The organism is Parazoarcus sp. PS-13 R2A, assembly GCF_057621855.1.
On sequence record NZ_JBYEXN010000022.1, the window covers coordinates 1 to 89,653 of the forward strand.

Annotated in this window: 71 protein-coding genes, 2 pseudogenes and 1 riboswitch; of the genes and pseudogenes, 31 read left to right on the forward strand and 42 right to left on the reverse strand. The window is 60.1% G+C overall.

Going from position 1 to position 89,653, the window contains the following annotated elements; genetic code table 11:
- Positions 1-311 precede the first annotated feature (311 nt).
- A pseudogene (locus AC22G6_RS17600) lies at positions 312-599 on the forward strand (IS3 family transposase); the annotation flags it as partial.
- A 126-nt stretch (positions 600-725) separates the two neighbouring features.
- Positions 726-3,299 (forward strand): mechanosensitive ion channel domain-containing protein, encoded by a 2,574-nt coding sequence (locus tag AC22G6_RS17605; RefSeq protein WP_108977010.1) that lies wholly within the window; start codon positions 726-728, stop codon positions 3,297-3,299.
- 27 nt (positions 3,300-3,326) lie between these two features.
- Here the strand turns inward: AC22G6_RS17605 and AC22G6_RS17610 are convergent, their stop codons facing one another.
- On the reverse strand, positions 3,327-3,560 hold the full coding sequence (locus AC22G6_RS17610) for a hypothetical protein (protein WP_108972064.1): 234 nt from the start codon (positions 3,558-3,560) through the stop codon (positions 3,327-3,329).
- Positions 3,561-4,050: 490 nt separating this feature from the next.
- Between AC22G6_RS17610 and AC22G6_RS17615 the strand changes: the two genes are divergently transcribed.
- From AC22G6_RS17615 to AC22G6_RS17660, 10 genes and pseudogenes are all read left to right on the forward strand, one after another.
- Positions 4,051-5,097, forward strand: a complete 1,047-nt coding sequence (locus tag AC22G6_RS17615) for an Lnb N-terminal periplasmic domain-containing protein (RefSeq protein ID WP_108972063.1) — start codon at positions 4,051-4,053, stop codon at positions 5,095-5,097.
- A gap of 3 nt (positions 5,098-5,100) precedes the next feature.
- Entirely contained in the window at positions 5,101-7,365 is a 2,265-nt protein-coding gene (locus AC22G6_RS17620; protein ID WP_487367850.1) for a patatin-like phospholipase family protein, read from the forward strand.
- Between the two features lie 160 nt (positions 7,366-7,525).
- Positions 7,526-8,493, forward strand: a pseudogene (locus tag AC22G6_RS17625) (IS5 family transposase).
- Positions 8,494-9,070: 577 nt separating this feature from the next.
- Positions 9,071-10,108, forward strand: coding sequence for an IS5 family transposase (locus tag AC22G6_RS17630; protein ID WP_487367851.1), 1,038 nt, complete (start codon positions 9,071-9,073; stop codon positions 10,106-10,108).
- A gap of 464 nt (positions 10,109-10,572) precedes the next feature.
- Complete coding sequence (locus tag AC22G6_RS17635; protein WP_024161576.1) at positions 10,573-12,060, forward strand: efflux transporter outer membrane subunit; 1,488 nt, start codon at positions 10,573-10,575, stop codon at positions 12,058-12,060.
- 14 nt (positions 12,061-12,074) lie between these two features.
- Positions 12,075-13,154, forward strand: a complete 1,080-nt coding sequence (locus tag AC22G6_RS17640) for an HlyD family secretion protein (protein ID WP_003296523.1) — start codon at positions 12,075-12,077, stop codon at positions 13,152-13,154.
- Positions 13,155-13,157: 3 nt separating this feature from the next.
- The gene (gene rbbA, locus AC22G6_RS17645; RefSeq protein ID WP_173581427.1) at positions 13,158-15,920 is read left to right on the forward strand and encodes a ribosome-associated ATPase/putative transporter RbbA; all 2,763 of its coding nucleotides are present in this window, start codon (positions 13,158-13,160) and stop codon (positions 15,918-15,920) included.
- 1 nt (position 15,921) lies between these two features.
- Positions 15,922-17,052: an ABC transporter permease gene (locus tag AC22G6_RS17650; RefSeq protein ID WP_487367852.1), complete on the forward strand. Its 1,131-nt coding sequence runs from the start codon at positions 15,922-15,924 to the stop codon at positions 17,050-17,052.
- Positions 17,053-17,099: 47 nt separating this feature from the next.
- Positions 17,100-17,561 (forward strand): phasin family protein, encoded by a 462-nt coding sequence (locus AC22G6_RS17655; protein WP_273134848.1) that lies wholly within the window; start codon positions 17,100-17,102, stop codon positions 17,559-17,561.
- Positions 17,551-17,772 carry a KR domain-containing protein gene (locus AC22G6_RS17660; protein ID WP_487367853.1) on the forward strand — a complete coding sequence of 74 codons (222 nt, stop codon included), beginning with the start codon at positions 17,551-17,553 and terminating at the stop codon, positions 17,770-17,772. The genes AC22G6_RS17655 and AC22G6_RS17660 overlap by 11 nt, the downstream gene beginning before the upstream one ends.
- On the opposite strand, the gene AC22G6_RS17665 is transcribed toward AC22G6_RS17660, so the two are convergent.
- The 8 genes from AC22G6_RS17665 to AC22G6_RS17700 all read right to left on the reverse strand — a co-directional run bounded on the left by AC22G6_RS17665 (position 17,682) and on the right by AC22G6_RS17700 (position 23,087).
- Entirely contained in the window at positions 17,682-19,292 is a 1,611-nt protein-coding gene (locus AC22G6_RS17665) for a diguanylate cyclase (protein ID WP_110391854.1), read from the reverse strand. The genes AC22G6_RS17660 and AC22G6_RS17665 overlap by 91 nt on opposite strands.
- Positions 19,293-19,485: 193 nt before the next feature.
- On the reverse strand, positions 19,486-20,886 hold the full coding sequence (locus AC22G6_RS17670; protein ID WP_487367854.1) for an ISL3 family transposase: 1,401 nt from the start codon (positions 20,884-20,886) through the stop codon (positions 19,486-19,488).
- A 3-nt stretch (positions 20,887-20,889) separates the two neighbouring features.
- The gene (locus tag AC22G6_RS17675) at positions 20,890-21,165 is read right to left on the reverse strand and encodes a hypothetical protein (RefSeq protein ID WP_487367855.1); all 276 of its coding nucleotides are present in this window, start codon (positions 21,163-21,165) and stop codon (positions 20,890-20,892) included.
- 4 nt (positions 21,166-21,169) lie between these two features.
- Positions 21,170-21,478, reverse strand: a complete 309-nt coding sequence (locus AC22G6_RS17680) for a hypothetical protein (protein WP_487367856.1) — start codon at positions 21,476-21,478, stop codon at positions 21,170-21,172.
- A gap of 4 nt (positions 21,479-21,482) precedes the next feature.
- Positions 21,483-22,004, reverse strand: a complete 522-nt coding sequence (locus tag AC22G6_RS17685) for a hypothetical protein (protein ID WP_487367857.1) — start codon at positions 22,002-22,004, stop codon at positions 21,483-21,485.
- The gene (locus AC22G6_RS17690) at positions 22,001-22,414 is read right to left on the reverse strand and encodes a hypothetical protein (RefSeq protein WP_487367858.1); all 414 of its coding nucleotides are present in this window, start codon (positions 22,412-22,414) and stop codon (positions 22,001-22,003) included. Before AC22G6_RS17690 ends, AC22G6_RS17685 begins: the two co-directional genes overlap by 4 nt.
- Positions 22,411-22,800, reverse strand: a complete 390-nt coding sequence (locus AC22G6_RS17695; RefSeq protein WP_487367859.1) for a HepT-like ribonuclease domain-containing protein — start codon at positions 22,798-22,800, stop codon at positions 22,411-22,413. Before AC22G6_RS17695 ends, AC22G6_RS17690 begins: the two co-directional genes overlap by 4 nt.
- Entirely contained in the window at positions 22,797-23,087 is a 291-nt protein-coding gene (locus AC22G6_RS17700; protein WP_487367860.1) for a nucleotidyltransferase family protein, read from the reverse strand. Before AC22G6_RS17700 ends, AC22G6_RS17695 begins: the two co-directional genes overlap by 4 nt.
- A 261-nt stretch (positions 23,088-23,348) precedes the next feature.
- Here AC22G6_RS17700 and AC22G6_RS17705 point away from each other — a divergent pair, with 261 nt between their 5' ends.
- From AC22G6_RS17705 to istB, 3 genes are read left to right on the forward strand one after another with little or no spacing between them, the layout of a single operon-like run.
- Positions 23,349-24,269 carry a hypothetical protein gene (locus AC22G6_RS17705; RefSeq protein ID WP_487367861.1) on the forward strand — a complete coding sequence of 307 codons (921 nt, stop codon included), beginning with the start codon at positions 23,349-23,351 and terminating at the stop codon, positions 24,267-24,269.
- Between the two features lie 56 nt (positions 24,270-24,325).
- Positions 24,326-25,846, forward strand: a complete 1,521-nt coding sequence (gene istA, locus AC22G6_RS17710) for an IS21 family transposase (protein ID WP_110391889.1) — start codon at positions 24,326-24,328, stop codon at positions 25,844-25,846.
- Positions 25,847-25,874: 28 nt separating this feature from the next.
- The gene (gene istB, locus AC22G6_RS17715; RefSeq protein ID WP_110391856.1) at positions 25,875-26,627 is read left to right on the forward strand and encodes an IS21-like element helper ATPase IstB; all 753 of its coding nucleotides are present in this window, start codon (positions 25,875-25,877) and stop codon (positions 26,625-26,627) included.
- 737 nt (positions 26,628-27,364) lie between these two features.
- On the opposite strand, the gene avs3b is transcribed toward istB, so the two are convergent.
- Positions 27,365-28,060, reverse strand: coding sequence for an AVAST type 3 anti-phage protein Avs3b (gene avs3b / locus AC22G6_RS17720; protein ID WP_487367862.1), 696 nt, complete (start codon positions 28,058-28,060; stop codon positions 27,365-27,367).
- Positions 28,023-34,298, reverse strand: a complete 6,276-nt coding sequence (avs3a, locus tag AC22G6_RS17725) for an AVAST type 3 anti-phage nuclease/ATPase Avs3a (protein ID WP_487367863.1) — start codon at positions 34,296-34,298, stop codon at positions 28,023-28,025. Before avs3a ends, avs3b begins: the two co-directional genes overlap by 38 nt.
- A gap of 1,162 nt (positions 34,299-35,460) precedes the next feature.
- On the opposite strand from avs3a, the gene AC22G6_RS17730 reads away from it, so the two are divergent.
- Positions 35,461-35,826 (forward strand): hypothetical protein, encoded by a 366-nt coding sequence (locus tag AC22G6_RS17730; protein ID WP_487367864.1) that lies wholly within the window; start codon positions 35,461-35,463, stop codon positions 35,824-35,826.
- Positions 35,827-35,981: 155 nt separating this feature from the next.
- On the opposite strand, the gene AC22G6_RS17735 is transcribed toward AC22G6_RS17730, so the two are convergent.
- From AC22G6_RS17735 to AC22G6_RS17805, 15 genes are all read right to left on the reverse strand, one after another.
- The gene (locus AC22G6_RS17735; RefSeq protein WP_487367865.1) at positions 35,982-36,473 is read right to left on the reverse strand and encodes a regulatory protein ToxS; all 492 of its coding nucleotides are present in this window, start codon (positions 36,471-36,473) and stop codon (positions 35,982-35,984) included.
- A gap of 284 nt (positions 36,474-36,757) precedes the next feature.
- Positions 36,758-37,762 carry a hypothetical protein gene (locus AC22G6_RS17740; RefSeq protein WP_487367866.1) on the reverse strand — a complete coding sequence of 335 codons (1,005 nt, stop codon included), beginning with the start codon at positions 37,760-37,762 and terminating at the stop codon, positions 36,758-36,760.
- Between the two features lie 125 nt (positions 37,763-37,887).
- Positions 37,888-38,127, reverse strand: coding sequence for a hypothetical protein (locus tag AC22G6_RS17745; RefSeq protein ID WP_487367867.1), 240 nt, complete (start codon positions 38,125-38,127; stop codon positions 37,888-37,890).
- Between the two features lie 42 nt (positions 38,128-38,169).
- Positions 38,170-38,256: riboswitch (cyclic di-GMP riboswitch) on the reverse strand.
- Positions 38,257-38,413: 157 nt separating this feature from the next.
- On the reverse strand, positions 38,414-39,325 hold the full coding sequence (locus AC22G6_RS17750; RefSeq protein WP_487367868.1) for an ADP-ribosylglycohydrolase family protein: 912 nt from the start codon (positions 39,323-39,325) through the stop codon (positions 38,414-38,416).
- Between the two features lie 864 nt (positions 39,326-40,189).
- Positions 40,190-43,288: a tyrosine-type recombinase/integrase gene (locus AC22G6_RS17755; protein WP_487367869.1), complete on the reverse strand. Its 3,099-nt coding sequence runs from the start codon at positions 43,286-43,288 to the stop codon at positions 40,190-40,192.
- Positions 43,285-45,804, reverse strand: coding sequence for a hypothetical protein (locus tag AC22G6_RS17760; RefSeq protein WP_487367870.1), 2,520 nt, complete (start codon positions 45,802-45,804; stop codon positions 43,285-43,287). Before AC22G6_RS17760 ends, AC22G6_RS17755 begins: the two co-directional genes overlap by 4 nt.
- Positions 45,797-46,339, reverse strand: coding sequence for a hypothetical protein (locus AC22G6_RS17765; protein ID WP_159098105.1), 543 nt, complete (start codon positions 46,337-46,339; stop codon positions 45,797-45,799). The genes AC22G6_RS17760 and AC22G6_RS17765 overlap by 8 nt, the downstream gene beginning before the upstream one ends.
- 173 nt (positions 46,340-46,512) lie before the next feature.
- On the reverse strand, positions 46,513-47,907 hold the full coding sequence (locus AC22G6_RS17770) for a Fic family protein (protein ID WP_487367871.1): 1,395 nt from the start codon (positions 47,905-47,907) through the stop codon (positions 46,513-46,515).
- A gap of 580 nt (positions 47,908-48,487) precedes the next feature.
- On the reverse strand, positions 48,488-50,215 hold the full coding sequence (locus tag AC22G6_RS17775; protein ID WP_487367872.1) for a SulP family inorganic anion transporter: 1,728 nt from the start codon (positions 50,213-50,215) through the stop codon (positions 48,488-48,490).
- Between the two features lie 185 nt (positions 50,216-50,400).
- Positions 50,401-50,760 (reverse strand): RidA family protein, encoded by a 360-nt coding sequence (locus tag AC22G6_RS17780; RefSeq protein WP_487367873.1) that lies wholly within the window; start codon positions 50,758-50,760, stop codon positions 50,401-50,403.
- Between the two features lie 185 nt (positions 50,761-50,945).
- Entirely contained in the window at positions 50,946-52,229 is a 1,284-nt protein-coding gene (locus AC22G6_RS17785) for an aminotransferase family protein (RefSeq protein WP_487367874.1), read from the reverse strand.
- A gap of 116 nt (positions 52,230-52,345) precedes the next feature.
- Positions 52,346-53,617 (reverse strand): NAD(P)/FAD-dependent oxidoreductase, encoded by a 1,272-nt coding sequence (locus AC22G6_RS17790; RefSeq protein ID WP_487367875.1) that lies wholly within the window; start codon positions 53,615-53,617, stop codon positions 52,346-52,348.
- A complete protein-coding gene (locus AC22G6_RS17795; protein WP_487367876.1) occupies positions 53,618-54,403 on the reverse strand; it encodes an amino acid ABC transporter ATP-binding protein in 786 nt (261 codons plus the stop codon).
- An 11-nt stretch (positions 54,404-54,414) separates the two neighbouring features.
- Positions 54,415-55,077, reverse strand: a complete 663-nt coding sequence (locus tag AC22G6_RS17800) for an amino acid ABC transporter permease (protein WP_487367877.1) — start codon at positions 55,075-55,077, stop codon at positions 54,415-54,417.
- Positions 55,078-55,096: 19 nt separating this feature from the next.
- Positions 55,097-55,939 carry a transporter substrate-binding domain-containing protein gene (locus tag AC22G6_RS17805; RefSeq protein WP_487367878.1) on the reverse strand — a complete coding sequence of 281 codons (843 nt, stop codon included), beginning with the start codon at positions 55,937-55,939 and terminating at the stop codon, positions 55,097-55,099.
- Positions 55,940-56,498: 559 nt separating this feature from the next.
- On the opposite strand from AC22G6_RS17805, the gene AC22G6_RS17810 reads away from it, so the two are divergent.
- Positions 56,499-58,010: an aminotransferase-like domain-containing protein gene (locus AC22G6_RS17810; RefSeq protein ID WP_487367879.1), complete on the forward strand. Its 1,512-nt coding sequence runs from the start codon at positions 56,499-56,501 to the stop codon at positions 58,008-58,010.
- 276 nt (positions 58,011-58,286) lie between these two features.
- Here AC22G6_RS17810 and AC22G6_RS17815 read toward each other — a convergent pair whose 3' ends face one another.
- On the reverse strand, positions 58,287-59,210 hold the full coding sequence (locus AC22G6_RS17815; RefSeq protein WP_487367880.1) for a LysR family transcriptional regulator: 924 nt from the start codon (positions 59,208-59,210) through the stop codon (positions 58,287-58,289).
- A gap of 352 nt (positions 59,211-59,562) precedes the next feature.
- Here AC22G6_RS17815 and AC22G6_RS17820 point away from each other — a divergent pair, with 352 nt between their 5' ends.
- The 5 genes from AC22G6_RS17820 (at position 59,563) to AC22G6_RS17840 (ending at position 65,603) form a co-directional block, all read left to right on the forward strand.
- Positions 59,563-60,723 carry an iron-containing alcohol dehydrogenase gene (locus tag AC22G6_RS17820; RefSeq protein ID WP_487367881.1) on the forward strand — a complete coding sequence of 387 codons (1,161 nt, stop codon included), beginning with the start codon at positions 59,563-59,565 and terminating at the stop codon, positions 60,721-60,723.
- 158 nt (positions 60,724-60,881) lie between these two features.
- Positions 60,882-62,108: a TRAP transporter substrate-binding protein gene (locus tag AC22G6_RS17825; RefSeq protein ID WP_487367882.1), complete on the forward strand. Its 1,227-nt coding sequence runs from the start codon at positions 60,882-60,884 to the stop codon at positions 62,106-62,108.
- Positions 62,109-62,192: 84 nt separating this feature from the next.
- Positions 62,193-62,726, forward strand: a complete 534-nt coding sequence (locus AC22G6_RS17830; RefSeq protein WP_487367883.1) for a TRAP transporter small permease — start codon at positions 62,193-62,195, stop codon at positions 62,724-62,726.
- A gap of 9 nt (positions 62,727-62,735) precedes the next feature.
- On the forward strand, positions 62,736-64,016 hold the full coding sequence (locus AC22G6_RS17835; RefSeq protein ID WP_487367884.1) for a TRAP transporter large permease: 1,281 nt from the start codon (positions 62,736-62,738) through the stop codon (positions 64,014-64,016).
- 117 nt (positions 64,017-64,133) lie between these two features.
- Complete coding sequence (locus tag AC22G6_RS17840) at positions 64,134-65,603, forward strand: NAD-dependent succinate-semialdehyde dehydrogenase (RefSeq protein ID WP_487367885.1); 1,470 nt, start codon at positions 64,134-64,136, stop codon at positions 65,601-65,603.
- Between the two features lie 118 nt (positions 65,604-65,721).
- Here AC22G6_RS17840 and AC22G6_RS17845 read toward each other — a convergent pair whose 3' ends face one another.
- The 10 genes from AC22G6_RS17845 to AC22G6_RS17890 all read right to left on the reverse strand — a co-directional run bounded on the left by AC22G6_RS17845 (position 65,722) and on the right by AC22G6_RS17890 (position 73,953).
- On the reverse strand, positions 65,722-66,462 hold the full coding sequence (locus tag AC22G6_RS17845; protein ID WP_487367886.1) for a sulfite exporter TauE/SafE family protein: 741 nt from the start codon (positions 66,460-66,462) through the stop codon (positions 65,722-65,724).
- Positions 66,463-66,513: 51 nt separating this feature from the next.
- Positions 66,514-68,232 (reverse strand): L-aspartate oxidase, encoded by a 1,719-nt coding sequence (locus AC22G6_RS17850; RefSeq protein WP_487367887.1) that lies wholly within the window; start codon positions 68,230-68,232, stop codon positions 66,514-66,516.
- Entirely contained in the window at positions 68,229-68,843 is a 615-nt protein-coding gene (locus AC22G6_RS17855; protein ID WP_487367888.1) for a fumarate hydratase C-terminal domain-containing protein, read from the reverse strand. The genes AC22G6_RS17850 and AC22G6_RS17855 overlap by 4 nt, the downstream gene beginning before the upstream one ends.
- 2 nt (positions 68,844-68,845) lie before the next feature.
- The gene (locus tag AC22G6_RS17860) at positions 68,846-69,721 is read right to left on the reverse strand and encodes a fumarate hydratase (RefSeq protein ID WP_487367889.1); all 876 of its coding nucleotides are present in this window, start codon (positions 69,719-69,721) and stop codon (positions 68,846-68,848) included.
- 32 nt (positions 69,722-69,753) lie between these two features.
- Positions 69,754-70,110, reverse strand: coding sequence for a succinate dehydrogenase, cytochrome b556 subunit (gene sdhC, locus AC22G6_RS17865; protein WP_108950153.1), 357 nt, complete (start codon positions 70,108-70,110; stop codon positions 69,754-69,756).
- A complete protein-coding gene (locus AC22G6_RS17870) occupies positions 70,107-70,451 on the reverse strand; it encodes a hypothetical protein (RefSeq protein ID WP_487367890.1) in 345 nt (114 codons plus the stop codon). Before AC22G6_RS17870 ends, sdhC begins: the two co-directional genes overlap by 4 nt.
- Positions 70,451-71,164 carry a succinate dehydrogenase/fumarate reductase iron-sulfur subunit gene (locus AC22G6_RS17875; protein WP_108972044.1) on the reverse strand — a complete coding sequence of 238 codons (714 nt, stop codon included), beginning with the start codon at positions 71,162-71,164 and terminating at the stop codon, positions 70,451-70,453. Before AC22G6_RS17875 ends, AC22G6_RS17870 begins: the two co-directional genes overlap by 1 nt.
- Positions 71,127-71,378 (reverse strand): hypothetical protein, encoded by a 252-nt coding sequence (locus AC22G6_RS17880; protein WP_487367891.1) that lies wholly within the window; start codon positions 71,376-71,378, stop codon positions 71,127-71,129. The genes AC22G6_RS17875 and AC22G6_RS17880 overlap by 38 nt, the downstream gene beginning before the upstream one ends.
- A 301-nt stretch (positions 71,379-71,679) precedes the next feature.
- Positions 71,680-73,149, reverse strand: a complete 1,470-nt coding sequence (locus AC22G6_RS17885; protein WP_487367892.1) for an anion permease — start codon at positions 73,147-73,149, stop codon at positions 71,680-71,682.
- Positions 73,150-73,335: 186 nt separating this feature from the next.
- Positions 73,336-73,953, reverse strand: coding sequence for an SOS response-associated peptidase (locus tag AC22G6_RS17890; protein ID WP_487367893.1), 618 nt, complete (start codon positions 73,951-73,953; stop codon positions 73,336-73,338).
- A gap of 352 nt (positions 73,954-74,305) precedes the next feature.
- Here AC22G6_RS17890 and AC22G6_RS17895 point away from each other — a divergent pair, with 352 nt between their 5' ends.
- The 4 genes from AC22G6_RS17895 to AC22G6_RS17910 all read left to right on the forward strand — a co-directional run bounded on the left by AC22G6_RS17895 (position 74,306) and on the right by AC22G6_RS17910 (position 78,530).
- Positions 74,306-75,682, forward strand: coding sequence for an NAD(P)/FAD-dependent oxidoreductase (locus tag AC22G6_RS17895; protein WP_487367894.1), 1,377 nt, complete (start codon positions 74,306-74,308; stop codon positions 75,680-75,682).
- 176 nt (positions 75,683-75,858) lie between these two features.
- Positions 75,859-77,517 (forward strand): BCCT family transporter, encoded by a 1,659-nt coding sequence (locus AC22G6_RS17900; protein ID WP_487367895.1) that lies wholly within the window; start codon positions 75,859-75,861, stop codon positions 77,515-77,517.
- A gap of 81 nt (positions 77,518-77,598) precedes the next feature.
- Positions 77,599-77,976, forward strand: coding sequence for a nuclear transport factor 2 family protein (locus tag AC22G6_RS17905; protein WP_487367896.1), 378 nt, complete (start codon positions 77,599-77,601; stop codon positions 77,974-77,976).
- A gap of 116 nt (positions 77,977-78,092) precedes the next feature.
- On the forward strand, positions 78,093-78,530 hold the full coding sequence (locus AC22G6_RS17910; RefSeq protein ID WP_487367897.1) for a GFA family protein: 438 nt from the start codon (positions 78,093-78,095) through the stop codon (positions 78,528-78,530).
- A 94-nt stretch (positions 78,531-78,624) separates the two neighbouring features.
- Here AC22G6_RS17910 and AC22G6_RS17915 read toward each other — a convergent pair whose 3' ends face one another.
- On the reverse strand, positions 78,625-79,512 hold the full coding sequence (locus tag AC22G6_RS17915; protein ID WP_487367898.1) for a LysR family transcriptional regulator: 888 nt from the start codon (positions 79,510-79,512) through the stop codon (positions 78,625-78,627).
- A gap of 462 nt (positions 79,513-79,974) precedes the next feature.
- On the opposite strand from AC22G6_RS17915, the gene AC22G6_RS17920 reads away from it, so the two are divergent.
- Positions 79,975-80,970, forward strand: a complete 996-nt coding sequence (locus tag AC22G6_RS17920; RefSeq protein WP_487367899.1) for a TRAP transporter substrate-binding protein — start codon at positions 79,975-79,977, stop codon at positions 80,968-80,970.
- A 105-nt stretch (positions 80,971-81,075) separates the two neighbouring features.
- Here the strand turns inward: AC22G6_RS17920 and AC22G6_RS17925 are convergent, their stop codons facing one another.
- Genes AC22G6_RS17925 through hisD form a run of 3 tightly spaced genes read right to left on the reverse strand, consistent with a single transcriptional unit; the run spans position 81,076 to position 85,137 of the window.
- Positions 81,076-82,569, reverse strand: coding sequence for a pyridoxal phosphate-dependent decarboxylase family protein (locus tag AC22G6_RS17925; RefSeq protein ID WP_487367900.1), 1,494 nt, complete (start codon positions 82,567-82,569; stop codon positions 81,076-81,078).
- An 18-nt stretch (positions 82,570-82,587) separates the two neighbouring features.
- Positions 82,588-83,811: a DegT/DnrJ/EryC1/StrS family aminotransferase gene (locus tag AC22G6_RS17930; protein WP_487367901.1), complete on the reverse strand. Its 1,224-nt coding sequence runs from the start codon at positions 83,809-83,811 to the stop codon at positions 82,588-82,590.
- Positions 83,812-83,817: 6 nt separating this feature from the next.
- Entirely contained in the window at positions 83,818-85,137 is a 1,320-nt protein-coding gene (hisD, locus tag AC22G6_RS17935; RefSeq protein ID WP_487367902.1) for a histidinol dehydrogenase, read from the reverse strand.
- A 133-nt stretch (positions 85,138-85,270) separates the two neighbouring features.
- Here hisD and pdxR point away from each other — a divergent pair, with 133 nt between their 5' ends.
- The 4 genes from pdxR to AC22G6_RS17955 all read left to right on the forward strand — a co-directional run bounded on the left by pdxR (position 85,271) and on the right by AC22G6_RS17955 (position 89,130).
- A complete protein-coding gene (gene pdxR / locus AC22G6_RS17940) occupies positions 85,271-86,770 on the forward strand; it encodes a MocR-like pyridoxine biosynthesis transcription factor PdxR (RefSeq protein WP_487367903.1) in 1,500 nt (499 codons plus the stop codon).
- Between the two features lie 393 nt (positions 86,771-87,163).
- Complete coding sequence (locus AC22G6_RS17945; RefSeq protein WP_487367904.1) at positions 87,164-87,760, forward strand: NADPH-dependent FMN reductase; 597 nt, start codon at positions 87,164-87,166, stop codon at positions 87,758-87,760.
- 23 nt (positions 87,761-87,783) lie between these two features.
- Positions 87,784-88,413 carry a GDSL-type esterase/lipase family protein gene (locus AC22G6_RS17950; RefSeq protein ID WP_487367905.1) on the forward strand — a complete coding sequence of 210 codons (630 nt, stop codon included), beginning with the start codon at positions 87,784-87,786 and terminating at the stop codon, positions 88,411-88,413.
- A gap of 87 nt (positions 88,414-88,500) precedes the next feature.
- Entirely contained in the window at positions 88,501-89,130 is a 630-nt protein-coding gene (locus AC22G6_RS17955; RefSeq protein ID WP_487367906.1) for an SAM-dependent methyltransferase, read from the forward strand.
- A 67-nt stretch (positions 89,131-89,197) separates the two neighbouring features.
- Here the strand turns inward: AC22G6_RS17955 and AC22G6_RS17960 are convergent, their stop codons facing one another.
- On the reverse strand, positions 89,198-89,473 hold the full coding sequence (locus AC22G6_RS17960; protein ID WP_108972027.1) for a DUF2164 domain-containing protein: 276 nt from the start codon (positions 89,471-89,473) through the stop codon (positions 89,198-89,200).
- Between the last annotated feature and the right edge of the window lie 180 nt (positions 89,474-89,653).

The following is an 89,653-nucleotide window of genomic DNA, read 5'->3' on the forward strand; positions in this document are numbered from 1 at the left end:
CTGCTCTGTTTCAATCACACCCTCTTCAAGAACATTACTCACGCGGTATATCGGCCATCTGTAACGCAATCAATACCAAAACTCATAACCTGAAAGGCATAATCCACTCTTTCCCATCGTTATCACCAAAATCCAGACGGTCAAACCCAAAGAGCCACAGATGATCGCTCACTAGGCTGTAATGCTTCAGAGCGAAGTGGCATTGTGAAACACCCCGAGGTTTGATGGAGGCTCCAACTCTTGAGAAGATGTAGCGAAGAACAAGTTAAACAAGTCTTCCCCAGAGGTGCGCGAGCGTGCGATGCGGATGGTCCCAATACGTCTCTATTCGCTATACAGACCGTCTTGCAGCAGCTGGCGTGGAGCCGTCAGTTGGTAGAAGGGGCGAAAGCTACGATAACGCTTCGGCAGAGACCATCAACGGGCTCTGCAAAGCCGAGCTCATTCACCGCCGCGCACCATGGAGAAACAAGGCAGCATTAGAAATGGCGACGTTGGAATGAGTGGCCTGGTTCAATAACCACCTACTAATCGCACCCATCGGCTATATCCCGCCTGCGAAAGCTGACGCAAACTACTACAGGCAACTCGCCAATCAAATAGCAATTGCGGTCCGATTTAAACCAACCGGCCTCCACATAAACCGAGGCGCTTCAGTTAAGCTGGGCTCTTTTGATGCTAAGTCTTCATTTCGAAAAAATATTTTTTGCAGGACCGCTAATTCCATGAATTCATTCTTGTCGCCTTCCCGGAAATTGTGGTCAGTTTTCCTGATTACCTGGACTGGGCTAGTGCTGGCCTTGCCGGCCGCTGCGCAAATGTCTGTGCCATTTATGAATGCACCTGCGGCAACCGCACCCGAGAGACAGGTAGAAGCGCCGCAGAAGGACATCACGGTCGAAGAGTTAGACAAATTGCGTAAAAGCGTACTGGCTGACATTGCGCGCATCGACAAATCGCCCGGTCGGCAAGGGGGCGCACCCCAAGGCGCATCAGACAAGGAATTGTCCGATCGCTACAATTTTCTGAAGTATCTGGCTTTTTCCTATCAGCAGCATATCAATGCGCTGAACGATCGTGTCGAACAGGAAAAGCAGAGGCAGCAGATTGAGTCGCGCATACAACTCTGGCAGGGATTTTCTGATCCCCCACCGTATTCGATTTTACTGGTCGATCGTTTGCGCGCGGAACTGCAGAATAACCTTCTCACCCTGCGCGGTCAGGAAGCACAACTGCAAATCATCGATGGACAAATCGAAAATGCTCGGCTGCTTACCGCCAAGAGCCAGGTTCGGGAGCGGCAAGCGCGGGAGCGCATGGAAGAAAGCCGGCAAGAAAGAGATGAGGAACGAATGCGTTGGCAATATCAACTGGCTGAGCTTGAGGCGCGTGCGAATGCCGCCTATCTGGCTAAGTTGGTTGTCGAGCGTCAGGCAGTTGATGCCCGCCGCGCTGGCGATCAACTGGAGGTTGATCTGAGTCGCCGGATGATTGAGGCAGCAGAAGCTTCTGTCAGCTTTTCTGAAACGGATATTCGGTCCATCAGAGAGCGTATTGCCGAGCGACGGGACGACTATCTACAGCAACTCGAGACCAATTCCACGGCGCGAGAAGCGGCGAACAAGACGGTGGCGGACCGGCGCGCACAGTTGAATGCGTTGACTCGAAAATTGGCTGATCTGCGTGGTTCGCTCTACAAGGGTCGACAGGATCTGGCTGCAGAAGAGGCGAAGCTCAAGAAGGAACAGGAGGAAAACACCGGGTTGTTGCGAAAGATCAACCCGTTGCGCGCCATCGAACGAAGCAAGACCGAAAGTGTGATCAAGCGCATGAAGGGTCAAGTCGCTGATCTTGACAGAAGGGTTGCGACAACAGAGGCCGACGTCGCAACGACTGACCACGAACTGACATTGGCTGAGGCACGCAGGAATAATGTGGCAACCTCACTGGAGATGATCAGCAACCAGTTGATAGGACTGGATATCCAGTTGGCCTTTTGGGAGATGCGCTATGACGTGGCCCTCGCCAGTCAGGGTCAACATCCCGATTTGCGCAAGATCTACGAGGGCAGTCTTAGCCTGATAACAAAGCTCGATCCGGTCATTCGACATATCGAGGCACAACTCAAGCTGACACTGGACTCGATCAACAAACATGAGCGGGTACGTCATGGCCAGATCGAGCACATGGAGCAAAAGTTCCATCAGCAGATGTTGGAGATTCTTACGGATCGCCAGCTGGTTTACTTGAATGGATATAGTGAACTCGAGGAATTGCGGCAACTGGTGCAACGCGGGAGAGCGGAATTCGAGTCCGTTTCAAAGGGGTTGGGATTGGGCGACAAGGCTCAGCAAGGGCTGTCCAGTTTCGTCAACGGAGCGCGCAAAGTCTGGTATTACGAACTTTTTTCTATCGAGGATACGCTTGAGGTTGACGGACGCAAGATTACCGGGACACGAAGCATTACTGTTGCCAAGGCATTCGTGGCTGTGGCGATACTGGTGATTGGTTACTTTCTGATAGCGGTGCTGACACGCTGGTACTTCCGTGTTGCCGTAAGGCGCATGACAATGGATGCAACGCAGGCACGGATTGCCCGCAAATGGATTCTCGCCTTGAGCATTGTCATCCTGCTGCTGGTCAGTTTGGCGATTGTCAAAATCCCTCTCGCAGCCTTCGCCTTCCTTGGCGGTGCTATTGCCATCGGCGTTGGTTTTGGCATGCAAACAATGCTGAAAAACCTTATTAGCGGCCTGATGCTTCTGATTGAGCGCCCATTCCGGCCCGGCGATCTGGTTGAGGTTGGAACCGTCCTTGGTGTAGTTACCGACATCAATGTGCGCTCATGCACTATCCGTAACGTCAACGGCATTGATACTCTGGTGCCGAACAGCACCTTCATCGAGCAGAATGTCACCAACTGGACACATAGTAGTCGCAGCGTGCGCTTTGCGGTAAAGGTTGGTGTCGCCTATGGGACATCGCTCCAGAAAGCCACCGCACTTTTGCTGGAGTTGGCCGTGAATCATCCGCAGGTTGCTCGGACACCCGCCCCAGAGGCTTTGTTCGAGGATTTTGGCGACAACGCCCAACTGCTTGTCCTTTATGTCTGGCTAGAGATCAGCGCCAACATGCCGACAACACGGAGCGTGCTCAGCGAGTTGCGCCTGTTGATTGCTGCGAGATTTGCCGAGCACGGCATTGTCATTGCGTTCCCGCAGCGTGACGTGCATCTCGACGCCAGTGCGCCACTGGTTGTGCAGGTCATGCCGAGTACGGAAACGGGAACCGATAAATAAAAAGTCGGTGCAGGTGGGACGGCACGGTTAGCACCGCTCAGCGGGCAGATAGCCTTTCGGGTATTCCTTCAGGCCGGGTAGATAGGTTAAGGCAACGATGTTACGCATATTCATAACGACTAAGCCGCCTTGGGGATGAGGTAGGGCATAGAAAGGCAGATCGTAGATATGGTTAAGTTTCGAGAACAAATCGGGCTGGCTTGCGAGTTCGCCCTCAAGATTCACCAGCAGCCGGTGGCTGCCGGCCATCTCGAAAAGCACGTGGCCTTTATAGTTCTCGCCGGGGTTTGCTCCCGTTAATTGGGTAAAACCGCCGTCGGTCGCCCAATTGCTCAGGGCGGCAGTGTTCTCGGTAAGTCGTCGTTGTGGGGGGCTTCGAGCAGGGAAATGGGCAGGGCAGTGAGAAAAGCGATGCGGCTGATTGCCGCGGACTGCAATACGGTACAGGTACGCTCAGAGTCGAGAATCAGCGTCTTGTTAGCGAACAGGCGCCAGGACTCAAGCTGGTGATGATTTCCTTTTCCAGTGCGGTATCATTCTGCGCGAACTCGATAACCCCGTCGGGGACTGCATGCGCACGTATTTTCATGTCCACACTCCTCACATCGAAATTTACAGGATGTATGCTACCTCAAACTGGAATGTGGTATTTGAATGCCGTATGCCGTACGCCGTATGCCGTATGCCGTATGCCGTATGCCGATTGTTGCACTTCAGACTTGAAACCGCCAAGTTAATTTTAGAGTGAGGAATGCAGACATTGCTATTACGCTTTTTCCGCGTGTTAAGCACGCTGCTGTTCGGGATGCTGGTGCTTGGGAGTGCAGTATGGGGCGGAGGGTTTATTGCCTATGCGGGGCCAGCCAATAGCTTTGCACGTTTTGGCCTGATTGCCGTCCTGGCTCTGTTTGCCATCTTTGCCGTCTTTGCAATTACTCGACGGCGCTGGGAGCGGGTTGCCCCCTACTTTGTCCTGCTCTCCCTTCTCATGGTTTTGTGGTCGCAGCTGGAGCCTAGCAATACGCGCGATTGGCAGGATGAGACGTCCTTGTTGCCCCATGCCAAAATCGAAGGCGATTTTGTGACAGTCTATAATATCCGCAACTTCACCTACCGCAGCGAAACGGACTTCACGCCATCTTATTACAATAAACGTTTCGATCTGCGGAAACTGGAGGCGGTTGATCTGGTGACATCTCACTGGATGGGGCCAGCGATTGCGCATGTGTTTTTAAGCTTTGCCTTTGCCGATGATGAGTACCTGGCGATTTCGATCGAGGTGCGTAAGACCAAGGGTGAAGCCTACTCCAACCTCAAGGGGTTCTTCCGCCAGTACGAGCTCTATTACGTGGTGGCGGATGAGCGGGATGTGATTGGCGTGCGCACCAATTATCGGCAGGATCCTCCGGAAGACGTTTATTTGTACCGCACAAAGACTTCGCCCGAGAACCGGCGCCGCCTGTTTCTGGAGTACATGAACAGAATCAACGCACTGAGCGTGCAACCGGAGTTTTATAATTCGCTTACGACGAACTGCACGACCGCAATATGGATGAATACTCGTGTCAATCCGCAGCAGCTTCCATTTAGTTGGAAAATTATTGCAAGCGGTTACGTTCCAGAATATCTCTTTGAAATGGGCAGGCTGCAAATGGACGATTTGCCATTTGTGGAGATTCAAACGCGCGCGCACATCAATGCCAGGGCACGAGCCGCAGGAACGGATCATGAATTCTCGAAGCGAATCCGGACATTGATGCCGGGTGCAGCCGTAGAGGCCCTGCGTTTTGGTGGCTAAGGAATGATTCTTAAAGGGCTTGGAATGCACGGTCAGTGTATGCGTGGGATGGTGGCTTTCTGGATTGCCGTGGCATCCTTATTCTCGGGAATGACTCCGCTGGCAAAGGCGGATGAGCCGCGTGGTGAAACCGGATCTGCCATGCGTCCGAAAATCTGCCTGGTGCTGTCCGGTGGCGGTGCGCGGGGTGCGGCGCACATTGGCGTGCTCAGGGTACTTGAGGAGTATCGCGTACCGGTTGACTGCATTGCCGGCACCAGTATGGGGGCCCTGGTCGGTGCGGCCTATGCAACAGGACTCACTTCGCCGGAAATGGACCGGATCGTGGCAGGGATGACTACCGGTTTTTTGATCAAAGAAAAGCCGCCGCGGCAGGAACTGAGCATGCGACGCAAGCAGGATGACTACCTGAGCTTTTTCGGTCCTGAGTTCGGTGTGGGCGAGGGCGGCCTCAAGCTTCCCAAGGGTTTGGTTAGCGGTGTCCAGATCGAAACCGTATTGCGGCGCCTATCCAAGGTGCAGGGCTTCTACCGGTTTGATGACTTGCCGATTCCTTTCCGAGCGGTGGCCACGGATCTGGTGACTGGTAAAGCGGTCATTTTCAAGGAAGGCGTGTTGGCGAACGTCATGCGTGCCAGCATGGCTGTGCCTGGTGCGGTGGCGCCTGCTGAATTCGACGGGATGATTCTTGCTGACGGCATGTTGACCAGCAACTTACCTGTGCAGACCGCACGAGAAATGGGGGCGGACATTGTAATTGCCGTTAATGTCGGCACCCCGTTGCTGAAGCGTGAGGAATTGAGCTCCATTTTTGGTGTTGCAGGACAGATGCTGAGCATTCTTACGGAACAAAATGTGCAGGCATCGCTGGCGTCGATGAAGCAGGATGATATTCTGATTTCACCGGAACTCGAAGGGTTTTCAACAGGTGATTTTGATCGCTTGGCAGAAATCTCTCCACTAGGAGAAGCTGCGGCGCGTATGGTTTCCGAGCGGCTGAAAGCACTTTCCATTCCGCAAGAAGAATATGCTGCATTACGCGTCCGCCAGACGCAGGTTATGGCATCCGATACTCGCCCCATTGACGATATACGCTTCAGCGATTTCAAACACATCAACCCGCAAGTGGCGCGACAATCCTTGATTACTGAAGTAGGCAAACCAGCGGACCAGGCAACGCTCGACGCTGATTTGCGCCGTCTCTATGGTACAGGCGATTATGAGCGCGTGGCGTACCGCTTTATCGATGACTCCGATAAGCGGGTCCTGATGGTCGATGCGATCGAGAAGTCTTGGGGGCCAGATTATGTACGTTTCGGTCTCGGACTGTCGTCTGATCTTAATTCTGAGTCGAATTACAACCTGCTGGCCAGCTATCGCAAAACCTGGATCAATTCCTTTGGAGCCGAGTGGCGCACAAATTTTAAAGCTGGCACCCCCAATGGTTTCCTCAGCGAGTTCTATCAACCACTCAGTGCGGAAGGTCCCTTTTTTGTCGCTCCTTACGTGGGATATGAAAGTCGTAAGACCGACGTTTATCAAGGAGATAACCGCATCGCGACCATTAGTTACCGTACCAGCAAGGTCGGGTTGGATCTGGGGACGCAGTGGAAGGAGTATGGTGAGGCGCGGATCGGTCTGCTAAAAGGCGTCCGCTATCCGAAACTTGATACCGGCCCGACCAGCCTTGCGCCAAGTGCATCTAGCATTGCTCAAGCGGCGTTCAGGGCGAGCTTGCTGCTTGATCAGCTTGATAATACATCGTTCCCTCGAGATGGCTGGTCAGTTAGAGCAGAAATATTTAAATCGCATAGGTCGCTAGGCGCTGACGACAACTATACGAAATGGAGTGCCGATAGCACTATTGTTCGTTCATTCGGTTCACATAGTTTTAATCTTTCGTTTAAGGCCGGGGGACATGTTGGTCAGGGCCCGTTGCCACAGTACGACCTGTTTCAACTGGGTGGGTTTCTGAGCTTGTCTGGCTATACGACGGGCCAGTTGCTCGGAGAGAGACTCGCGTTTAGCCGACTTATGTACTATCGGCAAATATTTGATAGCGGACTGCTTGAAGGGGGCTATGCAGGCGTATCACTTGAAGCAGGAAAGGTTGGTAATCCGCTTGTGAGGGGAAGTCCCACAGGTTTGCTGAAGTCTGCCAGTATTTTTACAGCCATAGATACCCCGCTCGGGGCAGTTTATCTTGGGTATGGGCGCGCGGCGGCCGGTGATTCCAGTTTCTATTTCTACCTTGGCAAGCCCTACTAACGTGTGACGGCATTCAGCATTATGCAGGGCGCTAATTGTGCATGATAAGAAAAGGAGAACAGGGATGGTTCGACGTACTAACAGGATGATGCAAAAGTCAGTGAACGACCCATCAAGCTGCTTGTCATAGAACCATCTCCAAACTCCCGGTACTGCAACGATGCGCGGCCAACTAGACCCCCAGTCCTCGATGTTCCATTATTTCTCGCCGGAATCGCGTCTGCCTGCCGATCATCCGCTGTGACGAGTGAAGCGTTTGGCGGATCGAGCCCTTGGTGTGATTTGCGCGGAATTGGATGCGCTTTACTCGTCGGTCGGCCGTCCGTCGATTCCGCCAGAGCGTCTGCTCAAGGCGCAACTGATTATCGCGCTGTATTCGGTTCGCTCCGACCGGCAGTTCTGCGACCAACTCGACTACAACATCCTGTTCCGCTGGTTCCTCGACATGGATCTCGAGAGTCCGACGCTGGACCAATCGAATTTCAGCCGTCTGCGTGAGCGCCTGGTCGCCACTGACGTAGCCCGACGCTTCTTCGACGAGGTCGTCAAGCCGGCCCAGAAGCAGAATCTGCTGTCCTCGGACCACTTCACGGTAGACGGCACGCTGATCGACGCCTGGGCCTCGTTCAAGAGCTTCAAACGCAAGGACGGCACCCCGCCCAATGACGTTGTCCATGGCACGGGGATGGTCGACTTCAAAGGCGAGAAGCGCTCGAACGCCACGCATCAAAGCACAACGGACCCCGAGCACCGTGCGGCCCGGCAGTTGCTCACGTGAGCGCGACGCAGGCACATTCACCCCGAGACACTGGATGCGGACAAGGGCTATCACGTGAAGGCGTTCGTCGAGCATCTGCGCGAGCTTCAGATCCGTCCGCACATTGCGCGCATCAAGGATCGGAAGACGCCTGGACTGGATGGGCGGACCACCCGGACCGAGGGCTACCGGGTCAGCCAGCGAAAGCGAAAGCGCGTCGAGGAAATATTTGGCTGGTTGAAAACGGTCGGCGGGTTGAGAAAGACCCGCTTCATCGGCCAGGCGAAGACCCAAATGGCGGCCTTTATTCCGGCGCTGCATACAACCTGCTCCGAATCGCGAAATTGAGCGTTACGGAGGTGAAGGCATGAGCACAAGAGCTCAAATGGACCTTCGCGGCCGCCGTTGCGGCCACGACGGCACTTCGAAAGCAGCGACAAAGATATTTCGGAAAACGATGTCACGATGAAATTCGACCTGAACCTCAGTGCTGACGCGGTATCGCCGGTTTTTGCATCATCCTGCTAACTCATGCACCGATTAATAACTCCGGAAGGCTGACCAGAGTGAATTCGAGCACCAAACGACAACACTTTTCGATAGCGTTTGCTGAGCAAGTGGGAGATACTGCGAAAATCAGACAACCGATCCTTGCTGCGCTCCTTGGCTTTCTCCCGCCAGTTGGTTGCGGCGGAGGGTGCGAATGTGCAGGTGCAAGGAACATCGACGGTACCCACTGGAATGGAAATGCAGAATCTGCAGCACGCGTTGAATGAAAGAGCGATTAGCCAGCAGCAGTTTGATGCGGTACGAATAAATCGCTGAGTCGATCCAGATAGTATTGTGCCAATATCGGTATTTAAGGTATCCCTTACGGGCGCCTCGAAAAACCTCCGCTTTGCCCGCCCTTGGTAAAATTACGAGGTCCTGAACCTACAGCCTGCACCGATGAAACCGCTTAGCGCTATCAAGACTGACCTGTTCGCTGACGAGCATCACCGCAAGAAGATCGACTCGCTGGGCGACCCGTTGGCCGACATCGAGTCGCACATCGACTTTGCGTCGTTGGCGGCCGAGGTGGATAAGGTTGCGCCGCGCCCGGTGAGCGCGCAGGGCGGGCGTCCGCCGTACCCGACCGAGACGATGGTGCGGATCCTGGTGCTGAAGCGTCTGTACAACCTGTCCGACGAGCAGATGGAGTACCAGTTGCTCGACCGGATGAGCTACAAGCGCTTCTGCGGACTGGCGAACGCGACCAACGTCCCGGACCGCACCACGGTATGGACCTTCGAGAACCGGATCGGTGAAGCGGGCGCGAAGGCGCTCTTTGACGGTGTCTCGGCGCAGCTGCTCAGGAAGGGTTTCATCGCGCGTGGCGGTCAAATCATCGACGCCACCTTGGTACCCGCCCCCAAGCAGCACAACAGCCGAGGCGAGAAGGCGCTGATCGAGCAAGGTGCGATGCCCGCCGACTGGAAGCCTGCGAAGCGGCGCCAGAAGGACATCGACGCGACCTGGGCGAAGAAGCACGGCAAGAGTCACTTCGGCTACAAGCTCTCGATCAACGTCGACAAGAAATACAAGATCATTCGCCGAATCGAGACCGACACGGCAAGTACGCACGACAGCCAGCACTTCGACAACGTCTTCGATGCCGCCAACACGAGCCGGGATGTCTATGCCGACCGGGGCTACCCGTCCGAGGCGCGTGAAGCCCGGCTCAAAGAGAAGGGCTTCCGGAATCAGATCCAGAGGAAAGGCAAGCGCAACAAGCCGCTGTCCGAGTGCCAGCAGCGGCGTAACCAGCGCATCGCCAAAACGCGCGCCCGGGTCGAGCACGTGTTCGGCGCCCTCGAGCAGATGGGTGGCAAGTTGCTGCGCACCATCGGCCAGGCGCGGGCGAGCTTCGCGATGACGATGATGGCCGCCTGCTACAACCTGAAGCGACTGGTCTACTTCCGGAAGGCCGGAATCGAGGCCTTCTGACGCCCGAAATGGGCCGAATCGCCGATGCCTGGGGCGATTCGAGGCAAAAACGGGGCAACTCCGCCGAGAAACACGGTGGGTTGCCAGAGAAATTGGACCGAACTCGGTCGCCGTCATCATTGCGCGGAGGAATTCGCTGAAACCTCGGGTTATTCGAGGTGCCCACGTATAATTAAAAATAACCGTCCAGTCGTTTGTTTTCAAATTTCACGATGCAAGCCAACTCAGAGGCGCGAACGAACCCGGCACATTGGGATGTGACACAGGAAGAGCACCTCATCAACCAGCCAGGGGACACGGGGATGCACATATCAACAAGGAGATGAAGTGGGCTTGACAGCACTTGCAAGCAGGAAAGGAAGGCCTGCGGACATCGGCCACGAACTCCGCATTGCGTGGGTGGCAGCTATCCCCTCCTCTGCAACCAGACCCTCTTCAGCCCGATACCCGTACGGAACGTGACCATGCCCCCAGCTTCCCTGTTGTTTCCTGCGTTCAGCTTGCGCACTGCCTCGTTGGCCCTGAGCGCCGTCGTCTTGACCGGCTGCATGTCGCTCGCTCCGGCGCCAGACACCCCGCCGCTGCCCGTGCCCGAAGCCTGGCCTGCGCATCTTGGATCAGGCACCGACGGCGCCCACGCGGGAGAGCTTGCCTGGCAGGCGTACTTCACCGACCCCCTGCTGCAACGCCTCATCGAGACCGCGCTGGAGAACAACCGCGACCTGCGCTTGGCCGCGCTGCGCGTCGAGGAAGCCAGCGCCACATTCCGCATTCAGCGCTCGGATCGTTTTCCTGCCGTGGGCGTGGGCGCCCAAGGTGGACGCGCCCGCGTCCCTGGCGATCTGAACATGTCGGGCCGATCGCAGGTGGGCGGCGAGTATCGGGCCGAGGTGGGTTTGAGCACCTGGGAGTTGGATCTGTGGGGCCGGGTTCGCAACCTGGAGGACGCCGCCCTGCAAAGCTGGCTGGCCTCCGATGCGGCGCGCCAGGCCGTCCATCTGGCGCTGATCGCCCAGGTGGCGGACGGTTATCTTGGCTTGCGCGAGATCGACGAACGCGTGGCTATCGCTCGGCAAACCGTGACAACCCGCGAGGAGTCTTATCGTATCTTCCGGCGCCGCGTCGAAGTCGGCGCGACCTCGAAGCTGGACCTCACACAAGTCCAGACTTTGCTGAACCAGGCTCAGGCGCTGCTCGCCCAGCTTGAGCAAGCCCGCGCCACGCAACTGCACGCGCTGGCGATGCTGGTGGGTGCCGATCCTGGCCCGCTGCCCACCAAGGTGCCCTTCGATGAAACGACGGTGCTGGCTGAGCTGCGGGCCGGTCTGCCTTCGGAGCTGCTGGTCAGTCGCCCGGACATCATTTCCGCCGAACACCAATTGCGTGCCAGCGATGCCCACATCGGCGCGGCCCGCGCGGCGTTCTTGCCGCGCATTGCGCTGACTGGCAGCTTCGGCACGGCCAGCTCCGACTTGAATGGCTTGTTCGATTCCGGCAGTCGCGCCTGGACCTTCATGCCCACCCTGTCACTGCCCATCTTCGATGGCGGGCGCCGACGCGCCAATCTGGAACTGAGCGAAGTGCGCCGCGACATCGCCGTCGCCGGATACGAAAAAACCATTCAAACAGCCTTCCGCGAGGTGGCCGATGCGCTGAGCGCAAAGCACTGGCTGGCTGAGCAGTTGACGATCCAGAGAGCCAACCTGGAAGCGCAAAGCGAACGCGCACGGCTGGCCCAGTTGCGCTACGACAACGGCTCGGCCGCCTTCCTGGAGGTGCTGGATGCCCAACGCGATCTGCTGGGTGCCCAGCAACAACTGGTACAGGCGCGCCGCGCGCTGCTGTCCAGCCAGGTGGCGCTGTATGCCGCGCTCGGCGGCGGCACCCTCGCCGCAACCGGCGAGGCACAGGGTGCGGCCTCGACCCCCGCTTCCACCCCATCAACCCGTTAAGGCACGCCGAACCCATGACTGTCTCCCCCTCTCTCAAGAAAAAACTCCTGGTCGCTGCCGCTGCAGCGGTTGTTATCGCGCTGGCCTGGTGGGGCTGGACGGAGCTTGCCGACAGCGGACCCGGCGAAGGGTTCGCCAACGGCAATGGCCGCATCGAAGCCACCGAAATCGACATCGCCACCAAGCTGCCCGGACGTATCGAAGACATACTGGTGCGTGAAGGCGATTTCGTCGCGGCGGGCCAGCCACTGGCCAGGATGCAACTGGAGACACTTGAAGCGCAGCGCGACGAGGCTCAGGCCATGCGCCAGCAGGCCGAGCACGGGGTGACCGCAGCGCAGGCGCAAGTGGCACTGCGCGAGGCCGACGTAACTGCCGCCCTGGCCCTGGTCGGCCAGCGCGAGTCGGAGCTCGATGCCGCGCAGCGGCGTCTGGCACGTTCGCAGACCCTGTCCCAGGAGGGCGCCGCCTCGATCCAGGAACTGGACGATGACCGGGCGCGTGTACGGGGCGCACAGGCGACGCTCGAGGCCAGCAAAGCGCAGGCCGCCGCCGCCCGCGCCGCAGTCGAGGCAGCCAAGGCGCAGCTTGTCGGCGCGCAGTCCAGCGTGCACGCCGCCACGGCCAGCATCAATCGCATCGAGGCCGACATCCGCGACAGCGAACTGCGCGCCCCGCGCGACGGACGGGTGCAGGTGCGCGTGGCGCAACCCGGCGAGGTGCTGGGAGCGGGCGGACGCGTCCTGAACCTGATCGACCTGTCGGACGTCTACATCACCTTCTTCCTGCCCGAGACCGTGGCCGGCCGCGTCGGGCTGGGCTCCGAGGTACGCATCATTCTGGATGCCGCGCCGGAGTTTGTGATTCCAGCCACCATTTCCTTCGTCGCCAGCGCGGCGCAGTTCACTCCCAAGACGGTGGAAACCGCCAGCGAGCGGCAGAAACTGATGTTTCGCGTGCGCGCGCAGATTTCGCAGGAGCTGCTGCGTGAACACCTGGACCAGGTCAAGACCGGGCTGCCCGGCGTGGCCTGGGTCAAGCTCGACGCCAATGCCGAATGGCCCCAGACCCTGACCGCTCGCGTGCCGGAGTAAGGTATGAGCCACAGCGCGCAGCTCGCGACCGTTGCCAGTGTCCATCAGGTAAGCCTGCGCTACGGCGACGTCATTGCCCTGGATGGCATCGACCTGGACATTCCCGCCGGGCGGATGGTCGGCCTGATTGGCCCCGACGGCGTCGGCAAATCCAGTCTGCTCTCATTGCTGGCCGGTGTGCGCATCATCCAGGAGGGCACGGTCGAGGTGCTGGATGGCGACATGGCCAGCAAGGCCCATCGCACGCAGGTGTGCCCGCGCATCGCCTACATGCCGCAGGGGCTGGGCAGGAACCTGTACCCGACGCTCTCGGTCGAGGAGAATCTGCAGTTCTTCGCGCGGCTGTTCGGTCATGGCGCCGCGGAACGCCGCCAGCGTATCGACGAACTGACCCAGGCCACCGGCTTGTTCAAATTTCTGGCGCGACCGGCAGGCAAGCTCTCCGGGGGCATGAAACAGAAACTCGGCCTGTGCTGCGCGCTGATTCACGACCCGGATTTCCTGATTCTCGATGAGCCTACGACCGGCGTGGATCCGCTGGCACGCGCGCAGTTCTGGGATCTGATCGAACGTATCCGCGCCGATCGCCCCGGCATGAGCGTGATCGTGGCCACCGCCTACATGGATGAGGCGCAGCGCTTCGACTGGCTGGCCGCCATCGACGACGGCAAGGTCCTCGCCACCGGCACACCGCGGCAATTGCTGGAAAGCACAGGCAGCCCGAACCTGGAAGAGGCATTCATCCGCCTGCTCCCGGAAGAGAAAAAGCGCGGGCACGAAGCAGTGGTCATTCCCCCCTTGCCGGATGGCGGCACGGACGATATCGCCATCGAGGCCGAGGGGCTGACCATGCGCTTTGGCGGCTTCGTCGCCGTCGACAGCGTCTCCTTCCGCATCCGGCGCGGTGAAATCTTCGGCTTCCTCGGCTCCAATGGCTGCGGCAAGTCCACGACCATGAAGATGCTCACCGGCCTGTTGCCGGCGAGCGAGGGGCGGGCCTGGCTGTTCGGCCACGAAGTGGACCCGCATGATCTGGACACCCGCCGCCGCGTCGGCTACATGTCGCAAGCGTTTTCGCTCTACAGCGAAATCACGGTACGCCAGAATCTGGAGTTGCACGCCAAGCTGTTCAGTGTGCCCCCGGAGGACATTCCCGGTCGCGTCGATGAGATGGTGGAGCGCTTCGGGCTGGTGGACGTCATCGACAGCCTGCCGGCCAGTCTGCCGCTGGGCATACGCCAGCGCCTGTCGCTGGCCGTTGCCATGGTGCACAAGCCCGAGCTGCTGATTCTGGACGAGCCGACCTCCGGCGTCGACCCGGTGGCGCGTGATGCGTTCTGGCGGCTGCTCATCGAGCTGTCGCGGCGCGACCGGGTGACGGTCTTCATTTCCACTCACTTTATGAACGAGGCCGAACGCTGCGACCGCATGTCGATGATGCATGCCGGCAAGGTGCTCGACAGCGACGTGCCCGCCAGACTGGTCGAGAAACGCGGCGCCAAAACCCTTGAAGAGGCCTTCATCGGCTACCTCCTCGAAGCCGAGGGCGGCACAGCCGCCCCGCCCAGCCAGCCTGAGGCCGACAATCACGAGGAGCCGCCATCCGCGGTACCCGCTGAACACCGCGGGCACCGCTCTGGAGGCTTCAGCTTGCAGCGCATGTTCAGCTATCTGTGGCGCGAGACACTGGAGCTGCAGCGGGATCCGGTCCGCGCTACCCTGGCGCTGGGCGGTTCGCTGCTGCTGATGTTCGTGATCGGCTTTGGCATCACCATGGACGTCGAGGATTTGAGCTATGCGGTGCTCGATCGCGACCAGACCACGCTTAGCCAGAGCTACACGCTGAACCTGGCCGGATCGCGCTACTTCACCGAGCACGCGCCGATCGTCGACTACGAGGACCTCGACCGGCGCATGCGCAACGGCGAACTGTCGCTGGCCATCGAAATCCCCCCTGGCTTCAGCCGCGATGTATTGCGAGGCCAGAACGTGCAGATCGGCGCCTGGCTCGATGGCGCCATGCCGCAACGCGCGGAAACCGTCCAGGGCTACGTTCAGGGCATGCACCAGCACTGGCTGCTGGCACAGGCCAGCGAGCGTGGCGGCGCCAGCGCAGCCGGCAATGCCAGCGTCGAGACGCGCTTTCGCTACAACCCCGATGTCAAGAGCCTGCCGGCCATGGTGCCGGCGGTGATTCCGCTGTTGCTGCTCATGCTGCCTGCGATGCTGACCGCGCTGGCGGTGGTGCGCGAGAAGGAGACGGGCTCGATCACCAATCTCTACGTGACGCCGGTCACGCGCATCGAGTTCCTGCTTGGCAAGCAACTGCCCTATGTCGGTCTGGCCATGGTGAACTTCCTGCTGATGAGCCTGCTCGCGGTCACCGTCTTCGGTGTGCCGGTCACGGGCAGCTTCTTCACCCTGTCGCTGGCCGCGCTGATCTTCTCCTTCGCCGCGACAGGCATGGGGCTGCTGGCCTCGGCCGTCACGCGCAGCCAGATCGCCGCCATGTTCTTTGCCATGATCGGCACCATCATTCCGGCCACCCAGTTCGCCGGCCTGATCGATCCCGTGTCCTCGCTTGAAGGCTCCAGCAAGTTCATCGGCGAGATCTACCCCGCCACGCACATGATCTCCATCAGCCGTGGCGTGTTCAGCAAAGCGCTCGGCCTGGCCGATCTGGCGGGGCCGTTGTGGTCGATGCTGCTGTCGGTTCCGGTGATTCTCGGTGCGGCCGTTTTGCTACTCAAGAAGCAGGAGCGCTGAGATGAGCGGAAGAAACGTTGCCAACATCTACGACCTCGGTGTCAAGGAGCTGTGGAGCCTTTGGCGTGATCCGATGATGCTCGTACTCATCGTCTATGTGTTCACCGCGTCGGTCTACACCAAGGCCACGTCCATGCCGGAGACGCTGCACAACGCGCCCATCGCCATCGTCGACGAGGATAATTCGGCGCTGTCCCAGCGGGTTGCCTCGGCCTTCTACCCCCCGCAGTTCACCCAGCCGGCCATGATCGACTATAGGGACGTGGACCCGGGCATGGACGCGGGGCTGTACACCTTCGCTCTGGTCATTCCGCCCAACTTCCAGCGCGACGTGCTGGCGGGGCGATCGCCTGCCGTGCAGCTCAATGTCGACGCCACCCGCATGAGCCAGGCCTTCACCGGCAGTGGCTATATACAGCAGATCTTCACCGGCGAAGTCAATGAGTTCGTCAAGCGTTACCGCGGCACCGACGCGCCACCCGTGGATCTGGCATTGCGCGCACGCTTCAACCCGGCACTGGACAAGGCCTGGTTCGGCTCGGTGGTGCAGATCATCAACCACATCACGCTGTTGTCCATCATCCTGACCGGCGCAGCGCTGATCCGGGAGCGCGAGCACGGCACCATCGAGCACCTGCTGGTGATGCCGGTTACACCCGCGCAGATCATGCTCTCCAAGGTCTGGTCGATGGCCCTGGTCGTGCTGATCGCCTCCTTCCTGTCCCTCAATCTCATGGTGCGCGGCGTCCTGGGCGTTCCAGTCGAGGGTTCCATTGCACTGTTCTTCGCTGGCGCGGCGCTCAGTCTGTTCGCCACCACGTCGATGGGCATCTTCCTCGCCACCCTGGCGCGCAACATGCCGCAGTTCGGTATGTTGATGATGCTGACCATCATGCCGCTGCAGATGCTCTCGGGTGGCACCACGCCACGCGAAAGCATGCCCGAGATAGCGCAGAACATCATGCTGATCGCACCCACCACCCATTTCGTGGAACTGAGCCAGGCTATCCTCTACCGGGGCGCCGGCCTGGAGACGGTATGGCAGCCGTTCCTGGCGCTGGCCCTGATCGGCACGGTGCTGTTTTTCCTGTCGTTAGCACGCTTTCGCAAAACGATCGGCCAGATGGCCTGATCGTTTGACCGCCCGAGTGGGCACTCAACCCAGTAAGGAGTTTGACCATGAGCAATGAAACCATCCCTCTCAACCTGTTCAAGGCGAACCTGGAACTGCAGTTGCGCCTCCAGCGCCTGGTGCAGGAAAACGGCCAGCAATGGTTGGAGAACGCCACGCGCGCGGGCAAAGACGGCATTGCCGAGTCCGGCGCGGAAATCGAAAGCCTGCTCAAGGCCCAGAACTGGCAGGAACTGGCCACGCTGCCCGCACAAGCCTTCTGGCGTCAGTTCCAGTACCACGTGGGCGGCGCGCAGGCGCTGACACAAGTCGCGATCAAAAACCAGACAACCTTCACCCAAGGCCTGCAAATAGCTATTCAAGACTGGCAGAAATCGGTTACGCAGGCCGTAGGCCAGGGCGATGCGGTACTCCCGTTCCAGGATATCTTCAAACAGTGGGGAGCCGTGTGGGCCTCGGCGCAGGATAAGGAGGCACCGGGCAAGACCGGTGGCCGCAATGCCGGCTGAACAACGTACCGCCCTGGTCACGGGCGGCAACGGTGGCTTGGGCGAGGCCATCGCACGAGCCTTACACGATGTTGGCCATACCGTGATCGTCGTCCACTCGCCAGGCGGGCCACTGTCGGCTTATTGTGCGCAGCGCACTCGGCCGTGGCAATTTCCCGTCACTCCTTGTGTGCAAGTGACTAGGTTGCGCCCGCCCTTCTTCGACTCGTAGAGCGCCTTGTCGGCACGTGCGACAAGGCTTGCCTCGGTATCCCCAAGCATCCAGGCGGCCACGCCAAAGCTGCACGTCACCTTGCCCACGGAAGGAATGTCCGAACTTGCAATCAGGTTTCTGAGCTTCTCCGCAGCGGCCATGGCAGCCTCGCAATCGTCGTCCCTGAGAAGCAGAACGAACTCTTCGCCACCCCAGCGGCCGAAGAAGTCTGTGACGCGAACCTCAGTGCTGACGAGATTAGCCAATGCCTTCAGCACCTCGTCGCCAACATTGTGTCCGTAGGTATCATTGATGCGTTTGAAATGGTCGACATCGAACATGACCAGCGCCATCGGCGTGTTGGTCCGGCGCTTCCTTTCTGCCTCATCCCCGAGCACCTTGGCGAACCGCAACCGGTTGTTGACGCCGGTCAGAGGGTCGGTAGTGGCCAAGTAGTCCTTCTCCTTCAACAATCGCTCTGCGATGTCGAGCAACTGATTGAAGCTCCGTGAGATGCGACCGATTTCATCCGGCGTGTCGGCAGGGATGCGAATTTGAAAATCCTGGCTGGCAGCGATGAGCTCCATGCTTCCCAGTGCGCGATCCAGTGCGCGTAGCAAGGCAACGGTCGCCGATATGGCCATGATGACGACGGCAAGACCAATCCCCAGCGTAATGATCACTCCTAAACGCATGGAGCTTCGAAGTTGCGTGAGTTCGAGTTCCGCTTTTTTCTCGATTAACTCTAGCGAATAGTCCTCGACGACCTTCAGACGATCAACCGCCACGGTTGCCATTGACCACCAGGCTTGCACATCGAGCGTCTGCGGAAGCTTGCCAGCGGCGGCGATTTGCGCCAGTGTCTCCAGCGTCTGTGCAACTTCCAGTCCCGAGAACTCCTGGGCAAGCCTTTCGCGTAGTTCAGGCGACGCATCCAGTCCGAACTTGCGCAGTTCCTCCTCTTGGAGACTCTTGAGACGGAATAGTCTATTGAGCACGACGGAATCGTCGCTCTTGTGTTCGGTCCAGTAGCCCAGAGTTGCCCGAATCTGTCCGAGATTCTCCTTTACTGCCATTAGGTGCGTATGCGCAACCATGTCGGTCTTGGCAACGGCTGCTTCGGGCTCACTGGTAAGTCGATCCATTTCGTCGGCGAGACGCTGGAGCAGCTTGCTGTAGCTGTCTAGGATCGCCAGGGGCGTTATCCTCCCCGTCGCCGCTTCCGTCCGCAGTTGGGTAAGAGCCATGCCAAGACTGGCGATGTCGCCACGGATTCCGGCTAGAGCCGCATCGGTATGCCGAACTTGTTCGGCGAGCGCTTGGGCATTTGTTTTGGAATGGTTGATGGCCGTCATGCCGCGCTCTCTCTGCAACTCGTGCGCAGCATGGGAAAGAGCGACGACAGCGCTGACGTTTCGCACCACTGCCTCGATAGCTTGGGACTGCGTTAGGTAAGCCTTGTATTGGAGCCACAGGGCGAGGAACATGCCCGAGACGGCCACTAACCCAAGCAGCAGGATTTTTTGTCGCAGTGTCATTCTATGCCCGTAACTGCCCTAGGCAGGGTCTGAAAGCAGGGCATTTTATGTCGAAACCAAGCGGACGGCTGGCTGCTTGTGGCCGGTAGCACCCACCAGTCTCTGCGTCACAATGCGGAGCTTCAAAAATAACGGATGGTTGGAGCATCTATCTAGGAATATCGGCTATCCGGATTTGGCTGTGTTTGAGCCATCAGAGCTTGCCTGACTCAATCAGCTCGGTCAGTGTGTTTATGTCCGCTCCGTAGTTCTTGGCCGGTTCGCCCATCTCGTGTGTTTCAGCCTTCTTTCCTGGCGCCCTGACCATCATCCTGGCCAGACCTTCCATGCCCTGACCCGGCACGCCGTAGCCCATCACATCGTCGGCCGCGAAGTCCATCACCACAGGCTCGCGCCTGCGCTCGAATTTCGGCTTGGCCAGGGTCTTCTTGTGTGCGCCCTCGGTGAACAGAATCTTGGCCCGCAGGGCCTCGAAGCTGTAGCCGCGCCCCAGCCGGTTCATCACCCGGATCAGGCTATTCAGGCTCTCGGTGTAGGCGTTCGTCACCGGGTGGTCGAAGTAGCCAAGAATCCACGGTTGCCAGTTCGTCCAGGCTCGGATCAGGTCACAGTAAGCGTCCCGCACCTCGGGCACCACAGCCTTGTTCCAAGCCTCGTAGGCCGCGATGGCGGCCTGCGGGCTACCCGAGCCCTCGTAGATGCCGTAGAAGCCCTCCTTGAGGCTGTACGCGGCCCCCAGCTCAGGGTAGTTCTTCGTCCAGCCGTCTAGCAGCAGCCGTTCCTTGTCGTTCAGATCGCGCTCGCGCTTGAGCAGCACAAAGCGGTCGTGCATCAGGCCCCGGCGCTGCTTCGGCGTCAGTTGCTCGCGCAGAGATTTCCTGACCTTCTCCACCGCGTCGTTGGCCATCCGAACGACGTGGAACTTGTCGATCACGATCCGGGCGTCCGGCAGCACTGCCGTGACGGCATCACGGTACGGCGTCCACATATCCATGGCCACGTACTGAACTTCCTTCTTCCCTTGCAGGTTGTAGAGGTAGTTCACCACCGTCTTCTTGTCCCGGTTCGGGAGCATGTTCACGATGGTGTTGTTGTGGATGTTGCTGATGACGCAGCGAGGCCGGATCAGGTGAATCTCGTCGATGCCCATCCACTTCGGCGTCTCGAATCGGAACTGAGCTTCCAGCTCGTTCACGTAGTCGCGGAAGATGTTGCGGATCGTCTTCTCGTCCAGGCCGGTGTCGTCGGCGATGCTGGCGAAGGTGCGCTTCAGGCTCTGCTGGCCGATCCACTGACACAGCCGTTCGGTCATCTCCCGCTTGGCGTTGACCGCCGGCAGCGCTTCCATGAAGGTCTTGCCGCAGGACTGACAACGCCAGCGGCGGGTATCCACGTAGATCGCAAGCCGCTTGCCGTGTGTCGGCAGGTCGCGGATGACTTGCTCGTTGCGACCGTGGCCGATCAGCCGGTCAGAGCCGCAGGCCGTGCAGATGCTGGGAGGGTTCGAGACTTCGGCGTAGACGTGGTAGTCGTGGTCGGTTTCCTCGACCCGCTGCACCTTGAAGTCGGGGAGGTTCAAGATGTTGGCGGGCATGGATCAAGCCGCACTCTGCTTCGATATTGTTTCAGCCCGTCGAAAGGCGCGGATGGATTCAATACCCGTTTGCAACTCGAATGGCATGCCATCACATTGCATGCGCCATTGCTCCTGAAACTCACCCTCGAAGCCACGCGCTGCGGCCTTCCTTTCCAGCCTCTCGTATCGCTTGCGATTGAGATAGGCACGCAACCTGGCCCCAACATCAAAGCCTCGGCTGGAACGTCCTCCAAAGAGAAGCCCGCCGACCAGCACACCGATCAGAAACTCTTCCATATCCTCACCACCTGTTCATGCCGTGATTGGTCGCTTTGCGGATTGCCTCGCGTGCCTCGGACGGCACAGGAACGTTGTCAAGCACAAACAAGCTGTTCAACACTGCCCGCGCAACGTCGCCGCCGAAATTCTCAGCGATCTGCTGCCCGAAGTTGTCAGCGTCTTGGCCAACGTACAGAAGGACGGCCTCACGCAAGCGGAGCTGCCCGAGCATCACGTCTACGGACGCTTGCCGCGCCTGTTCAAGGTCGGCTTGCAACTGCGCGATGAAGCGATCCTGCCGCTGAATCTTCTCGGTCAGCGTTTCGAGCATCACGTCATTGGTAGACATCGCCAGCCCTCACCAGTCCATCGGATTCGCTGTAGCGCAGCCCCGCCAACGCGGGCACGAGCCGCTTGAGCTGCTGCAGGGCATCCAGAATTCGACGGTCGCCCTCCGGCGTGGATTCCACGCCCAGCACGCGGGACAGAGCTATCAGCGATACGCCATCCGACTCCAGCAAGTTGCGCTGGGAGCCAAGCGCCATGAGCACGTTTGCCTCGAATTGCGACGGGGCGGACAGTGGCAGCAGCGAGGGGCGTGAAGCCATACCCGACATGCCTTCGCGGGTCGAGCCAAAAATGAGGTAGTGGCCGTTGTTCTTCGGATCGAACTCGAATTTGAACGGGAGGCTGGTCGTGCAGTTGCCGATGAGCGTGTCGGCAGCACCCTCCTTGTCCGCCAGCGAACTCACGTCCGTCGCGGCCATCCAGAAGGTTTTGCCCGAGCGCGGCTCATAGGTCGTGGGATCGAACACGCCAGAGGGGCCGAACATCGGCGGCTTGTTGTCGTTGCTCATGCTGTTTCCTCGGTATCGAACTGTGCGCGAAGAGCCTGCCTGTGGGCGTCGCTGCCCCAACCGCAATCGTCATGAAGGGCGTCGAAATCAGCACGAGGCCGCAAGTCACGCCGCTCGCGTTGCTCGACGAAGAAGGTGCGTGCGCCGTAGTCGCCGCGCCATGAGACGCTGAAAGACAGGCCGGTCAGCGCGTACACGACGGGTTCAATGCTGGCCCGGTGCTGGCTGTTCATCTGCGTGAGTTCGTCCGCGCACTCATGGCAAGCAATACTGTTTGTGTTGCCGCTGCGCTCGTGCCACTCGGCCACCTCATCCAAGGCAACGGCAAGAAAGCCGATTTGCCACTCGGACAGGCCGGTGTCACTGAGCAAGAACGAAGCCGCCTGTTCGGCGGTGTATCCGGTTTTCATGGTTCCATCCCTTCATGATCGGAGTTGCGGGAGAGCGTCGCGCTCACCTCAGTGATTTGCGCGTGCAGGTCAGGCAGGTTGCCCTGAATCGTCTTCCAGACGATTTCCAAATCCACTTTGAAGTAGCCATGTGCCAATGCGTTGCGCATGTCATTGGCAAGCGCCAATGGAAGTTCAGGGTGCGCCAATGCGAACTCCGGGTGGACTCGCTCGATATTGCGGCTGGCTTCGCCGATCACTTCCAGGTTGCGAATCACGGCATCCTGAATGATCTTGCTGGACAAGAAGCCAAGTTCGTCAACATCGGCCACGTAGGAGTGGATGCGCTCGATGGCTTCAAGGATGTGCCCCAGGTAGTCGGGCAGTCGCTGGGGATCGCGGCTCATACGGGGCTAGCCTCCGCGAGCACGGCAGCGCGGAACTTGTCCGGCAGTCCGTTGGGCGTCAGCACGTCCACCGGCACGCCGAGCAGCTTGCGCAGCTCTAAGCGGATCGCGCTGATGTCGAACAGCGTCGTTTCCGGCGTCGGGTCGATGAGGAGGTCGAGGTCGCTGTTGTCGGTGTCCTGACCGCGCAGCACGGAGCCGAACACCCGAGCATTCCGGGCACGGTGCGACTCGACCACATGCCGGATCGCGGCACGGTTCGAGGCCAAGGCTTCAGAGGGTTTCACGTCTTCTTCTCCCACAACAAAATCCGGTTTAATGATAGAGCAACGCCGCACGGCAGACAACAACAAAATCCGGTTTTACGCCAAGATGACATGAGCCGGTTCAGTGGCTGGAAACACACTCAAATCCGGATACCCGGAATATCTACCTCTTGACAAACAACTCTCGCCGGCTAAACTGTTTAGAACTTCTACCAAAATGCCATGCCGCGACCCCGATCCCCACAGAGCGACCACGATTTCCTGGCCCGCGAAATTGCCGCCTTGACCCAAGGCCAATCCCGCTCGTGGGCGCACATCGGTTATTTACTGGATCGTATCGACCAAACTGATTACTGGCGAAATGAGGCCAAGTCCTTCACCGAATGGCTGAAAGGCCACGCTGAAAGCCTGGGACTCAAGGAATCAACGCTCTGGCGCTACCTGACCGCTGGCCGCTACTACATCAAGTTACGCGAGGCGCTCACAGGGCGCGGCGTTTCCTGCCCCCCACTGGGGGAACTTCCTGACAAGGTAAGCCCTGAGAACCTCGAACTTCTTTCCAAGTTGGCTCGGGTCGCCCCGGATAACGCCCTGCAACGCCTGGCTGAACAGGTAATCTCGGGTGGCATTACCCGTGCGGAACTACGCACGGTATGGCAAGCCTATCGTCCTGCGCTTGGCGGGCGGACCGCCCGCGGCCTTGGTGTTCCGCCACCACGTATCAACTTGCGCAACCGTGAGCAGTTCGAGAGCCTAACCGAAGCCATGGTCTTGACGTCGTTGGCTTCAGGAGATCCAAGTTGGTCCGGGATTCGGAATCCCGATCTCTACGAACTCTTTATGCACATTAGCCCAGAAAGTGATGGTGCAACCCCTCGCCGCTACATATTCGACGCCGTTGCCGTTATTAGGGATCGCAAGAGTGATCCACTACAAATCCACGGCATCGAGATAGCGGGTGGATTTCATGTGAACTGGTCAGGGAAACTGGAAGGGATGGCGCCGTATTTCAATTTCCTCTGGATTGCCGTTCCAGAGCAGGCGGAGCGGATTGAGAAACTGACCGTCCCCGACTTCGTGGGCATCCTGCGGGTGATGAGCGGTCATGTCGTTGTTGAACGCCCGCCACGGCAATCCGATCTGCTAGGAGGCCGTGTTCTGGAAATGACCAAGGGGCTGCTGCTGAAATCCCTCAAGCGGTGATTTTTTTGAGAACAATAATCTAGCCGGCTAATCCTATGCCGAACAGGAGATTGCCCATGAAACAGATTCGTGACGTGCTGCGGCTTGCCCTCGAGAACGGGTTGAGCCAGCGGCAAATCAGCGCCTGCCTCGGAATCGCCCGCGGTTCCGTCAAGGATTACCTGACCCGTTCTGCGGCGGCAGGACTATCTTGGCCGCTACCCATCGACATTGATGACGCAGCCCTGGAGCGGCGACTGTTTCCGCCATTGTCGGTCTTGGAGAATGGCCGTAAGCCCGAACCGGACTGGGCCGAGATTCACGAAGCCATGAAACTCAAGGGTGCAACCCTGCAAGGGGTTCACTTGGAATATCTGGCCTGCCACCCTGATGGGCTTGCTTACAGTTCGTTCTGTCAGGTTTACCGAGACTTCAAGCAGACCCTCAAACGCTACATGCGCCAGACGCACGCTGCCGGCGACAAGGTATTTGTCGATTATGCCGGGCCGACGCTACCCGTCATTGATCCCAAGACCGATGAGAAAAGGATGGCGCAAATATTTGTCGGCGTGCTGGGAGCATCCAGCTACATCTATGCCGAAGCGGTTTGGAGCCAGCAACTGCCCAACTGGATCGCATCCCATGTCCGAATGTTCGAGCATTTCGGCGGCGTGCCGCAGGTCGTCGTCTGCGACAACCTGAAATCGGCAGTAACCAGGGCCAGCCGGACGGATCCTGATGTTCATCCGACCTACCTGGATATGGCATCCCATTACGGCACCGTAATCTTCCCCGCGCGGCCCTACAAGCCAAAGGACAAGTCCAAGGCGGAAAACGGTGTGCTGATCGTTGAACGCTGGATCATGTTCCGTCTGCGCAAACGGGTCTTTACCAGCCTGGCGGAACTCAACCGGGCGATTTCGGATTTGCTGACCGATGCAAACAGCCGCCCTTTCCAGAAACTCAAGGGCTGTCGCCGTGAGGCATTTGAGAAGCTGGATCGCCCGGCATTAAAGCCGTTGCCGCAGACGCGCTACGCCTTCACCGAGTTCCTGCGACTACGAGTCGGACTCGATTACCACATCGAAATTGCCGCCCACCATTACAGTGTCCCGTGTGTCCTGGTTCGTCAGGCGGTGGATGTCCGGCTGACGGCTGACACGGTGGAGGTGCTGCACGGCGGCCGGCGAGTGGCCAGCCATGCTCGCGGCCATGGCCCCGGAAGGACCACGGACCCCCTGCACATGGATCCTGCTCACCGACATCTGGAGACCTGGACCATCGAGGACGAATTGGACTGGGCCATTTCAGTCGGGCCGAACACCCACATGTTCCTGCAAGGAATGTTCGCTCGGAAGGTGCGCCGGGACATGGCCTACCGTTCGGTGGCGGCCCTGAAATCCGTGGCGCGGGAGGTGGGGCCGGAACGTCTGGAAGCCGCCTGCACGCGCGCCCTGCAAATCGGTGCGACGGAGATCCACAACGTGAAATCCATCCTGCGCACGAACATGGATCGCATGGCGTTGCCGGAGCCAGCCCATGAGGAGGCGACCTTCGATCATCCCAACGTGCGCGGCGCCGGCTATTACTGCCATTGATCCAAGACGACTTTTTTAGGAGACGACGATGTTGATTCAGCAAACCTTGACCAAGCTTCACTCCCTCAAACTCTCCGGCATGGCGCAAGGGTTTGAGGAGCAATTGTCCAACGCCGCCGCCCATAGCCTAGCCTTCGAGGATAGGTTTGCCATGCTAGTCGACCACGAGGCGACTCATCGGGAGAACCAGCGGCTGCGGCGCTTGCTCAAGACGGCGAAGTTGAAGGTGGCGGCCTGCGTCGAGGACATCGACTATCGTCACAACCGTGGTCTGGACAAAAGCATGATGGCGTCCCTCCTGACCTGTCAGTGGATCGAGCGTGGTCTGAATATGATTCTGACAGGGCCGACCGGTTGCGGGAAGACTTGGCTGGCCTGCGCCTTCGGCAATCAGGCGTGCCGAATCGGCAAAACAGTCTTGTTTCATCGCCTGCCGCTGCTGCTGGAGGACTTGCAGATCGGCCATGCCGACGGCAGTTTCCATAGGCGCTTGGCGTTGCTGGCCAAGGCAGATTTGCTGGTTCTTGACGATTTCGGGCTGGCGGCACTGAATGCTCAGGGGCGAACGGATCTGCTTGAAGTGGTCGACGCGCGAAGTGGTGGGCGCTCGACGATCATCACGAGCCAGTTGCCGGTGGATAAATGGCATGACTACTTGGGTAGCGCAAATCCGACCGTCGCCGATGCCATTCTGGATCGGCTGACAAGCGGTGCGGTGCGTCTGCCGATGCGTGGCGAGTCGATGCGAAAAGTGCGGGCGCGAGAAACTGGGACGGCCTGATGTTCTGGCCTACTTTGACCCATTACGGGTGGGCAGTTTCAATCAGAACAGCCGGCCAGTTTGTGGCATTACAGGTGGACAGTTTCCATCATAACGGGTGGCGATATTGGGTCAGAATACGCAATTTCGAGGTAGCTCGTTATATCTAGTAGCATGAGTGCCCCCCCCTGCCGTTTGCCTTGTTCCGACTGTTGACGGCCAGTTCGCCTCACCCGATGTAGGAGCTTGCGGCCTCGCGTGCCGCTGCGTGCGCTCTGGATGCTTGCGGGACGAGCGCTAGGGACAGACCACAGAACCCCAGCCCCCCTCGTGAGCAGAATATTGCTGCCCGACTGCAGCCATCAAACCATCGCGATTGAGCCCGAGTTGCATCCGTAGCCCATCCGGCGGGTTTTGGAGTCATGCGGCCCCTTGAATGTCTTTACCTGATGCACTTCGACCGACCAGTTATGGCCGCAAGTTCCTGTTCGCGGGTGCCGCCAAGACCGGATGCTCGGCCTGCCACAACGCACCTGACCGGCGGCTTAGGCGACAGCGGGCGCAGGCGTGCATCCGGCCAGAAGCGGAAGCATGCGCGGGCGTTATCAAGGTCCGGTCTAGGCTGGAAGCGGAACTAGGCCGGCAAAACCTCTGCCTTGTACTTTTGCCAGTACCTGCAATTGACATGCGAGTTCAGTTAAGCCGCTACTGAGGCGGCAGGTCGTTGTGCCGAGCCCGGGTCACAGTGCGGCTAAAGGTCAAGTGCCGTGGCTGTCTTCGTCCTCTGTAGGCTGGTCGAGCCAGCTCCTGAACTCTGCGGCCACATCGGTCGCCAAGCGTGAAAACGTTTCCAGCTTCTCGACCTTATCCAGCAGTGCTTTCCGTGCGAGTTCGTCGGCATCGGGAGCACTTGCGCCACGTAATACGAACTCGACAACGGGTAGCTCTAACACTGCGTCTGCGTTGGCGTCGATGGCAGCACTGAGCCACGGCACGGCCTTCTCCTCGGCGTCCTCAGCTGCAGCTCTCAGCAGGTACTGAATCAAGGCACGAGCCGCGTAGTCTAGGTTAACCGCAGCTTCCAGGAAGCGATTTCCCGACACCTCAGCACCTTCAAGTTCCTCGTTGCTTGGATGGCGGGGGAAATATCGGAAGCGGGCTGCACTGTCCACGTCGAGCGATGCAAGCGTTCGAAGCAGGGGCTCAAGCTCCCTGAAGGGCCGCACGTGGGGCGGCAAGCTATTTCGGTGCTCCCACAGGCTAAAGATCGCCTCCCTACAAGCATCTTGGGTCGCACCTCGTGCCTCGGGCGAGGCTCGTTCGGCTGCGTCCATTCGCTCTGCAATCACGTGCGCCATCCACTGCGCTAGCAGGTCGTCTCCGAGTTCGAGCTCTTTGACAAGTCGCTTCCCGAGGTCAATCACGGCTTTTGAGCGATCGAGCGATTCCATCATCACCTATCAAGTAGTAGCGGAAGTAGGGCCATGGATACGGCTCGAACTCGTCGTCCGAGCCCCGACGTTGCGGCTTACGACGCACAGAAACACTGAGCACAAGGCAGTCTTGAGGGTATGCCTTCAGCAGCTCCCGTAAGAAATTAAGGTCGCTGCTCAAGCGCGTTCCAGCGACATTTTCCTGTTCTCTTCCGAAACCAACGACCCGCGTCCATGATTCGCTGCGGAGAAACGATCCAGACGCCGAGGCCCAGCGCCGGCCGTCAGCGTCCGCACTCAACCCTAGCTTCTCGATGATGGAAGGGGCTGGTCTCGGTCCGGGGTAGTTGAGCCCGTCGGCCCAAGGGTCATACTCGTCCAGTCGAGCCGGTTCATTCTGGCTCGCTAACCATCCAACAAGCCGGAATAAACCGGTCTTGGGAATATCGGAATCGTCTGAGGCGGGAAAGAAGATGCTGTCGGGTCGCGGCGTGGTTTGAAGCGCGGCGAGCAGCGCGGAGGCTCGATCTTTCGCAACGAGGGCGCTGCGGATGGAGACCGTTTCTTCGTCATCTCTGTGCCCGCTGCTCCAGTATCCCCAAAGAACCTGCAAGCCGTCATCGGTTAGCAACTGCCGATCCAGATACTCAGCGGTCACGCTCCAGCACCAAATCTTGTCACCGTACCCCTGCGGCTTCGGCGGCTCTTCGATCAAATATGGATCTCGCCGGTCTGCGAGCCAACACCCGTCGTTGCGGGTCAACAGCTGCCCTTCGAGCCATTGTTCAAACTCATTCCTGGACTCGTCCTCGCTCTTGCCGACTGAGCACGTTTCCAGCAGTCGAGCGGCCACTATCATCATCGCATGGTACGAATGGTATGCGCGCAGATCATCGACGCGCGGCATGCTGCCGTGAGAGTGATTGGTGCCATCGCTGCGGTAGATTTTCCGCTTGTAGCGCGCATCATCTCGTGCCCTTCCATAGCTCACACCCATTCGCTCGCGCAGCGCCTGTCGGGCGCGGCGTTCCACCGAACCTTCATTGATTCCAAAGGCTCGACCCAATGGCGCGAACCAGTATGGGCCGATATCGATGCCGAAGTAGTACTTCTCGTCATCCGTGATGTCGGACTCATTCGGGGGCTCATCATCGCGAGAGGTGTCGCGCCACCCCGAATATATGTCCAAGGGGAAACGACTGACGTTCGTCCCGTCAAGGCCGGCAATGCTTTCCGCCGAAACAACACCTGAAGCATGCAAGATCTTCAAAGTTTCGACAGCAAAGTGGCGGAGCACAACATGCTCTTCATTTGCTGATGCCTTCAGGAACGAGACAAACGGCTGGACTGCAGTTGGTCGGTCAAGTGCGCCGCGGGCTAGGCCCATGAGCAACCACTGACGGGCATGCCATTCGTAAAACACCAATCCCCGATCAACAAACGGCGTTGCAGAACCCGAGGCGGCGCGGGCCGCGAGGGCCGATAGTAACGGAGTCCAGTCAAGCTCCAAGCACATCCTGACCACATGCGCAGTCTCCCATCGCTCGGCCGCCGTAGGCGATCCAAGGCCGACCCACAGATAGCCAGCCAACGCTTCGTCGCAGGACGGCGGAGGCATCAACCCGTCGTGCCAGGGGCCGTCGCCGTCTTCAGGGCGAAGAACGTCCTCAAGTAGGCTCAGTCCAAAATTCAGCACGTTGTCGGCGTCCTCCGGAGAAAGGCAGGAGGCCAAGGGATCCGCCAGCAGAAAGAACTCCCCTGCGTCGAGCGTGTCGATCTGTCCTGTAAAGCCCTGCAGGATGGCAGCGACCACGTCCTTGTCGGACACTATGCCTTGCGCGGAAAGACGCTTGGAGGGGAAAACACTTCCCCAACCACGACGTCGGGCATACTCGGGGGTGTTTCGACATGCGGCCAGGGTTGCCTCGCGTAACGCCTTGCGAAGTGAAAGCAACCTTGCGCCTGTTTCGGGAACGGCATCTAGGAGATACCTCAGCTCGAAGACGCCGAAGTCGGGCCACGCTGCAATGGCAAGGACGAACTCGGCCATCTTGCCCGGGCTGCTGTGCTGGAAGCCCTCCTTGTAGAACTCTTCCAGCTGGTACGGCGGATCGAAGGTCCTGAGATCGGCGTAAGCTCGTCGCAGCGCTTCTGAATTGGCAAGGTCAATGCCGCCGAACAGCTGATTCCAATCGGGATCCCTCCGTTCGACGGCGTTATGGGGCGTGTCTGGCGGCTCAGACTGCGGGCTCGCCACAGCAACGGCAGACCGCGTCGCCGCAAGCAACCTGTCGATGTCCGGCAACTCGACGCCGAGCTTGCTCGCAAGCTCGGCAAGGCCCGCCCAGGTCGTCTCGGCCTGAGGGGCAACGCGCATATAGCGATACCCGATCTGGAGCACCGCCCTTTGCCGGGCGGGATGGGTTTCCGCTTCGACAGCCCGCTTGACGTCATCGAGACCATCCCATTCCGCATTTAGTCCTGACAACGCGACTGGCGCGATTGCGGGTAGCCGACCGGCTCGAACGAGGCTGTACACGGCCGTTCTGAAAAGCCTTCCGGCGGACCCGAAGTCCCTATCGCGCCACCGACTCAGGATGGTCAGCGCCGACGGGGCGCAAAGGCCGAGGAGCGCATCGACCGTTCGCCGCCAGTCGAAGTGCTTGTCGCGGGCTACGTACTCATACGTCAGCTCGGCGACCCTGGCGAGACAATGCGCGGACCGTGGGCGGGGCTGATCCTTCTGCGCGCTGGCCTCGGCCAGGTGGAGTAATGCGGACCAGCGATCCAGGTTCTCGTCGCCAATACGACTGGAGATCTCGATCGCCCGATTGAAGTAGGCCGCGGCCTCGGTGCTGCTGGCCTGGAGAACGGCACGAGCCAAGCGCTGATAGGCATCGGTCCTTACTTCAGCGCTCTCCCGCGAGGCCTCCAGAGACTCGAAGGCCGCCACAGCGAGTTCCAGCGCGAGACCAGAAAGCCCCTCTGTCCGGGCAGCGATCCGGCACATGGCCGTGAGGGTTTCGGGCCAGAGAAGGTTTTCTTTGCTGCCGATCCAAGCGCGAAGGGGGACCACGAACGTCGCCGCGGTCGCGGAGGCATCTCGTAGGACGCGGACCCACTCGATGGCCGCTACTTGCTGGACATTGAATAGGTTCTGATAGTCCTGAGACGCCGCGCTAGTTGTTACCTTGAGCGTGTCTTCAAGGGCTTTGCTCAGGTCTGAGGGCGTTCGTCCGCATGCGATCTCGGCGCCCAGTACAAACCAAGGCAGAACGCCACCGGTCAGCTGTTCAAATGCGGCGGTGTCGGCACTCCGGCTGTGTCTATCTTTAACCTCCAGTTCCTTGCGGACATCGGGCGGTGCGATAGCGAACAGGGAAAGCTGCTCCCCCCGCAATGCCGCCTCCAGCGCGTATGCTCTCAACAACGGTGCGCGGTCTGAGCGGAAGCGGTCTGAGAGTTCCGACGGTGGCTTGTCCGGCAGATGGCGCCGCAGAATCTCCGCCCACACCGCGTCGTTACGGGGAAGGACACGCAGTGACACTGATATGGCAGCTGTCACCGCCTCTAGCGCCTCCCAGCGGTCGTCCCACTGCATCGAGGAGTCCTGCAGCCGGATTCGACGATCCGTCAAAGTACTCATGAGCCGTGCCAGCGGCTCGGGCGGAATGCAATGGCCAACGCGGGATGCTTCCGCCACCAATCCAAGCAACAACCACAGGTCGTTCGTTCCATGCCTTGCCAGCGAATCGAGTTGCTCGTACTGGCCAAGGTCCATGAGACGCTGTGCGAGTCGCTTGCTTGCCCTGAGGACCAGACGACGCGGCCTCCAACTCCTGAGGAAATTGGCAGCAGCCTCCGGCCCCAACACTCGCAGATGAGCCATCGCGAGTTCTGCCCGATCAGCGTCGTCGACGCGCTCATCCTTCCTTTCTTCCGAAGGGCGTCGCGACCACGCAGCTAACCAGTCCATCGCCATACGCAACCGACTGCCGGCCTCCGCCAAGAACTCGCTGCGGCCCGAAAGTAGGCCGGCGTCGTAGGCATGGTGCGCCCCCATCCAGTGCGCGCCGAACGTGCGCCTCGACACGAGTTCGTCGATTCGATCGGGGGACAGGAGGGTGGCCGCGATATCGGTGTTGTCCTGGATCAGCCTCGTCTGACGCGCCTCGCCGGCCGCTTCACCGCCAGCCTTAAGTGCCAACTTCGCCGCAGCGGCGTACCGACCGTTTTGCAGGCACGCCTTAAGCGCAAAGGTCAGCCGTTGGAGTTCTACGTCCCGCCGTTCCAGTGGATTCGTGATTGGCAGGCCTTCTTCTGACAGCGCCAGCTCGACCAATTCATCCATGTGTCCAGCCGAAAGAAGCAGTTGGGGCAGGGTCGAGGCAACGTAGGAACTGTCTTTTGCAAGCGGCCTTAGTCGCATAAGGAATGACGCTAGGTTCGCGGGGTCAGGCTTGAAATGCTCCCGAAACCATGTTTCGGCCGGCTCATCGAGGAAGTGGAGGCTGCCTCCCTTGACGAGTAGCGGGCGGCCGAGGTCAAGCGCAAAACTCCGAACAGCGCTCTCGGGAGTGCTGGATATCTGAGCCAGAACCGAAATGGGCACCAACGGCCGAAGCAAGGCCAGTCCTTCGCAGATGAGATCAATCTGCGCCGACTCGACATTGCCAACTTGATCCTTGAGCTTGTCGATGGCTCGTTGCAGCAGCTCGCCGATGGCTCTTTCGACTGTAGATGGCATTGGACCGAGCTCCCTGAGCATCTGCTCGATGGGCAGCTGCCGGCTCAGCGCCAAGGCTTGGACACGAGGGTTCGCACTGCTGAGAACGGCGAATTCGGCTGCGTTCGCGTCAGTTGCCTCAGGGTACGTGCGTCGCAGGAACTTCGTCGTTTCCGCCTGATTGAAAGGTCGCAACTCGATCTGGTGGGCGTCAGGAGGGGCGCCAAGGCGCTCCCGACGGTGTGTTCTGCAGGTGAAGGCGAGCCTGATGCCGTCAGGGAATGGCGTGCGGATCAGATCCCGGACGAAGGCAGTCTCACCTCGCTCTTCGGCGGCCATGTCGGCGTTGTCTGCGGCGTCGATGATCAGGCACAGACTTGCCTGGGGATCCCGCGCACGCAGCAGCCCGATAGCCTGCCTGAGCCTGCCGCTGAAGGCGCGCATGAAGAGCTTGGCGTCCGCATGTGCGGACGGAATCAGTGGGTGGCACAGGCCTTGGGCTGCAAGCTCGTTGGCGATCTGCACGAGCGCGTCGCGATGTCGATGCCTGAAATGCAGTGCGTTCCGATAGAGGCCGTCGCCGAAGCAGTCATAGAGGACGGCAATGGAACCGCTGGGCATGGATGCCGCAAGGCGTGAAGCGAGGACAGACTTGCCAACGCCGCCCTCCGCATGGAGAACGATCGGGTGCGTTGCCGCGAGGAGCGCACTACGGATTTCAGCTTCCTGATCCCGCGGTAACATGTCGAAGGGGGCGACGATCAGGCAAGGCGCTGGAAGGAGATCCGACTCTGTGGCCTTCAACGCGCGCAGTACGTCGTGGCGGCGAATAGCAGGATCGGCGGCGAACTCGGAGGTGGCCTTGCGTGCAACTAGCTCCTTGAGTTGCACCGGGGAGTCAAAGTCCGCGTCGGCTAGATAGATGCCGACGTCTTGGACGAGCAGGTTCCGCTGAGCCCAAAGGCCAGGTTCACCGCCATCCGCGGAGAAGATATTGAAGAAGTCGGCCGCGAGAGAAGCAGCCAGCTGCGTGTGCCGAACCAGTGTGGCCTGGATGGTCGGATGGCGAGGCGCCCCTGCGCTTGCCAAATCTTCGAGAGCCTCTTGAACCTTCTGCTCAATCGGCCGGTTAGTCGTGAACTTGAACCGGAACCTCTCCTTGAGGGTCGAGGCAGGGAATCGCTGCAGAAGGCCGGAGAAGCGCTTTGCGAATCCTCGCAGGGTCTTCTTGAGGCCGCTTGCCGTCCAGGGCTCCTGGGCGTGCCTAGTCGAGTGTTTGAGCTGGACGTATTGGACGCTGCGGGCGTCTTCCAACACCTCGCTGCCGTAATAGAGACCGACGTCGATCAGTTCGTCGCCATCCTCCACTGACACTGCGCCTTCCGAGGTCGATGCCCCTTCGATCGAGACGGCAACAAGGTCTCCCGAACCGGGCAACAGGGCGAGGCAATGGCGCGCCGCCCAGTGGTAGTGAAATTGATCCCCGTCTCGACTCGGCCGCACCAACTCATGGTCCGCCATGTTTTCGGCCACCCCTCCCTAATGTCATGTGACAAGTTTAGCGAAACTCCCGCACTCCAAGGGGCAACTGGACAAGCAGCGACAGAATAGCTATTTGAAACGGAATACGAACACCGCGTAGATTCACCCACGTTGGCTACGTCATGTCCAAGCTGGCTTGGACGGCTGGAATCTCCGGCGGGAGTGAGCCAACGTCGGCTATCGCTGCAAACCGGCAACTCGGACCGCCGATGCGAAAGGCAACAACGGGTCGGGTCCGCCTGCAGCCTGAAGTGACAAGCGGTCATTGACCTCAACAAGCAGGTGAGCGGCAGGTGATCGGCACATTGCCGCCCGAGGCGGGCCAGAGGCCCAAGGTCAGCATTGGCCGAAGTTCTGCCGCTCAGCCGTGCCTTCCTCCGGTGACTCCCCGCACATGCTCAGCCACCACGAAAGCTGTGGATTGCACAATCCACAACTTCGACCTCCAGCCCGTGCTGGTGCGAAAATCGTCAACGCAACTCACGACGTACCATGCTCATGGCAGCCTTATTCACTCGAAGGCTTGAGCACGGCGCTTATTCGTAGCAAATTTTTCATTGAGCGATCATGCACCAGTCCTGCCCGAACCGCATAAATTTATTTGCTACACCATCACGGCGCCTGGAGACCACATGAGCATTGAGAAGCGAGTCGCGCTACTTACCACTGACGGGCAGACGCTCTTCCCCTATAAGCAAAAGCAAGCATCTACGGGTCGATACGGTTTCGCTGCGTCCACACCCGAGCACGGCAGTGATCGCTAGGGCGGCGGTTACTACACGGAAGACGTCGATGAAATCGTGAGCGGTCTGCTCTTTAAAGGCTGGGGCGTGCGGGCGAAATCGGAGAGCAATAACGGAGTCGTCCGCGAGGGCAGTTAGAAACTTGGCGAACGTGCCATCCGTGGTTATTGGCTCGCACCCGAACTCCGTCATCTCGCCGTCGGCCCAGCGATTCCACCCGCAACTGATCATCCGGCACTACCGACACACTCGTCAGCGTCCGAGAATCGCCCGGATCTGGAGGCTATCGAGACAAAGAGTGGTGAGGATTACCTGGCGGCATTTGAAACACGCTGTGCGAGCGGATTGGCGGGCGACACCCCTTTGTTAGAGACGCCGAAGGCCTTGTTCTGAGATCCAGACCCGTTGCGATGCACGCCGAGCACGGCGTATCTCACCGAGTGTGGTGCGCCGACCCCGAGCAGATCGTCCTTTCCTGGCCCGACTACTTCAGCCCAGCAGCGCCCATTCACATTGCGCTGGCTCAACTCGATATCGGCAGCAGCCTCACCCTGCGCCCTCGTGAGAGCGGTAACGGGTGGGAACTAGCGGATACAACGGGTATTGCAGTCGCGAGAATGTCGTCGAAATTCCGCCCTCCACAGGGCGAGATCATTGCGGTACGCATCGCTGCGGTCCTCGTGCGTCACGCAAAAGAGAACGAGCTGGAACGGGTGAAGTGTCGATGCTGGGAACTTGTGCTGCCCGAGATCGAGTATGTGCCGGACCCGGGCTAGGTCGTCTGCCGATTGAACATGATCGGTAAAGGCCACTTGGAGTGCTCGGCTCTGGCTGAGCACCGAATAGCCGAACCGCCGGCCAAGGCCCCTTTCTCCGCTAGGCTAAACGGCAACTTCCACTATTCTTGAGTCTGCCGGTTTGCCCCCGCATTTCAAGGCTTCATTTCCTTCTTGATGCAGTTGTAGCGCTGACCGTTAGACTCACTTCTTGCCGAGAGCACAGTATCGGTCAGCTCTAAAATTTCAGCAGACTCAGCCATGTTCGTAGGAAACATCTCCTGAACATTAAATAATTTCTCCAACTCAGGATGACTCAAGCTAACGACTTTCAAATCAGTAAAGGTACTCACAAGATAATTTTTGTCAATTTCCCATGTTCCAGTTGAAGCGATCGAGTACTCAACAGGGGGGGTATCTTTAGAAAACAACATAGTCAAAGTACCGAAAGAATTGAATCTTCCGTTTCGGACGTAGGTGTCTTCAGAAACAACCTTAACCTCAATTCCGCTTTCAACTATAGAAACATCGCAACTCCAAGTTCCAAATAACTGTTCGCGCTTGCCGGAAGACTGATTCACGTCGGTAGCAAATGCAGATGAGAATGTAAGAACCATAAAGACTGGAATATAATAATTAAATTTCATCGCTTCTGCACGCCCTAATAAATATTAATAATATCTTTTTGCTAATGATTCGGCGGTTTAAATTTTTAAGTCCGACCCGGAGTTGCACTTCAAACTCGAGACCGACATGTCATGCTGTGGAAGGTCGATACACTCGACAGCGCTAATCAACCCATCAGTAGTCCAGCCCATGTCTAATCTCCAGTGAAAACAAAGCCCTCGCCTCGTTCAAACGAAATACGGGGAAATGAGCCGAAGAAAGAAAGTGGTTACTCAGCTATAATCCCAAAAAAGAGCGGAATTCACTACTTTGCAAGTACAGCCTCAGCTATATTTCCGGGGTACTGCCCTACCTTCTCAGCCTCTGCGAACGCGGTCAGAATCATATTCATCTGAGGATTCTTGCTTGATAGTGCTAGTGCCGTCTCACCCCTGCTATCCGGACCACTCGGACTGATTCCACACGCGGCAAGAAAAAGTCTAACCGTCAGATAATCATTGCGTCGCGCAGCATCTACGAATTGATCCTGGTCGTAAAACTTAAAGCCCATCGCGGTTAATTCTTTTCTTGCACCTACAAGGGAGAGATCAATGGACGACGGCTTGCTCTCTTTAGCTGCAGGCTGATTGACATTCTGAACGACAGGCTCGGCTTGTGTTACCACAGGCACTGTCTTGGCCGGCATCAGGGCTGCCACCGCCGCTTTATCCGGCTCCTGCACTGCCTTTCCCGGCGCCTCGAGTCGCTCAACGAGTACGGTTGGAATATTCTTCCTTATCGCCTCAATGCTTTCGGTGAGCTGGCTAGTAATGCGATCACCGTCATCGCCTCTGATAGCTTTTGTGATTCCGTTAAACAATCCACTCGTCAGCGATTCCGTTTTCTTCATAACTGTGAAGATGAGATAAACCTTCACGCCACCCTTGAACGAGTACATGCACGCCTGCAGAATCTCTGCATTAAAATAAAATGCGTTTTGCACCGGTGGTGGCCGCTTAAGCACTTCGGCGTATGCCGCCTCACATTGGTATTCGATCGCCGGCGTCCCCTGCACATAGACCTGTTTTGAAGTTGGCTGAGCCGGTCTTGCCGGGGCTTCTGTAGGCAACGTACGATAGTTCAGATTTGCAGGAATGGAGAACTGCGCAAGTGCATCCTGCACCTGGTTTGCCACATCCTGCGGTTGCATTTCGGGAATGACCAACTCAGCCTTTCCGGTCTGAATGTTAAGCTGGTCGCGCAAGTCCTGAGCAGACGCAATGCAGGACAACAAAGAAATCATCGCAGCGGCAAACACTCGAACTTTCATTTTCTCAAGCTCCCGTATGAATACATAATTTCGTTATTTTTTGGAGATGTTCGGACCGTAATTGCGCCGCCGTTGAATACCTGGCGCAAAAACATTCAACTGACGGTAGCGCACAACCTGATCTTCTATTGCTTTTGAAGGGCTGCTTTTTTTTCGATAAAAAGCGGCAGCGTCAATCCGCTGAAGTTCGAGCGGTTGCCACTCGAAAATGCGGAGATTGTCAGGTTGGTCACACGACCGGGACCTCGTGGCCCAGCGTCGACGAGGTCTTGCTCGCCAATCGCTTCATCAAGGGGAAATAGTGCTGTGGAGTGCGTGCAGGAATTGATCCTGCTGTGCCGGGAGCGTCGTACCTGCTTGCTCATGATTCCTCCATAAAGCCGGGATACAAGGAGGAATAGCTTCAACCGTGCAACCCGGCTGCCAGCCCATGAATGGGGTAAGGCCCGATGGCTTTGCGCCCTGCACTTTCGTGCAGTTTGCCCTTGTTAAAACTTACGACAGCTAGATGCTAGCAGATCAATTGATTACGCAAATAGGGTTTTTTGAGAACTGTGAAATATTTCACGAGAAGCCCACGACCGATTATGGGCAGTCAAAAACCAAGATCATCTGCGCTGCCCTATCCTCTCATCCGCAACACAGTCCTGACTAGACAATGAGCTCCGCCAGCCATTGCCGCGCTTTTGCGTCCAGACCTTGCGCAGCGCCCGCGAGCCCACCGGTAACGCACGCAACGGTGTCGGTGTCGTTGCCTAAAGAAATCGCTTTCCGCAATGCCTCACTGATCGTGCCACTGCCCTCGAGTGCCCAAATGGCAGACCAGAAGGTGTTGAGGGCATAACCCGTACCCGTGGGCATAGCCGTTTTCTCGTAATCGAGAATGCTCGAGAGTGCGGCCAAGCCTTGGGCCGACAAGACGCCCCGCTCCCTCAACCGTGCGCCAGCGCGTGCCACGGCCGCAGACCAGTTGACCGGCCATGCGCCAGCAACCTCCCAGCACAACTCAACATACAGCGCACAAATCACCCGCGCCTTGCGATTGGGGTGCGTCACCGCCGATTGCGCCATGGCCGCAGCCAAAGCCATCGGCTCGGAGATGCCAAACCAGTCGGGCAAAGCCGCCACAGGCAATACGCGCATCAGGCTGCCATTGCCGCATGCGTTTGGGTCCAATGCAAGGGGCGCGCCCTCCGCCAATGCCTCAAGAGCGTGGCGAGTCTGGATGCCGCAGTCGAACACCACGCCACCCGCCTGAAACCTCGCCTCGCGCATCCATGCCAAAAGATTCTGACCGAACAGGGCCGCATCATAGTGCCCATCACCGGCCTTCAGCGTGGACAAGAGCGCAAGCATCTGGCTACCGTCATCGGACCAAGTCCCGTAGGGAATGGCGCCATAGGTCTTGGGATATTCCCTCGGCATTCGCATCTCAATGGCGTTTGGGAGCGGAATATCCTTCCCTGCCTTAAACTCATGCGGGACGCCAAGCGCATCGCCCACCAGTGCACCCCACACCGCATCACGCCAGCGCAGCGGGAGGCTCTCGATCAATTTAAGCATACGACCTCCCCTGTGCTCAGTTTCAGCGCGTACCGTACCCCCTCATCGTCGGGTCGCGGGTAATGCACTGAAATCCCCTCTCCTAGGCCGACAACAGCCACACGAAGTCCGGGTACGCCCGACTCGCCGAGGCGTCGTGCATCCAACACCCGCCAATGCGTCGTCATCCGCTCAAGCAGCGTCTCGTCACTGACCATCTGCGTGTAGTGGACGACGTCTGAAGGTGATTTGGCATCTGTAATCTGTAAACAGCAATCCAAGCAGCAATTCGGATTCAGATTCCGAAAAACGCTTGCTCAGTTGATACACATCTCTGTGGGCGGCTATAGAGTCGCTTGCCCCAAAGATCGGCTACGTACCCTAGACGCTACTGGGCTTGGTCATCCCCTACGCGGTGGATTCGGGCGTGCGCGATGGTGAAAGTGTGGATTGCGCAATCCAGGCGAACTTTATGAGGTTCTGCGCACTTTTCCGATTTATATGCAGGAAAAACCCCCTTTTGTTAGCGCGACAACGTGGCAACTCGGATGCACGATGTGCCCACGACTCAACTAGCTACGGTGATTGAAAGCCGCGAGCCACGCGACGGATCCCGCCATCGCATCCTTCGAATTCTTCGACAGGAGCGGGAGCATGTCATCGCGGTGAAATCACATACCCCGGCAGCGTCTGCGAGATTCTTCTTCGCACAGTGATTTGCGAGTTTTGCCAGTGTTCTGGTGGGGCCAATGCCAACGCATACCGCCAATCCTAGCTGACGAAGTTGCGGATGCTGGCCGACGCGATTCTTGGTTCGATGGACGCCAAGTTTTCGGCGGCGTACGCGAAGACCGGACGCCCCTCGATTGCGCAGGCACCGACAGTCTACGAGGGCAAGTGGTCAATCAAACGTATCCACGCTGCCGCATGATTCAACCCCCGAACACGCCCTTCCCAGTGCTGCCCCGTAGGCCGGGTATCTCGGATATCCAGTCGCAAGAGCACCCCCTTCATCTCTCGCTTTTCCCATTCGAGCGGTTGATAATCGATCGCCACACGCAAGTTGTTTGCGTGATTGACCGCGTGAGTGATGAAATCCGGAGACTCCCTGATAACCTCTGGACACCGGACGACAAGCGTCATTTCGGCGACATCGACTCCCAGGAGTAAAAGGCCCTTCAGGATCATCTCGAAGTCGCGACCCTTCGACCCAAAGTAAAGCTTTCCCGTCCTGGGGCCCGTGCGCTGAATCAATGCCTCTGCAACAGCGCTCATTGCCGAACGATTCTGTGCATTGACGGCTGAGCCGTGCGCTTTATTGACAATTTTGAAGTACTCCTCCTGCTGACTCTTGGTGCGCGGAGGACGGGGAACGGGGGTCGTAAGCTTTGCGTGTTGGACTGATTGCTTCGCGTACATGCGGCTGTATGCTTGGGCAGAGGCCTTGATGGCATTGGCTGGGATCAGGTAGATCGCCTCTAACCTTTGGACGGGTGTTCCCGAGAAATATCGACGAAGCAGCGTTATCAACAACGACGGTGTGGGTAGGGTCGGTTTGATCAGGTCATTGAGCCCGGGCAGTACCGGTGGTGTGGGTGTCTGCTCAAATATGGGTGCAAGCGTTTTGGCGCGCACCGCGACATGGTGACGTAGGAATGCCGCCGCGCTATGTGTGAGATCCCGATACTCCCGCTTGTAGGGCATGGAACTCGATAGTCCGCAGAGGCGGCCAAGACCCGGTCCGCCCAACTCGCGCAAGTGATGATCCAGTCTCAGGTCGAGATATCGCCCGCTGATCCAGTCGAGTAAGTGAATGTAGCTTTGACACGTTGTGCTCGGACTCAAGTGACCCATCAATGCCGCCACCTGAAAGAGATGGCGGCGCTCGGGGTAGCGCTCGGAGCCTGGAATCGTCGGATAAAAACATGCGTGCAACAGGGCTAGACGTTCACGATCGAGCAGATGCGAGTCGAGAAACGGCAGTTTGGGTGTCAGTAACTCTGGCGCATCTGTTGAGAGCAATGCAAGCAAGAGCCAGTTGGCAAACGAATGCCGCAAATGATGAAAGCGAAAGCGCACCCCAGTCTTCCCCGTGATGGCGGTAAAGAGTGCTGTTACCGGATCGATCAGCGTGGAATACGGAGTGGGTATCCAAGGGGCATCGGGGCTCGCGAAGAGCAAGCCATCTTGCTCGTCAACCTGGGCTTTCCTTCGTTCATGGAAAGCCATCAATGTTTTCAGCTCATCAGCCGGCAGCAGTGCGCGAAGGGGGATCCTGCGCTTGGATGCATTGGATTTGAGAGATGCAAGCCGCGATGGTCGAATCAGCAGAAAGGGTTCTGGTCCTGGATGGATGTCCTGGACCCTGAGCAACTGAATTTCACGTCGTCGCAGACCTGTGCGGTAACCCAGCGTGCCGGCGAGCAAGACCGTTTCTGCTGCGGGATGACTCTGCTCCGCCTCAAGAGCCTGTGCGAAGCGTCGGAAATCACTTTCCGTGACGAGATTCGCTGATACCCTGACACTTCCAGTGGCCACCCAACCGTCCAGTTCGCGCAGATCAATATCAGGGACTCCCCCCAGAAAAAGGTAGTCGTGGAAGTCCCGAATGCGGCCCCAGAAGTACGCCCGGCGGAACTCAGAGTCGACTCGCCTGGCGGCGAGTTCATACAACGTCTCGAAGTCATCGATCTCAAGATCAAGAAGATCGAGATCCTCCGCTTCAAAGATTAGATGCACTGCCAGGGTTCTGAAATAAGTTTGCGCACTGGATGCCTTGATCTTTCCAGATGAACAGTTAGGGTCCAGTCGCCACATTGCCCAGCCGATCAGCGCATGGGTGATCGGCCACAACCGCCCTTGGTTCTCCTCAATAATCTCCTTCAGACGATCGATTGCCCCTTTCCTGTTGTTGAGCGCCTTGCACACGAGTCGGGCGATACTCATCTGGCTTTTACGTGGCAAGTCAGGATCGAAATTGACACTTAGTTCGATGGTGACTGACTTGCCTAGGTAAGACAGATCGTTTTTCACTGAAGGCTTGTCGGGCGGTTTGTCTTCCGCTGAAGGTTCATCGCCACCTGGAAGACTCGCGCCCAACACTCGTTGGAAAACGAGATCTGGCAGGGAGTGACTTTCCAGGTCGTCTGCAAGATAGGCCGCAACGAAGCCTGGCGTTGAAAGCGCGGTGGCGACGCGCACGGCCCGCAGCAGGTCTCTAAGCTCCCCTTGCCATGGTGGAAGCTCGAGTCTTTTGAACGTCAGCTCAAGACGGGTCCAAAGTGCAGCGCGATCCGTGCCGGTAGGGTTGGCCGGATGAGACAGCTGGCCACTCTCAAGCGCTTTGGTAAGCAAAGTTGCTGTGAGTGCGTCGGGATACCACCGGAGGGGGCGCGCGCGCTCCGATCCGGGCACCGGCAGGTTGAGCGTTGCCCAGAGCACACCATTGATCGCTTGCACGGCATCAGCGCGCAGGCCAAGAAGCGCGTCAAGTCGCCCTAGGGAGAGTATTCCGCCATTCAATAAGGCGGAAATCAGAAACGCTTCGTAGCGTTGTCTTTGGTCAAGCGGGCGGCAGAGTCGATCCAGAAAAGCAGCTTCGATGGGACGAAGGTGCGTGAGGAGTTGGAAGTCTCGCCTCACGAAGGCGGCTCGCTCGGGAGGGAGCTTGACTCGTTGCGACCCCGGACGAATGTTCCAGCGCTTCAGACGGTGACCTTCTGAAAGCAGCGTGTCCCACCAGTTCCCGAGAATCCGGTGGGCGTTCAGCTCGGATGAGATGGCGAGAAGGCTGGATAAATGGCGTTCGAGCATCTCCGGGGTATAACCGGGTTCTGATGTTCCGCTCCAAAGGTGCGGCACGTTTGTAGCCATCCAGGTACAGAAATCACCGAACAGGGATTTTCGTTTCTTCAGATCTCTCGGTGTGGCGTCGCTCGCCCACTCTGGCCAGCGGGTGTTCCGTTCTTGGGCCGATCGAGTCATGTGGCACAAACGCTGCGCAAGAGCGGACTGGAAAGAACCCGAAAGCCCGATGCGTCACATATTTTGGTAATGGCCGCGCCGGCCAGGCGTTGCCATTGCAGGGGCGGGAGCGAACTGAATCGATCCCAAGGTCCCTCGCCACGCTCGGCATGCCCCAGCGTCGCGTTGATTACCGGACCCGGAACGCCAAGGTGAAGCATCTCTGTTCGGAAGAAATGGCGAAGTGCTCCGATACGTAGTTGCCAGGTGGTGCCGAGTAGGTGTTGAAGATCTGCCGGGAAGGTTGGCGTGAGCTTGCTGTTTTGTTTGCTCAAAAGGAACAGGGTGGGGATGGTGGCGTCGATAAGTTCAATATCCCGGTTCCGATCCGGGCTCGCATGCGAGGACAAGGGGGCAAGCCGCTCGCGGGCATCGAGGTGATCGATGCCTTCCGGGTTGGTGAGGGCAAGATACTGCCGAAGGCGCGTCACGTGATCGCCGTATGCGTTGAGTTGATCGAGGAGCATCGGATGGATCCAGACGATTCGTGATCGTTCGTAGCGCTCGTTATCCTTGTCGCTGATGAAGCACAGGCCCGTCCCAGGGTCGATGTCGAAGCTGGCAGGCAGCAGGCTCGATACGCCGCGCAGCTCCGTTGTTGCGAGCAGGAAAAACGCGCAATAGGCCGTGTAGGCGTTATGTCTTTCGATGAACATCGCCCCGGGTTCCGATGCGAGCGTCGCCACGGCATCGATGGCGGTGAGGACGGTAGTGCGCACGCTCGTGCGTGTTGGTACGTGTAGCGAGCCAACATGCATCAAGCCAAGCGCACGAGCGCTTGTAGGTGATATCGATGCGGTGGAAGGCGGCGGCCTTCCGGCGAGTCGGTAGAGGTGGGAGCAGGCATTTGCATGAAGGCTCTGGAGGCGACTCACAGGGACGCCCGAGTACACACAAGGATTATGCTGATTAGGTGGCATGCCGCGAAAGTAGAATTCGAACACGCGGTCGTACCCGCCGAGTTGGGCCATGAACTTGGCAATCAAACGCCCGACGCGTTCCGGGTTTAGATTCGTTCCGCGCGTTTTGTTGAGGCCTGCGAGCAGCTGTGCAAATTCGGGTTCGTAAGATCGTTGAAATAGCTGCTCCCCCGCAGGCGCAAGCTGGCCCAGTGTGTTTGCAAGTGCAGGCGGTAGCTCAAGGTCGAAGCCTTTGGCTGCGGGCAGGGTTCGCATTGGCGAATCGCCCTCGATACGCGGTGCTACATGCCTCGGAGATTCGACGGGAAGCCAGATACGCGCAGTTGCTCGCATCCAGACCATATTGGACGGAACACGGGACGAGTTGCGTTTCGCTGTGCGCGCATTTCTGACCTCCAGCGCTTTTACAGCTTCCGGCGTTCTTGACAAGAACAGCCGGCATGCTGCCCAGGCGGCCACGAGCGGTCTGTCGGCTTCGCGGATTTCTCGCCAGTCCTCAGAGCACATGTCACCGATCAGAGCCAGCATCAGATCCATCTCGAACCCGGACAGCGTAGCATGGGTGATGGGGAGTTGTTGGTTCGCCAAGGTGATGGCCTGGGCAGTGTAACGTGCAACATTGCGTGCCAGTGTGCGACGGTCGGCTCTGTTGGCTGCAGAGGCTGCCCGTGGCGGAACGGTGAGCAGCATGCCTCGCGTCGGTGCATCCTCCGGAGGAGAGAAGTCTTGGTCACGGTCGCCTTTATGGCTCAAGCCCTCATCGTCGGCGAACTGCGTGACGTCGATATCAGGCATGGCGTCGTCTGATTCAAGCGTGCGCGAGATGGCACGAGTGGCTTCAGACCCGCCGATGGCGCCATGCCGGCCAGCCTTGTGCGTTTTGGCTTTGCCGCCGGTCCAGCCGTGGCCGTGCACCTCCCAAGTGCCAGTCTCAAACCATTGCAGTGCCCGGTGCAAATATCCAAGATTCCTCAGTTCCCCGGTCACCTGTGGTTTAAGTCCCAGTTTGTGCATGTGGGTGTCGAAGTCCGCGAGTAGCGCCTGCGGATGCATCGGCTCAGTGGAGAGTTTGTAGAGAAATGCACGCAACGCTTCGTCCGGCCGATCAGTCAGTTGGCGCAGACTGAGGCCGACCTTGTAGGCAGCGGTGGGAGCAGTCTGGATGAGCGCTCGGTCTCGCTCAAGCTTGATCTGAACGGGGAACATTGATGCGAGTAGTGCACCGTACTGTTGCACAATCTCAGTGTCCGCACAGTAGTGCCAGAAGACGCAATAGTGGGGGTGGGACGTGTAGTAACCTTTGAGGGTTTTTTGGCCGCCTCCGGATGCGTCCGGAAAATACTGCAGGACGCAGGATTCGGCATCGATGATCTGCTCAAGCGCTGACACGCTCTGGCTTAGCAGGTCCTTGTGCTGTTTATCAATCACGAACATGAGTGACCGCAATACAGGAGCAAGTCGCCTGGCTACGACCAGAATCCCGACCAGGTCATCTGGGATCCGCATCATGCGGGCGAGTGGCGCAAGTAGGCTCATAATCTCCTCGCGGCTATTCATCGGAGATGCCTCGGTCGCTGGAGGGCTGCTCGATCGGTGACGGCTCTGCGTCCTCGAGAAAGTCAAGCGTAACGCGTTTTTCCGGCGGTGCTGTCCCGGCAGCGAGGGTCGGTACGGTACGTCGGTGCATTGTGGTGCGCGACATGTTGACAAGGCGTCCAATCGCAGCATCATCCGCGACATCCACGTAGCGATCAGCCGTGGCGCGCAAGGTCTGGTCATTCTTCAGGGCCGTGGCGATCATCGCGAGATCGTCGGGGTCGGGTCTGCTGATAAGCTTTACAAGCAGCGTGTCAAATACCTCAAAGTCCTCTGTGTTGGGCAGAGAAGCATCGTGCGCGACACATAGCGCCCAGGTGCGGTAGTCACGGGGATACTGTTCCAACAGGAGTTGCAGGGTCCGTCGGCCGGCGAGTAGTTTGAACCGTTGCTGGTTTGAGGTTTTGCGGTCCGAATCCTCGGAGACAACAAGCGGTTGAAGCAATAACAGCAGAGGAAGTGCCGCAGGCCGCACGGTTGGAATGGTTTGGGGCAAGTGCCGTAATCCAACGCACCAGGGTCGCGTAGGGGACGGAACATCGATCTGACTCAGGCGTAACTTTACAGTCCGAGGTATATGCATGGTCCAGGCTTCCGGGGGTGTGGGCGTTGCGCGTTAGCGGTAGTTCGTCGACTAACGTTGCCAAATCGGCGGTATCAGATTGCCCGTCAGTCTTCTCCGCGCACTTGTTGCCAGGCCAGGTACTCCGAACGGCGCAGACGATAACGGGCGACGCTGCCTTCATGCAAATGCGCAATCGCCGCCGTGAGCAAATCTGCGAAGGCTTCCTCGTCGGACGCCTGCGCGTTTTGCGCGGCGAGTCGAGCGATCACCGCTTCGGTTGGCGGTTGCAGGCCCTTGACAACGGCTTGTACGGCTTGAATCAAGGCTTCCCGATATTTGATCTTCAGCGGATCAGGCTCGACCATGGTCTGGGTCATGGCCAGATAGCGCTGACACGAGCGCTCATAGGCCCAGACGAACACGTCCCTCAGAAGCTCGATCTGGTTCAGTTCGTACACGCCCAGCGTTCCTTCAACGTAGGCGCGCTCGGGGACGTCGATGAACGACATCGGACACAGGTTGCCCTTGATTAGCGGGATGTTGGCACCGATTCGCGAAACTCGTTTGTTCACGTCTTCGAATGGCTGCAGGTAGGGCAACTGCACCATGAGAAAGAACGCTTGCTCAAACGGGTCCGGGATGGCGGCGGCCTTGTCCAACAGCACGGTGAAGCAGTCTTCGATCACCTGCGGCATGGCCACGGGATGAAACACCGTGCCGGAAATATCCACCGGCCGCCGGCGCAACCGACCGCTGGCGTCCGGGTCGCGCATCAAGTCCTGCGAGAGTACTGCGTGGAGGTTCGTGAACGTGAAGACGTCGAAGCCCACCTCGTCGGTGTTCTCGACGAGCATCTCGATGGCCGCCTTGTGATTCAGGATCATCTGCGTCTCAATGGCATCCTTGCCCTGCGCGATCTGACCGAACTCAATCAGGTTCTGGGTATCGAGGCGGCTGTAGGTGTTGCCTTCCAGTTTGGAGGAGGCCCAGGACAGATCCACCAGCAGTCGGCCAAGGATTTCGCGGGCATAGGTGCCCGCAGGACGTTCGCCGACTGGGGTATGTCCCATTTCGTGAAGCTGGCTGCGCAGTGACTCGGGCAGATAGAACGTGGCGCCCGGCTGATAAGCGTCGAGGAACTCCCGCCGATAGCCGACCGGCTTACGGTGCATCAGTGGCAATCTGACCCGGTCCCGAATGGCGGCCGCGTCGGGGGAGACTGGCACATACAAGTCTGCCTCAGGTACCTTCCCACTGTTGGCTCGGGCCACGGCATCAGCGCTCAGCTTGTAGACCAGCGCGATACTTTCGCCTTCGGTCATCAGTCGCTGCGCGTCGATAAGCTTTTGCAGGCGACGCTGCAGTGTTCGACGGTTGGGTTTCGAGCCCTGACGACGCTCAAGGGTTGCCTCGATGGCGGATATACCCAACCCCTTCGGGTGATCCGCGACGATGGACTCGATGAGTTCGAGTTCTTCAGTAGGGGTAACCCGCGGCATCAATCCGTCCTCCAACGTGTGTAATGACCTGCAGTGGCGTCAAGGCGCGACAACGCGCGACATTATTGCGTCGCGCTAAGTGTCGCTGATCAAGCGAATAGTGTCACGAGGCAATCGGAAGTTCTGCTTGGGTGCCATTCTCGGGTGGCGTATGTGGCGCCTGAGGGGTGTTGGGCTTGCTCTGGTGAGGCGATCTAGCAAATATCCCCAGCGACCCGCCCCGCTTATGTTCCAAACTGGAACATGCAAGATTATACCCCTTGACTTTGTTTAGCTGCTCAAGGATTATCGCAGCAAAGGAAAGCAAGGGTCATCCTCAGCCGACCGGCGAAGTAGCACAGTTAGCCGTGAATGCGTTGTTAAGCGTTATAAAACAAGACAATGCAATTTAGCTCAGCCCTCTTCAGGCATCCCATAAGCCCTGACTTCGTAAGAAATTCATCCCCTAAGCAGGTTTAGCGGCTCATGCGCCCCTCTAATCGGCGAAGTCTCCGAAGGCAGGGGTCGGACGTTCGAATCGTCTCGGGCGCGCCAATTCATGATGAAACTGGGCACTTCTACGGAAGTGCCCAGTTTCATTTCAGCCACAGCGTGGCTGAACGCAGGGAGTCCCCTCCCCGGGGCATTCGAGGAAGGTCCTGGCGGTACATCGCGCGCAGATCTGCGGATCGAGAGAGGGGACGATTGATGCCAGTGCATCATGCTTGCTGTCGAAGACTCGATCTTTCCCCAGCCGTTCGAGAAAGCCGGTGCGCTCCCACACGGCAACGACGCGCGCACGAGGCCGATGAAAGTAAAGTGCGCCCCCCATTTTCCGCCGCACGTCATCCTCCTGCTCCCATACCCTGGCGCCCGCCTGGTCGATGAAGTTCATGCTCTTCACCATGACCAGCAAGTGCTTCTGTTTGGGCGAGCACTCGCGGTAGCGGCGCAACGTGTCGCTCACCTGCTGAGTGGCGCCAAAATAGACGGACCCTTCCATGCGCACCAGTTTGAGCTGGGGGCATTCGGGCTCGACCTGATCGAGTTCGGTCAGGGGCGTGAAGCGCCGCCCCTGCGGGACGGGCACCAGCACCCGCATTGCCGGGCGTGAGGTCTGGTAGAGGTAGAAGATCAGCGACAGACCCATGCCGATCAGGATCGCCAGTTCGATCCGCGTGACGAGGACTGCGCCCCACGTCACCACCATGCACGCCGCCTCCTGCATGTTGAACTGCAGGGTTTCCCGGATCCGGGGGATATTGATCAGGGTCCAGGCGACGTAGAGCAACAACGCGGCGATGGTGGCCATCGGCAAGCGCTCAAGCAGGCGCTCGCTGAGCGCGACGAGCACCAGAAGAATCAGCGCGGAGGCCACAGCCGCCAGCGGCGTGCGCGCACCCGCCTCGAAATTCGGCATCGAGCGGTTCAGCGAACCGCACGAAAGATAGGACGAAGAAAAGCTTGCAGCAACATTGGCCAGGCCCTGGCCGAAGAACTCGCGATTGGCGTCGATGTGCTGCCCCGACCTGTCTGCGATGGCCTTGGCGATGGAGATCGACTGACCAAGCGCGACCACGGCAAGCGCCAACGACAGGCCGACGACCTGGCTCAGCTTCTCCAGGTCGAAGTCCGGCAAACTGAGTGGCGGAATGATGGACGGAATGGCGCCCATCTGAACGTAACCCGGACCGCCCAGGGCCGCGCTCGCGGCGGCAGCGGCAAAGCCGCTGGCCAGGCCGGTCAGCATCGCTGGCCAGCGTGGAAAGAATCGCGCGACCAGCACCGTCACGATCACCGTGACCGCCGCAACCACGAGCTCCAGCGGGGCCAGCGCCCCTTCCTCAGGCCAGACCAGATCGCGCAGGTCGATACCCGCATGGTAGGCGATCAGGCAGGCCGCACCTGAGGTGAAGCCCAGCAAAACCGATGGCGCGATGAAGTTCGCGAGCACGCCAAGTCGGAACAGGGCGACCAGCAACTGCATGAGGCCGACCATGAAGGTCGCCGTAAATACCAGTTGCAGGTACTCGGGACTGCCGGGTGCAGCGAGCGGAGAGAGCATTGCGAACACGGCCAGCGAGTTCGCGTTGGTCGGGCCGGAGACAACATGGCGACTCGAACCGAAGAGCGCCGCCGCGATGCAGGGCAGAATCGCCGAGTAGATGCCATACGCCGGCGGCAGTCCCGCGAGGCGTGCGAACGCGACCCCCTGCGGCAGCACCAGCAGCGCCCCCAGCAGACCGGCGATCAGGTCGCCTCGAGCCGTGGTCGCGTCGAGCGACTTCCACCAGCGTTCGCCGGGGGGAATCAGGTGGCGAAGCTTCATCCAGCGCTTCCTGGTTCTCGTTGCCACATGCGATCGCTGCAGCTTCTCTTGCAGGGACGACCCGGTTCGCAATCCATCGAACCCCCAGCGCGAGCCTCGATGCGCACTTCGATATGCGTCGGCAAGGCCGGATGCGCATCAAGCGCCACCGATTCCGCGGTCATGAATTTGTGCTGCGCAGAAGGTCAGGCTTCCGCCGCCACGACCGTCATTTCAACGAGCAAAGCGGGAGAGGCAAGACGTGCCTCGACCGTCGTTCGCGCAGGTGCGCATCCTTCTGGCACCCAGCTCTCCCATACCGTGTTCATTTCGGCAAAGCCATCCAGAGAACTCATGTGAATCAGCACCGAGAGCAGACGGCTACGATCGCTGCCAGCCTCGGCGAGCAATGAATCAATGCGCGATAGCACCTCGGTTGTCTGTGCGCTGATATCTGTCGCAGTGCTGCCCATTGCAGTTTGCCCACAAAGGTAGATCAATCCCCCATGGCGGACAATCTTGCTCATGCGGGCGTTGCAGTGGCTGCGTTCAATGGCTTGGGTCATAGGAGTGTTCCTCTGGTTGGTAAGTGTGAAGAAGTGATGTGTAGCGCCGTTTGACTCGGCATCGGCTGATGCGCCGATGTGATGAAGTCCCGGATTCACAGGACGGCTTGCGTAGCGCGGGGTATCAGTGTCGGACGATGCCGCAGCGCCTGGCGCTGGGCATCGCCTTCAGTCCCGACCAGGCGTCAACCGCCGCGGTCCACATGCTCCACGGCTTTGACAAGCGTCGAGCAGGCGAATGAAATTTCCGAACTCGACGAATTCAGTGGCGGATTGATTCTGATGATTCCTGCAGATGCTGCGACGATACAGCCATCGTCCTCGCATCGCGCAGCCACCATCTTCGCCACTTCCGGCGCTTTCCACTGGTCGAGATCAGAAAACTCTACCGCCCACATGTGCCCCGCTCCCCGGATCTCCTTGATTGAGCGAAGACCTTCAAGTGGTTTCAGGGTGGCGTAGAAGATTTCTGCATTCTCCTCTGCGCGCTTGCACAGGCCGTCACGCGTTGTGATCTCGATGTTCTTGAGTGCAATCTCGCAGCCGACTGGATGTCCAGCCATCGTAATCACCTTTTTCAACGGAACCTTTGATTCGCGCAGTTCCTTGTAAAGTGAATTAGTGACCGCTACCGCTGCTAATGGAAAGTAGCCTGCGGTGATACCTTTGCCCATTGTGATGATGTCTGGCCGGATGCCTTCCTTCTGAAACGCAAACCATTGCCCGGAGCGTCCAAAACCGGTAATCACCTCATCCACGATGAGCGTTATATCGTGGCGCTGGCACACCTCATGAATGATGGCCAGATAGCCGTCAGGCGGTACGATCACGCCGCCGGCGAAATTAATCGGTTCGACGATCATGCATGCGATATTGTCCTGGCCGATCTGAGCAATACGCTCTTCCAGCAACAACTGGATCTCCTGCGTCGAAAACAGCTTTCCTGACGCCGGATTTCGCGCACACGGCACATGAACGAAGTCGGGGTGATCCGAATATCCTGATACGCGAAATGCCTCGTAGCCTGTTGCGAACTGGGCCTGCCCCATGTTGCCGTGATAGCTGCGATCCAGCGCTATGGCGATGCGCTTTGCGGGTTTTCCAGCCCCTTCCCAGTGGCGACGCGCGATGGTCATCGCGATTTCATTCGCAGAAGAGCCGCTTAGTGCGTACTTGATTCTGTAGCCGCCACCGAGGAGGTCCGAAACCCGCTCGGCCAGGGCAAGGCTCGAATCGCTGTAATGCTCAGGCGAACAGTACGACAGGGTCGCCAACGCATTGCCGGCGGCCTCCATCAATTCGGGATGCGCATGACCGAGGTTGAGGCAACTGTGACCAGATACGGCCTCAAACGCGCGTCGGCCATCATCGAATTGAATCCAGCCCCCCCGTCCGGATTTGATCAACGTTGGGGGAACATCCTTACCCTCAAAATCCTCGACCCACTGAGCCGCTTCTTGGTAGTTCATTGACATGTTCTTCACTTGATTGGTGCGCACAGAGCCACCACTCTCCACACGTGGAGAGCGTCCGGGTCTTTGATACGGTGATGGCCTGTGCGGCTGCTGAAAAAAGTGCGCGCGAATCAGGCTTCCATTGCTGAGTTGCGCCGGAAGCGACGTGGCGAAAATGGACTGATCGGGATTTCGGGCTCTTTCCCTCTGATCAACGCCACGGCGATTCTTGCGGTGCGCGGAGCTGTGGTGAGTCCGATATGACCATGTCCGAATGCATAAACTGCATTGCTCGCTCCTGAAGACACACCGATAACGGGTTTGCAATCCGACATCGAAGGCCGACGCCCCATCCAGCGTTCGGCCGTGTGCTTGAGTGACCCCAGTTCAGGGTAGGCTTCAGTCGCACGCTTATGCAGAATGCGGATGTGATCCCAGTTGGCGGGTGCATCCGGATGCGCAAGCTCAACCTGCCCGGCTACGCGCACCCCAAGATGGTTCGGTGTGATCGCGATCCGCTTGTCCGGCAGCATCAGTGGCGAGCCAAGTCCTGTGGGGTTCGTGCGGAACTGCAGACTGTAACCACGCTCAACCTTCAAAGGCACCCGGTCACCCAGGGCTGCTGCCAGCGTGACGCTGGCATGACCTGCGGCGATGACAACACTGTCGCAACGCAAACGGCCCCTGGATGTTTCAACGCCAGCGACACGCCCGTTCTCCAGGTGGAAGCCCGTGGCGCGCTCCTGCATCCACTGTGCACCGCGCAAAGCGAGTTTTTCCCATATTGCTTTCGAGTATCCGGCAGTGTCGTTGCAAGAACCTGAATCGGGCACGGCGATGCCAAGGCTGCAGCCAACGGGGCTATTCGGAACTGCGGCCTCAAGTTCGGATGGCGTTACCAGCTTTCTCTCGACACCGAACTGCTCACGCAGCCTCCACGCGAGACGATCGCCTTCAAGTGCCTCTTCGTCCGGATAGAGGTAATGAAGAGGGCCGCGCTGCACGAGATCCGGCCGCCCTATCGCGTGACTCAAGGCTTCGTGCAAGGCGGGAGCGCCTCTTGTCAGCGGCGCCAAAGCAGAAGCCAGGCCACGCAGACGCCCTTCGGTCGCGCCCGCAAGGACAAAGCCGACCGCCCATGCACTCAATCCGGGGAAATCCACGGCACGCACAGACATGGGCGAGTCGCGCCCCAGGAGAAATCCTGGCACCTTCCGCCAGAGCCCCGGATTGGAGACTGGAATCATGAAGCCGGAACTGATCATCGAGCCATTACCGTAGCTCGCGCTGGCATCGCTGCCGATTGGCGCAGGGTCGAGCAGCGTGACGTCGTTACCAGCCTCAAGAAGCTCCCATGCCGCTGCCAACCCGACAATGCCGGCCCCAATGACTACGGAGTGCATCTAGTTGCCCCCCGCCTGACCGTTATGGCCTCGCTCTTTGCTCAGGCGGAAGTGGGACAGAAATGCCTGGGTCCTTGGATCCTGCGGATCGTTGATGACCTGAACGGCCTCGCCATCCTCCACCACGACGCCATCGCGCATGAACACGACTCGATCAGCCACATCGCGGGCGAAAGCCATTTCATGCGTAACGATGATCATCGTCATGCCCTCGTTCGCGAGATCACGCATCACGTTGAGAACGTCGCCTACCAGCTCGGGGTCGAGCGCAGATGTCGCTTCATCGAAAAGCATCACTTCGGGCTCCATTGCCAGGGCACGTGCGATCGCAACGCGTTGCTTCTGCCCCCCGGAAAGTGAGGACGGATGGACGTTGGCCTTGTCCGCCAAACCAACCCGCGACAACTGGGCGAACGCAAGATCGCTCGCAGCCTGCTTCGTCATCTTGCGCACGGTGACCGGACCTTCCATCACGTTCTCAAGCACAGTCATGTGCGGGAACAGATTGAAGTGCTGAAACACCATGCCCGTCTTCTGCCTGAACTCCGCCAGCATCCGTTGTGACAGGACCGCCCTGCCAGCACCGAACTGCAGATTCGTCGCTCCGATCTCGATCGATCCGCGATCTGGCGGAACGAGCAGATTCAAACAGCGCAACAGTGTCGACTTCCCGGACCCCGACGGCCCGATCAAGGCAACTACCTGCCCCTTGTCGACACTCAGACTGATGTCTTTGAGCACCTTGAGGTTTCCAAAACTTTTTTCAATTGAATCGATCGTGATCATGATGAAATACCTCAGTGCTTCACAGCGAAACGACTCTCAAGATGCCGCACTAAAAGAGTTAGGGGGAACAGAAGGGCGAAATAGATCAACGCTACAGCCGTATAGACCTCAAGCGGGCGATAGCTCTCGTGTGCAATAAGCTTGCCCTGGTACAGCAGGTCCGGAACCGCAAGGACTGATACGAGTGATGTGTTTTTCAGGTTGATGATCGACTGGTTGACCAGTGGAGGCACCATCTTCCGGAAAGCCTGGGGCAGGATGATCCGCTTCATGATCTCCCGGGGCATCATGCCAATGGCCTCACCTGCTTCGCGCTGACCCGGATCAATGCCAACAATCCCGCCTCGAATGATTTCGCTGTAGAAAGCGGCCCCGTAAAGCGAGAGTCCCAGGAAAGCCGCAGTGATTGCAGAGATCTCAAACCCAGTCAGAATCGGCAGGGCATAGTAGAACCAGATCAGCGCCACCAGTACCGGCGTACAACGGAAAAACTCCATCAATGAGATACAGGGCACGCGTATCAGTTTATTGTTCGAAAGACTGCCAAGTGCATTGAAAACCCCCGCTACCAGACCCGTCAGAATGGACGCTGCTGCGACGGCAATCGTTACACCAAGCCCGGAAACCAAAAGCTCCTTGAATTCCCATATTGAGGAGAAATCCCATTCGTACATTGCTGTTTCTCTCTGGATGTTAGAGCTGGATCCCTGCGGGGAAATCCGCAGGCGTCACATTAACCAGACTCATGTTCTTTCGGATGGACTCAGGAATGAAACCATTCTCACGGTTCTCCTTGATCCACTTATCGACAAACTCCTGCCACTCCTTGTCTTCCGATTTAGCGAACCCGGCGTGCGAAGTGGTAAACGCAATCGGCATTGGCGCAACAACCTTGCCCAACTGCGTATTCTTCTTGACCGCCGGCAGACTCAGCATCATTACCATGCACTGAGCATCGGCCCTGCCAGACTGCAACGCGATTGATGCTTCCCCAACGGTATCAAGGCGAATGATGGTGGCTTTCGGTAGCAGTCGAGTAACCGTTGCATCGTGAGCAGAGCCTGCATCCACCGCAATACGGATCTCGGGCTTGTTATAGTCCTCCCAGTTCTCGAATATTGCGTTCTCACGACAGATCAGCGTGAAACCGTTCTGAAATACCGCGGCTGAAAAATCGATAGCCTTTTTTCGCTCGGGCGTGGGGTTCAGACCGAACATGAGATCTATCTTTCCCGACTGCAGATCCAGAACGGAGTTGCCCCAGGTCGTTTCAACGATTTCCAGTTTCAACCCGTTTTCCTGTGCGAATTTTCTGGAAACATCGATGAAAATTCCGCGCCAGTCACCGGTTCGAATATCTTTCTGGAAGGCGGGAATACCATCGGTGACTGCTCCGATTCGGAGTTTTCCAGATGAGAGCACTCTTTTCAGCGTGCCCGATTGCTCCTGCGCTGCACCGATCACCGGAATCGAGATGCCACTCGCAAGGAATGCACCGGCACCAAGGTTCTTCAGAAATACCCGTCTGCTCGTCATGATTAGGTCCTCGTAGGTCGAATGTCTGCTTGGCTGTGTGATGACTTTCGGTCAGTCATCCAGGAAGTTCATCTCCGCCCGTCAGATGAGTTGATCGTCGAGCGTTGCGTCACTGTAGCCAGCGTTCTGATTCACGCAAAGTAGCAGTTTTCTTTTTTTTCATGGGTACAGATCGGACCGTGCTGAGTACATATGTCCGCGACATGGGATTCGCTTCAGTTGCCACACTCCCTGTGAACGCGCACTTTCTGGCACTTCGTGGCAGGCGTCGGCCTTACTGAGCGTCGGCGTGTCAACGTTCACGTCCGCGAAACGCTGGCGCAAGCCCCTTTCCCTGCCACTGCCGCAGTCAGGTGTCCCATCGACGGCGCTCGGCGCGCATCCAGGCCGACGCACCAGTTAAATGCAGCACTCGTTGCTCAGGCGGTGGCCTCCCCAGAACCGGATTCAGCTTTGTACTCGGTGGTATTGGCGTATCGGGGTCCACCGTTGCCATATCCGGTCGCGGGGATGGTCGGTGGTTGTATTATTAGCCGCTGAGTTCAGGGAATTTGCACAGATGCTTGAAGAACATCACGTTATTGTCAGATATATAACGATCGACCGGTCGGCTCCGGCCCCTCTTTATATCCAGATCAAATCAGGGCTGGAGATGGCGATACGCGACGGTTACTTCCATAACATCAAGATGCCATCTGCTCGCCTTCTCTCAGAGTTGCTCGAAGTCAGTTTGAACACCATATTGCTAGCGCTGGATGAACTAAAAGCGGAGGGCATGATTTATTCAAAACCACGCTCGGGCCTGTTCATCAATCCAGAGTCGGTGTCATTGGATCATCAGAGCGCCCAGCCTCACGATTTGGGTGCCCCTGCATGGCTGAGATCAGCCGGGTCGCAGAAGAATTCAACACCAGGCCTTCATGTAGTGCGTTCCATCAGTGACACGCAATCAGAGTTCCCCTTCGTCACCTCATCAATCCCGAGTGAGGTTTTTCCCGGGGCGGCCTGGATCAGCGCTTCGCGAAAGGCACTTGAAGGAGAGCATCGCAAGTTCTGCCTGTACGACGGTTTCGGTGCCGACGACCCGATGCTTGTGGCCCAGATCATGGAGAAGATTCTTCATCCGCGAGGACTCAAGGCCGAACCGGAGAACATCGTTCTGACGGCAGGCGCGCAACATGGCCTCTATCTGATCTCAAAATTACTGATTTCAGAAGGAACAGAAGTGGCGATGGAGGATCCGGGTTATCCGGATGCCCGCCATACATTCCTGCGTCAGGGCGCGAAAGTCCTTCCCGTGCCTGTCGATGTTTCAGGCCTTGTTGTCGATGATATTGCGCCGCATGCGAAACTGATCTACACCACACCAAGCCATCAGTTGCCCAGCAATGTCAGCATGTCGGTCCCGCGCAAGGCAAGCCTGGTGAACTTCGCTCGCAAGATAGGCGCCTGCATCATCGAGGACGATTACGATGCGGAGATGCGCTTCGTCGGAAGATCATCCATTCCCATCGCTGCTGGAAATTTCGACAGCGTGATCTACGTCAGCAGCTTCACAAAGTACGTTGGGGCAATGGCACGGATCGGATTCATCGTTGCAGACCGAAACGTAGCCAGGGAGCTGAGAAGTATTCGGCGCTATGAGCTACGGAATATATCAGGGCACGAACAGCGCAGCCTGGCCTTGTTCATCCGGGATGGGGGCTACGCCAAGCTCGTGCGCTCCTTGCGGCGCCTGTCCAAGGAGCGCTGGAGTTCCTGCCAGTCACTGCTCAAGGAAATCCTGCCCGATTGGGCTGCATACCCCTCCATGGGGGGGTCCAATCTCTGGGTCGCTGCACCAAAAGGCCTGGACACGACAAGGCTGGCCAGGATCCTGAGGCGGGAAGGGGTGATCATCGAGCCTGGCTGTGTGTTCTTCGCGGAACCGGCGCACGGGCAATCCTTCGTCAAGCTCGGTTTCAGCCTGATGACTGAACGAAGGCAGCGTGAAGGCATGTTGCGGATAAGGGCTGCGACTGAACGCATTCATGAGGATGTCGCGGAGGAAGCTCCCCCACCCTTGCATTGAGTGCCCCCGAGCCTGGAAAACGAAGACCGAGAGCGCATTACGCACCGCACTTCCATGCGGGTTCGGCACCAAAGGACGTCGGGACGGACTCGCCGGCATGAGACCGACGACTGCAACGCCATGACGATCGGCCCCCACGCGCGAGCAGGACAAGCGTGGGGAGGTCGTCACGACAAAAGATGAAGCGTTCCGGGTGTTCGCCGTGCCAATGCAACCCGGAGACTGCGCGGGAAGACAGTCCCTCCACTGACGCCTAGCAGAGCCTCTGGCTGATACTCAGCGCGCGCGGCTGGACAGTTTCTGACGCGCGGCGACACGTGGCCCACCCTCGCGGAAGTATTCCTTGATTGCCGCGGTGAAGCGCATGCGGCCATGGCGTGTGCGCTCGAGCAGACCTACCCGCCGCTCGACTTCGATGCCGGGCAATGGGATGACGCTGAGGTCCTGGTCGCGCTCCCAATGTACGTTGGTCAGCTGCGGCACGATGGAAACGCCAAAGCCCTGGCGCACGATCTCGACAATGGCCTCTACGGAGTTGAGCTCCATCTCGTCGCACGCCTTCACCTTGCACTGACTGAGTACATCCTTGACCAGATCGCCGGTCCAGGTATGGCGGTCGAAGCGGATGAAGGGCGCCCGGCGCAGGATGTCCAGCGGCGTGTCCGGCAGCGTGAAATGGGGTTGCCGCGGCACGATCAGCACCATCGGCTCGGTGTAGAGGGGCGTCCAGATGAGGCTGGTGGGCAGCGACCGGGGCGACTGGGTGACGACCGCGGCGTCGATCTCGCCGTGCTCCACCTTGTACGCAAAGTCGCTCGACATGCCGGCGAACAGGCGCACTTTCAGCTGCGGATGCTCACGCTTGACGCTCCACAGGGCATCGGCGAAGGCGCCCATCAGAGCCGACACCAGGGCCCCCATGACGACCGTGCCCGACAGTTCGTCGCTGTCGCCCCCGGCGGCCAGCGCTTCGTAGCGCAGCACGAGCTCCTCGATCTCCGGAATGATGTTGCGTCCCGCCACGTTGAGCACGACGGATCGCGGCCCGCGGTCGAACAGCACCTGATCGAGCTCCTCTTCCAGGCCACGGATCTGCAGGCCAACGGCAGCGGCCGTCAGGCCGATCTCCTTGCCGGCGGCGGCGAACGTGCCGTGGCGGGCCACAGCGAGAAAGGTCTTGAAAGTGCGAATGGAAGGCATCGCACAATAATAAAGCGATTCTTTACCTAAGGAAAACAAAGACTAGCTTTTGTTTTCAGATACTGAATCCCACAATGCACACGTTGGCGAAAGGCGAGCAAGAATGATCCGGCAATGTACAGAACGAGACGCGTATGAGAAAAAGACGGCCGCTCTCAGAGTCCCCCTTTCACCGTCTGGCGAGACCAGAACGTGGGCGACTTCATACCTCGTGCGCCGCGAAAGACGGTGTCACGAACGCTCGGCCCCAGCCTCGCCGGCAGATAGCCTCATTCCAATGGTCAGCCTTGATGCCGGCCTGCAGCGCTGCACAGCCTGACCCATTACCCAACTTGTTCCGGAGACAATGAATATGGCCCAGATTCGCTACCTCAACACAATGGAGCTCGAAGCGGGTGCGCTTCGGCACCTTGCTTCCGGCTGTGCAAGCATCGGCATGCGGCGGCCCCTGCTCGTCACCGATGCAGGCGTTCGCGCCGCAGGTCTTGTCGACCGTACCCTCAAGGAGCTCGGAGGCGTCGACAATGTGGCCGTGTTCGACGCTACGCCGTCCAACCCGACGGAGGCCGCCGTCCGCGAGGCACTGGCGGTGGCGAGAGCACACCAGTGTGATGGTCTGATCGCGCTGGGTGGCGGCTCATCGATCGATTGCGCCAAGGGCGTGTCCATCGCGGCAACTCACGAAGGCCCCCTGGCACGCTACGCCACCATCGAAGGCGGCTCACCCCTGATAACTGAGCGCGTGTGGCCGCTCATTGCAGTACCCACCACCGCGGGTACCGGCAGCGAGGTGGCACGGGGCGCGATCGTGATCGTCGAGGACGGACGCAAACTGGGCTTTCACTCGTGGCATCTGATGCCCCGACTGGCGATTCTCGACCCGGATCTCACGCTCGGCCTGCCGCCGTCCCTGACCGCAGCCACCGGCATGGATGCCATCGCGCATTGCATGGAGGCCTTCATGGCGCCCGCATTCAATCCGCCAGCCGACGGCATCGCCCTGGATGGGCTGGAGCGAGGCTGGGCAAACATCGCGACCGCGACTCTTGAAGGCGGAAACGTCGAGGCAAGGCTGCAGATGATGAGCGCGTCGATGCAGGGCGGGCTGGCATTTCAGAAAGGCCTGGGCTGCGTCCATTCGCTCAGCCACAGTCTTGGCGGCGTGAATCCCGGCTTGCACCACGGCACCCTCAACGCCATGTTCCTTCCTGCCGTGATCCAGTTCAACGCGCAGGCTGAATCGGTGGTGCGGGAGCGTCGTCTCGAGCGCATGGCGGCAGCCATGGGACTGGGGCAGATGCAATCGGCCGAGCAGGCCGCACACGCACTTGGCGAGACCATCAAGGCCATGAACCGGCAACTCGGTCTGCCCAGCGGGCTCGCGGCCATGGGGGTCGAGACCGGTTGCTTCAACCGCGTCATCGACGGCGCACTGGCCGATCACTGTCACAAGCTGAACCCCCGGCTCGCATCAGCGGACGACTACCGGCACATGCTCCACGCATCCATGTAACGCAAATTCCGGCGGAACTTCGCCGATCACCGCAGCGCACGAATCAGTCGGGCAACCAAGAACTGGATCGCTGCGGTAGCCCTGAAGCAAAAAATGACTATAAGCCCAGCACTTCAAGGGGCTCTTATGTCCACCCGCCACCTAGAGGAGATACTCAAATGGCAAAAGACACACCGATCGATCGCCGTGGATTCTTGCGCATTGCCGGCCGATATGGATTGACGTCCACCGTTATCGCCGCCGCCAGCTTCGCAGGGCCGCTCACGCTCAGTGGTCTGGCAAGGGCCGCATCGCAAACGGCCGACGCACGCAACGCCAGTACCCCGCTGTATACACTCAAGTTTGGCGCAGCCGGGTTCAACGAAGAGAACCTGAAGATCCAGGAATCGGGCCAGCTGTGGTTCGCGCAGGAACTTGAGAAACGCAGCAACGGCGCGCTCAAGATCGAGTTCATCGGCAGCAACGCCATCTGCAACCAGCTCGACTGCGTCAAGAAAACCCAGCAGGGCATCATCGACCTGTTCTCGGCCAGCACGCAGAACTCGGCTGGCGCGGCACCGTACTACAACGTGCTCGACTTCGCGTACATGTTCCCGTCGCGCGCCGCACAGCACTACTTCCTGTATCACCCGAAGAGCGAAAAGCTGTTCCGCGAGCCGATGCGCAAGCGTCACAACATCCAGTTCCTGTTCAGCCACTGCGAACTGCGCGGCATCATGCTGGGCAAGAAATTCGCCGACGCACCGCTGATCACCAGCGTGGAGCAGCTCGCCGGCACCAAGAACCGCGTCACCGGCACCCAGCTCGGGCGCATCGCGATGCAGCTGATGAACCTCAACCCGGTACCGATCTCCTGGGAAGAAACCCTCGACGGCCTCAAGCAAGGCCTGATCGATGGCGCAGAAACCTGGATGGGTGCAGCCGCCTATGCCAACATGGCGCCCGTGCTGTCGCAAGCGGTGGACCTTAAGTTCTTCTGCGGTACGGAACACACCGCAATGAACAACAAGACCTTCGAAAAGCTGCCGTCAAACCTGCAGGACGTGGTGATGGAAACCTCGTTCGCCGCCCAGCAATACACCCAGCGCGAGCAGGAAAAGGCACTGATCGACGTCGTTGGTGCAGTCCCCAACCCCGGCCCGGACACCGTGTTCGGCAAGAACAAGGTTCGTGTGGCCACGCTCTCCGATGCGGAAATTCTGAAGGCCGAAAAGATGTGCTCGCCCGAGTACAACCCGAAGCCGTGGGAAGAGTGGCGCGAGCGTCTGTCCAAGATGTCGGGTGGCCAGGATGTGTACAAGGAAATCTTCGACATCGCGCGCGAGATCCCGAAGAACACCCAGGTCGCCGACGTTCAGGCCCGCCGCTGGTGGCAGACCGCCTGACTGGCGCAAGCCCGCAGATAACAGACTGCCGACCCCGCCCAGTGCGGGGTCGGCGTTCACCGTCGTGTTTCTGGAGCCACTCCAATGTCCTACCTGATGGCGCTACTTCGGTGGTTTGACCGCAACACCGAACGCACACTCATTCTGATCGCATACTCCAGCATGGCCCTGATCATCGTGTATGCGGTCTTCGAACGCTATGTCTTCAGTACCCAGATTCCATGGAGCACCTCGATCCCGATCTACCTGTTCCTGTGGGTGGCGTGGGTCGGCTGTGCGTACAACGTCAAGAAGCGCACACACCTGGTGTTCAACGACTTTCGCCTGCGCATGCCCTACGGCATGCAGTTCGCCATGATGTGGCTCGACACCATCCTGTGGATCGGCTTCGGCTCCGTCGTTGCCTGGTTCACCATCGAACAGACTCAGCTCGCCTATGACAACTTCTCCATCGTGCAGGGCACGGACAACGTCATGCAGTGGTGGTTCTATCTCGCGACGCCGATTGGCTGGATCCTGCTGATGTTTCGCGCCTTGCAGAACCTGTACGAAGACATCGGCCGCTTCCGCCGGCGTGAGCCCTTCATGGTTGATATTCAGACCATCGGCGGCGACTGAGGAATCATCATGGACAACTCATTACTCATTACCCTGGTCACGCTGGGCGTCGTCGGTCTGTTCCTCGTCGGCGTGCCGATCTTCCTGGTCATCGCCTTGTGGGTCACGGGCGTTTCGCTCGTCATCGATTTCACCCTCGCCAATATTGGCGTCACCCTGTTCGAGGGTCTGAACTTCTTCGGCCTGCTGTCGCTACCGCTCTTCATCCTGACGGGCGACCTGATTGCCTCGGCGGGCATCGCAACCCGGCTGGCCAACTTCGCACACGCATGCCTGAGCTGGATGCGCGGCGGCCTCGGCTTGGCCACGATCGGCTCCTGCGGCCTGTTTGCGGCCATCTCCGGCTCGAACTCGGCGACCACCGCAACCATCGGCGGCATCATGCACCCGCTCCTGGTGAAGGACGGCTACGACACCCGCTTCGCCGCCGCCACGGCCGCTGCCGGGGGTACCGTCGGCATCATCATCCCGCCCTCGATCATTTTCATCGTCTACGGGTTCCTGATGAACCTGTCGATCTCCGACCTGTTTCTTGCCGGCATCATGCCGGGCATGCTGATGGTCATCGCGATGCAGGTGGTGTGCTGGTGGATGTGCAAGAAGAATGGCTGGGGTTCGGTCACGCCGCTCGACATGAAGCGCGTGTTCCGCACGGCACGGCAGGCTTACCTCGGCTTCTTTGCGATTTTCATCGTCATTTTCGGCATCTACTCGGGCATCTTCTCGCCGACCGAAGCCGCAGCGATCACGGTCGGCTTCTGCCTGGTCGCGGGCCTGCTGATTACCCGCGAAATCAAGTGGAAAGCCCTGCCTGACATTCTGCTGCGCTCGGGTCAGCTCACCGGCATGCTCACACCGATGATCGCGGTGTCCATCGTCATGCAGCAGGTGTTCGGCCTGCTGGGTGTGGCCGACACCGTGGCGGCCTTCATCGCCTGGTTCGGAAGTGGCGATACGGTGGTGCTGCTGGTGTGCATGGCAATCGTCATGGCCGCAGGCTGCATCCTCGAAAGCCTCCCGGTAACGGTGATCTTCGCCCCCATCCTGGCGCCCATCGCCGTCGCAACAGGTGTCGATCCGGTGCATTTTTCGGTGATCTTCCTCGTCGGCGCCGCCATCGGCTTCATCACCCCGCCGTTTGGCCTCAACCTGTTCGTCGCCAGCGGCGTCACCGGTATCCCGTACTCCAAGCTGGTGCGCTTCGCGGTGATGTACATGGTCGGCCTGGTCATCGCGTGGCTGCTCATCGCCTTCGTGCCCTGGCTGTCGCTCGGTCTGAGCGTCAACTGATGCTTCACGCACCATCAACTGCGGCGGCCGAGGCCGCCGTAGCTGATGGTGCCTTCAACGCATGAAATTTCCATTCACAACATCTCGCCGGCCGCGACCGGCGCACAGGAGACACGCATGACGCTCGCCCTCGAAAATCCGCAGCTGCAACGCAGCGCCCATTACATTGACGGAAAGTGGTTGTCCAACTGCGACCGTGTGCTCGACGTCACCAATCCGGCCGACGGGAGCCTGGTCGCGCAAGTGCCCGATGGGCGGGCCTCGGATGCGCGCGCCGCGGCAGATGCCGCGCATGCGGCCTTTGCCACGTGGCGCGAGGTACCGGCGAAGGAACGTGCGCAGTGCCTGAAGCGCTGGAACGATCTCGTCGTCGTTCACAAGACCGACCTCGGCCGCATTCTGTCGCGTGAGCAGGGCAAGCCGCTGGCCGAGGCCATCGCCGAAGTCATGTACGCGGCCAGCTACATCGAGTGGTTTGCCGAAGAGGCCACGCGCGCCAACGGCGATGTCATTCCCGCTCCGGTTCCGGGGCGGCGCATGCTGGCGCTGCGGGAACCGGTCGGCGTCGTCGCCGCGGTGGCACCATGGAATTTTCCGGCGGCGATGATCGCGCGCAAGATCGCACCGGCACTGGCCGCAGGCTGCACGGTGGTGTGCAAGCCGGCAGAGGACGCCCCCCTGAGCGCGCTGGCCCTGGTCGGGCTCGCCGCAGAAGCAGGCTTTCCGGCCGGTGTGCTGAACATCGTCACCGCGTCGCGCGATCGCACGCCCGAGGTCGTGGACGCCTGGCTCGACGACGCCCGCGTGCGCAAGATCAGCTTCACGGGCTCCACCGCTGTCGGCAAGCATCTGGCGCGCCGCTCGGCCGATACGCTCAAGAAGGTCTCGCTCGAGCTCGGCGGCAACGCCCCCTTCATCGTCTTCGAGGATGCGGACCTGGATGCAGCAGTCCAGGGCCTGATGGTTTCCAAGTTCCGCAATGGCGGTCAGACCTGCGTCTCCCCGAACCGGGTCTTCGTCCATGCGTCGGTGCACGACGCGTTCATGAGCCGGCTTCGCGCGCGCATCGAGGCCTTGAAGGTCGGCCCGGCTGCGCAGGCAGATTCCCAGATCGGCCCGATGATCAATGAACGTGCAGTGGCCAAGATCGAAGCCCATGTGGCCGACGCCCTGGCCAAGGGCGCACGCCTGGTGAGCGGCGGACGTCGCCTCACGGAACTTGGGCCGCAGTTCTACGCCCCCACGCTGCTCACCGACGCTGACGCAACGATGGCCTGCGCATGCGAAGAGACCTTCGGCCCGGTGGTGGCAGTGACACGCTTCACCGACGAAGCAGACGTGATCGCACTCGCCAACGACACCGCCTACGGCCTCGCAGCCTACTTCTACACCAACGACGCGAAGCGGATCTGGCGCGTGACCAAGGCGCTGGAGACGGGCATCGTCGGCGTCAACGAGGGTGGGGTGGCCTCAGAGGCTGGCCCCTTCGGTGGCGTCAAGGAGTCCGGTTATGGCCGCGAGGGCTCGGTGCATGGTCTTGCCGACTACCAGCACATCAAGTACGTCTGCGAGGGCGGACTGGGCTGATCAAACGCTCACGCCCATTGCCGGGTCGGCAATGGGCGTGGCTCAGGTCAGACAGAACAGTAGTGACAATACGGAACGCGATGCTCGCACGAACAAGGCTACAGACAGGCCTTGTTCGTCACATCCCGGCGGCACGGACAATCAGGTTCAGTCCGCCAACCACAAGGACGACATAGACTGCATGCACGACCCTGCGGGCGGGCAGTCGCCGGTACAGCAGGGTCCCGGCGTAGAGGCCGAACAAGGCACACGGGATGAGCATTGCAGCCAGCCACAGCACTTCGCTGTGGTACAGGTCGGACACCGAAAAAATCGCCAGACGCACCAGACCGCTCAACAGTATTGCGATCGCGATGGTGGCACGGAGCGCGTCCTTGTCGCGCAGCCGACGCGCGAGATACATCACATAGACCGGCCCGCCGGTGCCGAACACGGCGCTGAACATGCCGCCGACCAGGCCGCTTGGTGCGGCCCAGGCGGCGGAAGCCAGCTGCTCGCCTGGCTTCGACAACAGTGTCCAGCACACATAGGCGAGCACGAAGCCGCCCAGACCAAACAGAAGGATCTGTTCCGACACGGTCACAAGCACGATGCTTCCAACCGCCATGCCGCACAGCAGGAACGGCAGCATGCGCAGAATCTCGGGCCTGCTCACCACCCGGTGGTTTCGAGTCCCGAACAGCAGTGCCACACACGGCTCGAGCAAGGCCATGAGCGGCACCACGAAGTGCAGCGGAAAGAACTGCGCGAGAAAGGGCACCGCCACGATCGACGACCCGAACCCCGTGAGTCCGAAGACTGCGAAGGCCGAAGTGATGATGAGGGCGGCGAAGAGAATGGTGTCGTAGGGAACCGTCATCGCGACACCACGCCGTGCGTGCTGCGCGGTGACGATCCCCGGCCAGCCGGATCAGGCCTCAAGCAAGGACTCCCCAGGTCGAACGCGGGAGAACTGGACGGCTTCCCGCGCCAGGACGATTTCGTCACCGACCAGGCGCGCGACGGTATACGACGACGCTTCGAGATCGCTGGTCGAAGGAAAATCCTCCCTGAAATGCGCACCCCGCGAGTCCTCGCGGGCGAGTGCCGCCTTTGCGATGACCTTGCTGACGGAAACCAGACTCTTGAGATTGAGCCAGTCATGCCAGGTCAGATTGAAGCTGCGATCCTCGGTGCCCACGCCCGTGCTGGACAGCTCGGCGTCCAGTTCGGCAAGTTTCGCCTGTGCGCGCGTGAGTCCCGCAGCGTCGCGCAGAATACCGACGTCGGTCCACATGCATTCGTAGAGCGCTTCACGAATGGCCTCGAGATCGCCTGAGGGCTGCTTGAGCGGCGCCTCATGCGAGGCGATGCTGCGCATGATCGCCGCCTCGTCGGGAGCGCGCTCCGCAGGGTTGTCCTTGACCCAGCGGGCCATGCTGTCGCCGGCGATGCCGCCGAATACCGTCGAGTTGGCAACACCATTGCCGCCGAGGCGATTGGCCCCATGCACGCCGCCGGTATCCTCCCCAGCCGCAAACAGCCCGGTCAGATGTGTCGTACAGTCAGGACGGAAAACCAGGCCACCCATCATGTAGTGTGCGGTCGGCACCACCTCGACGAGATCGCCGGCAAGATCGAAGCCGCAGTCTGCACAGCGATCAACCATGCCCTTGAACTGCTTGCGCACCTTCTCCGGCCCGAGGTGGCTCATCTGGATGTATGCCCCGCCATTCGGCGTTTTGCGGCCCGCACGCATCTCCGAGAAGATCGAGCGCGAAACAATGTCGCGCGTCGCCCGCTCTTCGCGTGGGTCGTAGTTCGCCATGAAGCGTTCCTTGTTGCCGTTGAGCAACCAGCCGCCTGCACCGCGCAAGCCCTCTTCGAGGACGGTTCCCGTCATCCGCGTGTGGGTGCCGGCGAGCAGTCCCGTCGGATGGAACTGCACCATCTCCATGTCCCGCAGCGGCAGCCCTGCCCGCAGCGCCATTGCGAGGCCGTCGCAGCTCTTGTCGCCAGACGGCGTGTGGAAGCGATACATGGTTGGCCCGCCGCCGGTTGCAAGCAGCACCGCTTTTGCCTGAACGAACACGAACTCGCCGCTGCGCATGTCGATCATCAGCACCCCGGCAAGTGACTTGCCATCGGCCGTCTTGATCAGATCGACTGCCCGGTGCTCTTCGAGCCGGTTGATCCCGCGTGACCAGACCTGCTCGGCCAGGCGGTTGATGATCTCGATACCGGTCAGGTCGCCCTTGTGCACCGTGCGGTCGAAGGTCTGACCTGCGAACGCCTTCTGATGCACCGTGCCGTCGGGGTTGCGGTCGAAGAAGCAGCCGAGTTCGTTCTCGAGTTCGTGGATGCGCTCGACCGACTTCGTGACCAGGGTCCAGGCCAGATCCTGATTGGAGAGCCACTTGCTGCCCTCGATCGTGTCCATGAAGTGACGCTCGACGGAGTCACCCGTCGCCAGCGCGACGTTGTAGCCGCCCTGCACCATGCGCGTGCAGCCGCATTTGCCAAGCAAGCCCTTGACCGCGACGGTAATCGACAGCTCCGGCGCCTGCTGATGCGCGTGCAAGGCGGCAAACAGCCCGGCACCGCCGGAGCCGAGAATCAGGATGTCGGTGGAAACGCGCTTGATGCTCATGACGACTGGACTCCCAGGCTGGCCAGCGCGCTGGCCCGGTTGCGCTCGACGTCACTGCGAACGACGTTGTAGAGGCTGTTGCCGTGGCTGTCCATCGCCACCAGCAGCGGCCCGAAATTCCGGATGCGGAATTTCCACAGCGATTCCGGATTCAGATCATCGAGGTCAACATCCTCGATCTGCTCAATCCAGGTGGTCTCCAGTGCGGCCGTGCCGCCAACGATCGCGAGATAGACGCCACCGAGTTCCTCAAACGCAGCAAGCGAACCTTCACGCATGCCGCCCTTGCCGACGATCATGCGCACGCCGTATTGCGTCATCAGCGGGCGGGTAAAGCGCTCCATGCGATCGGAGGTCGTCGTGCCGATACACACCGGCGCGTAGCCCGCCGGGTATTCCGTGCTCGGCTCGACCTTGCGCACGTTCGGTGCGGTATGGATGACCGCGTGGCCGGACAGGTCGAATCGCGTGCTGCGACCGTGATCGAAAAGGTGGATCTGCGTTGCATCGCGGATGCCGAAAAGGGTTGTCTGCAGGGTAACGGTGTCGTTGACGCGAAGCTTGCGGATCTGCGCCTCGCTCACCGGCGTTTCGAGTTCGTAGTGGGCCATGATCAGAATCCGTAAGTGACGCCTGCCGGCGAGAGGGTGGCCTTTGCGCGGCGCGCCGAATGGCACTGCATGTTCACCGCGATCGGGTTCATCGTGATGTGCGTATGCGCGAGCTCGATATGCACGGCAAACGCCGTCGAGTCGCCGCCGAGCCCCTGCGGGCCGACGCCGAGGCGGTTGATTGCCGCCGACAGCTCGGCTTCCAGCTTCGCGCCTTCGGGGTCTGCGCAGACGGTGCCAAGCTGGCGTGTCGAGGCCCGCTTGGCGAGCGCGACGCACAGATCCGAGGTGCCGCCGAGGCCAACGCCGACAATGGTCGGCGGGCAGGTCTTGCCGCCCGCATTGATCACGCAGTCGATGACGAAGGTCTTGATCGCGTCGATGCCCTCGGCGGGGATGGCCATCTTCAGGAAGGAGTTGTTCTCCGAACCACTGCCCTTTGGCACCATCTTGATGGTCAGCTCGTCCGGCGTGTCCGAATAGTCGATGTGAATTACCGGCACCTCGATGCCACACGAGGAGTGATTGTTCTTTCGCGTCAGCGGATGCACCACTGACGAGCGCAGCGGGTGCTCGCGGGTTGCACGTTCGCAGCCCCGCCGAATGGCCTGCATCAGCGCATGACCGCTGACCTCGACGCCGTCGCCGATCGTCACGTTGTAGATCGGCACGCCGGTGTCCTGGCACAGCATGTTGTTGGTGTTCTCTGCGACCTCAATATTGGTCATGATGGTCGCGAGTACGCTCCTGGCCGTCGCGCCGGTTTCAGTCGCGGCGAGCTGGGTGAATCCGTCCTTGATATCGGGAGGCAGCAGCTTCAGTGCCCGGATGTAGAGCTCTTTCGAGACCTCTTCAACGGTGTTCAAATCAACTTTCATAGCGTGTCTTCTCCTGTCTTCTTATCCTGGGTCTAGCGAATCAACGCCAGCCCGAAAGCCATACCCGTTGCGAGGCTGAAACCCACTGCGCCGGTGATCCAGTTCTTGCGCAGACCCGACCACGGCCTGAGTTCGATCAGCAGCAGCCGCACGCCACACATCATGTGCAGGGACAGGAGCACGACGAGCCCCCACTCCGCGAACTTGAACAGGGGCTGATCGGCGAACTGCAGGAAACCATCCAGCGCTGCCGTCCCCTTGATCGCCTGTCCGAGCGCCCAGAAATGCACGGGCAGGAACAGCGCCAGCGCCAGTCCCGACACGCGGTGCATCAGGAAGGCCCAGTACGCGGCATGGTTGCGCGCGCGTGAATCATTCGTTCGCTTCATGTTGCGATCACTCCCCAAACGGCGCGCAGGCCGAGGATCAGGATTCCCCAGGTGAACACCTGCGCGATCAACACCGACTTGAACCCTCGAACACCAAACCACTCTTCAGCAATGTTGGTCACACCGACCGGCACATGGGCGGCGCAGCCAAGGACGAACACCGCGTAGAAGGCCCCGAACAGCCAGCTGCCCTGGGTTCGCTCCAGAATCTCGGCGCCGCTCAGACCGCCTCTCACCGCGTAAATCATGATCGCCAGATGCGCCACCACACAGCACGCGAGCACCATCGCGCTGATGCGCTGGACATACCACTGGCGTCTTTTTGTCTCGGCCTGACTCATCACTTACCTCCGGCACTGGACGTCATCAGCAGGCGTTTCAGGCCTGCGATGCTTGCGGTCGGGGCCAGCTGCTTGGGGCAGCGCTCGGTGCATGTGCCCTGCGTATGGCAGGAGTGACAACCCGCATCACCCGCAACGACGCTCAGCCGCTGCGCCGACTGCACGTCACGCTGATCATTGACGAGAGTCCATGCGCGATTCAGCGCCGCAGGGCCCAGGTAGTCAGGCCGCCAGCTCACCACATCGCAGGAGCCGTAACAGACACCACAGCCAATGCACTCGATGCCGGCATCAGCGGCCTTTCTGGCTTTCGAGTCGGGCTGGACCTTTTCGAAATCGTCATTGCGCGTCCGGCTACCCTTGAACTGCCCCATGCCGCGCGCCCACTTGTCGAAAAAGTCGCGCATGTCGGTCACCAGATCCTTGACGACCGGCAGGTTCGACAAGGGCGCGAGTTCGAGCTTGCCGTTGTCGGCGACCTGCGAAACATGGGTGCGGCAGGTCCACATTGCCTTTCCATTGACCGTCATCGCGCACGAGCCACACATCCCCACGCGGCACGCAAAGCGGTACGACAGGGTGTGATCCACATTGCGTTGAATGTGCGTAATCACGTCAAGCACAGTCTGATTGTCGCGACGCGGCACTTCATAGGTAACGAAGTCGCCCTCCTCCTTACCCCGCCACACGCTTACCGCAAGAGTTTTCGTCATTTTTATCCCACCTAGCCAAGCATTCAGATTCAGATTCGCGATGTCCGCAGCAGTCAGCTGAAGGATCAGCAGCGAATTCGGCAGCGATCAGCCATGTGGCGATTCTGGGCATGGCCATTAAAAATAAAAAGCTAATCTTAATTTGCACGAGATAAGTAAAATCTTTATCTATATGGCGCATTGCCTGCGAGCACCGGCCGATGGCTTTGCTCACCGGTCACTGACGATGTGAGGTGCGACGGACGTGCTGATGGATGCGCAGGAGTCGCGGTGGCGTGACATGGAAGCGTTTCGGGTCGAAACGGTCCGGCAGATCGCAGAACGCGACCGTCGGATTGCCGAGGCCCCGTGCGGCTCGGGGTAAACACGAACCGCCGTTGCAGTGCGACCAGAACGGTACTCGGAGCCCCCCGGCACAGGGGACTCCGAGCGCAAATCAATTGAACGAGATCCGCCGACTCAGGCCGAGCAGCGGTGCGTGACGCGGCAGCGGGCGAGCCGCTACCGCAGCCTTCTTACCAGTACCCCAGCACTTTCCACCACAGGCCACCGATGACGGCCCAGATGGTGAGATTGACCACGCTCACCACAAAGCCCACCTGCCACCACTCCTTGAGCGTGACATAGCCTGAGGCGAAGATGATGGGTGCAGTGCCTGTGCCGTAGTGCGTCAGCGACATCATCAGCGAGGACGCACCGGCCATCAGGAGCGCCAGATACATCGGTGGCGCCCCAAGCGCGATGCCTGCAGTGAAGAAGGCGCCGAACATGGCTGTGATATGTGCGGTGGTGCTCGCAAAGAAGTAGTGCGCGTAGAAATACACACCCACCAGCAACAGGGTCGCACCGACCCAGCCGACGCCGGTGCTTTCGATCCCGCCCTGGATCTGCTCCGAGAACCACTGGATGAGGCCGAGCTTGCCGAGGAAGCTCGCCATCATGACCAGTGCAGCAAACCACACGATGGTGTCCCAGGCGCCTTTCTCCGTAAGAACGTCGTTCCAGGTAAGCACGTTGGTCACGAGCAGGATCGACAGTCCAAGAAACGCCACAGTCGTCGCATCGAGCGCGTATTCCTTGCCGAAGATCATCGCCGGAATGCCCGCCCACAGCACCAGCAACAGCGCGAACACGCCGATCATGATCATTTCGTTGCGATTCAACGGCCCCATCTCCGCGAGCTTCTCCCTCGCGAACTTAGGCGCCTCCGGCGTTTCCTTGAGCTCGGGCGGGCACATGTAATACACGACCAGCGGCATCAGGATCAGCGCGATGATGCCGGGCACCAGCGCCGCCAGAGCCCATTGGCCCCAGGTGATGCTGATCCCGGCACCGGTGGCGTCCGAGATCAGCTTGACCACAAGCGGATTCGGTGCGGTTGCGGTGATGAACATCGCGGATGTGATGGGGTTGGTGTTGTAGTTCACGAGCGCGAGAAAGCGCCCCATCTTCTTCTCGGTGCCCTGCTCCGGATCGGAGCCAAACCCGGCAGCGATCGGTCGCATGATCGGATGGATGATGCCCCCGCCGCGGGCCGTGTTGCTGGGCGTCACCGGGGCGATCAAGGTCTCCGACGCGGCGAGTGCATAGCCGATACCCAGGGTCTTCTTGCCAAAGATGGAGATGAACCAGTACGCGATACGCGACCCCAGGCCAGACTTGGAGAGACCGCGGGAGATCATGATAGCGATACCGATCAGCCAGATCAGGCTGTTGGAAAATCCGCTCAGCGCATCCTTGAGCGCATCACCTGGCTTCGGGCTGGTGACGCCGGTGATCGCCACAAGCATGATTGCAACGATCGCGATCGCGCCGATCGGCATCGCCTTGCCGATAATCGCCGCGATGGTGCCCACGAAGAGCGCCAATAAATGCCACGCCTTGGGATCGACCCCCTCAGGTACGGGTATCACAAACCAGATGATCAGGGTCAGCGCGACGGAAATCAGCGCGGATGAGAATTTGACGCCAGCAGGCTCGGCCATGTGTTCCTCCCTTTCTGTTCGGAGTGTTCTTTTTCAGAAAGGCAAGCAGCACACCGGAGCAACCGACTGCGCCGCCTGACTCGCTGATCACCAGTCTACGCACTCCCGGACGACTTGGCCAATGGATCCATGCGTGTGCCTGTCGCGCAACGCCGCGTGCAGCCGTGGTTTGAGGCCCCCAGTCCGCTATCTGGGCGACGCCTCCACGCTCAGCGCATCAGCCGGAAAAAGCCGCAGCATGTCCCGGGCTTCCTGCTCGGATCTGGCACGCAACCAGTTCCCCCACAGATCGTCCGGCAGGATCACCACCGAGCGTTTCTCATCCTCAGGCTTGTGAAAGCGCTGCATGACCGGGTCGTTGTCTGCATTGATGGTGAGCATCGACATTGACCAGGCTGGCAACTCGCCCGCGTCCTCGCGGTGCGCCCAGATTCCGGCAATGCCCATGGGTTTTCCGTCGACTCTGGCGATCCGCCAGCGGACGGCCTTGCCCGACTCGTAGCACGGCTCGTAGATCTCCGTTGCCGGGATGATGCACAGTTGCCCACGCCGCCACGCATCCCTGAACGAGGGCTTTTCGCCAATGGTTTCGGCGCGCGCATTGTAGGTGGACCGTGCGATCCTGGCGTCCTTCGCCCACCCCGGTACCAGGCCAAAGCATGCCGGCACCCACTCCCGCGGGGCGAAGTTGCTCACGATCGGCACGATCGAGCCAGGGTAGGCCTCGCCATACGGAAAGTCTGGCGGCGGCAGCGGAAAGGCGGACAGCGCGTCCCTGCTGGCGGGTCTGTAGTTGGCGCACATGGGGCAATGTTATGCCCTCCGTCGTTCACCGTGCCAGCACTTGCCCAAGCCCCCGAAGCGCCTTGGATCGCGCTTACTTATCTACGCATAAGCTTTTCTAATTCATAGGCGACAAATTCAACGTTTGTCGCGTGTCACCGGGTATCCAAGAATGCAGGCCAAGGCAGAACTCATCAGCGGGATGCGTTCAGTGCCGCCGGCTTCAGCAGCGCACAGAACACAAGCGTCGTTTTTTGCCTCCGGCCATGCAGCCGTATGGGAACAACGCGTTTCCTGAGCCAGGAAGCCGTCGATATTTCAACGCGGAGCGCGCGCAACAACGCGATCTGCACTGACAAGGTGAACAAGCCGTATGCGTACCCCCAGACCCTACGATCCGACCTACGATCCCCTGTATGCCAAGTCACCTGGCACAGCGACCGACTACTCACCGACCTACTGGCGTTTTCACGCAGGCGAACCGCCCGCAGACGATGGTCCGGTCTCCGGCGACATTGAAGCCGATGTCGTGCTCATCGGCGGCGGCTTCACCGGCCTGGCGACCGCCCTGTTTCTGGCACGGGAGCATGGCATCAAGGCCGTTGTTCTCGAGGCGAACCAGATCGGCTGGGGCTGCACGAGTCGCAATGGCGGCCAGGGACATCTGGCCTGGGGACGACTGAGCCGAAGCCAGTGGGTGCAGAAGTGGGGGGCAGATGTGGCGCGCCGCCTGCACAACAACAGCCTTGAAGGCTATGAGGTGTTCCGGGCGATGACCGAGGATGCGGAGATCGACTGCGAGCCGCATGGCGACGGCAACCTGCTGATCGCACACAGTCCGAAGGCGATGGCGGGGCTCGAAGCGGAGTCGCGCCTGTGCAACGAAATTCTTGGCTACAGGACGCGCCTGCTGACACGCGACACGGTACTCAACGAATACATCGGCGATCAGGAGTGCCAGGGCGCGATGCTTGAACCGGTTGGCATCGCGGTACAACCGCTGAAGCTGGCCTATGGCTATGCGCGGGTGGCACGCAGGCTCGGCGCCCGGATCCACACCGGCAGCCCGGTGCAGGACTGGACCACGGTCGATGGCGTGCATCACCTGCGCACGCCGGGCGGCACGGTACGGGCAAAGGCGGTTGGCATCTGTACCGCCGGCTATACCAGCCCTTACCTGCACAAGCTGACCGCCTACAAGGTGATGCCGATCATGGCCAACTCGGTCGTGACGCGCGAGCTGACCGATGACGAGATCGCTGCCTGCGGATTCCGTTCCACCCTGCTCACAACCGACACCCGCAAGCTGCGCTACTACTACCGTTATCTGCCGGAGAAGCGCCTGCAGATCGGCACACGCAGCGCCATCAGCGGCGGCGATGCGGACAACCCGAAGCATCTGCGCGTGGTTCAGGAAGCGATTGCACGCAAGTTTCCGGCCCTGGCGGGTATCGAAACCCCCTTCTTCTGGCATGGCTGGATGGATATCTCGCACGACATGATGCCGCGCATCGTGCAGCCCGACCCCAAACAGCAGGTGTTCTATTCGCAAGGCTATTCGGGCAACGGCGTGTCCTTCTCCGCCTATGCCTCGAAGCAGCTTGCGAACCTGATCGCCGGAAAGCGCCTCGCTGACGGCGATCTGCCGATCTTCAGCTCTCCGCTGCCGAGCCACCCGCTCCGGCCGCTTCGCCGGCTCGGGCAGCACGCGCTCTATACCTACTTCTCCTTGCGCGACAAGTTTGCCTGAGCGCGCAGGGATGGCGGGAGTATTCCGGAAACCCGTCACCCATTCGAACTGATTTGGAGATGCCTGCCGACATTCAGTTGTGACACCGCAAAACATGCTCCGCGAACAAAAAGGCGCCAGCAAAAAGGCGCTCCCCCCGAGATCTCGCGGAAGTACGTCCTCAAGAGGAGACAACGATGAAAACCATAATTAGACAGAGTCCGCCCAGCCGCGGTTTGACGACACGGCTGTTCGGCGAATATGACCACACGCTGTTCTGGCCGGTATTGACGGTCTACGTCGCGATCATGGCCTGTGCGCTGCTGATGCCGGAGAGCACGGGCACATGGCTGGTGAGCATCCGGAACTTTCTGATCTTCAACTTTGGCTGGAGCTTTCTGCTTGGCGTTGGCGTCACCCTGTTCTTCTGCCTGTATCTTGCCATCAGCCCCTATGGTGACCTGAAGCTGGGCAAGGACGATGCCGTCCCCGAGTTTTCCTTCGGTTCGTGGGTGTCGATGCTGTTCTGTTGCGGTCTGGGGATCGGATTCGTGTTCTTCAGCGTCGCCGAGCCCCTCACCCATCTGCACGAGTCGCCTCATGTCATCGACATGGGCGTGGCCGGAAAGGAGGCCGGTATTGCCAAGGCAGTGCAGATGACACTGCTCGACTGGGGCATGCATGGCTGGGCCTTGTACGCCGTGGCGGCCTGGGCGATTGCCTTTCCCGCCTATCGCCTCGGCAAACCGCTCACCGTCGCGACAGGCCTGTACGGCATCCTTGGTGACCGGTGCAACAGCAGCATCTGGGGCCGTCTCGCCAACGGGCTTGGCATTCTGGGGACGATCGGCGGTAACGCCACCATGATCGGCCTCGGCGTTGCATCCATCAGCTACGGCATTTCCACCCTGTTCGGGATCGAACTTGGCAACTTCGGAAAGGTCATGGTCATGATGGGTGTCATCGTCGCGTACGTCGCATCGGCTGCAACCGGCGTCGAGAAGGGCATCAAGATGCTGAGCGTCGCCAACATGGTGATTGCAGGCCTGATCGTACTGGCGCTGCTCCTGTTCGGAAACGCACCCATTCACTACCTGCTCAACCTCACCACACAGCAGTTCGGCGACTACTTCGGCTCCATGCTGACGATGTCGTTCTGGAGTGATGCCAGCAACGTGGAGCAGCGCGAATGGCTTGGCTGGTGGGTGATTTTCTACTGGCTGTGGTACGTGTCCTACATTCCGTTCTGCGGCGGCTTCATCGCGCGGATCTCGAAAGGCCGCACGCTGCGAGAGTTTGTCCTCGGGACGACATTCGTGCCCATGGTGCTGGCCATCGTGTGGTTCAGCGTATGGGGCGGCTCGGCTGGCTACACCGAGGTAAACGGCATCGCGCCGTTGTGGGAAGGCGTACAGAAGAACCCCGAGGCCGGCGTGTACATGCTGCTCGAGTCCATGCCTCACGGCTGGTGGCTGAGCCTTGCAGTGCTGTTCTGCACCATCGTGTTTGCGGTGACGACGTCCGACTCGGCGTCATTCTTCGTCGCCATGCAGGTCTCCAACGGTGAAGAGAACCCGCGGGTGTCGATGCGTCTGCTGTGGGGTGTGGTGATCGGGCTGACCGGGATCGTATTCCAGCTCTCCGGTGGCTTCACCGCAATCAAGTCACTGGCGATCGTGGTCGGCGCACCCTTCTTCGTGGTTGGCATCGCCTACATCGTCTCGGTGAATCGCATGCTCCGCATGGCCAAGGCGGGGCAGATGGAGCCACACCCAGGCGCGGAACAACTCGCTGCCACCCCGCCCCAGGCTCCGACTCACGACCATCTTGTGCCAAGCGTTGGCACAGCGACCTGACGGCCCGAAAGCCCCTCACCCCACACGCAATGCGCCCTCAGGGTGCAATGCGAAAACCCCTTCATTCCAGGAGCAATACTGATGACAGAAGCAGAATTGAACGATCTGTTCGACGCCTTCAACCGGCACGACATCGACGTGATCATGCCCTACTTTCACGACGACATCGTCTTTGACACCGTCTCCGGCCCGGAAGCCTACGGCACCCGGATTATCGGCAAGGAGGCCGTCAAGGCCCAGTTCGAAGCCACCTGGGGGGCGATGCCCGATGTCCAGTGGCTCAACGGGAAGCACTACTTCGCGCAGGAACGCATCGTGTCGGAATCGACCTTCATCGCCACTCAGGCCGATGGCCGCAGACACCACGCCGACAGCGTGGACCTGTTCACGCTGAGTGACGGCAAGATCATTCGCAAGCAGGCCTTCCGCAAGAACCGGCCGCTGCTCGATCCCGCCTGACGCGGCTGCCGCGCCCGTTGCACGCAATGCGAAAACGCCCCCCTCGCCTGCATGGAGTCATCTCCCATGCAGGCGAGGGGCAAACGAACCAATCCAGCCCCATAAACGGACACGCCATGTCACACAAGTTCGAAGGCGGATGCGCTCACATCCGCACCCATTCAGATCACGCACCGATCGACAACCACATCTGCCATGGTGCCGCCACCCAGCGCGTTACCGGCCAGGCGTCGGCACAAGTCGCCTATTTCAACCATGACGAACTTGTCGTCGAGAACATCGACCTGGTCGAGCGTCAGCCTTTCGACAGCGAGGACCCATCGAACCCGCTGGTGTTCGCAACATGCCGGACGTGCAACGCTCCGATCATGATCGGTGACAAGCTCGGCCGCATCCGCGGGGTAATTCCCGCACTGATGGGCTACGACGCATCATTTCCCCCGGCGACCTATCACGCCAACAAGGGGCCGGCGGCAGGCGGGACGGCACCGGATGACGGTCTGCCCGTTCACGCAGGGCTGCGCCCCGACTTTGTCTGGCCGCCCGAGATGTGAGCTCATCGGGCGTCCGCAGCCGCCCACGAAATGCAGCACTGACCTGATCCGCCGCATGCACCCGCATGCGGCGGTTTTTTGTGGCGACGGCGCATCAACCCGATATGCAGGAAGGCTCCAGGTCGAGCCAGGCAGAGAACTCGGAGGCCGCAGCAGACAGCGGTTTGTCGCTCCGCCATGTGAGGTAGTAACCGGCATCACAGCTGATCGGCGCGTCGAAAGGGCACACCAGAAACGGCTCGAGCCTTGAGCCGCTCACAAAAGCGTCGTAGAGCAGACAGGCGCCGATCCCCTCGATCGCCATGCTGGCCGCAATGGCATAGCTGTCGACATGAATCCGCGCCGGACGCTCGGCTGATTCCGGGCGATAAACCCGTTTCCAGTCGAGCCACCCGTTCGGCGTACCGAGCACATCGATCAGCGCGGTCTGCTCGAAGCCGTCCGCGCTGCGAAGCTTGTTTGCAAGTGATATCGAGCAATACGGGCGCAAGGTCCGGGGCAACAGATTGCGCGCCTCGTAGCCCGGCCAGCTGCCATTTCCGTAGCGGATCTCAAGTTCCGTGTTGGCCGCCTCGTACTCGAGATCCCAGTTCGTCTGCAGCATGCGCACCGAAAGCTGTGGGCGGTGGGCAATGAAGCGCCCGATCCGCGGGGCGAGCCAGAGCTCGCCAAAGGTATTGTTGACGTGCAACTCCAGCACACCATCCGCCGAGGAGCTGAAGATACTGCTCATGCCCGCGTTGAGTCGCTGCAGACCTTCCCTGACCACATCCAGAAGCGCACGCCCCTCGGTGGTCAGTTGCAGCGAACGCGTCTTGCGCAAGAACAGCTCCTTGCCAAGCTTGTGCTCAAGCAGCTTGATCTGCTGACTCACGGCGGACTGGCTCAGGTTCAGCTCTTCGGCCGCGAGCGAAAAACTAAGGAGCCGCCCTGACGCCTCAAACGTGCGCAGCCAGTTGAGCTGAAGGTTGCCGATATTCATGGGCCAGCGCTCCATCCAGCAGGTTGTATTGTTATAGCCGCTTTGCTTCTGTACTTCACGAACGCCAAGCGCAAAAACAAGAAAATGGAACACGTAGTTCCGAAACTCACTGTATGGTGTTCATAAAGCGGTGTCAAACCACCGCAACAATCGACGTGCCTCAGGGTCTGCACGTTCCAGTGAAACCATCCCTTCCCTCAAGGCGCCACTGTCAGGGCGCACCGGCCAGACCGGTCAATCGACGTTCTGGCGTCCTCTGCAGCCTTGGACCTATCAACAGGTCTGAACTGGCACTACCCGGACGTGGAAACGTCTCTCTATTCTTGAACCCGTTGCCTGGCTCACGCAGCTGCACGCGGTGCAGGCTTTATCGCCTGCGGGGCCTGAAAGCCAACGCAAGATGTCATCCAGAACAATCACCAGATCGGCAACACGGCGCCACCCCCAACCCTGGAGAATTCTATGAAGTTCAAGACCACATCCCTCGTGGCGTTGCTCGCAGCGTCTTCACTCTTCATGGCCGGCAGCGCGATGGCGACCACCTTCAAGGTGGCCGTTGGCGATGCACAGGGCAGCGCACAATGGGAGATGGCTTCCACGTTCAAATCGACGTTCGAGGCCAAGACCGGCGGCAAGCACAAGGTCGACCTCTTCCCCAACGGCCAGCTTGGCAGCGAAGAGACCACGGTCAACGCCGCCAGCATGGGCACGCTCGACATGTCGGTACTGGCGATCAACAACGTCACCCCGTTCTCGCCGACCGTTGGCATCCTGACCCTGCCCTACGTGATCCAGAGTGCGGCCGAGGCCAAGACGCTCGTCACCGGTGAGGTGGGCAAGGAACTGACCGCCAACACCGTGCGCGATGCCGGCGTGCGTATCGTTGGCTGGACCTTCAGCGGCTTTCGCGTGCTCACCAACTCCAAGCGGCCAGTCAGCTCGCTCGCCGACCTGAAGGGCCTGAAGATCCGCGTGCCCAAGAACGAGATCATGATCGCGTCCTACCAGGCCTGGGGCATCAACCCCGCGCCGATGGCGTGGTCCGAGACCTTCACCGCGCTTCAGCAACGCGTGGTCGACGGCCAGGACAATCCGTACATCACCGTGCATTCGATGAAGTTCAACGAAGTTCAGAAGTACATCACCAACATCCGCTACGTGTTCTCGCTTGAGCCGATCATCATCGGTGAGGGCACCTTCCAGTCGCAGCCCGCCGACGTGCAGAAGGCGATCCTCGAAGCAGGCGCCGAGGCGACCGAGCACAGCTACAAGTGGTTGCTGGAAACCGAAGACCGGATCAAGAAGGAGCTGACTGCCAAGGGCATGCAGATCACCGACCCGGCCGACGGCGAGAAGGAGTGGATCGCGAAGGCGACCGCTGCCGTATGGCCCAAGTTCTACGACAGCATCGGCGGCAAGGAGAAGCTCGACCGCGTAACGAAGCTCCTCGGCCGCTGATCTCTGGCTGGCTGAAACAAGAACGACCGCCCGAGGGCGGTCGTTTGCATTGTGGGGTACGTGCAGCGAAGGCGTGCCGCCCGACCCGGGCGACGCGCCTCTTCATCAGGATGCCGTGGAGGCTTGCCCCGCCAGCACGTCCTGCGCGATGCGATGGACCTCCTGTACCAGCAGCGCCAGGTCGGCACGCGTGGTGCGGTGGTTGGTGATGTTCACCCGGATCGCATTGCGGCCATTCACGATGGTGGTCGAGGGGGCGGCAACACCTTCGAGCTGCAGGCGGATCACGATCTCGTCGTTCAGCGCATCAACCGCAGCCGGCTCCAGCCCCGGCGCGGTGTGACGGAAGCAGCAGATGTTCATTGCCACCGGCGCCATCACCTCCATGTGCGCATGCGCCGTCACCAGTTCGGACAGATAGGCCGCCTGCTCGCAGTTCTGCGTGATCAGGGACCCGAGCTTTTCCGTGCCATGCTCGGCGAGCTGAGCCCAGATCTTGAGCGCGCGGAAGCCACGCGAGAGCTCGGGCCCGTACTCCACCGGCCACGGGTTGCCAGCGGCCAGTCCGCGCTCCGCCCCCTTGAGGTACTCGGGGCGCTCGGAGAATGTGTAGCGATGAACCTCTTCCGAGCGCATCAGCACGAAGCCGGCGTCGTAGTTAACATGCAGCCACTTGTGGAAGTCGAACGCGAGTGAATCGGCGCGCTTGATGCCGGTAAGCCTTGGGCGCAGGCGTTCGCTGAGGATGCCGAAGGCACCGAAAGCACCGTCGATGTGAAACCACAGCTTCTCGGCGGCAGCGATATCGGCCAGCGCTTCGAGGTCGTCGATCGCGCCCACATTGACCGCACCGGCCGTGCCGATAATGGCGAAAGGCGTCAGGCCGGCCGCGCGATCCGCGGCAATCGCCGCTTGCAGCGCGACAGTGTCGATCTCGAAACGCGCGTTGACCGGAATCTTGCGCAGCGCATCCGAGCCCAGGCCCAGAATGTCGAAGGCACGCGCCACGCAGGAGTGGGTCTGGGCCGAGGTGTAGCCCACCAGCTGCCCGAGCTCGGACTGCTGCATGCCACGCTTGCGGCTGGTGAAATCGAAGCAGCGGTCGCGCGCCGCCTTCAGCGCGATGATGGTCGCCGTCGACGTGCCGCTGACGATGATCCCGCTGGCGGTGTCAGGAAACTCGAACAGCTCCCGGCACCAGTTCACCACCTGCTTTTCCACATACATCGCGCCATGGTCGCGCCCGCCCAGGTTGGCGTTGATTGCCGCCGCCGCGATTTCCGCGATCAGGTTGCCCGGCGTGCCCGAGCCGTGCACCCAGCCGAAAAAGCGCGGATGGGTGTTACCCACACCGTAGGGAAGCAGCGCCTCCATTTGCGCCTGTGCCGCTTCGGCGCCGATGCCGGCAGTGGGCAACGGGGCCTGGAAGCCTGCCTTCATCTCCGCCGGGAACGGGTTCCACACCCGGCCTTCGCGGTTGCGCGCCATCTTGTCGACGGCCGCATCGACCATGCGGTGCGCCTGCGCACGGAATGCGTCCCAGTCGTCCGGGTCGAGCGAGTGTTCCTGCAGTGGATCAGAGGCGGGAGCGTGGCTCATGAGAATTCCTTTCGGGTATCAAGAGGTTTGAACTTGGGCAATGCCGGCCGCGACCTGCACGATCCGGCCGATCAGCAGGCAGTCTTCCGGCGTCAGCGACAGCGGCGTGCGCAGATCGAGCAACTGGCTCAGCACCGCCATCGACTGCGGCATTGGCGCCTGTTCGTCGAGGTAGTGCCAGTGCTTGAAGTTGCTGGTAAAGGCCACCGGCTTGGGCAGACCGAACCATTTGATGTAGAGACCGCGCAGGGCGCACTCTTCAACGAAGCGCTCGATCTGCGCAGGCGGGAGATCCAGCGAAAACTGGATCGAGCTCGGCACGAACGCCTCTCTCGGATCCCGCGTCGGCAGGGACACGCCGGGCGCCTTGGCCAGCTCGCGCGCCAGATCGGCGTAGATGCGGTTCCAGCACTCGTCGCGCTCGGGCAGCAAGGCCAGCTGTGGCCGCAGCAGGGCCGCAGCCAGGTTGGACATGCGCATGCTGAAGTTGGGCGTGACATAGCGCCAGCGCTCGAACACTTCCGGCGCCGGACGCAGGATGTGCTGCTCGTACATCATGTAGCAGCCCGACATCAGGATGACTTGCGCGGCGATGTCGTCGTCGTCGGTGACCAGCAGGCCACCTTCGCCCGAGTTGATGTGCTTGTAGGTCTGACTGCTGTAGCAGCCGATACGACCCCAGGTACCGGTGTGGCGACCGTCCCAGCGTGCGCCCATGGTGTGGGCGCAATCCTCGACCACCGCAACGCCATGGCGGTCGCAGATCTCGCGCACGGCGGCCAGATCCGTGATGTGGCCGCGCATGTGCGAAAGCAGGAAGACCTTGGCACCGCTGCTTGCGGCCTTGCGTTCCAGGTCCTGCAGATCGGTGGTGTAGTCGGCCGTGGTTTCCACCAGCACCGGCTGAGCGCAGGCGTGGGCAATCGCGCCGGGCACGGGCGCCAGCGTGAAGCTGCTGGTAAGCACCTTGTCGCCGGGCTTCACCCCCAGCGCCTTCAGCGCCAGGAACATCGCCGCGCCGCAGGAGCTCACCGCCACGCAATACTTGCTGCCGACATAGGCCGCGTACTCCTGCTCCAGCAAGGAGGGGTCGGGGTAGCCCGAACCCTGCTCGCCGTAGCGGTGCAGACGGCCGCTGCGCATCAGCGCCACCGCCCGCTCAATCGCCTCCTCCGGAATCGGCGGGGAATTGCTCAGGTCCTTGCCGAACCAGAGGCCGTCAGATGGGATGCTGGTGGTCATGGCGGATTAACCCTGGTGGCCTTGCAGCGTGCCGAGCTCGAACTGCTCTTCCGGGTAGTACTTCTTCAGCCGGATATCGCCCGTGCGTGCGTGACCTTCCATGCCCTCGAGGCGGGAGATGCGCGCTGCAACCTGGCCCACTTCGCGGCTGGCCGAACGGTTCAGGCGCTGGTAGGTCACGGTCTTGATGAACTTGCCCACGCTCAGGCCACCCGAGTAACGCGCAGCGCCGCGGGTCGGCAGAATGTGGTTGGGGCCGGAACACTTGTCGCCGTACGCCACGGTGGTTTCCTCACCGAGGAACAGCGAGCCGTAGTTGGTCAGACGCTCGAGCCACCAGTCCAGATCGGAGGCCAGCACCTGCAGGTGCTCCGGCGCATAGCGGTCGCTGATCTCGCAGATCTCTTCGCGGCTCGAGGCGTACACCACTTCGCCGTAGTCGCGCCAGGCGATCGTGGCCGAGGTGCGTGCCGGCTCCGGCAGGTCAGCGATCACGCGCGGCATGATGTCGATGACCTTCTGTCCCAGCTCGCGCGAGGTGGTGAAGAGCCAAACCGGGGAATCCGGACCGTGTTCGGCCTGACCCGCCAGGTCGGCGGCGACGATCTCAACGTCGGCGTTCTCGTCCGCGATGATGGCTGACTCGGTCGGGCCTGCCACCACGTCGATGCCGATGCTGCCGAACAGCATGCGCTTGGCCTCAGCCACGAAACGGTTGCCGGGGCCGACGATGATGTCGGCAGGTGCCTTCGAGTACAGCCCGAAAGCCATCGCGGCAATCCCCTGCACGCCGCCCAGCGCCAGCATCGTGTCGGCGCCACACAGCTGCATGGTGTAGAGGATGGCCGGATTCACACCGGAATCCTTGTGCGCGGGCGACGTGGCCACGATGTTGGGCACGCCTGCGACGCGGGCAGTACATACGCTCATGATTGCCGAAGCCGCGTGCGCGTAGCGCCCACCCGGTACATAGCAGCCGGCGGTGTTGGCGGGGATCAGCTTCTGGCCGGCAATGAGGCCGTTCATCAACTCGACCTCGAACTCGGCCAGCGAGTCGCGCTGACGCTGGGCAAAATCCTTCACCCGCTTGTGCGCAAAGGCGATGTCTTCACGCACGCTGGCCGGCACAGCCTTGGCGGCGGCGGCGAAATCGCTCTCGTCGAGCACGATCTTGCCGGTGTAACCATCGAGATCGCGGGCATAGCGCTCGACGGCTTCGCGACCCTCGCGCTTGATCTCGGCGAGCATGCGCTGCACGGTTTCACCCGTGGCGGAGTCGATGGTCTCGATGGGCGGCGTGGCTTTCTTGAGGTACTCGTTCGTCATGTTCTGTCCTTCGTGGCGAGGGTCTTGGTGGGGGGGTTGGTGGAAACAGATGCTATGCTTGTGCCTCACCAAGGGTTAGCGCCATAACTGAGTTTTTTTAGGGCCAGAACTGAAATGACCTTCAGAGCACCACATGCGGCCAGCACAGGTCACCACTGACATCTGGGCAAAACTGCTGCCGCAGTTTTCCGGCAGCAGCCCCACGCTGCAGGGCCGCATCAAGGAGATGATGGTGCGCAGCATCCTCGACGGGCTGATCCCGATCGACGCGGCGATGCCACCCAGCCGTTCGCTCGCGCAGGCGCTGGGCGTGTCGCGCAACACCGTCTCGCTGGCGCTGCAGATGCTGGTCGACAAGGGCTTTCTGGTCTCACGCGAACGCAGCGGGCTGTTCGTCAATCCGGACATCGTGCTCGGCCAGGCCAGTCGCAGCCAGAATCCCGACCGCCCCGACAGCCCACTGGCCTGGGACGAACGCCTGAAGAGCTCGGTCAGCAAGCAGCGCAACATTGCCAAGCCTGCGAACTGGCAGGACTTCAGATATCCGTTTGTGTATGGCCAGTTCGACCCCAGCCTGATGCCGCTGGCCGACTGGCGTGCCTGCTCGCAGCAGTCGCTGATGGTGCCCGCGGTGCGAAAGTGGTCGCAGGATCATGTCGACCGCGACCACGACGGTCTGGTGAGCCAGATCCAGCACCGGCTGCTGCCGGCGCGCGGCATCATTGCCCAGCGTGACGAGATCCTCGTCACCGGGGGCGCGCAGATGGCGTGCTACCTGCTCGCCAACGTGCTGCTCGATCGCGACACCGTGGTCGGCATGGAGGACCCGGGCTACCCCGATGCGCGCAACAACTTCGAGCTGCGCAGTGACAACGTGATCTCGCTCACCGTGGATGAGATGGGTCTGGTGCCCTCGCGCAGGCTCGGGCGCTGCGACTATGTCTACGTCACCCCCAGCCACCAGTGCCCGACCAGCGTCACCATGCCGCTCGAGCGCCGCCACGAACTGCTGGAGCTGGCGCGCCGGCGCAATGTGGTGCTGTTCGAGGACGACCACGAGAGCGAGCTCAACTTCTCGGGACGTCCGCTGCCTGCGCTGAAGAGCCTCGACCAGGAAGGCCGCGTAATCTATCTCGGCAGCCTGTCGAAGACGCTCGCACACGGCCTGCGCATCGGTTACATCGTCGCCCCCGCCGAGCTGATACGCGAGCTGCGCGCCATGCGCCGCCTGATGGTCAGGCATGTCCCCTCCAACAACGCCCACATCGCGAGCCTGTTCATCGCGCAGGGCCATCACGACGCCTTCATCCGCAAGCTCAACGTGACCTATCACGAGCGGCGCACGCTGCTGCTCGATGCCCTGGCCAGATGGATGCCCGACTGCAGCGTGAGCCACGCCCACGGCGGATCGGGCGCATGGGTGCAGGGCCCGCCCAGCCTCGACTCCGCCGCGCTGGCACAGGCCTGCCAGGCGCGCGGGGTGCTGATTGAGCCCGGCGGGGTGTTCTTCGCCCGCCCCGGCAAGGCCAGCCAGAACTGCTTCCGCATGGGCTATTCGGCCATTCCCGGCGCAGCCATCGAGGCCGGCGTGCAGGAGATGCACGAAGCCCGCCGGGCACTGGAGGTGCGCTGAGCAGGCGGAATGCACGCCCGGCGATCCTGGAATTGACGGACAGAGCAGATCTCAATACAAGGCAGTATTCGCATTCGACTCGCGCACGCCGTACATGGACAACCCTACGAACGACAGACGGTGCATCCGCTGCACGCACTACTTCATCACCCACGACACGGCGTTGCCCTACGGGTGCAACGCCCTGCACTTCAAGAGTCGCAACCAACCGTGGCGCGAGGTGCTGGCCGCGTCAGGCACGCCATGCCAGTACTTTTCGCCGAAGCCGGGCACAACGCGCGCCACGAAAGCGTGATCGCGTCCCGACACGGCCACCACTGCCGCTGAACCAAGGCTGCGGCAGGTGGTCACTCAGCTGATCCCAACCATGATCCACATCACCAGGAAACGACGATGACCCGCACTCGCCTTCTCGCACTCTGCGGTAGCGCCCGCCAGGACTCCTTCAATCGTCGCGCCCTCGCGGTTGCCATCAGGGGCGCGAAGAACGCCGGCGCCGACGTCACCTTTGTCGAACCGCGTGACTTCGTCATGCCCCTCTACGACGGCGATCTCGAAGCCAGCGAAGGCCTGCCCGAGGCGGCCGCACGCCTGCAGCGACTGTTTGCCGAGCACGACGGCGTCATCGTCGCCACGCCCGAATACAACGGCTTCTTCACCCCGCTGCTGAAGAACACCCTCGACTGGGTGTCGCGTCCGCTGCCCGACGGTAGCGGCAAGCCAGGCACCATCCACCTGCGCGGCAAGGCCGCCGGCCTGATCACCGCCTCGCCCGGCGCGCTCGGCGGCATCCGCGCGATGCAGCATGCACGGCTCTATCTGTCGAACCTGGGCCTTATCGTGGTCCCCGAGCAGGCCGCCGTTCCCGCCGCCAACAAGGTGCTCGGTGCCGACGGCAGCATCGCGGACGATCGCACGCGTGACATGCTCGAAGGCGTCGGTGCCGCCGTGTGCAATCTGGCCAACGCAATTGGCCGCAACGCTGGCTGATCCCGCCAAGCGGCCAGCGCCACGTGAATCGCAGATCCTTCCTCGGCATCCTCGCGCTGCCGCTGCTGCTCACTGCCTGCGGCAAAGCGCCAGCGCTGCCTGCCGTGTCAGCGGGCGCAAACGTGCTCGCCTTTGGCGACAGCGTCACCTTTGGCACCGGCGCCGCTGCCGGTGAAGACTGGCCCACCCTGCTCGCAGCCCGCACCGGCTGGCAGGTAATCAACGCCGGCATCCCCGGCGACACCGCACAAGCGGCCACCGCCCGCATCCGCCCCCTGCTCGACGAACACCAGCCCCGGCTGGTCATCATCGAGATCGGTGGCAACGACTTTCTGCGCCGGCGTGCGCAAAGCGCAGTAAAGGAAGACATTCGCCAGATCGTCGCTACAGTTAAATCTGCGGGCGCGCAGCCGGTCCTCGTTGCGGTGCCAGAGCTTTCGCTCTTCGGACTGGTTGCCAGCAAGGCAAGCGACGCCCCACTGTACGAAGCCCTGGCAGAAGAAGAGCGAATTCCGCTGATCGCCGACGTCTTTTCGGACGTGCTGTCCCGCCCCGAACTGACCGCCGACAAGATCCACCCCAACGCCCGTGGCTACCAGGAGATGGCCACAGGCATTCATGCAGCACTGCAACAGATCGGGCTGGCCCCCTGACACACCGCACGAGCGACGCAGCAGCCCCGATGAACAAAGCGCACCACCGCAAGGGCTGCGCGAATACGACGACAGGAGTTTGCAAACATGAATCAGGAAAGCATCTGGAGCGCCCGCTACCGGGACGCAGGCGACGACTACCTGTTCGGCACCGAGCCCAACCGCTTCCTCGCCCACCGGCTCGACCTGCTGCAAAGCGGGCGCACGGCGCTATCGGTGGCCGACGGCGAAGGCCGCAACTCGGTCTGGCTCGCCGAACAGGGACTTGAAGTCACCGCCATCGAAATCTCTGCCATTGCGGTGGAAAAAGCCCGCCACCTCGCCGCTGGCCGCAAGCTCGACGTCAATTTCATCCAGGCCGACATGCTCGCCCCCGGCTGGCCGCCGGAAGACATGCACAACGCCTTCGACTGGGTCGTCGGCATCTTCATCCAGTTCGTCGGCCCCGCATGGCGCGACAAACAGTTCGAAGTCATGAAGCGCCTCACCTGCCCCGGCGGGCGCATCCTGCTGCAGGGCTACACCCCCAAACAGCTCGAATACAGAACCGGTGGCCCCTCCGCGGTGGAAAACCTCTACACCGAAGACATCCTGCGCGAAGCGTTTGCAGACTGGGAGATCGAGGAACTGGTCGAATACGAAGACGACGTCGATGAAGGCAAAGGCCACAAGGGCCGCTCTGCACTGATCGGCATGGTCGCGCGCAAGCCCGAGTAAGCCAGTAGCGCAGGGGCGGCGGCCACCCCGGTCACCGCCCTGCACCCTTCCGCAACTCGCCTGCCCCCTACTTGCGCCCCTTGCCTTTGCGTTCAAGCTTTCGCCAGTACTGAAATTCCTCTTCATGGACCTCGATATCGAGCTCCATCACCCGCATCTGCAAGCGCTCCTGCGCGTCCGCCACGCCCTTGTTGTAGATCGCCGGACCAATCTCTTCGATAAAGAAACCCAGCAACGCCCCCGCTGCGATGTTGCCAATCGGCTCGTCCATATTTTCGCTGAAATAGCGCTCGATCGAAGCAATCGCTTCGGCGCGAATGTCCTTGTTCAGTTCGATCGCCATGTGGCCTCCAATGCAGACAACAGCGCACGCCGGATCGCGCGCCGCTATGCCGTACGGGCACCTTATCAGCATGTGAGCGCTTTACGCGTGTTGCGACGGGCTCGGTCAACCCAATGGGGCCAGCGTCGTTGTGCAGACGGACATCCATCTTGTGCGTCTACTGAAGGACTGCTTGTCGGC

What these genes read in the sequence shown, in the direction of transcription:
- AC22G6_RS17635 (WP_024161576.1), top strand. Translation starts at nt 10,573, where the DNA reads ATGCCCCCAGCTTCCCTGTTGTTTCCTGCGTTCAGCTTGCGCACTGCC.
- AC22G6_RS17750 (WP_487367868.1), bottom strand. Translation starts at nt 39,325, where the DNA reads ATGCTTAAATTGATCGAGAGCCTCCCGCTGCGCTGGCGTGATGCGGTG.
- istA (WP_110391889.1), top strand. Translation starts at nt 24,326, where the DNA reads ATGAAACAGATTCGTGACGTGCTGCGGCTTGCCCTCGAGAACGGGTTG.
- AC22G6_RS17825 (WP_487367882.1), top strand. Translation starts at nt 60,882, where the DNA reads ATGGCAAAAGACACACCGATCGATCGCCGTGGATTCTTGCGCATTGCC.
- AC22G6_RS17960 (WP_108972027.1), bottom strand. Translation starts at nt 89,473, where the DNA reads ATGGCGATCGAACTGAACAAGGACATTCGCGCCGAAGCGATTGCTTCG.
- AC22G6_RS17925 (WP_487367900.1), bottom strand. Translation starts at nt 82,569, where the DNA reads ATGAGCCACGCTCCCGCCTCTGATCCACTGCAGGAACACTCGCTCGAC.
- AC22G6_RS17955 (WP_487367906.1), top strand. Translation starts at nt 88,501, where the DNA reads ATGAATCAGGAAAGCATCTGGAGCGCCCGCTACCGGGACGCAGGCGAC.
- AC22G6_RS17670 (WP_487367854.1), bottom strand. Translation starts at nt 20,886, where the DNA reads ATGCCCGCCAACATCTTGAACCTCCCCGACTTCAAGGTGCAGCGGGTC.
- AC22G6_RS17620 (WP_487367850.1), top strand. Translation starts at nt 5,101, where the DNA reads ATGATTCTTAAAGGGCTTGGAATGCACGGTCAGTGTATGCGTGGGATG.
- AC22G6_RS17835 (WP_487367884.1), top strand. Translation starts at nt 62,736, where the DNA reads ATGGACAACTCATTACTCATTACCCTGGTCACGCTGGGCGTCGTCGGT.
- AC22G6_RS17885 (WP_487367892.1), bottom strand. Translation starts at nt 73,149, where the DNA reads ATGGCCGAGCCTGCTGGCGTCAAATTCTCATCCGCGCTGATTTCCGTC.
- AC22G6_RS17695 (WP_487367859.1), bottom strand. Translation starts at nt 22,800, where the DNA reads ATGAGCCGCGATCCCCAGCGACTGCCCGACTACCTGGGGCACATCCTT.
- AC22G6_RS17615 (WP_108972063.1), top strand. Translation starts at nt 4,051, where the DNA reads ATGCAGACATTGCTATTACGCTTTTTCCGCGTGTTAAGCACGCTGCTG.
- AC22G6_RS17820 (WP_487367881.1), top strand. Translation starts at nt 59,563, where the DNA reads ATGGCCCAGATTCGCTACCTCAACACAATGGAGCTCGAAGCGGGTGCG.
- AC22G6_RS17685 (WP_487367857.1), bottom strand. Translation starts at nt 22,004, where the DNA reads ATGAGCAACGACAACAAGCCGCCGATGTTCGGCCCCTCTGGCGTGTTC.
- AC22G6_RS17735 (WP_487367865.1), bottom strand. Translation starts at nt 36,473, where the DNA reads ATGAAATTTAATTATTATATTCCAGTCTTTATGGTTCTTACATTCTCA.
- AC22G6_RS17855 (WP_487367888.1), bottom strand. Translation starts at nt 68,843, where the DNA reads ATGGCCCACTACGAACTCGAAACGCCGGTGAGCGAGGCGCAGATCCGC.
- hisD (WP_487367902.1), bottom strand. Translation starts at nt 85,137, where the DNA reads ATGACGAACGAGTACCTCAAGAAAGCCACGCCGCCCATCGAGACCATC.
- AC22G6_RS17650 (WP_487367852.1), top strand. Translation starts at nt 15,922, where the DNA reads ATGAGCGGAAGAAACGTTGCCAACATCTACGACCTCGGTGTCAAGGAG.
- AC22G6_RS17830 (WP_487367883.1), top strand. Translation starts at nt 62,193, where the DNA reads ATGTCCTACCTGATGGCGCTACTTCGGTGGTTTGACCGCAACACCGAA.
- AC22G6_RS17860 (WP_487367889.1), bottom strand. Translation starts at nt 69,721, where the DNA reads ATGAAAGTTGATTTGAACACCGTTGAAGAGGTCTCGAAAGAGCTCTAC.
- AC22G6_RS17785 (WP_487367874.1), bottom strand. Translation starts at nt 52,229, where the DNA reads ATGAACTACCAAGAAGCGGCTCAGTGGGTCGAGGATTTTGAGGGTAAG.
- sdhC (WP_108950153.1), bottom strand. Translation starts at nt 70,110, where the DNA reads ATGAAGCGAACGAATGATTCACGCGCGCGCAACCATGCCGCGTACTGG.
- AC22G6_RS17805 (WP_487367878.1), bottom strand. Translation starts at nt 55,939, where the DNA reads ATGACGAGCAGACGGGTATTTCTGAAGAACCTTGGTGCCGGTGCATTC.
- AC22G6_RS17775 (WP_487367872.1), bottom strand. Translation starts at nt 50,215, where the DNA reads ATGAAGCTTCGCCACCTGATTCCCCCCGGCGAACGCTGGTGGAAGTCG.
- AC22G6_RS17605 (WP_108977010.1), top strand. Translation starts at nt 726, where the DNA reads ATGAATTCATTCTTGTCGCCTTCCCGGAAATTGTGGTCAGTTTTCCTG.
- AC22G6_RS17660 (WP_487367853.1), top strand. Translation starts at nt 17,551, where the DNA reads ATGCCGGCTGAACAACGTACCGCCCTGGTCACGGGCGGCAACGGTGGC.
- AC22G6_RS17740 (WP_487367866.1), bottom strand. Translation starts at nt 37,762, where the DNA reads ATGAAAGTTCGAGTGTTTGCCGCTGCGATGATTTCTTTGTTGTCCTGC.
- AC22G6_RS17945 (WP_487367904.1), top strand. Translation starts at nt 87,164, where the DNA reads ATGACCCGCACTCGCCTTCTCGCACTCTGCGGTAGCGCCCGCCAGGAC.
- AC22G6_RS17760 (WP_487367870.1), bottom strand. Translation starts at nt 45,804, where the DNA reads ATGAATAGCCGCGAGGAGATTATGAGCCTACTTGCGCCACTCGCCCGC.
- avs3b (WP_487367862.1), bottom strand. Translation starts at nt 28,060, where the DNA reads ATGATGGAATCGCTCGATCGCTCAAAAGCCGTGATTGACCTCGGGAAG.
- rbbA (WP_173581427.1), top strand. Translation starts at nt 13,158, where the DNA reads ATGAGCCACAGCGCGCAGCTCGCGACCGTTGCCAGTGTCCATCAGGTA.
- AC22G6_RS17730 (WP_487367864.1), top strand. Translation starts at nt 35,461, where the DNA reads ATGCACGCCGAGCACGGCGTATCTCACCGAGTGTGGTGCGCCGACCCC.
- AC22G6_RS17890 (WP_487367893.1), bottom strand. Translation starts at nt 73,953, where the DNA reads ATGTGCGCCAACTACAGACCCGCCAGCAGGGACGCGCTGTCCGCCTTT.
- AC22G6_RS17840 (WP_487367885.1), top strand. Translation starts at nt 64,134, where the DNA reads ATGACGCTCGCCCTCGAAAATCCGCAGCTGCAACGCAGCGCCCATTAC.
- AC22G6_RS17810 (WP_487367879.1), top strand. Translation starts at nt 56,499, where the DNA reads ATGCTTGAAGAACATCACGTTATTGTCAGATATATAACGATCGACCGG.
- AC22G6_RS17655 (WP_273134848.1), top strand. Translation starts at nt 17,100, where the DNA reads ATGAGCAATGAAACCATCCCTCTCAACCTGTTCAAGGCGAACCTGGAA.
- AC22G6_RS17745 (WP_487367867.1), bottom strand. Translation starts at nt 38,127, where the DNA reads ATGAGCAAGCAGGTACGACGCTCCCGGCACAGCAGGATCAATTCCTGC.
- AC22G6_RS17800 (WP_487367877.1), bottom strand. Translation starts at nt 55,077, where the DNA reads ATGTACGAATGGGATTTCTCCTCAATATGGGAATTCAAGGAGCTTTTG.
- AC22G6_RS17915 (WP_487367898.1), bottom strand. Translation starts at nt 79,512, where the DNA reads ATGAATATCGGCAACCTTCAGCTCAACTGGCTGCGCACGTTTGAGGCG.
- AC22G6_RS17755 (WP_487367869.1), bottom strand. Translation starts at nt 43,288, where the DNA reads ATGACTCGATCGGCCCAAGAACGGAACACCCGCTGGCCAGAGTGGGCG.
- AC22G6_RS17870 (WP_487367890.1), bottom strand. Translation starts at nt 70,451, where the DNA reads ATGAGTCAGGCCGAGACAAAAAGACGCCAGTGGTATGTCCAGCGCATC.
- AC22G6_RS17875 (WP_108972044.1), bottom strand. Translation starts at nt 71,164, where the DNA reads ATGACGAAAACTCTTGCGGTAAGCGTGTGGCGGGGTAAGGAGGAGGGC.
- istB (WP_110391856.1), top strand. Translation starts at nt 25,875, where the DNA reads ATGTTGATTCAGCAAACCTTGACCAAGCTTCACTCCCTCAAACTCTCC.
- AC22G6_RS17770 (WP_487367871.1), bottom strand. Translation starts at nt 47,907, where the DNA reads ATGCCGCGGGTTACCCCTACTGAAGAACTCGAACTCATCGAGTCCATC.
- AC22G6_RS17630 (WP_487367851.1), top strand. Translation starts at nt 9,071, where the DNA reads ATGAAACCGCTTAGCGCTATCAAGACTGACCTGTTCGCTGACGAGCAT.
- AC22G6_RS17910 (WP_487367897.1), top strand. Translation starts at nt 78,093, where the DNA reads ATGTCACACAAGTTCGAAGGCGGATGCGCTCACATCCGCACCCATTCA.
- AC22G6_RS17780 (WP_487367873.1), bottom strand. Translation starts at nt 50,760, where the DNA reads ATGACCCAAGCCATTGAACGCAGCCACTGCAACGCCCGCATGAGCAAG.
- AC22G6_RS17845 (WP_487367886.1), bottom strand. Translation starts at nt 66,462, where the DNA reads ATGACGGTTCCCTACGACACCATTCTCTTCGCCGCCCTCATCATCACT.
- AC22G6_RS17900 (WP_487367895.1), top strand. Translation starts at nt 75,859, where the DNA reads ATGAAAACCATAATTAGACAGAGTCCGCCCAGCCGCGGTTTGACGACA.
- AC22G6_RS17905 (WP_487367896.1), top strand. Translation starts at nt 77,599, where the DNA reads ATGACAGAAGCAGAATTGAACGATCTGTTCGACGCCTTCAACCGGCAC.
- AC22G6_RS17675 (WP_487367855.1), bottom strand. Translation starts at nt 21,165, where the DNA reads ATGGAAGAGTTTCTGATCGGTGTGCTGGTCGGCGGGCTTCTCTTTGGA.
- AC22G6_RS17815 (WP_487367880.1), bottom strand. Translation starts at nt 59,210, where the DNA reads ATGCCTTCCATTCGCACTTTCAAGACCTTTCTCGCTGTGGCCCGCCAC.
- AC22G6_RS17640 (WP_003296523.1), top strand. Translation starts at nt 12,075, where the DNA reads ATGACTGTCTCCCCCTCTCTCAAGAAAAAACTCCTGGTCGCTGCCGCT.
- AC22G6_RS17665 (WP_110391854.1), bottom strand. Translation starts at nt 19,292, where the DNA reads ATGACACTGCGACAAAAAATCCTGCTGCTTGGGTTAGTGGCCGTCTCG.
- AC22G6_RS17795 (WP_487367876.1), bottom strand. Translation starts at nt 54,403, where the DNA reads ATGATCACGATCGATTCAATTGAAAAAAGTTTTGGAAACCTCAAGGTG.
- AC22G6_RS17930 (WP_487367901.1), bottom strand. Translation starts at nt 83,811, where the DNA reads ATGACCACCAGCATCCCATCTGACGGCCTCTGGTTCGGCAAGGACCTG.
- AC22G6_RS17690 (WP_487367858.1), bottom strand. Translation starts at nt 22,414, where the DNA reads ATGAAAACCGGATACACCGCCGAACAGGCGGCTTCGTTCTTGCTCAGT.
- AC22G6_RS17680 (WP_487367856.1), bottom strand. Translation starts at nt 21,478, where the DNA reads ATGCTCGAAACGCTGACCGAGAAGATTCAGCGGCAGGATCGCTTCATC.
- AC22G6_RS17790 (WP_487367875.1), bottom strand. Translation starts at nt 53,617, where the DNA reads ATGCACTCCGTAGTCATTGGGGCCGGCATTGTCGGGTTGGCAGCGGCA.
- pdxR (WP_487367903.1), top strand. Translation starts at nt 85,271, where the DNA reads ATGCGGCCAGCACAGGTCACCACTGACATCTGGGCAAAACTGCTGCCG.
- AC22G6_RS17895 (WP_487367894.1), top strand. Translation starts at nt 74,306, where the DNA reads ATGCGTACCCCCAGACCCTACGATCCGACCTACGATCCCCTGTATGCC.
- AC22G6_RS17920 (WP_487367899.1), top strand. Translation starts at nt 79,975, where the DNA reads ATGAAGTTCAAGACCACATCCCTCGTGGCGTTGCTCGCAGCGTCTTCA.
- AC22G6_RS17850 (WP_487367887.1), bottom strand. Translation starts at nt 68,232, where the DNA reads ATGAGCATCAAGCGCGTTTCCACCGACATCCTGATTCTCGGCTCCGGC.